The sequence below is a fragment of the Faecalicatena orotica genome, assembly GCF_905197545.1.
Taxonomy (GTDB): Bacteria; Bacillota; Clostridia; order Lachnospirales; family Lachnospiraceae; genus Faecalicatena_A; species Faecalicatena_A orotica.
In genome coordinates this window covers 288,358-403,700 of record NZ_CAJJZH010000001.1, presented here as the reverse complement: position 1 = coordinate 403,700, position 115,343 = coordinate 288,358, and the positions used below count along the sequence as shown (strand labels likewise).

The following is a 115,343-nucleotide window of genomic DNA, read 5'->3' as shown; positions in this document are numbered from 1 at the left end:
TTTCAATAGGATATGGTATGATATCGAATTCCTCCCTTTTTACCCCCGCTTCCAGCAAAGCATTCCTAATGATACACATCCTTTCATAATATGTGCATGGGTTTGCCGCCCGCTTCCCCCTGTTCCTGTCCGCCTTTTCCTCATGCCCCGGAACGCCATCCGGGGAAGTTATACCCACCAACAGGTAACTGCACTGTTCTTTTGCACTTAATACATACTGTAAATGTTCCTTATGGAAGATCTGAAATCTTCCGCATACTACTCCTGTCTCAACCATGATTTCCTCCATATGGTTCCACCGCTTTCCCGCGGCTATGTTGTTATGATTCTTTACCGGCTCGTTTTAAACATAATGAGACTTCCAGCCCATCCTGATTCCTGAGCCTGATTTCCCCATTCATCTGTTTCATCAGTACTTCGCTGATATAGAGACCCAATCCTGCACCCTGCCGGCTCAGTGCATTGGCACCCCTGTAGAATTTCTGCCTGGCATAGAGAATATCTTCCGGCGGGATTCCGGGCCCGTTGTCCCTGATCCGGACGACAATATCTTTGCCTTCTCCTGTGAGACTTGCTTCTATTCTACTGCCCTCTGCATATTTCTGTGAATTGTTAATCACATTTTCTATAACCTGTGTCAGCCTTCTCTCATCCACGAACACCATTGCATCCGATAGATGTTCACGCATGAGCATAATTCCCTGCTCCTCTAATGGTTTCAATACCCGCTCCCATATCTCGTCTGTTTTTACAGGTATCGGGTCTACTGAAAGCCTGTCCATATCGTTCAGTGCATGCAAAAATAAATCATCTGTCAGTGCACTGATTTCATCACATTTTTTCATGATTACCTGCAGATACCGCTCTCTTCTCTTTGGCGGCGCATCCATCATGAGGGAGAGTCCCTCGCAGTAATTCCTTATATTTGCTGCCGGTGTCTTGATATCATGCGATATTCCCGCAATCATCGTCCTGTTTTTCTCCAGTGCCTCCTCTTCTTTCCGTCTTGCCTCTTTCAATTCTTCACGCATATGATCGAATGCCCAGGAGAACGTTCCGAACATCTGTGAGCGTTCAATTTCTAGAGGAAAGTCCAGATTCCCCATTGCCAGCTCCCCGGCGAACTTCTCCATACTAATAAAAGGACGTACAGAAGTATTGTAAAAATAAAGGAAAAATACAGTCATGCCCGTCACACAAATAAGTGACATCACCCCATACATATATTCCACCATCTCAGCGGTCCTCCAGATTTCCATATACTGAAGGATTCCCTGAAGCCGCCCCTGTTCCGTCTGTGAAAGATCCAGCTCATGTACAGCCTCATTCCACTCTACATTTATGTTTTCACCAAAAGAACGCCTGCTGATCCCGGCCCAGCCAGCTAAGAGCAGAATAACAGCTGCAGCATATGATATGAACATGATCCTGAAAAATCGTTTTTTCATTCGTCCTGATTCCTCTCTAAAGGGTAGTCCATTGAAACGTTTATTTTTCAAATCTATACCCTTTTCCATGTACAGTTAAAATATGCTCCGGTGCGGAAGGCTTCTCCTCAATCCGTTCCCTGAGCCAGCGGATATGTACCGGCAGAACGGACGGTGATGATTCGGAGCCATAGCCCCATACCTCCGTGAAGAGCCGCTCCTTCGTCAGGATTTCCCCCGGATGGGAAACCAGATATACAAGAAGATCATACATTTTTGCAGTAAAGTCCAAAGTCTTCCCTGCCTTCGATACATTTCCTGCCTTCTGGTCGATCACAATGTCTGCAAACTGGATCACATTCCTTGCACCATAGCCATATGTTCTCCTCAGAAGTGCCGCAATCCGTGAATACAGTTCCACCAGAGAATAAGGTTTAGCCAGATAATCATCCCCGCCCAACATCAGTCCGTTTACCTTATCTGTATCGTTTGTCCGGGCAGAAATAAATATCACCGGCACTTCCGTCTCCTGCCGCAGTTTCTCACAAAACCGGAATCCGTTCATCCCCGGCAGGTTAATGTCCAGAACGATCAGGATGACATGCTCTTTATACAGCCATGCAAAAGCTTCCTCTGCACTTTCTGCATACACGCAGTCCATAGAATGGTCACTCATATAATCCATCGCAATCTGTGCAAGATCTCTGTCATCTTCTACGAATAGGATTTTTCCTTCCATCTGTTTTTCCTCCTTCATTCTTCCATTAGGCTATCACATTCCCTGCCTGAATTGCAATCCCCCGCTTTCTATTTGTGTTACAAGCCTGAAATTTTTCCGATATATTTTCTAGCATGTATACAGGTGAATTACCAAACGCACTTTAAACGAAAAAGGGCTGGTAAAGAATTTCTCCTTAACCGGCCCTCCTGTATCCATGCAATATAACATTTTATGAAAAGTCTCTTACCAGCAGTTCACTGTTCTCAACAAAATCTTCGACTGTTGTAAATCCCAGTTTCTCCAGCATCTTCATCACATACGGGTTCTCCAGCGGTGTGGCAAACAATGCCTGGTCACCATATTCATCCACGAATCTTTTTCCTTCGTTTTTATTAAGAATGGCTTTCGGTCCGCCTACACATCCTCCGGGGCACCCCATCCCCTCGAAGAAGTTTGCATCTGTTTCCTGATTTTGTATACGGCTGATCAGCACCCTGCAGTCCTGAATCCCGTCGGCCTGTTCTGCCTTGACTTTGATCTTTCTGTCAGGACGAAGCTGCCTCTCCGTCTCCCTCACAGCCTCACTTACCCCACCTGTCCGGGCATAGATTCTTCCTGTACGTGATGAGTGTTCCTTTTCCTGATCTTCCAGTTCCTCCGGATGGATATCCGCCGCTTCGAAAATATCCTGTACTTCCTGAAATGTGAGGACATAATCAACAGCACCGGCAACATCCTTTTCACGGGCTTCGCTCTTTTTTGCCAGACACGGGCCGGCAAAGACAGTCACCGCATCCGGATGGAGAAGTTTGATCATGCGTCCGCAGGCGACCATCGGTGAAACAGCACCCGGTACATGCGGCATCAATTCCTTATACATCTTCCGGATCATGGCAATCCAGACAGGACAGCAGCAGCTCGTCAGCTGGTAATCCCCTTTTTCCAAAATATGCTTATCAAATTCCAGTGCTTCTTTCAGCGTCAGAATGTCTGCAAAAAGCGCGACCTCCACCATACCTGAAAAACCTAGTGCCCGAAAAGCCGTCCTTAGCTTTCCCGGTGTAACATTTTCTGTGAACTGGCCTAAGAATGCCGGTGCTACCATCATGTAGGCAGGCCCTTTGGCCTCTCTCACTGCCTTCATGGCCGGGAGGATATCCTTTCCCGCCGAGATATTATGATTCTCGCATGCATCTATACAGACTCCGCATCCGGTGCAAAGGTTTGGATTGATAAACAATTTCCCGTCACTGCCCTCTTCTATGGCATCAAAAATACAGCTGTTCTGGCACGCCCTCTCATATGCACAGTCCGTACACGGTTCATCAAACAGAACCGGGGCATTTCTTTCCGGATGCAGCAGACAATCCAGATGATATGGCTCGTATTCCGGCGGCAGAGGCGCCTTCAATGATACTTTCTGCGCCAGAATATCCCGATAAAGCTCGTCAAATGTCTTCATTCTCAGTTCTCCTAATCTCCCAAATCAAACATATGGAATATTATGGACAACCCGACAGAAAATATTCGCAGCACACTGTAAAAAGCTGTTAAATTTAAAGTGCTCATATCATTATCGGCCAGCAGATAAATTCTCCAGCCTTTTTCTCAATTCTGCAATCTGTTTTGCCTGTTCATTTATCTGCTCTGCCTGTTCATTTATCTGCTCTGCCTGTTCATTTATCAATTTCTCCTGTTCTTCAATCATATATTGTACTGTATTCCTGTCCAATTCCGCCAGTTCTTTTGAATACATCTGCATCACCCTTTCAATATTACAGCACATATTATAAATTTCTTCATACATGGCTTTAAACTTCGGATATGCTTCTATCAGCCCTATTATCTTCTCCGGCTCATCATATACCACAAAAGACAGCCATGCCTCCAATTCGCTATCTATAATTTTATTGTGCATGTTTTCCTTAAAGATGTCAAGAGGGATGAGTATATACTCCTGCAGCGTTTCTAATTGGAGCATGGTATCGAATACCTGCTTTGATTTATGTATATAATGTTCCTTTAGCAAATGAAATTCCTGTGTGCTCTTTTCAAAAAACACAATTGTATATACGGTTTTGATATCCCGATATGTAAATTTATTTTTCCGTTCACTTTTCACCCGCTTATACTGTCTTAACAAAGTATCCGCCGAGTAACACGCCACCCTCTGACCTGGAAATGCATAACCGATTTTCTGGATTTCGATATTCGCAAGACTTCCATCATCTAACTCAACAAGCATATCTGTGATCAAAAGGCTCTGCTCATCTGCTATCCTCACAGAGTCATTTGGCAGGACCTGGCATATCCTTACCTTTCTTTTTAAGATCAGTGATAAGATTTCTTCTAATCTTTCCGGATGATATTCCGGACTGAATATTTCCTTGAAAAATGAATCATATAACATCTTTACCCCTCTTGCTCCGGTACAGAAGTCCAAAAATTCTTCCTGCTGCTCGTCCTTCCATTGTTCGAATATGCCCAGCAGCTTATCGTCGTTTTTAATTTCTTTCAGCACCTCCCTTCTTGTCCGAATCATTGGAAAATAATTTTGCAGCAGTTTATCCATAGGCTGCTCCTCCTTTACATCATTCTTTTGTTTTTCTAATTTACGGATTTAACTTCGAAAACAAAGCACCGAAATAAATAGAAATCTCATGGACTGAATAAGGCCAGAATGCCATCCATTTAAGATAGATTCAGACTACCACTTTCAGAAAAAGCCGTCAATATTTACTTTCTAAAATTTAAATAATAAAGTTTAAAAATTTCTAAAATCAAAAAGGAAGCCTGCAGATGATCCTGCAAGGGGAATTGGGCCCCTTGCAGGTTTATCGTACTGACTTCCTTAATTTAGCCAATTCAGGTTATCCCAAGAACTAATGTTTCCTTTTCTCCCCCCAGAAAAACAGTGCCACCGTGCCCGGCCCTGTATGGCTTCCTATCGTTGTTCCCACGCTGTTGATTACGACTTTCCCCTGAAGCTTTGGGAACCGTGATTCAATCATATCTGCCACTTTCCGTGCATCCTCATAACAGTCCGAGTGGGATATGAAGCACTTCTTTGAATAATCCAGACCGCCTTCTGCAAAGAGCTCCATCTTATTCACGATCTCTTTGATTACTTTTTTCTTCCCCCTGATCTTAAACCGGGGAATCAGGCGTCCCTCATCATCCATATTCAAAAGTGGGCAGATGTCCAGAGCGGTTCCAAACCATCCTGAAACCTTCGAAATTCTTCCGCCTTTTACATAAAATGTAAGATCTGAAGAGAAAAACCAGTGATGCAGGTTGAGCCGGTATTCTTCCACCCAGCTGTAAACTTCATCTATACTCATGCCTTCATCGCGAAGATCTGCCAGCCGGTCCATAAGCAGTCCGTAACCGGAAGATGCACCGAACGAATCTACAATATAAATCTTTCGTTCCGGAAATTCCTCTTCCAACTCCTCTTTTGCAGTCATGGCTGAATTGATAACACCCGATATCCCCGAAGACAGGCAGACATGCAGGATGTCTTTGCCCTGTTTGAGAAAACCACGGAAATACTCTATAAATTCCCCGGCATTCACCTGAGAGGTTTTCGTATCTGCCCCTTCCTTCATCTTCGTATAGAAATCTTTAAATGGCATGCTCTGTCCTAAGTCATCCGCATATTCAACGCCGTCCATATAATAGTGAAAACAGATAAATGATATATCACGGGCTTTGAAATGCTCCGGTGACAAGTCAGCAGTAGAACAACAGCTTAATACATAATCTCCCATCATACATTTCCTCTCCTATCCTATATTTTCATGGCTAAAAGCAGCCTCATAAGTATGTACCCTTTGGGTATATTTTTATCTTACGCGTGTATCGTGGTTATGTCAACTCTTTTATATAGTAATAAATACTACATATCAGATATCGCGTTAATGTCAACGAAGCTGTTCCTGCAGAATCTCCCACAGGTAATGAATATCTACCGGCTTTGGCACGAAGGCTGTCATCCCTGCTTTTTCTGACGCTTCCACATCTTCTTTAAATGTATTGGCCGTCATCGCTATAATCGGGACAGTACGGCTGTCCGGATGGCTGCTCTGTCGAATCTCCTCTGTGGCCCGGAGTCCGTCTTTATTCGGCATTCTGATATCCATAAGTATTGCCTGATACCAGCCTTGAGCACTGTTTTCAAACAGATCAACCGCTTCCTGCCCGTCTGCCGCACGGTCTACCTTTGCCCCTCGCAGTTCCAGCAGTTCCTTTGCAATCTCGGCATTCAGATCGTTATCCTCGGCAAGCAGAATACAGATTCCTGTAAAGTCTTCCGTTTTATCCTGAATCTCTTTTTCTGTACTATCTTTTTTCGTGCCCGCAGGGAACAAAAGTTCAAAGAAGAATCTGGATCCCTCTCCTGCTTCACTCTCCAGCTTCAGCTGTCCGCCCATCGCTTCGACAATATAACTACTGATAGGCAGTCCAAGGCCAGTTCCCTCGCTTTTTGCTGAATTATTGCCAAACTGTTCGAATGATTTAAACACCCTGCCCTGATTTTCTCTCGCAATTCCAACTCCTGTGTCACGGACTTCAAAGAAATATCTGACTTTATCCCCCTGATACCCTTTTTCCTGAATACTCAGTGTGATCATTCCACCAGCCGGGGTAAATTTGAGTGCATTCGCAAGCAGGTTCAGCAGTACCTGACGAAGCCTGACCGCATCCCCAACCAGCGTATCTGTATTTATTTTCAGGCATGGAATAAAACGTATCTCTTTCTGCTCTGCCTGAGGTTCAATCATCTGTATCATTTTGTCCGTGATATCTTTCATAGAGAACTCATCCGGCATAATTTCCATCTTTCCGTTCTCGATCTTGGACATATCGAGAATGTCATTGATGAGTGAGAGCAGATACTGGGAAGATGACCTGATCTTCTGAAGATTTTCCTCCACCGAATCCGGGATTTCGTCCTTCATACAGGTAAGGTCCGATAAGCCTATGATCGCATTCATAGGCGTCCTTATTTCGTGGCTCATCTTAGACAAAAATTCACTCTTTGCACGGCTCTTTGCCTCTGCCCTGGCCAGTTCCCCCTCCATCATGGTTCTTCTCACCTTCGAACGGGCCGCCATAACAACGCCAATCAATATACAGAGTACAAAACTACATAAAATGAAGATAAATGCCACCGGATTCGCATAAATTAATTCCGATAAAGTAAGGGTGCTGCTTCCCATTGAAATTAGATTCTTATCTACAATCGTATTCATATCCTTTAAAGAAATGTTATTGATTGCTTTGTCCAACACACCGAGCAGTATCTTGTCGACCGGACGGTCCATCGCCATACTCACTGCCGTATTGTTATTCACTCTGGATATTGGTACGATATTCGTATAATGATGGTTCTGCATCTCCTGATCCAAATTTGCCGAAAGTCCGTAAACAAAATCAATCTCTCCTTTATTCACTGCTTTCAGCCCTTCATTTATCGAGTCATAATATCTGATATGTTCAACAGGGATATCGTTCGGCATTGTTCTTCCTGCAATGATCCCGCCAGTCATTCCCTGTGCCGGGTAATTTACGGACTTATTCTTAATAATAATACTATTCAGGCTTGTATACGATTTTGTAAGAGCAAGGCCCTCTGCAAAAGCATCCTCATCTGAATCCAGATATGCCCCAAGAATATCCACCTCATCGTTATGGACCAGTTCAAGCGCCTTCTCATACGTTTCTGCATACACAAATGTAAATGGAATGCCGAGGTATTCCGACATACGTTCAAAAATATCGGGAAGAATCCCGTCATGCTCTACCATTCCATTCTCCACGCAGTAAAAAGGATGCCACATCCTTACAACCGCTACCGTGATTTCCTTTTTCTCCCTCAAATATGTAAGTTCTTCTTCCGTCAGCTGAATATCAAAATTATCCACATCCGGAAAGTTTTCTTCATATTTATTGGCAGCAAAGCCCGGATCGGCTTCCTGAATTGCTTCCAGAGCTTCATTCATTTCTCTGAGGATATCCTTATTTTTGATCTGGGTAACAAGGTAGTATGGCTGGGCGGCAAATGATGTAACCGCCCGGAACTCCTCGTCTTTATCCCCGTCATTTCCCAGAAGCAGGTCAACATCACCATTCTTCAGAAATCTGTACAGATTATCCTCCCCCTTCAGTTCCTCCGCTGTGTAATACTTTAAGGTACAGTCCAGATTATTCTGATTCAGGAATTCATTCAGATATGCAATCTTCTCTTTCGCAGACTCATATACACCTATCGTCTTTCCGTTCATGCTTCTCAGATTATAACTCTTGATCTCTTTATCGTCTTTTCTGCATAGAAGAATTGCCCTGCTGTTCCCCATGCTGTACTCAGGGTAAGCAAAATATTCTTCCAGCGACGGAGAATAAAATACACCGCCCATCAGGTCATACTCGCCGTTCAGAAATCCATTCAATGTATCCTCTGCACTGCCCTCATAATATTTGTATTCCCAGTCTGTATATTTGGCAATCTCATTCAGATAATCAACTAACAGGCCATTATAATTGCCATTTTCATCTACCTCACTGATACCTGGTGAATCTGGAAAGGCTACTTTTATCACCCTGCTTACCGGCTGTTCTTTCTCCTGCTCTTTGCCTGACGCAAAGGTATTGATATAAAACAGCTGGCTAATCAGCAGTACTGTCATAATCATTGATAACTGCCGTGTGATTCTCCCCGGCTTTAGTTTTCTCGTAACCTGTCTCATGTATCCTCCCTTATACAGGCAAAATGTACAATCTGCCTGTATGAAACCGAATTTTTATGAATGTCTTCATTATACATGATTGGCGTTTACTTTGCAATTTTTGCCCATATAAAATACTGTATAACTTTTTATTCGGAATCTTATACCGTATAAAATTTCCAATTTAGAAAATACTATCCCAAGAAACATCTTTAAGGAGGCAGTTATGGATAAACAAATTCTGCAGTTAATCAACAGCCAGATCAATTTTGAGTTCTTTTCATCCTATTTATATCTGGCATTTTCAAATTACTATTCAGAGGCAGATCTTGACGGCTTTGAAAACTGGTTCCGCATACAGGCCAGAGAGGAACTGGACCACGCGATACTATTGATCCAATATCTCCACAACAATGACGAAAAAGTTGTTCTCGAGCTGGTCCCCAAGCCTGACTGTAAACTCACATCCCCCGCACAGCCGCTGAAAATGGCGTATGACCATGAGAGACAGGTAACAGCTCGTTTTAACCGTATTTATGAGGCTGCATTTAAAAAGAAAGACTTCCGGACGACCCAGGTGCTTGAATGGTTCATTAAAGAACAGGGTGAAGAAGAGAAATCTGTCAGCGAACTGATAGCAAAAATGAAACTGTTTGGAAACGATACAAAATGTCTCTATGAACTGAATCAGGAGTTCGCCGCCAGAGTCTATACCGCCCCGTCACTGATATTATAGACGGATATATCTCCATACAGAAAAAGAGGCAGAGAATAAACCCCCGCCCCTTTCAGAAATCTTATGTATCTTCCCGTTATAGTTCCTCTTTGTGAAAAACCACCCGTTCCAATGTAGTCAACAGGCGCTGGTAATCTATTGGTTTGGAGATATGGTCATCCATGCCGGCTGCCAGCGCTTTTGCCACGTCTTCTGCAAACGCATTGGCAGTCAGGGCAATGATTGGTATTGTTCTGCCGTCCGGATGACTGCTTCTGCGAATCTCCCTCGCAGCCGTACAGCCGTCCATGACAGGCATCTGCAGATCCATCAGGACTGCCTTGTAAGTCCCCTGTTCTGACAGGCGGAAGTTTTCCAGCGCCTGTGCCCCATCGTCTGCACAATCAATCTGAAACCCTGCTTCTTCCAGCAATGTTCTGGCAATCTCCTGATTCAACGCATTATCTTCAACAAGAAGAAGGCGCATCCCTTTCATTTCCTCCCTACAGCCGGCATTTTTCACGACCGGACTGCCTTTCTTATGCTCACTGCCTTCGTCTCCCGGTTCTGTGCTTTTAGATATTCCCTTTTCCCCGTCTGCAATCTTCAAGTTCAAAGTTACCGTAAACCTGCTGCCGCGGTTCTCTTCGCTTTCCACCTGAATATTGCCCTGCATCGCTTCTACAATCCCCTGTGCAATAGACATGCCAAGCCCGGTTCCCTGAATATTCCGGCTCCGTACGCTCTCGGCCCGTGAGAACGGTACAAATATATAATCTTTAAAGCTTTCCGGCATTCCGATCCCATTATCCTCTACGATAAATACAAAACGCCCGTTGTCCTGCGTTCCCGCGGACAGTTCGTGCACCTCCAGCCGGATCTTCCCGCCCTTTGGCGTGTATTTGACTGCATTGTTGCACAGGTTCAGCAGTACCTGCCTGATTCTGAGTTCATCCCCCTTAAGATGGTTGTGGATGATTCCATCTATCTTGATATGGACATCCTGCTCTTTCTCAGCAGCCTCCGTCCGGATAATTGTATCTACCTCCTGAATCATCTTGTCCAGATAAAATGGTTTCTGCGCCAGCTCCACCTTCCCTTTCTCAATCTTTGACATATCCAGAACCTCGTTGATCAGCTTTAACAGATGACTGCTGGAGGAACTGATCTTCTCCAGACAGTCTCTCACTTTTTCCGGATCCTCTGCATGTGATGCTGCAATGGAGGTCATGCCGATAATCGCATTCATGGGAGTCCTGATGTCGTGTGACATCTGTGCAAGGAAGTTGCTTTTTGCTTCATTCGCCTTTTTCGCTGTCTCATATGCCGCAAGCAGGGCATTCTGGTTCTGCTCTTCCTGCCTCATCTCGTCCAGTTTCTGCTCATGGATATTCATATTGGCGAAGATTACTTTTGTAAGTACGCCATCCTCCATTTCCTCAATACTGAAACGGGCCCGCACCCACTGCGGCCCCTCCGGATAGATTCTTCTGTAATCTACATCATATGCCGGCTGTTCCGATGACAGCATTTTCTTCAGAAATTGGGGACTGCCTGCCCGTTTCATCTTCTCCTGGTCATCCGGCCAGACATATTCCTGTATGAATTTGTCATAATACATTTTAAGGCTGCCTGCAGGGAATTCCTCCCTGCGCTGCTGGTCCTCCTGCCAGACAGCCTCCTCAATATCATGTTCCAAATCAAACACATAGACAGAATAATAACTGCTGCAAAGCTTGGTTAGTATCCCGGCTTTTCTCTCAGCCTCCTGCTTTAGCATAATAGTATCCGTTATATTCTGGTGGTATCCCCTCAGACAGACTCCGGGGCCATATCCGGCATCTCTCACGCCGCCGCACCGTACATAGATCTTCCCCCACTTCGGGTGGTTCCATGAATACTGGACTTCTGCCCTCTCATCCGCTTTCATACGCTCTACAACATCATGTACGACAGGATAGCACTCTTCTTCTATCCTGCCGTACCAGCCCTGATAGCATTCTTCCGGAGAAGGAGCCTCATCATACCCTAACAGCTCCAGCATAGAGCTGTCTGCATACATCCTTGGCGGCCTGCCTTCGTCAAGTTCAATCGCCCATAATCCAGTCTGTGCCTGACACAGCACTTCCTGTACTTTTTCAATATCTTTAAAATGTTCTAACATAACCGGCATATCCTTTCGGCTTTGGATATTATAAAATTTATTCTGTACCTATCTTATCATAAGCCAGGCCGGATTGCTATGCTTTACTCAACAGAAAATGGGATCTCCGCAATCATTCTCGGTCCACCGTTTTCATCGGGTTCCCCGTTTTTATCATACATCTGAAGTACAAAATCGTTCGCATCGGAATGGTCAAACGTTATATACCTGACCTCTGTACCGTCATCGTTCTTTATAATCTTTTCTGACTCATCCTGTACCCTGTTTCCCTGCGTATCCATCAGAACTACTGCCGGATTCTTCGGTTCCCACTCAGCCGGAATATGAAGGATCATATGGGCATTACTCGGTGTCAGTGTAACCTCTTCCACGACAAATCCGTTGTTTTCGGCTTCCGGTTTTGCCGTCCTGTTCTGTGATGTATCGGAAGAAGCCTTGAACTGCAGCTTCCACGAGCCTTCCACGCATTTGTATCCAACCCTTTCATAATTCTTAATCTCCTCATGATATGGTTCGTCAAACTTCTGCGCCCCCACTGCCCCGATATCCATGCTTACCGTCACATCCTCCGGGAACTTCCCTGCTTCAATATTCATGGCCGGAACTCGGACCAGGGCTACAAACAGGCCCTCCTCAGATTTGGCCGGTGACAGGGTATACGTGGAACACGTTTCCTCACCATTCACATACAGCCATGCAAAAAAAGCAATCGGGTCCCCGTCTCTGTAGCAGAGCAGGTTCAACTGGTCAGCAGCATTCAGTTCCTCATCCCCGGTCTGGAGGGACAGGGTAAAATACAAGTCATACCCGTCGCAGTATGCATCCGATACAGTCATCGTAATTCCCTGGTCCTCGGCCACATTCGTCGGGTCCTTGACTGGTTCCGAATGTTTTGCAATGTTCTCATAGGCAGTCTTATCCTTTTCCGGATAGGGATGGTTATCCCGTATTTCCTGAATCCTTCCAAATAGATCACCGAGGATCGGAATATCCTTTGCCAGCGCGGGATTTACAAAGAAAACACCTGTCAGGACAAGCACCATGCATGCCGCCGCTGCCGCAACCCCCAGTTTTCTGTAAAGTCTCTTTTTACTCCGGCTGCGGAGCAATTTCATCCGTACCTCGTCTTTCCTGATCTTATCGTACGCTTCGTCCAGACTGTCATTTACAATCTCAGGAATCTTGACATCTTCCTGCAGAGTCTCTTTAATGCTAATATCAGAATTTCCCATTTCTAAACCTCCATTCCATAGGCTGACGACGGGTTCTCTTTCAGGTAGAGCTTCTTGAAGCAGATTCTCCCTCTCGACAGTCTTGTTTTTACAGTATTCTCATTCATATCCAGTATGGCACCGATTTCTTTGATACTGAATCCCTCCACATAATACAAAAGCAGGACAATGCGGTACTGTTCTTCCAATTCATTTAAAAGCTTCAGGAATTCCCGTCCCGAAGTATCGACCTGTGCCCCCTCCAATTCCGGATGTTCTTCTATCGGTACCATCTTTCCACGCTCCTTTAATATGCGGTTACAGTGGTTAATCAAAATCCTCGTCAGCCATGTCTTAAAATACTTTGGCTCCCGCAGACCCTTAAGATTCTCGTAACTGCTGAGAACGGTATCCTGGATCGCATCCGCTGCATCTGCATCGTTCTTCAGCATGCTGATGGCAATTTTATATAAAGTCTGCTTATGCTCTTCCATTAAAGTTATGAACGCTTCTTTATCACCAGACTGCGCTTTCTTTACCAGATTCGTCACCTTTGCACTCCCCCTTGTCTTCGAATCCAACAATTTGATTCTGTTTTTCATGCATCCTCAATCGATTGATACCTATTAGATAAAAAAGAACAGCAAAAAGTTTCAGAAAAAAAGAACACTTTTTCTAAACAAAGTGTCCTTCACGCCATATCCCCTGATTTTACTGTCGAACGGTAAACTGCCCCCTAATCGGGCTGACTGCCGGTAAGAGGGGGATCTGCCTTTTTGGTGCAGCCTTTCCCTGACTTTTTTCTTCCGGCTATCTCATCCAGAGTCACATCAAAAATATCTGCAATGGTTATTAGTTCATAGATATCCGGTATTCTCTTCCCAATCTCATAATTAGACAGTGTCTGTCTCTTCATGCTTAACTGCTGTGCCAGCTGTTCCTGTGTCATATTGTGTTCTTTTCTGAGAGTCCTGATATTATGCCCAATGGTATTCTTTGTCATATTCCTACCTCTTTATTTCTACCTCACTGATCCAAGTTTACAGGAATGACAGATGCAAAAAACGCATCTGCTGATAGACCAATCATACAGTTTTATACCGGTAATAGCAATGCATTTTTACATATTAAAATCGTTATTTTCAGTTTGCAGGCTCTGCATAAATCCGGTACAGGATCCGGGCCATTTCTTCGGGTGATTCTTTCGCACCGTTCTCAGACCAGGATATATAAAGGTTGTAAAGAGCGCCTGTAAATGCCTGTAGTGCATAATAGTGTTCAATTCCGTCTCCCGGCCTGTACCATGTTTCAACCACGTACCTGCCGACGGATTCCAGAAATGTGTGGCCAAGCCCGCTCTGGAACAGGCTTTCTAAAAATAATCTGTGCTGCCGGAAATATGAAAAGCAGTGGATTAAATTTTCCAGATCATAATAGTTTCCTTTTTGGAACAGATTTTTCACGTCATCTCTGTAATCATCCAGTATATCATCCAGATAAACAGTAAATATCTCCTCTTTCGACTGGTAGTTCCGGTAATAAGTCATTCTGGAAACGCCCGCTTTTTCTGTAAGTTCTGATACAGATACGGCGGACAATGGTTTTTCTTTTAAAAGCTGCATAAGTGCGGTGACCATACACTCTCTTGCAAGCTGGTTTGCCTGATTTTTTCTTTGCCTTTTCATGAACAAAACCCTTTCTTTTGTAACAGTTAACAGTTGTATGATTGAATTTAATGCTTAAAAATGTTACAATTTGTCACACTTGATTATATCCATAGAACAAATAAATAGCAAGCATATAATCTCAGCGTAACCCGCTGCTGTTTAAGCTTATTGGAAAAGCGTACTTTTAAAAAGAAGGAGGGTTTTCAACTATGAAAACAGCCGTTATCACGGACAGCAACAGCGGCATTAAGAAGCAGGAAGCAAAAGAACTTGGCATTTTCCTGATTCCAATGCCTGTCATCATAGACGGAACAGTCCGTTATGAAGAAACGGATCTAACACAGGAAGAATTCTACCAGAGTCTTACCAATGGTAAAAGTGTCACTACCTCACAGCCGTCTCCGGGAGATGTCATGGACCTCTGGGATCGCGTACTTGCACAGGGCTATGACTGCCTTGTCTATATCCCGATGTCCAGCGGCCTAAGCCAGTCCTGCCACACAGCGCTGGCTCTTTCCGAAGATTATGGTGGTAAGGTCCAGGTTGTTGATAACCACAGGATTTCTGTCACAATGAGGGAATCCGTGCTCGAAGCAAAACAGATGGCCGGTCAGGGTGCTTCTGCTTTGGAAATCAAGGAACGTCTGGAGGCCAGTGCATACCAGTCCACGATCTATCTGGCTGTTGACACTCTGGAATTCCTTTTAAAGGGCGGCAGGATTACACCTGCTGCGGCGGCGCTCGGCACCGTGCTGAACATCAAGCCGATCTTAAGTATTCAGGGCGAGCGGCTGGATGCATTTGCCAAAGTCCGGGGCATGAAAAAGAGTAAAAAGAAAATCATAGAAGCGCTGAAGGATGACCTGTCAAACCGATTCCACAATCCAGATATGGAAAAAGTCCGGATCGGGGCTGCCGGCTCCCATCTGGCTGAAGAAGAGGCTCTCGACTGGAAGCGCACACTGGAAGAGGCATTTCCGGGAGCATACGTGTATTACGATCCCCTCTCGCTGAGCATCGGCTGCCATACCGGCCCTGGAGCGTTCGGAGTGGGGATGAGCATCCTCTCGTAACCGTTTCTGTAAAAGAATATTCACATCATAAAAGAACTGGCCTGCACCTGTCATAACAGACAGGTGCCGGACCAGTCTTTTTTTGTACTGTTTTCCATTTAATTTCATATTTTTTACAGTTTTGTACAAAAATAACTGTACTGATATTATGATGTCGGAGTCAACTTATAAGCTGTCTTAATATCCAGTTATAATAAAATAATAGGAAAGCCCCGTATTCTCATTTTAGGAAGGATATGATATGATTAATTTAATTTCATATTGTAAATTCTTCAAGATACATTTGCAGGACGGGAAACCTGTTTAGCCGCCTTTGCGGCCGATGTATCTTTTTTATTATTCAAAAACCAAACTGGTTTCACATGAAGGAGGAACAAACATGGAGAGAACAATTGCAAACCTGAAAGAAATGATCCGTGCAGGAAGGGGGATTATCCCGGCTGATACTGTTGTGAAGGGCGGTAATCTGGTCAATGTAATGACGAGTGAGATCTACCCTGCCGATGTCGCAATCTATAAAGATATGATTGCCGCTGTCGGTGATGTATCCGATTATACCGGACCCGGTACAAAAATCATCGACGCAGAGGGAAAGTACCTCGTGCCGGGACTTATCGACGGACATATCCACAGTGAATGCAGCAAGCTGAGCATTACAAGTTTTGCAAAGGCTGTCGTACCCTGCGGGACAACAAGCATGATTTCTGGTCTTGACGAATACATTTCCGTATCCGGTCTGGAAGGCTTAAAGGAAGTTCTGGCTGAAGTAAAACAGAGCCCGCTGAAGGTGTTCTGGGGAGCGCCTTACAAGACGCCTTACACAATACCGGAATCTACCGTTTCTTTTAACTTCACAAAAGAAGTTCATGAAGAGGTTCAGCAGTGGCCGGAATGCTTCGGTGTGTGGGAGACAGTCCGGGAATTTCTGCAGGAAGAGGATGAGAACACACTGGGTGCCATCGAACAGGCATTCAAAAACCGTCTCCCGGTATTCGGCTGTGCACCTATGGCAAGAGGAAATGACTTAAACGGCTATCTGTGCGGCGGAGTACGTCTGGACCACGAAAGCTACGACCATGAAGAAGTGGTTGAGAAGATGAGAAAAGGAATGCACATGCTGATCCGTGAATCATCTGTTACACATTTCCTGGCCGAAAATATCCGCGCAGTGACAGAGGTAAATCCTTACATGGCACGCCGCGTCAGCTTCTGTACCGATGATGTGACCGCAACAGATGTTCTGGAAAAGGGACACCTCGACAATGTTGTACGTCTTGCAATTGCAGCCGGTGTGGAACCGATGACAGCAATCCAGATGGGTACGATCAACAGTGCGGAAGCTTACCGCATCGATCATCTGGTAGGTTCCATCTCTCCGGGAAGAATCGCGGATATCCTGCTGGTCGACAGCCCGGAAGAATTCCATGTTGAGACAGTTATCACGAATGGGCAGCTGGTGGCACAGAATAAGAAGCTTACCTATGATCTGAAGGCTCCGGAAAGAAGCACAGTCCTCAAGAGTGAATTGAAGTGCCAGAAAACAACAAAAGCAGATTTTGAATACAGAGTAGACATGATAAACGGAACAGCAGATGTTCTGGCAATGGATGTACAGGGACCTTTCGTCCGTAAGAGAAGGGACGTTGTTCTCAATGTGGAGGACGGAATCATTCTTCCTGATCCTGAACAGGATGTTGCCCTGGTATCTGTCCTCGAACGATTCGGGCGAAACGGCAACCGCTCCCTCGCGTTCTGCTCCGGCTGGAATTTAAAGAGAGGCGCGATGGCATCCTCTGCCGCACCGGATGATAATAACCTGATTGTGATGGGTGTGAATCCGGAGGATATGTCCCTCGCCGTAAATTATCTGATCGAACAGGGCGGCGGACAGGTTGTTGTCGCTGACGGCGAAATCATCGAGTTTTTGCCGCTCCCGGTAGGCGGAATTGCAAGTGATGAAGAACCGGAAGTAATTGCCGCACAGGAAAAGAAACTGAACAAAGCTGCACAGGACCTTGGCTCCACACTGCCTGAACCACTGATGTACATGTTCTTCCTGCCGATCACGGCAATCCCGGATTATGCAATCACTGATGTCGGGCCGGTAGATTATACGAACCTCACTACCTTCGATCCTGTTATAAAGCTAAACGAACAATAAAAGGAAAATACAAATGTAACTGTTCATACTCCAATGAACCGTTACATACAAGCAATATATAAGGAGGGATTTTTTATGAGCAACATGAGTAAAGAAAGTCTGAAGAAACTGATTGAGGTAGCTTCCGGGAGAATGCCGGCAGATACGGTAATTAAAAACTGTAAAGTTGTGGATGTTTATAACGGCGGAATCGTTGATGGGGATATCGCCCTGTGTGACGGTTTGATTGCAGGTGTCGGTAAATATGAAGGAAAAGAAGTCATCGACGCAGAAGGAAAATATGCCGCACCCGGATTTATTGACAGCCATATCCACATCGAATCTTCTTATGTAAGTCCGGAAGAAATCGGACGCCTTCTTGTGCCCCACGGCGGTACGACAATTATCGCCGACCCTCACGAGATTGTAAATGTATGCGGGATACGCGGGATGAACTATATGCTTGAAGCCTCCGAACAGACTGCCCTGGATATCAAATACATGCTTCCTTCCTGTGTGCCTGCAACTCCGTTCGAGCATTCAGGAGCAAATATAGACGCGGAAGCAATGAAAGAGCCTATCCGGGACGAAAGAGTCCTTGGCCTTGGCGAATATATGAACTATCCGGGACTCATCGGCGGAAGTGAAAGTGACCTTGATAAGATCATGACCGCAAAGGAAACCGGCAAGCTGATCGACGGACACAGCCCGGGAATCTCCGGAAATGACCTGAATGCCTATGCGGCCGCCCTCGTGCATACGGACCACGAATGCTCCACCGTGGAAGAAATGACAGACCGTATATCCCGCGGATTGTACGTGCTCTTAAGACAGGGCTCGGCATGCCACAATCTGCGGCCGCTGCTCAAAGGACTCACCCCGATGAACAGCAGGCGCTGCCTGCTCTGTTCCGATGACCGCCAGCCAAAGACCATTCTCGAGCTGGGACATCTTGACAACCATTTGAGTATCTGTGTAGAAGAAGGTGTGGATGCAATCACGGCAATCCGCATGGCAAGCTTAAATGCCGCCGAATGCTTCCGCCTGTATGACAGGGGCGCAATCGCACCCGGCCTGCGCGCAGACATTGTCCTGCTTGACAACCTGAAGGACTTTAATGTGAAAAAAGTCTGGATCGAAGGAAAGCTGGCTGCCCAGGACGGCGAGTACCTGCTTCCGGTTGAGAAGTGTGACATCACGCCGGTCAAAGGAAGTTTTCATGTAAAAGATTTTTCAAAAGACAAATTAAAGATGCACCTGAAATCAGGCCATGTCCATGTCATTGATATCCTTCCGGGCGGAGTTGTGACCGGAAAAGGGATCGCGGATGTACAGCTGGACGAGTCCGGCGACTTTGTCAGAAATCCTGACGTGGATATCGTAAAAGTTGCCGTAGTCGAGCGCCATCAGGAAACAGGAAATGTAGCTCCGGCGCTTCTGAGAGGCTACGGGCTAAAAGAAGGCGCTGTTGCATTATCTGTTGCCCATGATTCGCACAATATCATTGTTGTAGGTGTATCGGACGAGGATATGGTGTACGCGGTCGAACAGCTTATTGCACAGAACGGCGGAATTATTCTTGTAAAAGACGGCGAAGTCATCGAATCCATGCCGATGCCGTTAGGCGGCCTGATGAGTGACCAGAGCGGCGAATGGGTTGACAAAAAGCTGACCCTGATTCACGATGCTGCTTATGAAAAGCTTGGAATCTGCTCAGAAGTAGAGCCTGTCATGACACTCTGCTTCATGTCACTAGCTGTCATACCTGAACTGAAACTGACAGATATGGGATTATTTGATGTAACGAAGTTCGAATTTGTCTCCGTGGAGGCATAAGAGGAATATGGAGGATACTTAGAGAGATGGGAGAAAAAAAGGCACTCGTGCCCTTGTTTCAAAGAGGTGATTTTGGTGGAATGGCTTATTCCATCACCAATAATATTGTAAACTACCTGATTGTTATCGCTACCTTATCCGGCGTTCTCGGCTGGCCGGATGAGATTGTATATGGCCGTGTCATTCCGGGGATGTCTATCGGGCTGATGCTCAGCGGCTTATATTATGCATTTATGGCACTGAAACTTTCCAAAAAGGAAGGCCGCCCGGATGTGACGGCACTTCCTTCCGGAGTTTCAACCCCGGCAATGTTCGTTATGCTTTATGGTGTCATCATGCCCCTTCATTATGCGCTGGAAGACCCGTACCTTGCATGGTCCGCTGCAATTGCTGCCTGCTTCATCGGCGGCGCCGTTGAATTCTGCGGTGGTGTCATCGGTCCCTGGATGAAGAAGCGTATCCCGAGGGCTGCCCTTCTTGGAACCGTAGCAGGAATCGGATTTATCTGGATGGCAACACAGGGTGTATTCGATGTATTCAGTGATCCTGTGATCGGAATGCCAATCCTGATCGTCGCTATGATCGGTGTATTCGGCGGTTACCTGTTCCCGAAGAAGATCCCGCCGCTTGTTGTCGCAATCGTGGGCGGTATCGTTTATGCTTTCTGTCTTGGAAGAACACATATCGACTTCAGCGGAATCGGCTTTTATTTCCCGAATCCGGTAAATGGGATCCAGCATCTTCTGAGCGGATTCGCAGTCGTTGCGCCTTACCTGACAATCGTGATTCCGATTGAAATATATAACTTTATTGAAACAATGGACAACGTGGAAGCCGCCAACGCAGCCGGCGATAACTACAACGTCCGCGAGGCACAGTTCGCCGATGGGATCTGTACCATGATTTCCGCCATCTTCGGCGGGGTTGTCCCGAATACTGTATGGCTCGGGCATGCCGGACTGAAGAAAGCAAAAGCCGGTATCGGCTACTCCGTCGTTTCCGGCCTTGTACTTGGATTCGCCGGACTGCTCGGACTCTTTACTTTCTTAAGTAACCTCGTTCCACCTGCTGTCTGTGCCATCACCTATCTCTGGTGTGCGATCGTCATGGTCTGTCAGGCTTTCAAGGATTGTGACAAGAAGCACTACGCTGCTGTCGGGATTGCAATGGTTCCGCCGGTTGCGGACTATTTGTTTACACAGATCACAGGAGCAGTCGGACTTGCCGATATCTGGACAGAGACTCTTCCGATCGGATATGCAGGCTATACACCGGATGTCTCCCAGTCACTGATCGATGCAGGTGTCATGTGGAACGGCGTTGCGGCAGTAAAACCGGGGGCCATTATCATCGGTATATTACTGGGAACCATGACGGCCTTCATTATCGATAAGCAGCTGAACCGGGTGGCAGTCACGGCACTTGTCGGAGCTGTGCTCTCACTGTTTGGATTCATTCACAGTGCCGCTCTCGGAATCTATCCGAAATCTCCGTTCATGATGGGATATCTGATTATGGCAGGCTTATGCTTTATCCTGCATCTGGGCAGGAATAAATGGTTCAAGGCGCCGGATGACTTTGATTACGTCTGATGTCATTAAAAAGAAGGATTTCATTTCCGTGAAGTCCTTCTTTTTTATATGTTATTGTTTGACAAGTCCGGATAAGAGTACTATAATGAACATTGTTCATATTAAGGAGGTGCACTGTATGAATACGATTGTAACTTCACGTGAGGCCATCCTGGCCGAGAGCCGGAAACTTGTAATGGAAAAAGGAATAGATTCTGTCAATATGCGGTCGGTTGCCGCCGCCTGCAATGTAGCTGTCGGGTCGATATACAATTATTTTCCATCCAAGGCGGACCTGATCAGTGCGGCTGTGGAAGACGTCTGGAAAGATATTTTCCATATGTCCGGAGAGTCCATGAAGTTTGAACATTTTACAGACTGTCTTGCCTGGCTCTATGAAAGGATTCTAAAAGGATGTGAGCAGTATCCCGGATTTTTCACACTGCATTCCGTCAGTTTTGCCGCCGAGGATAAAAGCAGCGGCCGGAGGATGATGGAAAAGTATTTTGCACATATCAGACAGAACCTTCTGCATGTTTTGGCAGCAGATCCTCTTGTCCGGGAAGATGCTTTTGATGACCAGCTGAGTGCCGGGCAGTTTGTGGATATGATTTTTACCCTGCTTACTTCCCTGCTTCTCCAGAACCAGAAGTGCTGTGAACCCCTTTTGGTGGTTGCTGCACGCTGTATCTATGAATATAATATAGAATCCAATGAAGGAGGTTTTTATGAAGATTAATAAGATAAAGCTGCTCCTGCTTGCTGCGCTTGTATGGGTAGCTGCCGGGTTTAATATCCTGCGTATCGGGATTATTTCTTACCAGAGCCATGTAACCGTTATAAATATTCTCATTTCTGCCGCTGTATTCCTTGTTTTCTGGTTCATGGTTTTTGGCAGGCTTGTAAAAAAGCACACCAGCAGGATTGTCAGCTATGAAGAAGAAAAACAGTTCTTCCTAAAGTTTTTTGACGTCAAGTCATTCCTTATCATGGCATTTATGATGACATTCGGGATAGGTCTGCGTGTGTCCGGTATCTGCCCGGATGTGTTTATCGCAGTCTTCTACTCGGGACTGGGCGCCGCCCTCACATTAGCCGGTGTCCTGTTCGGATATCATTTTATTAAGAAAGGAAAAGAAAAAAATGCAGGCTATTATGGAAACACTATTTGATGCTGTATATCTGGTCACAGTCATTACTGTGGGGATCCTGATGATCCGGAAAAGTGCAGGGAGGAAACAGTACCTCCTGTTTGGCATTATGGCTGTCACTTTAGGTGCCGGGGATGCTTTCCATCTCGTGCCCCGGGCTTACGCACTTTGTACTGCGGGACTCGAACACTATACGGCTGCACTCGGGGTCGGGAAACTGATCACGTCTGTCACAATGACCGTCTTTTACATTCTGCTGTACTATGTATGGCGTCTGCGCTATCATGTAAAGGATCAGAAAGAGGTGACTGTGGCAGTCTTCCTTCTTTCTGCCGTCCGTATCATTCTCTGTCTGTTCCCGCAAAACAAATGGACCAGCGCCGATGCACCACTAAGCTGGGGCATCTATCGGAACATCCCGTTTGCACTGCTTGGAATCCTCGTAATCGTCCTGTTCTACAAAGCGGCAAAGGAACAGCATGACCATGCGTTCCGCTTCATGTGGCTGACGATTGTATTAAGTTTTGCGTTTTACATTCCGGTTGTACTGTTTGCAGACACAATCCCTGCGCTTGGAATGCTCATGATTCCAAAGACATGCGCCTATGTGTGGACCGTCCTGATCGGATACTTTGACATGAAGTCTCAGTAAATCTCACCCTCTGGAAAAACTCACTACATGTATATATGGCCTGCCGCTGCTTATGAACGGCAGGCCATCCTTTATTCTGATTCCAGACAGGCTTTGATGCTTCTTAGAAACAGGGGATTTACCGCCATATCCTTCCAACCCATTCGATTCCCTGTGGCTTCTGCCAATTCTTTCTCTGATATCTCCGGATATTTGCAATGTACATCCCGCACGCAATCCTCTAATTTTCGCAGCAATGTTTCTGCTGCAGATACCTTCTGGCTAAATTCCTGCTCTCCGTATACATGATCCCATGCCGGACAACAATACCGGGTACCGCTGAGATTTCCCAGCCGCTCCAGCGTACTTCTGCTCTTGTCCAACTCTGTAAAAATAGGAAACTCATCCTGTACAGGTATTGCATCTCCACAGAACAGTACCCCCTTTTCCTTCAATAGGTAAGATACAGACCCATTGGAATGTCCCTTTGAATCCAGAACCTGAAAAGTAATCCCATCCTCCAAAAAAATGCAGTCATTATCCCTTACGGTTTCATCTACAGAAACAGCTTCATTTACCAATGTATAAAAACCTGGGATCGGACGCTCCTGAAATTGTAAATCAATATCCTCTGTCCACCTTTTCGCCTCTTCTGAGGCATACACCTTACAGCCGGAATTATTTTGAACAGCGGCTGCCCCACCGATATGGTCCGGGTGTGCGTGTGTCAGAAAAATGGCTTTTATTTCTGTCATATCACGCCCGATATCTCTCATATACCTTGCAATGACCTTTTCACTCCCTGCCACTCCTGAATCAATCAGACAGCATGACTGACCGGTAACCAGATATACATATGCATATCTTTTCACAGTCTCTGTAATCTGAAAATCAACTCTGATCTGATGTACATTTCTGCATACTTCCATCTCTTATCCCTCCATAATAATTGCTCTTGAATCTACAGAATTCTCCCTTTTGACTGCGATTTTTCTATATTCCTCTGACTGGAAACAGGATTCAAGCTGTTCTCTCGTGTCCCACTCGATGATAATAAATCTCTCTGGCTTCCACTTACCTGTTAAAGGCTGTATCTTTTCTGTACGTACCAGATAACGCCCTTCATACTTTTCTACTATCGGTCTTACACTACGGATATAATCGTCATACTCCCCTCTTCCTTTTTGACTGTCAATATAAGTTTCAGCTACAAAATAAACCATAATACCCTCCTTTCTATGCAAGTGTTCACTTGCATAGTAATTATAAAAGAATGGTGCCTTTTTAAGCACCATTAGCTTTACGAAATTCCCTGTACAAATACATGCACACTTTCGCGTATATACTTCTCTTTCTCAAGTTCCGTAAGCTGTTTCCCAAAGGATGCATCCAGAAAAACGAAGCCGAAATTCATAGATAAAAACATCATAGAAAGGCTCTCACAATCCACATCCGGAAGCTTTCCATCTGCCTTCATCTCCTGAAAATACCTGACCAGCACATTCTTAAACAGCTGGGGCACTTTTAAAATTCCCTCCGATGTATCCTGATACAGCTCGGGTACGCGAAGCCCAAGTGATACCTTTACCATGCGCGGCGTCACTTTTCTCATATATACCTCTGCAAAATGCAGCAGGTCCTTTTCCAGACTGCCCTCATACTTAAAATCTGCTTCCTTCAGACAGGGATTCCATTCCGGCAGTGTCATGGCAGAAAGCACGATCTCCTTCTTGCCCTTAAACTTCCTGAATATCGTGCATTCGTTCACCCCTGCACGGAATGCAATGTCCTTTGTAGTCGTGGAGGGATAGCTGCGCTCCATAATCAATGACATAGCTGCATCTATGATCTTAAGCTGTGTTTCATCAAGCATAGCTGCCTTCCCCCTTTATGCAAGTGTTTACTTGCATCATAGCATTTTTCTTTCTGATTGTCAAATCAAGTACCCATTTCGTCGTTATTCATATACTAATTAAGAACAAGCTGCATTTTGCCGCCTCACGGCGGCGGATCGGAGATCTTATGCCTGAAACAAAAATCCCATGCCCATACCAGGGCCCTGGTAAACAAAACCCCGTCTCCATTGGAGGCTATGATATGATACGTTTAACCGGTGATCCGTCTGATCCCGATTACTGGAATACCTCCGGACTGACATCCGTTTATGATGCCGGACACGATAAAGGCAGCGGAGGCATCCTTACCTTTCATGACCTGCTGCGCATTTCAAAGGGGGCCATTGGTGACTGCTCTGCTACTGTCACACTAGATATCGAAGCCAGTCCCCCTGTCTACTCTTATTATCCTCCCCACTCTCTGGATGTGGTTTTTGTACTTGACGTCACTGCCAGTATGATGTCGGGAAAAAGCAGGAAAATGGCACTGGCAAAGCGGGCGCTTATCCAGACTATCCAATTACTCTGGGAACAAAACAAAGAAACCCGCATCACCATTGTTCCCTATGCGCGGGATGCCTACATTCCCAATCCCTTTGGCGGACTCTCATACAATTATCTGGGAACACTTTTCACATGGCGCCGTTCAACCACCAGCGGCAACTATATTGGCCAGATTCTGGGATACCGCAACGGCTCTTTTGTTTCGACTACAGATATCCCCGCCTATATGGCACAGTCTGAGCCATTAGCTGCCAGCGCCAATCTGAGCCTGTACAATTATTATAACTATTACAAAATCCAGTACTCTGACATTTACAATGAAGATGGCTCTGCACGGCCTGATACAGTGCTGGCGGGTTACCTCAGCACGGTCTATGCACAGAATCCATCTGCATACAACGGAAACCTTATAGAATCAGTTGCCTCCGGTGCCCCGCTTACTTCAGAGCAGCTTCCTTACAGCATGAACGACACCGGCTATGAGAATAATACGATACTGGAAAATCTGATCTGGGCCATCCCTTATGGGGAAGACACAAACACACAGGCTGGATTAAACGAAGCCTGTACACTTTTCAAAACTCCGGGATTTGCACAGTCCGATGATATACTGCGCCGGGCTGTCATACTGATCACTGACGGGCAGGCAAACCGTTCCATCAATCCCAGTTATCCGGATATATATGCAGCACCGGGAAGTACGGACAGTGATTTCCTCCCCGATATTCCGGGCGGGATATGGAAATACTTCCTTTATCTTAAACAGACTGTTCCAAACCTGATTTCAGAGGTTGCCAGCCGCTCTGCCAACAATGATGAACTGCTGCTTGCCATGCAGCGTGCCTATGAGACTGCCGTGGAAATCAAATCGCCTTCCGGCGGCAATGCTTCCCTGTTTGTCCTTGGTATCGAAATTGATGCACAGTCCCCGGGGCCGTACACAAGAGAGGACGTTCTGGATATTCTGCGTACAATTGCCACTACGGGTTCCTACCTGCATGAGGCCGCCGAAGACAGCTCACAGAATCCTATTATTGAAGAACTGAAGCGCCTTGCACGTAATCTGTTAATTCTTACCGGAAGTCTTCAGGTTACGGTCACTGATTCCATTAACACCGCACTTTTCGAATATGTTCCCGGTTCACTCCGAATCTTCGGAACGCAGGATACATTAAAATTAAAATCTGTCAGTGCCCCCAATATTACGGACCCCTCGGACCCTGAGTATACTGTCTATCAAAAACCGGCCCTGCTGCCCGATATCAGTGACCAGAATGTCCAGGACGGTATTATTACCATAAACCTTGGGGACCTGCCCTACGCTCCCGCTGCACCGGAAAGCAGGACCCACATCCGGCTGACCTATCATATCCGTGCAAAAGGGGCGGCCCACGGATCACACCTGCATACAAACAAGGATTCCGAAACTGCCGTGTCCTTCCTTGAGCCAAACCATCTGACAGCCGACTCTCCACTGCTTACTTATGATAATCCGCTGCGCACACTGCACTTCCCTACTCCTATAGTATCCTGTAACGCAGACTATACGATTGAAAAATATGCCGGGACTGCCACGGATGATGTATTCTATAAATCCATTTCCGTCACAGCCTGCCAGACCGTTTATTACCGTTTTGAAGTACACAATTATACGGACTCTGATGCAGTGTTCCCGCTTCTGTATGATGTCAGAGGGGTTCAGACCATAGAAGAGGCCCGTTCAAACCCTGACCGTCTCATCATCGCTGAAAATTTCACTGTGCCCGCCCAGAGTACGGTCGAATTTACGGCCGGCTACAAAACCTCCTGCGGTGAGGGTACTGTCTCTGATTTCGCGGTGCTGGAAACAGGAGACACTTATCTCTACGACAATGCCTCCGTGATCGTACATGATGACACTGCTTATTATACCGTAGAGTATCTGGATAAATGTACGGGACAGCGTATTTGCCCAGACCTGCTCGTTACAGATGTGGCTGCCTGTTCGGTCATCTCAGCACACGACCATATCCGGTGCCTCCCATGCTGGAAATTCGTCTGTGCCATACCGTATCATCTTCATTTGTGCGAAGGGGAAAATATACTGAAACTTTACTATGTTCCCTGCTAATTGCTATATCGTAACAACTGCCCCCTAAACGGGGGCAGATATTCTTCCAAAATTCCGTAAAAACAACATGATATCAATAGCTTTGACACCCATCCACCAGTTTTCACTGATCGCGAATTCCTTCGCATACTTTTCTCCCAAATTAAACCAGTTCCATGTAATATTCCAGACTCCACCCGGATTCCTCGTCTCCACCAGATAATCCAGTTCTTTTTCCACGATCTCCTCATTTCCCTTATAGAAAGGACTTTCAGTGGACGGGATGAATTCTGACGGTCTTGGTGTATACCCGGCCCATTTCTCAGGATTTCTCTCTATCCTCTGATTCACAGCCGCAGCCATCTTTTCCATCAGGCTGCCGCATTCAAAGGAGTCTGCAAGGCCTGTTCTCATAATCTCTCCCAACAGGGCCAGTACACCTCCGGCACCCATTTCACCTAAATCCTCTGTATCCGATACCTTTTCCAAAATCTGCTTTGTATATCCCGCAGCTTTCTGGAACAACGCAGAATCCCTGTCTGCATATCCGAGTACAAACGCACACAGCGTTGCAGTCAGTCCTAAATCCTGCACCCGGTTGCTTTCCTCACTGTAACTCCACCAGGGTGCATGCGCATATAAATCATTGGACGGTACTGAAAAATGCCACCCTGTTTCATCACTATGTACACCGCTGTCAAGATAACGCAGAATCCCCTGTACTACAGGATGTGCGGCCCCTTCATTATCCAAAAAGCCGATCCCTCTTAAGATACCGGTAACTACTACCGCACTATACGGTGCCGATTCCGGGTTCCAAATATCAGGCTCTATGGTACTGCTAAAGCCCCCGTCTTCATTCTGATAACAGGCAAGCGCCTGAACGACCTCTTCTCTGCTCCCGCCCTCAAAATGAAATTTCCACAGAGCCAGTTCCAGCTCCCTTGCATTTCTATGCATCCATGTGCGTACTTCCTGATACGCCTTTTGATCAAGTGTTTTCAATGCCGTTTCCTCCATTTGTCTTTTAGATGTGATCATATCATACGATCTATACTCTGTATTGTAAAAAAACGACATTGAATTTTCCTTTTATCTCCAGCTTTGTGCGATCTTTCTCGCCTCCTCCGGCGACGTCCCGTGGAACCGCCTGAACTCTTTTTGCAGGTGTGACTGGTCTGTATACCCGTACCGGTATACGGCATCCAGTATGTCGAACTGAGGGTCTGTAACCAGATTATGCCATACATTCTGGTAACGCACCAGTGTGGCAACCTTTTTCGGAGGCAGCCCGATCTTCCCTAAGAAGAGCCTTTCCAGCTTCCGCGGACTGACGCAGCAGGATTCGCATAGTCCCCTGACTGACACGCCGCCTGAGCTGTCCAGTATGTTGTGAACCGCCTGAAACAGATCGGAATTCAGTTCCATATCTGCTAATTTACGGTACAGGAACTGCTCCACCCGTGCGATTCTTTCCTTCACCGTCAGCAGATAGAAAAACGGCTCAAAAAGGGACCTCCACTCTTTTCCAAGATCATCCATATCAAGATGAAGATTCCGGGTCTCCTGAAATTCCAGATTCAGGAAAAGATGTACCGCCCAGAAATGAAACCGGATGGCAAAAACAGTTACCACGTCTGTTTCCCCTCCCTGCACGGTTGTAAAAGGTAAGTCCTGAATCCCGCACAGCATACCAGTCATCGTCTGCTTCGTATGGTTGACCGAAAGTATGATATCCACACACGTGTCCGGAATAACCAGAACTTCTCTTCCTGCCGTCTTTGCAAGGTTCTCCCTAATTGTTCCCTCCGTACCTGCTTCGTTTGTAGTCCAGTAACAGGCAATGTATGGCCGCAAAGGTTCCCCCGGGAGATATTCCTTATATGTATGATCCGATAAAAACGGACGCGCCGTAATAGGATGGTATATTGTATGAAAGTTCAGCATGTATGTCTCCTCTTTATTTACGTCCGTACGGGACATGTTCTATATCCTGCTGTCTGACTCACCCGTATCATTTACTTCCGGTCCAGATAATGATGCATGACACTAATCAGGTGGTCAACCTCAATAGGCTTCATCACATGTTCATTCATTCCCGCCTTCTTTGCACGGTAAACATCATCTGCAAACGCATTCGCTGTCAATGCTATGATCGGAATATCTGCTGCATCCGGACGCCGCCCCTCTGCCGCTGACTTACGGATTACTTCTGTAGCTTCGTAACCGTTCAATACAGGCATCTGGATATCCATCAGGATCAGGTCATATGTTCCCGGCGGATTCCTTTCAAACAAGTCTGCGGCCTCCTGTCCGTTTGCTGCACAAACAACTTCAATCCCATACATATCCAGTAATTCCTTCACGATCTCCTGATTCAGCAGATTATCCTCCGCAAGCAGAACCCTTGTCCCCGGTTCAAATGCATATTCCATATCATCCGGCTTCTGGCTGCATGGCGCACTGCCGTCCTCCGTTTCCGGCACCAGCTGCAGATAGATGGTTACTATGAATTTTGTACCCCGGTTTATTTCGCTTTCCACCTGGATGGTGCCATTCATCATTTGCACCAGATTCCTTGTTATCGCAAGCCCCAGACCGGTTCCCTGAGTCCAGCCGACACGCGGGTCTTCCGCCCTTTCAAACGGAAGGAACAATTTTTCCTGAAACTCTTTCGTCATTCCGATTCCATCGTCTTCCACTATAATTTCATAGCAGCCGACTCCGCTTTCACTGGATAGTTTTTCCTCCAGACAGATGCTGATATTTCCTTCCTCACCGGTATACTTCACCGCATTAGACAAAAGATTCAGAAGCACCTGCTTGACACGGGCGGCATCACCACGAACGGCATTGTGCTCCATTTTTTTTACACTTACTGAAAAATGCTGCTTCTTTGAGCCGGCCTCTGGCTGTATAATCTGTGACACATCTTCCAGTAGTTCTGTCAGCCGTATCGGTTCCTCATTCAGACCTACATTTCCAGATTCTATTTTAGACATGTCCAGCACTTCATTGATCAATTCCAGCAGGTGCGCCCCCGACAGGCTGATTTTCTGCAGGCAGTCCTCGATTTTCTCCTGACTGCCTATATTCTTTTCCGCAATCGCTGTCATTCCCATGATCGCATTCATCGGTGTCCGGATGTCATGGCTCATTCTGGATAAGAAATCCGACTTGGCCCTGTTTGCACGGTCCAGTGAGTGATATGCTTCCTCCAGAGCTGCTTTGGCCCTTTTTTCTTCTTCATAATATTCCAGTTCCCGCTGTTTCTCTTCACTGATGTTCCGGAATGCGATGATAATCGTCCTTGGTTTTCCGTTCTCAATAGAAACCGGGTAAATTTCCAGCCTCAGCCAGAGGTCAGGATTCTGATGACGGAATTCGACTTCTGTATGTTCATTCTTCCCTGTCAGTTTATTCAGAAGCCACTCTCTCTGGCAGATTTCTGCCACCCTGTTTAAGTCATCCTGATTGATGCTGTGCAGGATGTATTTCCTTAATCCCTCTGTAAACGACCCCCTCCGGGGAAGGATATCCCCTTCGTTCACCTCCGGCATACGGACTGCATAATAATTGTCCTGAAAGAGGTCTACATAAAACATGCTGATATAGACATCGTTGATTGCCTGCAGCGCCGACTGGTTCATATATAAACGTTCACTGTTCTCAAAAAGCTTTGACTTCATGCTGTGTATATTCTGCAGTGCCCCCACAACCCGGGCCGGCCTTCCTTCTTCCGTGATCAGCCTGCAGTTTACCCGGAACCATATAAACTTCCCTCTTTCTCCTCCCGGAGTCGTACAGCGTACATCAAACACCTCACTGCGGCCGTGGCAGATATTGTCAAGCACCTTGGGGGCGTCATCCGGATGCACAATCTGCTCATCCAGAATGATTTCCGAATAACGGTTCAACTCATGCCGCACAACCCCGCCGCCTGCCTGTGGTTCATAGCTGATAAACGTATCGGTATCCATCAGGTACTCGAACATGACTGCCGCACTCGCCTCCATTGCCACGCGGTACAGGTCCTGTTCCCGGTTGAGCCTTTGCTGGAGGTTTTTCCGGGGTGTGATATCGACTACGGTCCTCTGTATAATAAGCTCTTTCTCAGCTGTCATCCCAACGATCATGCTCGTCCCGTCCATCCAGTGGATAGAACCGTCTTTCCACTTCACACGGTATTCAAGATCCTGCCGGTCCCCTGTCTGGTGAAGCTTTGAATAATGTGCTCTGATCTTTTGCTGGTCTTCCTCCAGAACTGCACCAAGTACGCCGTCATGCCAGTCGTTTACCCCTTCCTCTATATCACGGTATCCCATGAGTGATACAGTTGCCTTATTAAGGGAAATGAGCTGGCTTACGCCGTCATTTCTCTGTACGAAACGAATAATCCCGCACGGTACTGTATCATAGATACTTGTCAGAAGCTCAGTCTGCTCTCTCAGCCGCTGGGCATCCTCCTCTGTCCGGGTGATATCCAGATAGAGGCTGTTGACCATCCACCTGCCATCCACATCCTGTGCCTTTTTCCCGCTGTCCATCACCCACTTCAGACTGCCGTCCCTGCAGCGCACCCTGTAACGGGTAGAATAAGTCAGGCCGCCGTCCCTGAATGCCTCCGCACAATCGGCAAGTGCTTTATCCAGATCAGGAGGATATACTGTTCCTACCGCCGTCCCGCCTGTAACTTCCATAAATTCTTCCACCGTATATCCAAAGAGGGCCGCCGCCTCTTTGCTGACAAATGCGAAAGAATAGGTGTCATCATCATTACTGATCTTAAGCCCTCCGGCAATAGAAGACATAATCACTTCCAGCTGGCGGTTCTGCTGTTTGATTTCCTCTTCCAATGCAGTCAGGCGTTCCTGAACATAATCAAAGGACTGCCGTCCGATTTTTTCCGGGAAAATTTCTCCTTCAACCATTTCCTGATAAGGGTTGGAACAATGAATGTGTACACACTTCATTCCATCTTCTGTATCCTGAAGTACAAAGGTAACTCTCTGATGGACTTTGAGATACATCCCGGTATCCGGATTCGTCGCAATCCACATACGCCCCGATACGACATACATATTCTCAGCCGGACAAATGACCTCATATTCCTCGTCTGATATCGTGCAGTCCGGTATTCCCTCTTTAAACTCACGAAACTGCGTGATAATGTTGTCCCTCCCTGTGAGATATTCCTCTTCCCCGGCCCCGAACCATGAAATCTGCATTGCAAAATGGTCAATAATCCATCTTGTATCGTGCTCGCAGTAATGCTTGTGCATCATTAGGCTGGCTATTCTTCTCGCTTCTTCTATCCGCTGATTTTTATTCATGTCTGCTGCTCCTGCTTCTTGTAATACTTTTTTATTCGTCCTCTTTCCTGATTCTAAAATTCCCAATCAGTTCCTTTAAGAGTAAAGCCTGGGCTGAAAGCTCCTCACTGGCCGCCGCACTTTCCTCGGCCGTTGCAGAATTCATCTGGACAACGCCGGAAATCTGTTCAATCCCTTGCGTAATCTGTTCTGCAAATCTCGCCTGCTCTGCTGAAGCCGCCGAAATCTCTTCTATCTCACCGGCCACCCTGCCTGCTCCCGCCACCACGTTCTGAAGTGTATCTGCCGTCTCATCTGCAATACCCGCCCCATTCTCTACTGCCAGCAGAGAATTCTGTATCAGGGCTGCCGTACTCTTCGACGCATCCGCACTCTTTTCCGCCAGCTGCCTGACCTCACCGGCCACGACTGCAAAGCCTCTTCCGCTTTCACCTGCCCGGGCCGCTTCCACCGCAGCATTGAGGGCTAGGATATTTGTCTGAAAGGCAATCTCCTCTATTGTCTTTAAGATCTTACTGATCTCACGGGAACTTTCCCGGATATCCTGCATGGCACCCAGCATCTCCCGCATCCTTACATTGCATTCTTCTGCTTCCCTTCCAACCTGACCTGCCTGCCTTTTCGCCGCATCGGCCCGTTCCGCATTAGAAGTGATCTGGCTGGTAATCTCGCCGATGCTGACAGCCAGTTTCTCCACCGTCCCTGCCTGCTCGGAAGCTCCCTGTGCCAATGCCTGCGCACCTGCAGACACCTGTTCAGATCCACAGGATACCTGCTCGGCAGAACTGCTGATCTGGTTCAATGTAGTATTCAAAGAATCCAGAATCTGTTGCAGCGCTTCCCTAATAAAACGCAGGTCACCGATATAAAGATCCTTTGTAGTAACGGTAAGGTCACCTTTTGCCATCTCACCCAATGTACCGGACACATCTTCTATCATCTCTTTCAATGTCTGGATGGAAAAGCGCACGCTGTCAGCGAGCCGGCCGATCTCGTCTTCACTGTGGACACGGACCTGCACTTCCAAGCTGCCCTGTGAAAATTCCTCCATGTTGCTGCTAAGTTCCGCCAGGGGCCTCAGCATCCTGCGTATAATCAGTATTGTCACCGTAATCAAAATCACCACTATTATGGCGGATAAAACGAGCATCACAGCAATCAGACTGTCACGGGTGGCATTCACCTCTGAAACCGGCAGAGTTGCGGCTGCAAGCCATTGTGTTGAAACACTGTTTTTAAAAACAGAAATATATTTCGTACCTCTGTAACTAAATTTTATAACTCCATTGTAATTCTCTGCGGCCTTTTGCTTGTATTCATCTGTGATATCGAGATCCATGACATTTTTCTCCATTGCATCGGGATCATCACTGTATATATAATCTAAATTGCTGGAAATAATCTCCAGATATCCATTTTCCCCAACTTTGATGTCTGCAAGAAGCTTATTCAGACTGCTGACATAAACATCAAAACCAACGAAACCAGTGATACCACTCCCGCCATCCACACGCACCGGTGATACAATAGACACAATATCTTTATTCGTGGCCGGGTCCGTATAAGGGTCTGAAATCACGGTATTTCCATTTGTAATAATCTGGCTGTACCATTGTGTATCTGCCAGATTTGCCTCCACGGTTTCACCATCTGAAAGCAGATATCTGTCCGATCTTATATCCGCCGCCCATACCTGAAGGACCTTTTCATCGGCCATACGGTCAAGTGCTCCGGAGAGTTCTTTCAGAACAATTGCTTTCCCTTCATAGGACTCAATATCCTGCGGTGATGAAACTGCCTCAAAATAACGCTGAAGGTCTTCGCTCTCCTCAAACATCTTGACTGCGGACACCTTGCTGTTAAAGAAATCATCCACTATAGATACCGCATAATCTGCCTGCACATTGATGATATCATCATTCAGCCCCGAGATACTATCTGCGGCCATGATGCAGGATACAATGATCAAGATACTGAGCGAAGGAATTATAACCGCGAGTAAACTCAAAATGATTCTGGATGAAATGGATTTTGACTTTTTCTTTTTTCCATTTTCTTTCTTCTGCTGAACTAACAAATTTGACATATAGGATGCCCCCGTAATCTATAGACTTATGTATGCATCATTATATCATAAATACAAAACCCGCGAAATACTTCATTCCATATTTCAGTTTACATTCCGGCGCATATGCAGGGAGAAAATAATCCGGACAGCATCCTCTATGTTTCCTAGAACGCTGCCCGGATAAAAATGTGTATCTTATGCTTCTGTAAGTTTTCCGCGTTACCTCTTGTCTCTGAGTGTCACATCATGTGCCCCGCCTTCAACAATACTTGTGGACGATACCAGTGTGATCTTCGCCTTTTCCTGAAGTTCCGGAATTGTGAGTGCACCGCAGTTGCACATCGTAGAGCGTACTTTGCTTAACGTCTGGTCGACATTGTCTTTCAGGCTTCCCGCATAAGGAACAAAAGAGTCAACTCCTTCCTCAAAGGAAAGCTTCTTGTCGCCGCCCATATCGTATCTCTGCCAGTTTCTTGCCCTTGCACTTCCTTCGCCCCAGTATTCCTTCATATAGCTTCCATTGATATTGACCCTCTTAGTCGGGCTTTCGTCAAATCTTGCAAAATATCTTCCAAGCATAACGAAGTCGGCTCCCATTGCAAGTGCCAGTGTGACATGGTAATCATGCACGATTCCGCCGTCTGAACAGATTGGTACATAGATTCCTGTCTCCTGATAATACTCGTCTCTCGCTTTTGCCACCTCGATCAGGGCCGTTGCCTGTCCCCTTCCGATTCCTTTCTGCTCACGTGTGATGCAGATTGCACCACCGCCGATTCCGACTTTTACAAAGTCCGCACCCGCTTCTGCGAGGAAACGGAACCCATCCGCATCGACTACATTGCCGGCGCCTACTTTTACACTGTCGCCATACATCTCCCTGATATAGTCAATCGTCAGTTTCTGCCATTCTGAAAATCCTTCTGAACTATCAATACAAAGAACATCAGCCCCGGCTTCCACCAGCGCCGGAACTCTCTCTGCATAATCCCTCGTATTGATTCCCGCTCCTACCATATATCTCTTCGAACCATCAATCAGCTCATTCTCATTCTTCTTATGGGTATCATAATCCTTGCGGAAAACCAGATATACAAGTTCCTGATTCTTGTTGACAAGAGGAAGGCAGTTGATCTTGTGTTCCCAGATGATGTCATTGGCCTCTTTCAGTGTTGTATCCTCGTCGGCGTATACAACATTCTCAAGCTTTGTCATGAAGTCCTTTACCTTCGTATCCGCATCCATCCTGCTTACCCGGTAGTCCTTATTCGTCACGATACCCAAGAGCTTCCCGCTCGGACTTCCATCCTCCGTAACCGCTATAGTTGAATGCCCTGTACGCTCTGTGAGTTCCAGTACATCCTGAAGAGTCATCTCCGGTGAAATATTAGAATCACTTACTACAAACCCTGCACGGTAGCGCTTTACCCTTTTAATCATCTCCACCTGGTCTTCAACAGACTGTGAACCAAAGATAAATGACAAGCCGCCTTCCCTTGCAAGTGCAATTGCCAGTCTGTCGTCGGATACGGACTGCATGATTGCAGAAACCATCGGAATATTGATACTAATCGCGGGCTCATGTCCTTTTTCGTATTTCACCAGTGGTGTCTTAAGGCTTACCTTTGCCGGAATGCACTCTGCAGATGAGTAACCCGGAATTAAAAGATATTCGCTGAAAGTCCTGGATGGTTCTTCGTAATAAAATGCCATGATAATCCTCCTTTTTTGGCTGCTGTTCTTATGATTAACATATTTTCAGAATTATATGTTCCTATCGTACCACAATCAGCGCTGACAGAAAACCCCAAAAGTTACCAAAAAAGGAGGCTGTTTTACCAAATTTATTTTGCTTTCTTTGCTTCTTTCTTAGACTCCAGCCTGCTGATGATAATGGAGCAGGCAGCATCTCCTGTGATATTGACTGTTGTCCTTCCCATATCGAAGATTCTGTCCACACCGGCAACCAGTGCAATTCCTTCCACGGGAAGTCCGACACTCTGCAGCACCATCGCCAGCATGACCATACCTGCCCCCGGAACACCTGCCGTGCCGATGGACGCAAGAGTTGCAGTCAGCACAATCGTAACCATCTGTCCAAGCGTCAGGTTTACCCCATAACAGGTTGCGATAAATATAGCACAGACACCCTGATAGATAGCAGTACCGTCCATGTTAATCGTAGCCCCCAGCGGGAGTACAAAGCTAGCCACATCCCGTCTTGCCCCCAGCTTCTCTGCACATTCCAGATTCAGTGGAAGTGTTCCCACAGAAGAGGCACTGGAAAAGCCCATAATCATTGCCGGTGCCATGCCCTTAAAGAACTTCAGGGGGCTGACCCCGCCTAATGTCCTGACAGTTGTCGAATATACCACAACTGCATGGATAATGTACGCAATATATGCCGCCAAAAGTACCATTGCCAGAGAACCCAGAATTTCCGGACCGTTCACTGCCACAACCGGTGTAATCAGACAAAAAACACCGAATGGGGAAAGCTTCAGTATCATTGTCATGACTGCCATGCTCACATCTGCCAGACTGTTAATCCCTTTTGCCAGTGCCTTTCCCTTTTCCCCTGCAACGATGATTCCAAAACCAAAAAACAACGCAATGACGATCACCTGAAGCATCGTAGCATCCGCCATCGGCTGGATGAAGTTCGACGGGAAGATATTCACAAGTGTATCCATAAAGCTGACTGAATCTGCTGCCTCATATTCGAGTCCGCTCGTCTGGAGCACATGGAATGTTCCTTTGAACACATTTGCCAGAATCAGGCCGATCACTACTGCAAATGCAGTCGTACACATATAATACACGACTGTCTTCCATCCAATCGAACCTACCTTACGAATATCGCTCATAGAAATAACCCCCGCAATAATCGATGTCAGTACGATAGGAACAACGATAAACTTCAGCAGGTTCAGGAAAATCGTTCCGAACGGCTTGATGTAGCTCTCCGCCCACTCTGCCTTACCGGTAAGCATGAAGATAAGTCCTGCCACGATCCCCAGTGCCAGCCCGATAAAGATTTGCATTGCCAATGATAGCTTCTTTTGTTTCTGCATAATTCCGTCCTCCAATTTATATATATTTTATATACAAATTATAAAATATTTATAATTGTAATGCAATCTTTATTTTTCTAATTAATTTGTTAGATAATTCACAATGTTCTGAAATCTTTCACTTATTTGTGAATTGTTTCGGACATATATCATATGTAAATTTGACTTCTTTAGTTTCTGTTGCTACTTTAACAATGCAAATTCATAGGCTTCCCTGATCCAGCCCATCAGTTCCTGATCAATCTCATCTACATCTTCCACAATTACATGATGCGTCCACCGGTTTGGATAGGGCTCCACTGCCTGCATGATCCGCGGCGATTCCAGCCGGTGTGACAGACCAAATGTAACGATGATACAGATTTCGGGCCATCCTTTTCTTCTTCTGACCGGAAGCGAAACAAATGCAAAGTTATACTTGTTTTTGAACGAAATCTGGGTCTTTTTTACTTGAATCTCAATATACGCACACTCTTTCAGGATTCTTTCCTCAAATGCCTGATATATCGGCAGGGCCTGGGGCATCTTATCAAAAAACAATAAAGTATCAGCTGTCATAATCGTGCTTTCTCCTTTCAGGTTAGTCCCTCTTACCTAAATTCTACCACACAATTGACAAAAAGGAACTGCCTGCTGACAGTTCCTCATGATTGTGTTTTATAAATATTATAGTACTCCCTTCGGGTATATACTGTAATTTTGTAACAGTAATTACAGACATCCCAAAGGTTCCTGTCCTGAGGCAATACGCTGAGCGTTTTCCAAACTAAACTTATATACACGATAGTAATTATCGTATGTCGCTGCACCAACATGAGGTGTCACAATTAGATTTTCTATATTTAAACCGAATAAAGTTTCATTTTCTTCGAAAACGTCTACCGCTACCCCACGAATTTTTTTACCTTGCAGCGCCTCAATAAGAGCTTCTTCATCGACAATCTGACCACGCGCTGTATTGATAAGAATTGCCGATTCCTTCATGTGCTCAAACTGCTCTCTGCCAATCATGCCACGCGTGCTGTCTAAGAGTGGCACATGTATAGATATAACGTCCGCCTCACGGATTAATTCATCCAGATCCATATATTCACAACCTAACACAGCTTCCTCTTCAAGCGGCATCCGTATAACATCACTGTAAATAATCCGGGTTCCAAAGGACTTAATCCGCTTCATCACTTCACGCCCGATGGTGCCGCCTCCAATGATTCCCACGGTTTTTCCCAACAGCTCATAACTTTCATGCCGGTATGTCCATGTATGCCATTCCTTCTTCTTACCAAGAGTATCCAGTTCTATGATGTGCCGGTACAATGCCAGCATGTCCAACACGGCAAGTTCTGCCACTGACGAAGCATTAAACCCTCGGCAAATAGAAACCGGAATGTTTTTTTCTTTTGCATAGGACACATCTACCATATCCACTCCAACACCTGTTCTCTGAATGAGTTTTAGTCTGGGAGCCTGGTCTATGATTTCTCTTGTTACTTTGAATGTTGTATCCAGCAAACATTCCGCTTCAGCAAGTGTTCCTTTTTTTCCAATATTGGGCTGTAAGAAGCGTAAATCAACCTCTGCCGGACACATCTCCAGAATCATCCGCTCCATATGTTCGTTCATTTTATCTAAATACAGTACATTAATACCCACAGCAGTATCCTCTCCTTCTTATTTAGATTTCTTTTGTCTGTAAATGATGATATCCGTTTTGCGCACGCGATTCACGCAGAGATTTTCCGTCCTGCAGGGACTTCCTGATACATTCTTCCTTCTGCTCAATTTCTCTTGCGATCTCCAGAACAGTTTCTACTTTATCAAAAGGTACTACTAATGCACCCGTATCATCGCCGAAAATCAAATCTCCCGGACATACCTTGATTCCCGATACCGTCACAGGTCCATTAATTTCTGCTACTTCAACACGGTCTTTCCCGGTAACCATATAATGTCCTAATGAAAAGAGCGGAAATCCGATCTTTCTGACATCTTTTACATCACGGCAGACACCGTATATCAAAGCCCCTGCAATTCCGCGCATCTTTGCATACAATGCCATAATATCGCCCCATACAGTACAGTAATCGCGCCCACCATTATCCAACACACATACCTGCCCTGCTTCTACATCATCTAAAAAATCTCCAACGGTTCCTTTTACTTCTCCACAGGGAACATAGCGTACTGTAAACGCCTGCCCACACATCACTTTTTCCGGCGTGACTGGCTTGATCTGGTACAGGCCTGCCGGAATGCCCAGACGGTCCATTGCGTCAGAAATACTTGTAGAATCCAACATCTTATATGCCTCGATAATCTCCGGTGGAAGTTTTGGAATTTTCATAGGATCCTCCTTATCTGTTTCTATTTCAACATATTTTCATAATTGTATTTCACATCCACTTCTTTCATGGACATACCTGACTTGATATCCCTACACATAGCCGTTTCTTTTTCCAGAAGTGTTTCAGCCTTTGCCACCACATCTTCCAGACGTTCCTGCGGGATAAATACGACTCCTGTAATATCTCCCATGACGATATCTCCCGGACGCACCTGCACTCCATGAAAAGATACCATCACATTTGTGGCTTCCTCCATAACCCTGCCGCGGGCCGTGGCGCAGATAGTGGCACGCGCATAAACAGGAAATCCCAGTTCTATGCACTCATCCAAATCACGGCAGGCCCCGTCAATGACAACCCCTGATACCCCTTTATATTTTGCACCTGTGCTTAGCACGCCTCCCCAGCAATTGACATCAATCCGTCCGCCATTATCGATCACAATGACATCACCCTTTTTAGCTGCCTCAATCGCATTCACACCCATATGAGTTGTTGATTTCGTCAAGCCTGCGGCAACTACTTTCATAGTCACTGCCTCACCAATTATCTTTCTGCAGTTCTCATACATCTTGTTTACTCCATACGTAGAGCCTTTCAGCCCCAATGCATCCAGAGCATCTGAAACATTCGTGGTAGACAGATTCTCCAGACGGCTTCTCAATTCCTGTGTTAAAACTCCCATTATGTATTCCAGCCTTTCTTTTATAATAAATTGCCTGCTCTCTATGCCTGTTCCATTTTCATATTATACGATGCGGCACTCGTCCCCCGGCTTAAGTTCCCCCATTGCAGCAATCAATTCATTCGCCGATGTAACTGTTGCAAAATGTGTTTCGAAATCCCACATCTGTGATTCCTGCTCACGTTCACTTGTAGCACGGACACAATCTCTTGGCACAAACACTTCATAATCTAATTGAAATGCATCTGCCACTGTTCCCCTGACACAAATATTAGTAACCACCCCGCCTACAATGACCTTTTCGCACCCCATATCACGCAATGTTAAGTCTAAATCAGTCTGGAAAAATCCGCTGTAACGCCGTTTATTCACCACATAGTCTTCCGGCAGAATAGGAAGTTCTTCTATCTGCTGTCCTCCCCAGGTTCCCTCATAACAAGTTCCCTCACGTTTTTCTGTCACTTTGTCATATTTATCCGCGCGATATTTCTGGCAGATCCAGATAATTGGAATCCCATGTTTTCTGCCTGCTTCTACCAGACGCTGTATCGGTTCTACTACAAGATACCCGTCATCCAGCACCATTTTTCCACCCGGTTTACAAAAATCATTCATCATATCTACTATTAAAATCGCTGTTTTCCGCAAATCAATTTTCTTCTTCAAATTTGTATAATGCTCGCTAAACTCCATATTCTTAAAGCCTCCATTCTTCTTTTTATTCACACTTTTCCAGATATACAGCCTGATCTTTACAGAAATTCCGGCCTGTGGTTACCCGGTGGTGTATTGCGGCTTTTATCAACAATTATCTGTCCCTCCACCATGATATGGGTTAACGCCGGTATATCTCCTGCCTCAATTGCTTCCAGGGCATCTCTTCCCACAGAACCAACAGGTGCATCCATACAAATCAGGTCGGCTTCTTTTCCTGCAGCAATGATACCGGTATTCAATCCAAAAGTACGTGCCGTATTTCCGCTTGCCATAGCCAGAGCTTTCTCCGGTACAATCCCGCACAGGCTCGCATAACACACATTGCGCAGTATTCCCAAAGGGATAAAACCTGTGCCCGACGGTGCATCGTTGCCAAAGATAACCCTGTCTTCTTTTCCTAATTCCAGAACGCGCTCATAAATGTATTTTGCTACCTTGTAATTGCCACACTGTACAATCTCTATTGCTGTATCTGTCTCGCAAATGATACGATCTACTTGCTGAATCGAAACAGCCGTCGGACCTCCATTACAATGAGAAGCCACCGTTGGTTTTGTTTTGATCACATCATCCGCTGTAACCGTGGAACTTCCCGGAATAGAAGTCCCGCCTGTGTGCATATGTACCTTAAAACCATGCCGTTTTGCAATGGCAACTAAAGGGGCTGCATCTTCGGGTGACTTCACAGTGCCAAGTCCAATCTCTCCTACGAGCCACACCCCTTCTTTTTCCATCTCTATAAAATCTGCTTCTGTCAGGCCTTTTTCCAGTATCAATGCCCCTCCGTACACCTTTGCCCCCAAAGGCGGCTTATTCCGGAATGTCTTCGATAAAAAAATGGCCTGTGCTTTTGCACCAGCAGGATCGTCCGGACGCCCGGGAAAATGTGGTTCTCCTGCTGAAATAATAGTCGTACAGCCGCCGTGAATCTCACTTTCCAGAAAATCCACTGCCTTCTGACGAAATGTGTAATCCCCGGCACAGGGATGGCAGTGGGAATCAATCAGTCCGGGAGCAACCGTAACCCCTTTTGCATCCAGTATCCGTACACCGGGGTGCTTCTCTGTCATCTCTTTTCCTCCAATTTCTGCAAACAGGCCATCTTTTATATAGATCGTATCTGCCTCTAGCAATGGATGCCTGATGTCACCACTGACTAATTTCCCGATATTCGTAATTAACAGTTCCTGCATGTATAAAACCCCCTTTTAACTGAGTCCATCCAGATTTTTTACCTGATCCGGCATAAGCCCTCCTACTCGCGGGAATGGACGCGAACCAGTAGTCACACATAAAACAATCATAATCTCGTCAGGATGAGGAGCATCTTCTATCAAGACCTCCATACCATCATAATGCGTGCGTACCTTCACAGCACGTTTGCTGTGCAGTGGGACATCAATAGAACTGCCCGCCGGCGCGGCCTTTTCTGAAGATGGAATGATAGACAATGTATCCTTTAAAATCTCACGTACGGGAGCATCAAATCCCATATGCAGAAGAGCAGCCCCATGCTCCTGTTCTCCTTTTGTCCCGGTTATGCATGCTTTGCCATAACTTTGGATTTCCCCGCTTTCCACTCCCAGGGCTTCCAATGCATTCTCCAGTAATAGTTTTCCAAGATATGCCCCGTACTCCTCATAAAGTGAGAGGTCCTGAGTGTGGTATCCTGCAAATAAATTCTTTATTACTGCTGTAGAAGCACATTTTCGCAGCGGTTTTTCCAGTCTTTTACCAATTTCCTTCCGTGTTTCCTCTATCACTACAACCTCTTTACGTATACATGGCTTTCTCATATTTCCTCCTCCTAATCCAGACCATTCTGACCCCGTATCTCATTTACAGAAATACCGCCGATACGGGCATGAGGTCTGCCGCCAGTAGAAAACGCAACTGCTACAACAACTTCATCCGGGTGCGGTGCATCTGGAATACGAATCGTAATTGAATCATAATGGGAGCGGACCAGCATTGCGTCTTTATAGAGCAAAGGAACATCTAATGATGATCCCGGTGCTGCAATCTTTTTGACTGACGGAATAACCGCCTTGCCTGCCTGTAGATACTTTCGCATGGGAGCTCCCAGACGCGGATGCATCAATGCCGCAGCATGTTCATGCTCCCCACTTAAGCCCACGATACACGCTTTCCCAAAGCTGTGCACTTCCAGAGGGGATACTCCCAGTTTTTCGACAGCCGCCTGTGTCAGATAACCACCTAAAAATTCGCCGTATTCCATTAATTCCGTTAAGTCTTCTGTGTATAACCCGGAAAACGGATTTTTTATCACAGCTGCTGCCACACATTTTTTCAGTGGTTTTTCGAGTTCAATCTCCCCCTCACTACGAATTGTTTCCCTGAATATAACTATTTTCCGGATATCGGGTTCTTTTCCCATAACTTCCGCCTCCTATTTCTACGCCCCGTTATCGGGAGCAATTGCCACCTTGATAACCCCATCCTCTTGAGCTTCAAAAATGCGGTATCCTTCCATTACGCCGTCTAAAGTAAATCTGTGTGTAATCAGCGGACGAGCGTCTAATTTCCCGCATGCTGCCAGTTTAAGTATTTCTTTACAGGAACTGGCATGTACACCGCCTGTCTTAAAGACCAGATTTTTACCGTACATCTCATTCAATGGGAGCACCTGAGGTTCTTCATACATCGCTACAATACATACAACTGCACTGCATCTTGCAATCTTCCACGCCAGTTCAAAGGTTCCTTTACCGCCTGCCACTTCAAATACACGGTCGGCACCGCGACCTTCTGTTAACTTTTCTACCACCTCTGTGACATCTTCATTCCGAGGATTCACAATCACATCCGCCAGTCCATGTTCGATTGCAAAATTCAGCCTTTCCTGAGAGATGTCAACCACTACAATACATGACGGTGCATATAATCTTGCACACATAGCGGTACTCAGTCCTGTTGGTCCTGCTCCTATAATAACGACCGTATCAGCCGGCTGTATCTCTGTGATTTGAGCCGCCCAATAGCCTGTTGACAAGACATCCCCTACCAATAAAGCCGCCTCATCAGAAACTGACTCCGGAATACGATCAAGACAATTCTCTGCATAGGGAACACGCACATATTCAGCCTGCCCTCCGTCTGCTGAGCACCCAAGTGTCCATCCCCCGCCCGGTGCGGAACAATTATTTACATATCCCCGCTTACAGAAGAAACAGTTTCCACAAAAAGTTTCGCAATTAACTGTTACACGATCACCGATTTTCAAATGATGAACTGCCTCCCCCAATTCCTCTATGATTCCCACCATTTCATGTCCCAGAATTGTACCTGGGACCGCTCTTGGGACCGCACCATGTTTTATATGCAGGTCGCTCGAACAGATCGCAGCCAGCTTCACTTTTACAATAGCATCCATTGGGTCCATAATCTGAGGAACAGGACGTTGTTCTAATGCTAACTCTCCTTTTTCCCGATATACAACTGCCTTCATCATGCCTGTCTTCATCTACAACCGCCACCTCCTTAACAAGGATGTGCAGCTTAATCAGCCGCACACTCCTCAACACTTTTTTCTTCTTGTTTAAATACGTATTTCGATAAAATAATCTTAACAATTACGCATACAACTATGTAATTCATTGTCGGCAGTCCGAATTCCAGCACACGGAAACCTGCCAGCACAGACCCTGTCAGCCATGTCAGTAAACCTGCCCAGTTTACTGTCGGCATGATCTTCTCAAATTTCAGGACATCTGGGAATTTTCTTTTATATATGAAAAAGTAATCCGCGATAATAATACCTGCAAATGGCGGTATAAATTTGGCATTCAAGTCAATCCATGTTCCAAAATAGTCAATAAAGTGCAATAACGCCATTGTCAGACCGACAATACCAATGCCGATGCAAATATAAAGTCTCTTCACCTTCAGCGTGGCTGCAATCGCATTTGCAGAAGCATATACAAGTCCCTGTGCTGTTGACCAGATGTTCAAAAGAACCACTAAAAATGCCGGAGCCAATAAATTTTGCGCTTTCAATATCATTGCCATATCATATTCTCCCGTGGACAGCATGCCTATCCCCCCGAACAGGAGCATGAAAGTATTCCCCACCATCATAGCAATAATCATAGTAATAATAGCCTGCTTCGGACTTTTTGAAAAACGCATGACCTCTGCTGTATTGGCAACTGCACCATGACTGAAGGAACCAACCCCCAGCGCAAGTGCCATTGAGAATGGGATTGCAAGGCTTGCATCCGGAGTAACCTCCATTAACTGTTCCACACCTACACTTTTGAATGAGAATACAATGGATATAATCCCAAAAATGAAAATCAATGGCACTGCAATATTACTCAATATTGTCATAGCACGGATTCCGACCAGTGCTGTTGCAATAATACAGATCGCCGCGATAATGACAACAGGAATAATCGGTATGGACGGAAACAGGGTGTTTACGGTTGCCCCGATAAGCCATGCATCAATGGAGAACCATGATACGCAAGTGATTACAATCAGGAAAACCGGAATCCATATTCCTGCTTTTCCGAAAGAATAACGGCACAGTAATGTAAACGTCAGTCCTTCTTTACACGAAATGTAGGCCATAAAGCATGCGATAACCGCCAGCATCACACCTGCCAGCAATGCTGCAGATATGAACTGGCTGAAGGTCAGCCCCCGCGCCATTGTACCGCCGACCTGCATCGTAGTAACAACGAACACGTAGCCCATCCATACCATCATAAGCCCGAAGAAACCACGTCTTTTCGATTGCGGTACAGCGCTGGTTGCATACTCTTCACTGGGATTCTCAACTGCAGTGTTTACCTGTTGATTTTTACTCATAATCTTCCTCCTTCATTAATAAAATCTTTTTCACGAAACATATGTCCTACTTTAGGTTCTGCTTGCACTTTTACTTTCTGCCTGTTCCCTCCCTCCTTTTTAAGTCTTACAAAAACATCCGTTATGCATACTGCCTTTCTTCCTGCTAAATGTATGCTTTTGACTTTGTTTTTCAGTGAAACAGATTCCCGCTGCTATCAAACATAAAAGGCCCCTTCTGTCCTGTTAATTTTATTTGAGAATGATTCATTACTTCATCCAAAAATGCCTCGGAAACGCTGATTTCTTCTAAATGTAATGTATCGTGAATATGTACAATCCGTAAATCAGACTTGCCTGCGTTTCCGCTTAGTACAATTGTTGCCAAAATCGCATCTTTATCATTTTCCATTATCATGGGAATTTTTGCTGCCTGTGATAATGCAGCCGTCATTACATTTGCATATGTAGCGGCAAAATCTATTTTTTGAAAAAGTCGTCGTGTAATTACATCTGCCACTCCCACTCCATTTGCATTACCATGCGCAGCTTCCGTCATATCCAGCACTGCCATGCCTCCCGGCTTTTGCGGGCCGCTGGCATAGCGGGTTGCAAAACATCCCGTGACATGCGGATCCATACCTAAACCACTGATATCTTTTCCCATTTTATCTACGATCAGCACATCAATATCTGTCAGATAAAGCTGTGGCATATGCTGTTTGGCTTCTTCCAATAGGTACGGTTCCCTGTTAAGAAATTCTTCTTTTTTCACCAATTCAATGCGTCTTGTTTGGTTATAAGCGTTCTCTATAACTGCCACTCCAAACAAGATATTTGCCTGCTTTAAAACTGCGCTGCCATACTCTTCCACAAATTCTGCCATCCTGCCATGTCCTTCGCTATGGCATGCCTGTGCCCCAGCCTGCTTTCCCAGACCAACCGCCATCATTTTCAGGAGCCCGCTCTCATAGCTGCCCGTGAATGATGTATGCGCCTTTATCCGATTGACTATGATAATACCGTCCGCTTTTGCTGCATAAGCATCTAAATACACTGGTTTTCCTGCCGACGTCGTTCCGATCCGTATCACATTCATAGAAGAACAGATCGGACATCCCATACTGCTTTCTGTGATCCCAAGGTCATTCAGAACTTTACACTGTCCCTCCGCTGTTGCACCGCCATGACTCCCCATAGCCGGAACAATAAATGGATATGCACCTCTTTTACGCACCTCGTCAACCAGAATTCTCAGAATAGCAGAAATATTACATATCCCTCTGCTGCCAGCGGTAATAGCCACACTCATATCTGACCGTATTTCTCCCACTATCTCCCCTTTATCCAGTATCTGCCTGAGTTCTATTTCCATATTTTCTATATGATCGTGATTAAAGCTCTGACGCACCTGTATCATTTCCGGTAACTTGATGCGTTCCAGCATATTCGTGATAATACTCATATCAACCACACATCTTCCCTATATAATACATATTGTCGACAAAATGTCGACTATATGTTGTGAAAAATAAATCATTCATCTATCAGCACAATCCCCAGCTCTTCTGCTATCTGTCTTGCATGCTCAATATCTGGCAGTGCGTCCCTCAGCACAAGCCGGGCGCCTCCACGGTTCAACGAATCAACCATACCGTTTACATCGGCTGCCTCTACGGTTACACGTTGTACAGATGCTTCTTTAATTTCAAGTATTTCCACTTCTATCCCTTTTTTTCTTACACAATCAAGACTTTCTTTATATGACTGCGCATCACTTGTACCTGCCCCATTAACAGCAGCCATCAGGATTCCCGGAACATTAATTGCCCTGCGGGCAAATAACTCTGAATATAATTCTATCTTTACTTTTTTTATCTTCCCCTTTGATAAAAAGTGAGCAATACGTGCGCAATTTGTAGGTGATCCTACCCCCTGACTGCTTCCACCGACAACGGCTTCTCCAAAAGGCTGTGTAATCGGATTTGCACGTCCCGCCAGATCCCGGATCTCCAATGCTGCCTTTTGAATCAACTCTTCCTGTCGTTTTTTCTCACTCTCCAACAATGCGGCATCCACATAAGAATCGACTCTCTCATCATGTTTGAAGAAAGGCTCCATATATTCAATCGTTACCGGTACAACATGTTTTGCCGATGCAAGGTGGCACTTCGCAGCCATCGCTATCATCACATCGACCGGTACGGTAGATGGAATGGATGTATATAGTGCAAGCTGGCTTGCCAGTCTGGCAATAAGAACACCACCGCCTATATGCGTTGCACAAAGCCCGGGAACAAGCACCCTCGGTGTGCACGGCACACTGATTGTAGGCGACAAGGCCAGTACTACTGCCTTTTCCATTTGGGAAGGAGAACCATCCTGAAGTTCTACGAATGCCGCTGCCGTTGCCGCCGCTCCTGCACCTATCCCCTCCATGTTACAGCCTGTGGTACGCTTACCAACACGGAATATACCGCCGATTTTCAAAATAACCGCCATCGCTCTCGCTATTTTCCCTGTATCATTGTATTCCTCTTTCATGGCTCTCACAAAGCCGGTATAAGGACATGAATCTCCTGTACCTGCACAGGGGCACAATCCAATCGTATGGTTCCCTACCTGGGCTGCCAATGTATAAGCCACAATCTTATCAACAAATGTATCCCCTGCCACAGATACAGCCTGCGGCCCGGTCAGATCCTGCCCCACGGTTCCGAGCAGAAAACTCTGTCCTGTCTCTGTCCCTATTTCAGCAGCACGAAGATTATGTGCAAATGCATCTTCCATGCACTGAATAACCTCCCCACGTTTCTTCCCTGTCGTATCCTGAGCCTCTGTCAGTACGACATCCCCTACATGAAGGCCACTTTTTTCTGCCACCTGAATGCATTCCCCTAATGTCATTTGTCCATAGTTAAAGGAAAGTTTTTTTGCAATTTCATAAACAGACATTCTCTCAACCTCCTTACCGTACCTCAACATCCATAAGTTCTTCCGTAATCTTTAATAGAGCTGTGATATCTTCTTTTCCAAATCCTTTCGCACGTGCCGTCTCAAACATTTGAAGTGCCGTGCTTCCCATATGCACAGGCATGGAAAATTGTTTTGCAGTCTCCATCGCCAGTCCCAGATCCTTGTATGCCAAATCCACCGCAAAGCCTCCGGAAAATTTTCTCTTCTGTATGAAATCAGGTATTTTATTTTCAATAATGAAGCTCCTTCCGGAACTATTTCTGACAATCTCATACATCGTCTCCAGATCAAGGCCTATTTTACTGCCAAGTACTAAGGCCTCTGCTGCCGCAGCCATATTACAGCCAAGCATAAAATTATTTACCATCTTCATCCCTGAACCGGATCCCACATCACCAACATGATAAATCTTCTTCCCGATGGCCTCCAGCGCAGGCCTGACTTTCTCTAATGTCTCCGCTGCTCCTCCTGCCATAATGGTCAGTGTTCCATCAGCGGCTGCGCGCACCCCGCCGCTTACCGGACAATCCATGTAGGCAAAACCACATCCCGCTGCCTTCTTTGCAAACTTCTTTGCTGACTCAGGCGAAATACTGCTCAAATCTACCCACACATCCAGACTCAGGCCACTCTGTGCAAATACTTCTTCTAATACGCTTTCTACAATTGAGGCATTTGGCAGGGAACAAAATGCCACACTTACGCAGGCACTTACTTCGCCTGCGCCGGCACAAGGATGTGCGCCTTCCCTACTGATTTCATCCAATTTATCTTTCATTACATCAAATACATATAAATCATATCCTGCTTTCAATAAACACCGTGCTATGGGAAATCCCATAGCGCCTAAACCAATCATTCCGATTTTCATAGGTTCTCCTCCGTTTCAATGATTCTGTGTATTATGATGTCCGGCTGCTACAACGTTGAATGCGGAGTATACTTTTCAGACACAATAGGTTCTCCATATCCCTTGATGGTCCTGTCCCGCACTTCTTCTAAATGTGCCCGTAAATACTGCTCTGCCTTTTCCAGATCACGCTGCTTGATAGCCTGTACAATTGCCAGATGCTTTTCCCTCGAAAGTACAAAGTGTTCAGGGTCCCTCGCTGATATACGGTTTACAATCGCCATCTGAGCTAACAGCTGATTGTAAAACTTTTCCATGCGTTCATTTCCGGCATAGGCTATGATCCCTGTGTGCAGTCTGGTATTTGCATCATAATACTGCTGTGGCTGGGAATCTGGATTTAAATACATGAAATCCCTTTCAAGAGCATCTAGATATTCATTGTCAAAATACTTATACGCAGTATGCAGTGCCTGTAGTTCAAACATAATACGCAATTCAAAGATATCTTCCAAATCCTTCTGGGTTATATTTGTTACAAACGTCCCGTGTCCCGGGTAGCGGTGAACAAGGCCTTCTGTCTCCATCCTGCGCAATGCCTCCCGGATTGGTGAGCGGCTTATCTTAAGTGCCGCACTGATTTCCATTTCTGAGATCGGAGATCCCAGCGGCAGTTCGCCTGACAGAATCCCCCCATACAAATACTGATAGGCTTTGTCAATAGCGCCGTTAGATTTGTTTGCCATAATGTTTCCTCCAATACATTTTTTATTTCCTGCAAGCCGTAATGCATGTAAAATTACATATTCTATAATTTTGCCAATTTATTCCATTATAGTATAAATCATGCATTACGCCAAGCGGCTTTCCCGCATTGGCGGCAAATGACAATCAAGGCTGTCAGGCTATTCTTCCACACATTCAAGACAATCCATTATTTTTTGGTAACCATAAATATCAAAAAGTGACTCGCCTTCACGCAGCCTCTTCATGATATTCTCCTCTTTCGCTGTACGTTCTTTCGAAGCCTTTAATACCTCTTTAGCCTCCTCACGAGGTATAATAACAACTCCATCTGCATCTCCCAATACAATATCACCCGGATTTACAATCTGACCCTTACAGCAAATTGAATGGTTGATTGTTCCCAGTGTTGCTTTTGCCGTACCTTTTACGCAAATACCACTTGAAAATACCGGAAATCCCAACTCTTCAATTTCACTGCTGTCTCTTACCGCACAAGATAAAATCAATCCGGAAACACCTTTTGTGATACACTCAACTGCCAGAACTTCCCCGAACGGCCCCGAGTCTTTTGCTGCTCCCATGTCAGCCACAATGACATCTCCGGCCCTGGCCATATTAACCGCTTTAATCAGCATAAGATTGTCACCCGTATGACAGCTGACTGTCAGTGCCTGACCACAGGTTTTCATCCTACGGGTAATAGGTTTGACGGAAGAATCTAACGCCCCCCGGCGCCCCATAGCCTCATGGACTGTAGCAACCGGCTGGGTCCGAAGTTCATCCAGAAGCCGACTATCAACCAATGGCATATTTTTCTTAATATGAATCATGTTCCTCCTCCATTTTTATAGTAGACTGTTTGTCTTTTCATTGTCGACAATTATTTGTTTTTCTTATATTATCACACAATTCTGTTGTAGTCAATATATATTTCGACTTTTATACATTTCATTTATGATTAACTTTGTTTTTATGTTTTTAATTTATTTTTTCTCTTTTTATATCTTCATCTTCTTATAAGGCATAAATTTACTGCCATATCGGCCAAAAAATCAGACTGATATGGCAGTAAATTTATGTGCATATTTTAATATTCCCTCAAACAGAGGATCTGTTTTCTCCAACCCGCAGATCTTCTCCAATATTTCTTCATAACTGTTTTCTGCTTTGATCCTGCGCCACTCTTCCTCCCCTTCCTGGTCATACACTAACATTGCCCCCGCCGTCATTTCTAAGACGGCTGTATCTTCCCCATATTTTTGAAGCAGCTTCAGCGGCCCGATGACTCTTTCGTTACTCGTCAGTTTCCTCTGTGGTTCGCGGGCGTTGCGCGCAATGGTATCGGCGATTGTCCTGTCGCAGAATTTTGCCCGTGACAGGGCGGCGAATTCCTGCTGGTCTTTTTCATCGTAGCCAAATTCAAGGCACAGGACACGGTTCGTCGCCGCATAATTCTGATCAAGCAGTTTCAGAATCTCCGGATCATTTGCCGCCTCGCCGTAATCCGTGTATCCCCGGATATATCCGAGATATGCGATCACACAGCTTGCGGCATTGTATGTAAAAAGCTTCCTTGTCAGGAAATTGCCGAAATGATCGATTGGTTTTACCCCTTTTACCGGTGGGGTATATCCATTTAACAGCTGTGCATCACACTGCAGATACGGGTAATTCTCTGAATAGATGTCCAGACCGCCGTCACTTGTAGTCGTGCAGAATACCGTTGCTTCGCTTATACTCACATTTTCTTTTCCGATTACGCTGCGCAGGGTTTCCGAAGGCCGGGAAGCATTTTCACATGTAATGATATAGCAGGGGGGATCCTCCAGTTTTCCTCTGAGCGATTCTCCGACTGCTTCCAGATTAGAGCCGCCCACAGACACGAAGATCAGTTCCACATCTGAAAAATCAGCCTCCTCCCATGTATATGCATGATAATGGTCAACTATAAATTTGGGACGTACGTCCCCGAAAAAGGTGATCTGAAAGTTTCCCTTATCGTTTAGTTCTCTGACCAGTTCTGTATCTTTATCCACAAACATGATCTCTAAATGATCTTCTTTCAACAATCTTCCCACAAATCCCCGTCCGGTTTTCCCCGCACCGATTACCGCAATTTTACTCATTGATCCATCCTCTTTCCTTCAACAGTTCTATCTTTGATTTGATCAGTCTTCCCAGTTCCCCGTCTGCATCAAGTCCGCATACATTTACAAGCACGGCGTCTATGCCCTCTTCTTTTCTAATCCGCTCCAGTTCCCGGGCAAACGGGTCACTGTCATTTTTGTAATAGACAGCCGCCGCAATTGCCGTCGCAAGGTGCTCTGGCACGATCCCGTATTCCTGCACAAGCCGTGCAGAACCGACAAGGCGGTCCTCCCGGCCAAGCTTTCGCAGGGGATCGCGCGCATTGCGTTCAATAAAGTCTACAATCTTGTAATCCTGCAGTTTGCGCTTTGAGGTCCGCGTGAATGCAAGCTGTTCCTCCAGCGGAAACTGGTGTTTCTTCGACAGCGCCTCTGCCGTCTCCCTGTACACACCTTCCAGAATTTCCAGAATCCGCTCGTCGTGTGCGGCATCCGCAAGCTTGTCATACCCAAGAAGCGCACCGAGATAAGATACGGTTCCGTTTGCCGCGTTGTAGGTGTAAAACTTCCGCTCGAGAAATCCTGTAAATTCCTCAACCAACTTCAAGCCCTGAATATCCGGAAGCTTCCCGGCAAGCCGGGATGCATCAACCGGCAGCTCCCAGAAATCCTGAACGTTGACGATTAAAGGATCCTTTTTCAGAAGTTCCTCGTCTGATTCAATTGCCGACCGCATGATGACAGCTTCTGTAATACCTACATGTTCCTCCAGATAAGTTTTCGCATCCTTGCAGATCATTTCATCCATAGCATCCTGAAGTATCTGTGCCGGCTGTTTCCAGTTTTCACACGTCACAACATTCAGGTTTTTGCCCGTCACTGCTTTTCTCTCGATCCCTTTTGCCAGCAATTCTGTTATGCCGCCAAGATTTTTTCCTCCCACGGCTGTAAAGACACAGTCCGCCTCTGCGATGGCCTCCGTGATTTTCTCCGGATCAGAGAACTTCAGTGCCCTGGCACCTTTGACGACACAATTCTTATCACTGTTTCCAAGAATATTTACCGTGTAGCTTCCCCGCTCGTTAATCAGATCGGCCAGCGTGTCGTTATATTCGATAAATGTAAAATCAATCCCACTTAAATACAGCAAATGCCCGATAAATCCTCTGGCAATCTTTCCTGCTCCAAATATTACACAACTCATATTTTCTCCTTTTCTGTTACTGTGCCCCCCTGTTGGCGTGCACAGTACCTCTTTATCTGCCGCCTGTCAGGTTTTCTTTTTCTGTAAACAGCACTTCCAGCGAAGGATACAGCTTTTTATATAGTTCAAATCGTTTCAGTAATATATCCCGGTAAGCCCCCGTCGGATAGATCACTGTATCTGTTTTACACAGACTGTGTGCCGCACTCTCGAGATCATCAAACAATCCATTTCCCACACCTGCAAGCATAACGGCCCCCATAGCAGAGGTATCATTTTCTTTTAAGGTCCTCACCGGCATCCCGAACAACTCCGCTTTCAGCGTATTGAGCGTCCGGTTTTTCGCCGCGCCGCCTGTCACTACGAGGGCCCTGCCTTCCGCCAACAGCTGAGTGTAAATGTGATACAGGCTGAACACAATCCCCTCCATTACTGAATAGGCCAGGTGACATTTTTCACATTGTCCGCTGATACCGAAGAACACTCCCCTTGCATCCGGATTCCATATGGGAGCCCTCTCCCCGTTCAGGTATGGCAGAAAAATTGGGGGGTTGTCCCGGATACACGTTTCAATGTCTGCCTCCGGCGAAAAGTTTTTCAGGCAGAAATCCATTGATGCCCCGCTGGATGCGGTAACCCCGTAGTGGATAAAATCTTGAAAATATGGACCGCTCACCATTTTTGTATCACGGATTATCTGTTTCGTTAACACCCCGATATGCTCACTCGTACCCGTAATATCAAACACTTCGTTTCGGACCCCCATGCCCAGCAGCCCTGCAAAAAAATCATTGCATCCTATATATACTGGTATGCCTGGCTTAAGTCCTGTCTGCGTATTGCTGACCTCCCCCGCTTTCTCCCAAGGGTACATGACCGGAGGGAGCACTCCTGCATCTATTCCGGCATATGCAAGTCCCCATTCACTATACTGTGCCGTTTCCAGATTTGCCAGTCCTCTCCACGAATACAGGTCTGTCACCCGTTTTCCCGTCAGCACTTCACAGAAAAGATCCTTTGGCTGGCAGATAGTTTTTAAATTTCCGTAATGCTTCTTTATGTACATCATTCGCGGAATCGGGTAAGAATGTATCTCCGGATGGGGCATTGAGATTTCCCTGAGAAATACATCTGGCCCAATTTCTTTCCTTAGTATGTCAAGTTCTTCTTTCCCTTCCGGTGACCTCCAGCTGATAACATCCCTGCCGTCCACCACATATGTCCCCACCTGTGAAGACAGTCCTACCGCAGTGACGGATGGGGCATCTATTTTCCCGACCGCCTGATACACGGCTTTTATCCATGCCTCACACTCGGCACCCTTATATGTTTCTTTCACCTTTCTTACCGTGCCGTCTGTATACCACTGAAGCAGCTTCACAGATGACGTCCCCAGATCGATTCCAAGTATACTCTGTCTCAAAATTGAAACACCGCCTTTATGAATCCTTTCGGCCTGCTTCTTACCATTGCAAGCCCTTCTTCAAATTCCTCCAGATTCAGTTTCTTACTCACAAAACTCTCTATATCAATCAGGCCTTCAGCCATATACGAAACAGCCTTTTTATGCATGTTCCAGTTGTTTCCTGCTCCGACCACCCTGAGGTTGTTGATATGGATATCGTCCATGCGGATGCTCATCGTTTTCCCCCTGCCATATCCGGCAAGTGCAACCGTTCCACCTTTTCTTGCAATCTTGAGGCAATTCTGTATGCAGGATTCTATCCCAGTGGCATCAATCACCACATCGGAGCCGCCCGGATGCAGTCCTTTCATGACTTCCACAACATCCTCTTTTTCCGTTTCTATGGTAGCGCAGGCTCCCAGATTTCTTGCTTCCTCCAGCCGTTTTCCGGTGGACGCACATACTACGATCCTGCGCATCCCCATCGCCTTTGCCGCAGCCAGCATACACAGGCCGATGGAACCGGCCCCCATGATCGTCAGGGTATCCCCGAATTTTGCGCCTGCCTTCTCAAGCGTGCCGAGCGCCACCCCAAGAGGCTCGCACAGTGCCCCGTGGTCAAAGGACACCTGTCCGGGAAGTTCACAGAGACCATAGGCGGGCACAATCACATACTCCGCATAGGCTCCGTTTCGTTTGAACCCGATCTCCTCAAATTCATTACAGTATCTCCAGTTCCCACTCCTGCACGCATCACATTTCAGGCAGACCACATCATTGCTCCCGATCACACGTTTTCCAATCCACGCTTCATCCTCTGCACTTCCCACGCTGTCAACAATCCCGCTCCATTCGTGTCCCGGAATCAGGGGGTAGTTTGCCGGGATATTGCCGTCTATCACCTCCAGATCCGTGGCGCAGATGGCCGCGGACTTTACTTTCACACGCACAAAACCGGCCGGCGGCTCCGGCTTTTCCACCTCTTTCAGTAAAACGGTTCCCGGTTTCTCAACTACAATTGCCTTCATGTTTTCATTCCTCCTCACAATTTTATTTTCCTGACCGCCTGATTCAGTGCCATCGCTGCAGCCCCGTAACAGGCACACCCCGCATCTGTTCTGGAAAATGCTGCCCTGTCATTGATCCGGGTTACAGGCTCCATAAAAAATCTTTCGCTCTCCATAAGTTCCCCGCACAGAATGATATCCGTTATATGAAATATTTTTCGCATATTATAAATCGAAATGCCAAGCTTCGTCCCCATATCCTCAAATAGTGCCTTCGCCTGTGTTTCCCCCGCACCGGCGGCTTCTATCAGGCTTTCCAGAGTTCTTCCTGAAAGCTTTTCCAAACCATTGACCGAGGCATAGGCTTCCAGACATCCCCTGTCTTTGAAGGAATCTGTGTCCTTGTCCCATGCGGCCAGTGTATGGGCGATTTCAAAGCGTCCCGTCCCCTTCAGAATAACAGCGTCAAGCATCACTGCCATGCCGATCCCCCTGTCAATTCGAAGAAGGATGGCGTTTTGCACCTCGTTAGTTTCGGCATAGGCGTGAAGGATACAGTTCGGATCGTGCTCCAGCCAGACAGAAATTCCATATCTCTCCTCAAGCAGCGCTGCCAGAGGCACGCTGTCCCATCCTCCACACTGGGCAATACTCACAGAAATCCCGTTTTCGGCATCCACGACACCCTGCATGGCTGCGCCGATCCCGATGATTTCAAACTTTTTACTCTCTTCGTCTGTAAGCGCCTGATCCAGAATCCTATTGATGCAGCCGAGTAATTGCTCTTTGCTGCTGTAGCATGTTGGACAGTTCCACGTCTTCAGCGTCTCACTCTTCAGATTCACAAGCGCCGCTTTCATCCCTGTAATATTGACATCTATCCCCAGTGTACAGTACCTGCTGCCATCCACTTCCAGATAAGACGGCGTCCGCCCCGGCCCCGTGTTCCCATCCGGCTTTTGTTCAGTTACAAAGCCATTGCCGATCAGACGCGCCGTAATATTGGAAACGGCGCCCCAGCTCATCCCTGTCACTGCCTCTATCTGCTTGCGTGTGATCTGCTTCTCCTCCCGGATCAGATGGAAAATGTCGATGCAGTTTTCGTGTTTCATGTACTCCTGATTCATAAACCTTTTCAATGCGCGGAGTCCTCCTTGACTATTATATCACTCGATGATATAATCATTTTATCACCCGGAAATAGAATCGTCAATAAGGAGAATGTCATATGTTAAAAGAGGAAATCATGGCGGTAAAAACGCTGGATCACCAGATCGCAGTCTTCTATCTCGGTCAGGAAGGTTTCCTGATCCGGTATCAGGGGACATCCATCCTGATCGATGCTTATCTTTCAGATTACGTAGACAGGAATTGCTGTACAGACAGTGTGGTATGGAAAAGGAAATACGATGCACCAATCGACGCGTCAGAACTGGATTTTATAGATTATGTATTCTGTACACATCCCCATTTCGATCATGCAGACCCGGACACAATCGCAGTCCTCAATAAAGTAAACAAGAATATCACTTATATTATTCCTTACTCATTGGAGGAATTGATGATCTCTTACGGGATACCAGAAGACCGGATTCGATGTGCCGATGCAGATCAGGAGATGAAACTTTCGAAGCTGCTCGTGACACCTGTGCCCGCCGCACACGAGCAGCTTCATAAGGATGAGAATGGACATTATAAAGAACTGGGATATCGGATACAGTTCGGAGAGGATGTTACTATTTTCCATGCCGGAGACTGCTGCCCTTATGACGGGCTGAGTGAACGGCTGAAAGGGGTGGATATTGGATTTCTTCCCGTGAACGGACGCGATTATTACCGCTTAAGAGAGGATATCATCGGGAACATGGACAGCAGCGAAGCCATACTGCTTGCGAAAGAGACGGGTATGAGCCTCCTTGTCCCCATGCATTTCGACTTGTATGCCGTGAATGAAGTAAACCCGGCTCATTTCGTTGACCGTCTCTTTGCACTGAACCGGATGCAGAGATTTCACATATTTGCCCCGGGGGAAAGTTACATCTTCGGAAAATAAGGCTGCCAATAAGTCTTTAATTACGAATCGCCAGTTCCGGCAAATGCCGGTTCTGGCGATCCAGATTTGTTCCGTTAAGATAATCATTTTTGACTATTTTATTTCAGTAAATTTTTAATCTTTTCAACACAAACATCAACAAAAGCATCGAATTTCACATGATCAAACAGGTCATAATATGCTTGATTGTGCACTTTGAAGTCAGGAGACTGCACCTCGTCATTACTGGGAACATACTCCCAATATGCCCACCAGTTATTGGTACTTGGTAGTATCAAATATTAAAGTTTTGCCTGTTCTGCACTGATCTTCCCAGCATCCACACGCTCTACAATTGGCTCTGCCGCTGCATGTCTGTGCACTGCCAAAGAATGGCTATTACTATTGCAACTCCGTATATTTCTTTTTACTTCCATACACTTTACTTACTTCATATTTTGCAGCATTTTTCTTCATTTTTGTACGGATAATGTCTTCCACATCCGCATCTATGGCGTCTGCCATGAGCAGACAGTAAACCATCACATCCGCGAGTTCATCCTTCATCTGGTCCCGCTTCTCTTCCACCGATGTATCTTCTGCCGACCATTGAAACAATTCCAAAAGCTCTGCCGCCTCAAGATTTATGGAAATGGCGAGGTCTTTTGGATTATGAAACTGTTTCCAGTTACGCTCATCGCGGAATGCGAGCACTTCTTCCATGAGTTCTTTCATACTGTACCTCCTGAATTATTTTAACTCATCTACAAACCTTAAATATTTTTTCCCAGTTCATATGCCTGTGCCGGATAGTCCGTTTTCTGCAATGCATCCACATCGGCACACTCCACGCCTACTACCGTCCCTGCGATTTCCCAGTCCAGAAACTTTGTCATTCCTTTAAAGGATGCACGGGTGCACGTTCTTAAATGCCGCATCAAAACGATAAACCTCGTGTCCTGTCTCTTCCGCCCCTTTTATAAACTCAGATGCGAGCATCGCGGTCGTTCCGTTTTTGTGGGCGCTTCCTGTAATCATTAAGATCTTCATAGATATGTCCTCCTTAGTATGTTTTATATATTGCTTAATGGACGAAATTCTCCATTTCGTTTTGATTTTTGATAATCCAGATCAGCCAGTTTGTAAATTCAACTGCTAAATGCTTTTGATGGGCGTTGACTATTATTGGGGGACATAACACAGGAAATTCAACTGCTAACCTGCATTCTATCCCAACAGGCGTATCTCTAAATTGGTGTCTTACACCGCCGATAATCGTCCCGTCTTCCAGTTTTGCCACCCCTGCTGACTGGTAAGTAAATTTAGGGTTTTTAGGTTCTGTAAGCCCACTTTCATCACCAAATGTTATAAAGAATTGTACCGGTACCGGAGCATTCCCGGTTGTTTCAATCACTTCTAAAACACCGTTTTTATCTGGTGTTAATACATAATGTTCAGGGTAGACTGATAAATTCACTCTTCGGTGTTCTTTTGCAGCTTCTACCATTAACAAATCCAGTAGTTTACTGAATTTATCAACAGATATCCCATTTGCCAGTATTGTTGTTCTCGCTACACGTCGTTTTTTGCCAGATAGCCTGCCTGCAATTTTCATCACATATTTGCTAAAAAACAGTTTTTTTCTCAAGGTCTTCCTGATTTCATCATCAGATAATTGAACCTTCCATTTTGTTAATTTATCACTCATTTCTGATATTGATGCTTTTTGTGGTATTTTTATATGCAGGGTTTTATATGCTTTTTTTATTCTTTGTTTTTTCCAGACTTCCATATCTTGCTGGGTGAACTGCTTTCTATTAATTAAAACTTTTATATTAACATCTTTCATTTTACTTCATCCCCTATTTATTTATCTATTTTATTATCTATCCGAAGGCGGGAAAACTCAAGTAAGATTTTATACTGTTTTGTCACATTAACAATCAGACCTTTTGATTAAGTCTAATCAGCCTCGGGAAAATGTTGATTTAGCCAATCAACAATTGTATTAACTGCCAGCATATGATTCCCAATTTGACAATGTTGTTCGCCGCCCTCTGCCACGGTAAACATCCTGCAAGTCAGGCTTTTTGCATTATGTATGGAACTTTTCAGCCGGTAAAATTGAATCGACGGTATATAATGATCTTTCTCTCCAGCCAGCAAGAGCACATCCTGCGTAATCAAATCCGTGATCCCTAAAAGGTTGTGATGAGATAGATTTTGATAAAACTCAAAAGGTGTTTTTGTTCCTGTAATATGCATCCCTTGATTTACCGCCCAATCAGCCAGAACACTTTTCTTTACAATCTTACCAACCAGCCCATTGAGAAGTCGCTTCCATTTTTTATAATAAGCAAGCCGGATGATTCGGCAGATAGGAGCAGGAAATACATTTGTCATTACTTCCAGCCCGTCATCCATTACATCGTATGCGGCAACAGCTGATATTCTTTTTTCATAGGCAGCACTTCGCAAAGCAAAATAACCACCCCATGAGATTCCAACAAAAGCACATCTTTTAATATGGAAGTAATCTAAAATGGCAGATGTGGCATTTTCAAAATCAAAACGGAAGTATAAGTTTTCCCGAAGACATTTCCCCTGTCCCGGCCCGTCAAAAAGAATAATTTCAAAGCCTTTAGATACAAGGTCATGCACCTGCAATACAAATTCTTCAATAAAGGAATCATATCCCCCACAGACAACGACCGTTCCCTTCAAATACGTGGGAGACAGTTTCAGGCAATATAGATTTTTTCCTTCAAAGGGAACCTGTATTTTTTCATAGTGTAATTGCAGCTCCAAATCAAAGGCACGGTAAAAATTCTTAATACATTTACTATAAGTATCATCCTTTCGTTCATCAGTGGATTTTAAGAAAAACTCAGCCATACGATAATAATAGGCCGCATGAAGATAGTGTTTTTTGCTTTCAGCACTTCCGCCCATATCCGACCAGACTGTATACCATTCTTCAAACGTTCGTACACTTGGAAGATTCATCTTAATTTCTTTACTGTTACATGCCAAATCGCCATAAGTTAAAACCCTGTTGATTTGAAAATTAAACTGCGGAATAGGATTTATCATTGTATAACTCATTGTTACCTCCCCCCTTCCTTCTGTTAAGTTACTTAACAGAAAAAGCAAAAAATATTCCAGCCATATCTATACTTTTACGATAGTTCCTTCCACATCTTTTGAACATCAATGGCCAGCGACGAAAGAATATCAACTGTTTCCGGCGGATATTTGTTCAATATGGCAGTCAGCTTTTCCCTCAGTAAAATATGCTGCTTATCATGTAAATCAGAAACTTTTTCTCCTTTTTCCGTAAGAGATAAGATAACTTCATTATCCGTATCTGGAGAAACTCTTTTTTCAATAAAACCCTTTTTGACAAGTCTGCTGACCGCTTGGGACGCAGCACTTCTTGAAGTTCCCTGCAATTTTGCCAAATCAGTTATATTGATATTTTCATGTGCCCGTATAGCTGCAATGGTATGAATTTCAGCCAAATAAATTTTAGGTTCAACATCATAGGTGTGTGTCGATTTTTCCAGAGCTGAGTATTGATTTATCGTCTGGAGAAATAATTCACATAATTGATCTACAGGTAAATTATTCATTGCATCCCTCCTCTGTTAATCTACTTAACAGAATACGGCGTATATCTGTTTATGTCAAGCGGATTTATAGTAAATATGACATTTGAAGCTTCAATTTCGGTGAAATTAACAGGGGGCATCATGATTCTCCCTAACCATAATCCCCCCTGTACTGGCGTTATCTTAGTCTGGCCAGCATCTTATTACTCAATGTCCTGAATACCTGACAATAATTCTGAAAACCAGTCTGCCCGATTATATAAATGTTTGGCATATAAGCCATCCGCCTTTTTGAATATGCTATCCGTTCTAAACCATTATCCACAGATGTATGGTTACTCAACGCTACATCGACCTTTTCTCTTTTTGCTTCACCTAAGAAATAATCCAAAGATTTTAAATAGATCTGCACACCGTCCCCTGTCCACGGAGGTGTTGTACCACCCCACAATGCAGCCATGTGAACTTCCCCGCCTTCCTTTACCGGGAAAATATAACTAAGGCCTCCCGGCGTATGGCCCGGAGTTCCATAAACATGAATCACCTTATCTCCCAGTGTTATGGTATCTCCATCCTCTATATAGACACTTATCTCATAATCCTTCCACGTTTCCGGCCTGTCACCTTTTACCGGATGATCTTTCCAATAAATATCATCCACTTCCGACAGATACGTTTCCACATGGTATTTTTCAACCAGCCATCTGCCGCAACCGGTATGATCTACATGCCCATGAGTTAATACTAATTTTTTTATATAATCCGAATTCCAGCCAACATCTTTAATGGCCCCTACAATTGCGTCAAAAGCCTCTTTTCTGGGCCAGATAGCATCAATGACTATAAGCCCTTCTGAAGTTTTCAGCACAAAACAGTTTGTTTCTTTCTGTGCAACAATCAATAAATCGTCAAAAATCAAAGCATGGGTGAAAAAAGTCATGTCCTCCATTGCCCTGATCGTCATCTCATTAACAACCGGAATATTCATTCTATCCATATTATTTTTTCTCCTCTGTACAATCATTTATCATCTTAATGCACAGAGGATTAGCGGTTCTTAGCATGCATCTTTAGAAATCTTTTCATTCCCTCAGCCTTTCTGCAATCTCATGGATTATTACCCCTGCTTATTTCAAATTTCCAAACCAAATAGAATTTTATCGTTCTGACATATATTTTTGTATTTCATCTGGAGTCAGTTTCCGTATCTGTGTATTTTCATATTCTCTGTATTCTTCGATAGTGAAAACAGGTGCCATACTTTCACACGTTTTTCCCTTATTCTTTTTTAGATATAACTGCAAATCTTCGCTGCCAGCAAAGATTTTATATGAAAGTCTGCCTTTGTCACTTCTTATCTCATAAATACCACACGGCTTTTTCATACTATAATCAGCGGTACGCAAATACAATTTTGCAATTTCAAGTGACTTAAAAGGAAAATTCCACCGCTGTAATCCTCTTTTAGGATCATGTTCAATACAAATGCACCGTCCACAGGTTCCGCATATGTACTGGGTATGATTTACCAAACAATCAATCGGATTTAATAATGGAGTTATTCTATTTTCATCTACATAACATTCCATACACATATCGTAATCCCCTCTCTTTATAATTCTAACTTGACTATTTCTTTCTTAATTTTATATAGCTCAAACTATCTTTCAATTATAAATTTCACGGTTTCCTTCAACTGATCACTAAATTCTTCGAGATCTTCAAAACAAATTGCACCTTCATTCATAAGTGAAATAATATTGTAAATCAGTTTCGACCGGCTCATTTCTGCTCTAACACCAGTTTTCTTCTTATCCTTTTTTATTCGCTCTTCCAATCTCCAAAATTTATCAGATGGATTTGCATGTTCATTTAGTAAGTTTATATATTCCTTATTGAGCCTGTCCATATAGGCTTCCTGCCAGCCCGCTATTTTACTCCTGAAAAGCTTCCAATCTTTTTCCGTAAATCCTCTTTCCTGCAAAAATATCACCCCAATTACTTTATCATATTCACATTATAGAACCTGATGCAACTCGGATATACATATAAATATCTTCTGCACACTCTTCTGTACAATTCCAATACCTTTTTATCGCAGGCGAGGCCCCTTAAATAATCTAGCAAATGCGACAATTAATCTTCTGGAACTGTTTTACTGCATACATCCTCCACTAATGGGAGATAAACTTCATAAGCTTTTTGATTCAGCTGAACTATCTGCTCTGCAATCTGAAATTTTCTTTCATCCATTAAATTACCTTGGAATATTTGAGAGCATCCTTTATCGCTTCTATCTTTTCCACTGGCGGATGTTTCCTCGGTTGTTTCAATTTCTCCACCACATTAGGTGCATCGTATACTATCAAACCTAAAGACCTCTTTACTTCTGCAATATATGCAGTATGTACTTTAACTTCATATTTCATCTCAACATACTCTTGTATCATTTTATATGTAATTTTAGGTTTCGGCTGATACTCCTGCCCATTGAAGTCAGAGTGGATACCTGTTTTATACACAAAAGTTATCTTCAACGGCTCCTCCACTCCCTCATCATTATAACCGCCGATCATTATTCTTTCAACCACACTTTCAAAAACCACTCTATCGAAGCTCTCCAATATTTCCCCCGAACTTAACCTTTTCCGAAACGCTTTAATCCGTGCTTTTGTACTTTCCTTATTCTTATTTTGCTCTATCAACTGCATCTGCTTTTCTTCTCTAGCTTTGTTGTAAGACATATCATGTACCTCCAATCTGATTTTTTTTAAAAATCCAGATTGGCAGGTGGCGAACGGCAACCAGCAGAAAAAACCGTAAAGGTACAATAACCCTCACGACAATAAGCATAGATAGTTGCTACTTTTAATAAGCAGCGGTGTAGCCAAATTCGACCAACACATAAAAATTTCCTTCAAACTCAAGAACGGGTCTGGAGGGCAACATTCTGTTCGGGCATGACAAATTCCACATCAACACCTCTCTATTATCGTTCATAATTCTCTTTCTTTTTCAATTTGGAATACCCAGAGAGTTTATCCACGGCACGAGAAACACTTGGTTGAAAGAAAATATCTTTACCTCTATTGCTCTCGTACATAAAATCTCTTAATGGCTTGCTTGTATATTGGGAGAAATCGCCGTATATAGCAAATTTCACTCCATAATTTATAAACTTTTGAAGTATCCCTCCTGCCATACAGGTACTCAAAATGAAAAAATCCTCTACAATCGCTTCTTTATTTACCGCAATATTTTTACATCCAGTTTCATATTTTATACTCATAATCAAATCCAACGCTGACTGAACATCCGTGATTAAGTGTTCATCGCTATGAATAACAGCAACAGACACATTATTCTTTTTTACAACTTCTGTTTTCATTTTTACCTCCATAAATTCTATATTGTTTTTATTACCGACTTCGTTTGCCAACGATTGCTTTTATATCGCAAAGCAACAATTACACTTGATACACACCATCCGCAGCAAGAAGCTATCGCAATCGCAAGAAGCCCTAATTTCCCTATAAAAAGAATAGTAACGAGCATTTTCACCATAATGGAAGCAAGTGAGTAAATCCCCGCAATCAGCGTATCGCCTGCTCCTGACAGGACACCGCCTAAACCGTATATTATGGCATTAACTGGATAAAACCACAAACAAACTTTGAAGTAGCTATAACCACTTAAAATCATTGCTTTGTTATTACCAATAATCAATCCCAATATTTGCTTCCCGCCTAGTAACAATGCGGCAGACAGCGTTATTGTGACCGCAATAGAAAGAACTACACCGAATCTCGTTCCTCGTTTCATTCGCTCCATTTCATTCGCACCAATGTTTTGCCCCGCAAAAATACTCAAAGAATTTCCGAGAGCTTGAACAGGTAATAGAATAAAGGCTTCGATACGACTTGCGGCAGTCATTCCACCAATACTGGGATTACCTAATTGATTGATAAAACCTTGCACAATTAACATTCCCATAAAAACAGCTAACTGTTGGATGATAATAGGCATACATATTTTTAAGGATAAGGCGAACAATCCCTTATCAAATCCCCAATCTTCTTTTTTCGGTATCGTCATAGGGAATTTCTTTTGTAATTGAATGAGCAGATAAATACTCGAAATTGCCTGTGCAATAATTGTAGAAACTGCAATTCCCACAACACCGCCGCCGTTCTTGACAAATATAACATTCAGAATCAAGTTGATAACGGACGATACAACCAGAGCATATAAGGGCAATTTTGTTTCTCCATAGCTTCTCATAATTGCACCGAGTAAATTATATAAAATGGAAAAAGGAATGCCTAAAAACACCACTCGCAGATAAATACAAGCAATCTCTAATAGTTCATCTGGTGTCTTTGTAAGTTGCAATAGTGGCTTTGCAAGCACTGCTCCTCCAAATGCCATCACAAGTCCCAGAGCCAACAAAAAGATAGACATAGTGGCAATCAATCTTTTTATCTGTTCAAATTGCTTTGCTCCGAAAAATTGAGCAAGCAATATCGTAATGCCAATAGCAAATCCCAATATAATGGATACAAAAAGCAAATATATTGGAACAGAGACACCTATTGCGGATAATGCACTATCATTAACCAATCGACCTGCAACAACTGCGTCAATGACATTGTAAAGTTGTTGCAATAAAGTTCCTAAAAAAATCGGAATAGAAAACAGCACTAATTGTTTTTTTATATTGCCAGAAGTCAAATCCATCATCTGACCCGTTGGCTTCTTTGTATTATTCATTTCAACCTCCTGTTAATCATATAAATCATCAATCAAATGGTCAGTCATAAAATCAAAAACTTCTAAATGATTTTGCGGTAAAATATCTTTATTTTTGATATTCATAATCAGCGAATAGATAACTGAAATAGCCATATTTGCATCAACTCTAAATTTCAAAGTAGGATGGCAAAGAAATAGTTTCTTACTTAATTCTCCTGCTCTTTCCATTTCTTTTGCCTGTTCCTCAGATACTTTATTCATCAAAATTGTATAATCGGCTGTATCCGAGCCATACAAAAAGGAATTCTTATCATACTCCCGATAGATAAGTTTCAAAGCACTTGCAACACCTGATTTTCCTTTTTCTTTTTCCATTGCTGCCATAGCCATTTTGCAAATTTCACGCTGTACTGAGCATAACACTTCACAAAACAATGCTTCTTTTGACTCAAAAAAAAGATAAAATGCTCCTTTTGATATACCAACCTGTTTGCAAAGTTCATCAACACTTGTTTTTTTATAGCCATACTGTGTCCAACTCTGCTTGCAAATGTCAATCAAACTTTTTCTAATATTTTCTTTTTCTCTTTCTGAAAAACTCCTTGCCATAATCAAATCTCCTCTCTATGACTTAAAATACTATTTTGGTCATAGATATAATATCACCCAGATTTCCAAAAGTCAAGTAGGAGAAAAAATTTATTTTTCATTCATAGAGTGTTTATATTTCTTGTAACAAGAAGTAAAGCATCTTATTATAGGCATTTTCACATCGTTTCATAAGAAGTCATAAATCCGTACAATATAATAGAAACATTATATTGATACAAGGTGGTGAGCTTATGGATGAGAGAAACAACGACTTCAACTTTGATTTTACGCCGATAGGACAGGCAATCAAGAAAAATCGTGAAGCCAGAGGAATGACGAGAGAACAGCTTTCAGGGATAATCGGCTATGCTCCCAGACACATTCAATCTATCGAGAATGAGGGTAAATATCCAAGCATCGAACTGTTTATTCAGCTTATCACGATGTTTGATGTGTCGGTTGACGAATACATATTCCCGAATCCTGTCATGGATTTTAAGTACGACATCTTAAAGCATCCCAATGTAAGGCTGACAGCAGACGGAGGACAGCCGCCGTATATCCACGGCGAGCCGACACAGGCGGTTGCGACCTTTGTGTTTGACAGCACGGTTCCAAAGGACGCCGTCATGCTTCCAGCGGTCAGCACATCCTATGAACTTCTGTCCGAGGAGGACTTGGAAGAATGATTCAACATCTAAAGGAGGATTTTATCTATGAAATTTTTTAAGAAGAACGAGAAGAAAGAAACCGTCAAGCTGCCTATGGGCAGGAAGAGCAAGCGGGCAATGGCTGTCTATGCGGCACTGGTATTGTGCCTGACCTGCTTTACCACGACTGCCCTTGCCACCAATGACCCGATTACCGTCGTCAATAATCTTTCCGACTTTATCTTCAGACTTATCCGAGCCGTCGGTATGATTCTGCTCGGCTTTGGTATCGTGCAGATTGGTCTTTCCCTCAAATCCCACGACCCCTCACAGAGAGCCAACGGTTTCCTGACTTTAGCAGGCGACGTGGTCATTACCTTTGCAAAGGAAATCCTGACACTGATTACAGGCTGAAAAACGAGCCGTGTATCTTAAAAAGGACACGGCTCGTACAATAACAATTATGGTTTAAATAACTTTTCTAATTCATTAGCATTTACTTGTTTCAGATAATTGTCTCTACAATAACAATTATTACATTTTCTTACTTTTAATATGTTTTCATCAAAACCAGATTCATTTAGTGATGAAATAAGAGCTTGTTTGGCAGATGGAAATAAAGGAACATCATTAACTTTTACATAAGGATTATCTAAAAGAACTTCGACCAAGTACTTTTTGAAAGGAATGCGTTTGTTTGTATCATGTATAGTAAACATTTTAGCCTGTATAGTATGATTTTCCATGTTTTGTTTGAATTCAGATACATATTCGTCCACAGACGAATAATATTTTTCTTCCTCAGTCATACCATCTTGCCAATATATGGGGTTGTTCTTTGTTATACATAGGTTAGGTAAATTTTTATCTAACAGAAATTCGTTACTAAGTTTGAAACAAACAGGACCATATAAGTTTTGGCGCGGAAAATACCCATGTAAGTCAACAATATCAAAAAAAATATCATTTCAAACATGGAAGTGTTTATCAATGTCGTCTGATGACTGAGAAGTCATTGCCAAGCCTCTATTTTCTATTTCCGCTCTGGATAAAAGGCCTTTTTGATTAATTAGCGTACAAGAAGTTTTTACAGTATTTGCATGAAAAAAATATTGAAAATTTCTGCTTTTTAAAAATTCATATAATTTGACTGGAGAAATTTCTATCATATATATCACGTCCTTTAATGTACATAGCCATTTTGTCTTGCGGATGCATACGCAGATTAAGTGGTTATTTTTATATAAATTATATCACTCCCGTTTGTTGTTTTCTACTACAATGGTTAATTATGTCGAAAGCTTTTTTATACTAGGAGGAAGGTACAATGGGAGAATTAAGAACAAGAAAAAGAGGTAAAACATGGGAATATAGTTTTGAAGGGGCACGCATTGGTGGGAAGCGTAATCCTATTTCTAAGGGTGCATTCAGGACAAAGGCAGATGCCATAACAGCTGGAACTAAAGCAAAGGCAGAATACGATCAATCCAGTAGAGTCTTCAAACCCTCAACAATTTCAGTTGCAGATTATCTGGATTATTGGTTTAAAAACTATGTTCAAAAGCATCTCTCGTATAATACTCAGAGAGATTATGAAAGTAAAATACGAATCCATATAAAACCCTTTATGGGAAAATATCGTCTTGCCTCACTGGAGTCCGATATCATTCAGCTTTGGGTGGATGATTTAAAAATCAAAAAGGGACTGTCTAAAAGCATGATTTCTAATGCGTTGGCTTGCCTGTCTGGGGCTTTAAACTATGCCGTGCAACCGCGTAAATATATAAAATACAATCCCTGTGACTATGTAAAAGTGCCGAAAGTCCCAATAAACCAAGATGCACAAGCAAAAACTGATTATATACTACCTCTTGAAGAATAGGAGAAAATTATTTCATACTTTTCTGACACACACTTTTATCTGCCCTTGATGACAGGTTTTTACGCCGGGACACGCATAGGCGAAAGTTATGGTATTGATCTGCTAAAAGATATTGATTTTGAGAATAGAACTCTATCAATAAGCCACCAAATGCAAAAACGTGATGATAAAAGGTAGGTTTTCTGTAATCCCAAACATGACTCTTTCCGTACAATTAAGATAGAGAATGAATTATTAAATGAAATATTGACTAGAAAGAAAAACATGCTGAAATATGGTCCGTATTATTTGAAGACTTATTTGGATAACGACGGAACTATCGTTCAGGCTAGGGCTGATATTTTGGTGCCTTATAAGGAAATATGGCCCGATGCTGTTAAAGAGAACGGTGAGCTAACAAACACAGACACGTTTAAATACTGCGCCAGGGTAATTCACTATTCCCTAAACAATCCATTATTCCATCACCACTGCCTGCGCCATACCCACGGAACCATACTTGCTGAAAATGGAGCCTGGCCAAGAACGGTTATGGAACGGCTGGGACACAAAGATATTAAAACCACCCTAGAGAGGTATGTCTTTAATACGGATAAACTGCAAAACGACGCCGTTGAAATTTTTGAAAGAGCTGTTAAATAATTCTGCCTACCCCATGAAAAAAGGGTAGGCAAATGGTAGACAAAACACTTATTTTGTTGGATAAATCTATTGCCAATCCGCCTATTTACGGGTCAAAAGCGCGACCGTCTCAACGTGCACCGTCTCACAAAACTGATCCACCCCCACGCACTTGACAACCTCATACCCCCGCCCCTGCATCATCTCCAAATCCCGCGCCAGACTTGTTACTTTACAGGAGATATACACGATTTTATCCACCTGATAGTCCAGTATCTTCGGCAGTGCTTTCGGGTGTATCCCGTCCCTCGGCGGGTCGAGCACAATCACATCCGGCTTCTCTTCTATCTCATCTAAAACTTTGAACACATCCCCTGCAATGAACCTGCAGTTATCCAGACCGTTTCTTTTTGCGTTCTCTCGGGCGGCCTCAACGGCCTCCTCGACGATCTCTACTCCGATGACCTGTTTTGCCACAGGGGCGAGTACCTGGGCAATGGTGCCTGTCCCGCTGAACAGGTCGAATACCGTCATATCCTTGATGTCCCCGATATATTCGCGCACGGTATTGTACAGGACTTCGGCGCCTCTGGAATTGGGCTGGAAGAAGGAAAACGGCGTGATTTTAAATTCCATTCCCATGATCTGTTCATAAAAGTAATCCTGTCCGTAAAGAATCCGAGTCTCATCACTCTGTACCACATCAGAAAGTGAATCATTAAGAATGTGCAAGATTCCAACAATCCTGCCTTCCAACTCCAGAGCCAGAAGTTTATCAACCAATGGTTGCAGGTCGTACTCTTCCTGTGTGGTTGTCACCAAATTCACCAGAATTTCTCCGGTTGTGTCTCCCCGTCTCAGCAGTAAATGGCGGAGGTATCCTTCGTGCTGCATTTTTTTGTAATAACCGGCGCCTTTTTCTTTGAAATACTCCAGCACGCAGAGAAGGATACGGTTCATGTCCGGGTGCACAAGCCTGCAATCTCCGGCCGTGAGTACATCGTAGGTACTGCCTTTTTTATGGAGGCCCAGTGAAAGGGGGCCGTCTTTGTATTCGTCGCCAAAGGAAAACTCCATCTTGTTACGGTACTCGAATTCCTTCGGGCTTGCCTGAATTCCCTCGAATTCATATTCTGTTTTTACAGCCGAATCGATTATTTCTTTGATCTGCTGTGCCTTCATTTTCAGCTGTTCCTCATAAGGCATAGTCTGATACATGCAGCCGCCGCAGGCAGGGAATATGCTGCAGACAGGGTCCCTTTTTTCCAGAGGGGACTTTTCCATGACTTCCAGAAGCCGCCCTTCTGCATTTCCTCTTTTAAATTTATTGACAACGAAACGGATCTTCTGCCCCGGGATTCCATTTTTTACTGTCACATAGCGTTCTTCCTCTGCGATCCAAACAAGGCCTTTATTGGGGAATTCCACCTTTTCTATCGTGCCTTCATATACTTGTCCTTTTTTCATCTCTGCCTCCAGTCCTATAACCTTTGTTTCTTATAACGTAAAAATAGACAGGGTGCAGTAAAGCTCCACATCCTGTCCATTATTCGCTTTATTCATTCCATAGCCGTAAGCCTTAACAGCTGGCCAGCCCGCAGGGCCTTGATTCCAGGATTCCCTTTTGGTATTTGGTTTTCTATACCTGGTCTTCCTCACTAAAATAATCGTCAAAATCATCATCGAAATCTTCTTCAAAATCCTCCAGATAATCTGGTGTGAAGAAACGGTATACTGCATATGCAATAGCAGCTACTGCCGCTACAGCTCCAACGATTGCCAGAACCCAGAGTACTGTATTTTTCTGCTTTTCGTCTTCTTTCTTACGCAGTAATTCATTCAGTTTTGTTTCAGCGATTAATTCCTCTACTTTGCTCATATTATCCACGTCCTTTCCCCGTCTTATCAATACAGGTTTACTTTAAGTTATTATATCACTATCATTTTCAGATTACTACTCATTTATGCCAAATTTTCATTTTAATTGCAAAAATTGTAACCCTTTAACTTATTTTCTGAAGGCGTGCAAATGATGCAAACATTTTTTTAACTCCGGCGGAGTCAAATTGTACCGTCACTTCAAAGTCACGGCCACCCTCAGTTACATCGGTTACCAGCCCTTCGCCGAACTTTATGTGTCTGACCCTGTCTCCAACCGTATAGTCGAGTCCCTTTTCCTTCGAAACAGCAAATTGTTTTGCCGTTTTACCTGTGGTGAAGGCTTTCTGCTTGAACGCCTGTTTTGCCTGGAAATAAGCGTTCTGGGTCGGCATTTCGACATCTTCCTCGAATGTATTCCCGTTTTCCATCAGTTCGGATGGGATTTCTTTCAGGAAACGGGATGTTTTATTGTACTGCGTCTCCCCGCGGATCATTCTTCTTCTCGCACAGCTGACTGTCAGTTCCTTCTCGGCACGTGTGATTCCCACATAGCAGAGCCTGCGCTCCTCTTCCAGCTCTTCATTGTCATCTGATGTGATGGTCATATAGCTCGGGAAAAGTCCATCTTCCATCCCGGCCAGATAAACACGGGGAAATTCCAGACCTTTTGCACTATGTAATGTCATCAGGATGACGTAATCCTGTGCTTCATCCAGACTGTCAATATCTGCAACCAGAGCTACCTCCTCCAGAAAACCGCTCAGGGTAGGCTTCTCATCCTCATCTGCGCATTTTTCCTCATACGTGGCAATCTTACTTAACAACTCATCGATATTTTCAATCCTTGTCTGGGCATCTTCCTTGTCCACAGCCTCCAGATTTTCCACATAGCCTGTCTTTTCAATGATTTCTTTCATCAGGTCAGAAATACTCTCGTTCCGGGCAAATCCCTTGAAATATTCAATCAATGCCACAAAGGAGTCGAGCTTTGCGGCACTCCTCCCGATATTCGGGATCAGGTCCAGTCCCTGAAGTGCTTCATAAAAACCGATTTCTCTTTCCAGGGCGGATTCCTGCACTCTGTTGATCGTCGTCAGTCCGATTCCCCGCTTCGGGACATTGATAATACGCCTTACCGCCAGATCGTCCTTCCCATTGTCAATGGTCTTTAAATATGCCAGAAGGTCTTTGATCTCGCGGCGCGCATAGAAATTGATGCCTCCTACGATTTTATACGGAATATTTGCAGCCACAAATTTCTCCTCGAACAGACGTGACTGGGCATTCGTACGGTATAAGATGGCATGGTCGTTATAAGCAGCACCGTTGCTGACATTCTTCTTAATATCCCCTGCAATAAAATCTGCCTCATCATACCCGGTATCAAACTGGCGCAGCTGAATCTTCTCGCCTTCCCCGTTTTCCGTCCAAAGAGACTTATCCTTACGGCCCACATTGTTTCTGATCACGGCATTTGCCGCATTCAGAATATTGCCGGTGGACCGGTAATTCTGTTCCAGCTTGATCACTCTGGCGTCATGGTATTCCTGCTCGAAGTTCAGTATATTCTTGATGTTTGCCCCGCGGAACTTGTAGATAGACTGGTCGTCATCACCTACCACGCACAGATTCTTGTATTTTCCCGCAAGAAGGCTCACAAACTTGAACTGGACCGTATTCGTATCCTGATACTCATCCACCATAATATAGCGGAAACGTTCCTGATAATACTCCAGAATATCCGGCTGGGTCTGGAACAACTGCACCGTCTTCACAAGCAGGTCGTCAAAATCAAGTGCGTTATTCGCGCGGAGCTGTTTTTCATACTCCCGGTAAACCTTCGCGATTTTCTGCTTTCCATAGTCCCCGCCCGCATTCAGTTCGAATTCCTGCGGCATGATCAGTTCGTCTTTCGCAGAAGAAATCGCACTTAGCAGATTCCGTTCCTTGTAAACCTTTGTATCAATATCGATCAGTCTGCATACATCCTTCATCAGTGTTTTCTGGTCGTCTGCATCATAAATCGTAAAATTATTATCATATCCAAGTCTGTCGATATGTCTTCTCAGGATTCTCACACAGGTTGAGTGGAATGTACTCACCCAGATGCTTTCCGAACCGAAACCGACCAGTTTATCCACACGCTCACGCATCTCTCCCGCGGCCTTGTTTGTAAATGTAATTGCCAGAATGTTCCACGGATTCACACCCTTTTCTTCTATTAAATAAGCAATCCTGTGGGTCAGCACTCTCGTTTTTCCTGATCCGGCTCCTGCCAGTATCAAAAGTGGCCCATTTGTGTGGAATACCGCTTCTCTCTGCTGTTCATTTAAAGTATCGTATATGCTCATATGTATCTCCCGTCTGCCATGCACAAAACTCATTCTTTGTCCCGGAAAAAACTCCTGATGCTCCGGGATCTCACCTATGTGATTATAATATAAAATCCTTGTCCTGTCACGTAAAACTGTTAAGTCATCATTATAATACAGAAAATAGATTACTATTCAGACTGTACCTTACAAAAAAGAGGCCAGCGTGCTGCTGCCGCTGACCTGCTCTTAACTTTATGAAAATTTCTGTGGGTTTCCCCGGGTGTGTTTGACAATTCATTATACTCAGCCTGAAATCAGGAATAATATCCTGAGAAATATTTGTCCACATTTTCTGTCTCTTCCCCGTACACCACCAGCTCCAGTTTTTCTCCAAGATCGAGGCTCATCAGGCCGAGAAGTGATTTTGCGTCAATCCATTTATTCTTATGTCTGACATCAATATCTGCTTTTATATTCTTGCATACACTGCAGAAGTCCATAACTTCTTCCATATTAGAAAACTGAATATTTCTTGTAGTCATTGATTTAGATCCTCCTGTTTCAATTTATTCTGTCCTCTCATCATGTGTACCTGCTTTTATTTTTATTCTGCTTTTTATTCTGCCTCCGCAGCCAGCTCTAAATCTTTTTCCGGGAAAAGGTGCCCGAAGATCCATCTCACAAACGGGCCCGCGAAGAAGATCTGCCAGCACAATGCCATCGGAAAGTTCATTACAGATGTCTGAATCCATTTTGATACCAGCTGTGAATCCACTCCTTTGAACAGCACAGTTGCGACAAAACTCATCATCGGACACATCAGGCAGACTGTCATTGCGGATACAGCAAGGATCACGAAAATCGGCTTATCCTTCCCCGGCGTCACCAGTCTGAAGGCCAGCTTTTTTGAAAGCGGTCCGGCGATCAGCATCTCCAGAATAAAGCCCACGATTCCCATAATAACGAGCTCCCCGAGAGCGATGTAAAAGACCTCGTTTGTTAATCCCCCTTTATCCAGAGAGATATTATACACAACAAGTGCGTATACCATTACAATCACCATAATAATTGTAAAAATAATTTCCTGAAATTTTGTTTTTGGCATGTTTTTGTTCCTCCTGTCTCATACTCACTATTTTTATGCATACCTGTTGTCTTAAGCCTTTACCGAATTTTAAACAGCAAAAAAGGCAGCGAAAATACAGACCATCTCATAACTTTCGTTACAATTATAGGACTATAATCTTCACTACCATTCTCATTTAATCTTTATTCAGTTACAGTAGTCCCCGTTTTTAAATAGGAACTGCTCTCACTTAAGATGTTGTTATTCTAACAGATGTGCACGGTATGTGTAAGTACTTTTTGCAATTTCGTCAGGTTCCACATAGCTGACAGATATTTTTTAATAAATGCAGACACTTTTGCCAATGGGCGGACCTGCCTGTTTATACACATCACATCATGCGCACTTTCACGTTATAAACCTTCTTTTCCCCCCGCTCCAGAAATTTCAGCATTCCTCTCCGGCGCATGACATCCCGCCCGTCCGGATAACAGTTGCCGCATTCCAGTCCCAGAACATAGTCCCTGACACCCATCATCTTCCATTCAACGAATGCGTCCAGTTCCTTCGGATCGAACAGAATCTCCAGTCCCTGATTCAGTTTCGGCTGATAGATGGACGCCCTTCCTTCTTCCCGGAATTTATGATAATAACAGCGTTCCACATATCCGGCTTCCGGCTTTATCATCTTCATCCAGTTATCCAGATCCTCCGCAGCATGGTCATCACGTGCGGCCACTTCATAGGAAGGGATTTCCACAATACTATCCTCGTCCAGCAGGGGGTATCCCATGTTCATATGGTATAAGATTTCCATCGGGGTCCTGCTGTCACCCGTATTCTCAATCGTATCCTTTATGGTAAATTCATTTTCCTCAAGGCTGACACGGATCTCACGGTTCAGGCGGAGTTTCCGTGCAAAGATGCCCTCGTCTTTTATCACTGCCCGTATCACCAGCTCCCCGTCTTCTTCGAACCAGTATGCGGCCTCCGCAGGCGTATTCGCAATGGAGCCGTGCAGCGGCAGTACCTCCCCGTCGTCTGTGCAGGGCGCCCCCACTGCCTGAAGTCCGCATGTCGTCAGGAATCCGGCCGTAAAAGATTTCAGCCATCCGTCTTCTTTTGAGTCATAATATGCCGGTGCCACATATCCACACGGTGAAAAATAAGACATATTTATGCCCCGGTAACGCAGTCTGGATATATCTGCGCTGCGGTCCAGTGAGACTGTCAGCTCCAGCCCCTTGCCATTCGTCACTTCCAGCAGGCGCATCCCGTCACCCTTTCCGCCCACTAACCGGTGTTCCTCTATTCCATAAATCTGGGAATCGTGTCCTATATATGGATTCATCATTTCTTACCGCCTTTCTAACTGTCTGCCAGTTAACAGATACGACACAGGCCTGCTAAAATACACCTCCGGTGATGAGGCCTGCCGTCATGTTTTCCCAGTTCCCGCACAAACTCTACACAAGCGGGCGTACCGCCTGATATAGCCTGCGGTAACGTTGATACACTTCGATGTATTTTTCATGCATCTGTGGATCAGGTGTATACACTTTCTTCCGTTCCACCATATGTGCAGCCGCATCCTCCAGATTCTCAAAACAACCGACTGCAATTCCGGTCAGCATGGCACTTCCCACCGTCCCGGCATCCGCCGTTTTTAACGCGGTAATCGGGATATTGAGCATATCCGCCTTCATCTGCATCCACACCTCAGATTTGGCACCGCCCCCGGTCGCATGAAGCATATCAAAATGAATGCCGGAATCCTTCAGGCATTCCATATTCACAAGCATCTCGTAAACCACGCCTTCCATGCAGGCACGGTAAATATCTCTGACTGTGGTTCCTGCCGTCAGCCCGATGACTGCCCCTTTTGAGCCGGTATCCATGTATGGTGTCGCGGCCCCGGCAAAATGTGGCAGCACCAGTAGTCCTGTGGGTTCCTTTGCATCCCCCTCCAGATATTCATTCACGGAGATTCCCTCTTTGGCTGCCAGTTCCTTTTCCTTTTTCGCAAGTGTATCCACACACCACTGGATCAGGGCGCCGCCCGTGTAGGAAAATGCATAGCAGACATATTTCCCCGGAATTACATAGGGAACTACCGCATAGTTCCCGGCATACATCACCTCCAGTTCCGGAAGGCCGTCGTACACAGGGGTGATGCACTCCACGGTCCCGGCGCCGTCCACTGCCTTTGTGGAGTCGAACACACCGGAGCCGACTGCCGCCGCTACCTGGTCATGGCTGATGGAGATGATCTGCGTCTCTGTGGAAAGTCCTGTCCTCTCTGCTATCTCCGGCCGTATGCACCCTGCGGAGGTTCCGGCCGGCACCGGCTTTGACATCAGGCTGGGATCAATGTCCGCGATCCGGAAGATTTCCTCACTCCATTTCAAAGAAGTAATATCGAAAGCCATCGTCCTCGAGGCCAGTGAATAATCGATCTGGGCCGTGCCAGTCAGCCCGAATACGACATAATCCTCCATCAGGAAAAGATGTTTTGCCCGATTATACACGTCCGGCCTGTTGCGTTTCATCCACATCACCTTCGAAATGCTGTACATTTCATGGGGTTTTAACCCGGTGATCGATGCAATGGTCTTTCCATCCATTTTTTCAGTCAGCTCCCGGCACGCCCCGGCTCCACGTGGGTCTGTGTAAAGCATGGCAGGATGGAGGGGCGCGCCGTTTTCATCCGCCAGAACGAATGTCTCTCCAAAGCTGGTCACCCCGATTCCTGAAATATCAGGATACCGGTGCCCCATCAGGCTCATGACAGACATTACAGCTTCCATGATCGCCTCTGCATCCACTTCATGCTCTGTACTTTTTCTCGTGACAGGGTAATCCTGATACGCTTTATCGAGATACTTCCCTGTCTGGTCAAATACGGTCAGCTTGCATCCGGTTGTACCGATATCCAGCCCCGCTATTTTCATAACATCCACCTCGTTTTCTCTGTGAAGTGCACCCGGATTTTAATCCAGGTCCACCCAGTCATAATGCAGATATGTTGTAAATGCTTCCTTCAGAATCTCTTTCATATGTCCCACTCCGACTGACGTATGGTGCTTGAACCCGCCCCGCGCCAGTCTGATCAGTTTATCCTGAAGCCCCGGGATTTCTGCAACACCACCGCAGCCGAAGAAACTATCTTCTATCGGATCTTCTGTAAACCTTGCCTCACTCGCATATATGATGATTTTGCCGTCCTTTGTCTGGCAGTTGGAAAAAGTCATGTCAAACGGCCGGATTCTTCCCTCGTTGCTGCCCCATCCTGATCCCGGGTCTCCTTTTGCAAACATCTTATGCTCCGTAACCGTACCTTTTCCCGTCATCAGGCTTTGCGCCACCGGCCCGCAGTGGAACAGGATCACCTTGTTCTCATCCGTTCCGTAATTATTGTTCCAGTCCAGAACGGCTGTCGGCCCTTCACTGGCAAGGCTCATGGCGCGCATCGTCAGCGCGGAACACATATCGATCTCGCAGGATGCCGGGATTCCCCTGTCATTCAGCTCACTGAGCAGGACACACGGACAGACTCTCAGAATCGTCTCCATTTCATTCCAGCATCGCAGAGTGAGCGCATCCAGCTTATATTCCTCGATATATTCATCAATTACGACTGCCAGCTTTGCCAGCATAAGCATATTGCTCTGTGGCACCTTCGTAAAATCCGTGTAATTCTGCAGACGTTTTGTCTTTTCTATCACCGCTTTATCGTCATCTGCCTTTTGGTTTACCTTGAAAAAGACTTCAGACAAATCAAAGGACTCTACGTTAATCCCGTATTTCTGCAGGGTAATCTCATCGAATCTGACCGTTTTAAAAGCTGTCGTCCTCGCACCAAGGCATCCCACGTTAAAACGTTTCATCCCGTTTACAACCCGGCAGACCGCCGCAAAATCTTTGAGATTTTCCGCAAATACCGGAGAAAGCGGATGCACAACATGGGGCTTCATCACCGTAAACGGTACCTGGTATTGTGTGAACACGTCCGTTACGGAAAACTTACCGCAGTAGGCATCTCTTCGGTGTGCGAAATCCATTTTTCCCGGCTCATCCGGATATGCCTGCATCAGGATTGGCACACCTGCATCCTGAAGTGCCGTGATTGCTCCGTTTTCGTCCGCAAAGATCGGCATGGAAAATATGACGCCATCGTACTGTCCTTCATGCTCTTTCAGCCATTTCGCATACAGGAGCCCTTCCTCTCTTGTCTCAACACCCCCGTATCTGGTCAGTCCGGCATCCATTGCTATGTATTCATATCCGGCATCCGTCACCGCCTTAACCATGTCCTCTCTTGCGCCGTAAATCAATTCTCCCGGCATAAAACCTCTGTTACAGAAACATAATGCAAATGTCATTTTCTTCATATTCGGCCTCCTTTCATCTATATCCCCATTGTACCGGAAAGATTGTCGTCAATATATAGCATTCCGTTCTTTTTACTTTGAATTTGTTCGCGCGCATGGTATTCTAATAAGAAAGGACTGCGTTCTGGCAAAACCGGGATCGCTTCCGAAACGAAAAACTTGTTTCACGTACTTAGGAGGACCGCGATGATTTCCACTTTCAACCTGACAAAACTGAATTCTCTGCTCAAGGACTTCTATACGCTCACCCAGATCCGGATCACTGTATTCGATGATACCTTCCGGGAACTGGCCGCTTATCCGGAAGAGATTGCTCCTTTCTGCCGGCTTTTAAGGACGGACCCTGCCGCTGAAAAAGAGTGCCGCCGCTGTGATGCGGTTGCCTGCGAGACAGCCTCCAGACAGCATTCCCCGTTTACCTACCAATGCCATTCCGGGCTGACCGAAAGCATCGCCCCGCTCTACATGGGCAACATTGTAATCGGCTACCTGCTGTTCGGCCACGTCTTCTCCTATTCTTCGCATGAAGAAGGCTGGGAAAATATACAAAAGCTTTGCAAAGATTACAAGGTTGACATGGAGCGTCTGAAGGATGCCTGCTGGGAGCGCCCCCTGATCTCAGAAAACTACATAGAATCCGCCTCCCACATCCTGCAGGCCGTTGCTTCCTATCTCTGTCTGGAGCGGATGGCAATCATCGGACAGAAAGAACTCCCTGTCATGATCGACGAATATATTATGAAACATTTTACGGAAGAAATCGATGTTCAGAGTATCTGTGAACATTTTCAGATTGGAAAGACAACGCTCTATGAGATCGCAAACCAGAATTACGGTGCAGGCATAGCCGCCCACATCCGCAGCCTGCGCATTTCGAAGGCCGAGAGCCTGCTTGTCTCCCGTCCGGAAATGCGGATCAGTGAAATCGCGGCAGAATGTGGGTTCAATGACTACAATTACTTTATTACCATATTCAAAAAGGCAACAGGAATGCCCCCGAAGCAGTACAGGCAAATCAACCGCAGAAACTTCCTGTCACCTGCATAAACAAAGGGAAGGGATGCCTTGCATGTAAATGTGCACAGCATCCCTTCCTTCCCCTACTTCATTGCAAAGATTTCCATTGCCTTCTTACAATTCTCTTTCATTGCCTGTGTCCCCCACTGCACGATGTCATGATACATCACCGGAACATCCTTATCACTTTCCATCAGGGAATAGCAGTATTTATATTTTTTCCCGTTTTTTTCAACCGGGATACATCCCATTCTGAACTGGTTGACAATCGTCTCGCCACCGGCCATAGCCATGTATGTATAGTAGTTCACTTTACGGACACCTTTCTGGATGGCCGTCCGGAAATCTTCCTGGCTTACCCCCGAGCCGCCGTGCATAACGACCGGAATTCCCGCGTTCTTCCTGACCTTTTCAACAACACTGAAGTCCAGCTTCGGCTTGCTGATATAGACGCCGTGGGTTGTCCCGAAAGAACATGCCAGAGCGTCGATCCCGGTTAATTCTACGAACCGCTTTGCCTCCCCCGGATCTGTATATATCTTTTCAGGATCATTTCCTGCCCCGGCAGAACCGGCTCCTGTCTCGCGCCTGCCCATACAGCCGATTTCAGCCTCTACAGACGCCCCCGTCCTTTTCGCCAGAGAGACAACCAGCCGCGTATTTGCAGCATTTTCCTCGAATGGAAGTGTAGAGCCGTCATACATCACAGAGGTAAATCCCAGATTCAATGCGCGGTATATGTACTCTACAGTTTCGCCATGATCAATATGGACTGCCACCGGCACCTTCGCCTGTGACGCAAGCTCCAGCATGATCGGCCCGATTGTCGCAAGCGGCATGATCTCTTCATGCACTTGGGCGTGCTGGATAATAACCGGAACATTTATTTCTTCCGCCGCGCCGATGACCGCCATAATAGATTCCAGATTCGGCGTATTAAAGGAACCGACGGCACAGCCTTTCGCTTCACACAAATTCAATATCTCTTTCAGGGTCACTAACATTTCCAATTCCTCCCGTCACTTTTTCCATTACTGTTCATATATCAGGCGGGGCCCCGGGACGTACATTGTACATCCCGTTACTATCCCCCTGCTATCATCATATAACTTTTATGCACATAGTTGATATAGAGAATTGTTCAAAATACTTTGAATTTGTCCGCAGTGTATTACTGTTCACACCGTGCCGTGCACCTAGCTGCACGGCATCGGGGCCGATAAAGTGATAGTTTCGGGGCATCTGGTCTACGCTCCGCTGCGGTCCGTGCTGAACATGCGCCACTGGCGCATAGCACCCCTCGCCGCAGGCGACTTTTAATGGGCAGATGCCGTTACTGTGCACGCCCGTAGGGTGTGAACAGTAACCGCAGTGTATTAGTAGTTAAAAAATACTTGCCATCTAGTTTTTAATACTATATAATAAATATATTGAGGTGAGAATATGACGATTAATACGAACGATATGCTGAACAGCATTTTAGAAAGCATCTCCCGCATTGACTATATTCATCCGGGAGATATTCCGAATATAGATTTATACATGGATCAGGTAACCACCTTTATGGATGCCCAGCTTAAGTCTACCAAGCGGTACAAGGATGACAAGATTCTGACGAAGACAATGATCAACAATTACGCCAAGAACAATCTGCTTCCGCCGCCGGTCAAGAAGAAGTATACAAAGGAACATGTACTGGTCCTGATTTTTATCTATTACTTTAAGAATATCCTTTCCATCAAGGATATCGAGACATTGATGAAGCCGCTCACAAGCAAGTACTTCGACTCTGCCAGTGAACTGGATATGACACAGCTTTATGAAGAAGTATGTGCAATGGAAAAGGCCCAGATTGAGCCACTGAAAGAGGAGCTCAAAACGGCTTACAAGAGGGCCGAGGACTCTTTTGAAGATATCGATGTTGAGGACAAGGATTACCTGAAGCTGTTTTCCTTTATATGCAGTCTGAGTTTCGACGTTTATGTGAAGAAATTACTGATCGAGAAGATCATTGACGAATTGCCTGATCCGTCCGGCAAGGCCCCTAAAAAGTAATCGGAATTGAGCTGTCTCATGGTTTCCGTAAACAAAAAGAGAGATGCATCACGCATCTCTCTTTTCGCTGTGTCCTAATCTTTCAAACACCATATCGTACCCGTCATTTCCATAATTAAGTGAACGGTTCACACGGCTGATCGTTGCCGTTGAAGCACCGGTCTTTTCTGCAATTTCCAGATAAGTCTTCTGTTCCCTTAGCATCTTCGCCACTTCGAACCGCTGGGAGAGTGATAATAATTCATTGATTGTGCAGATATCTTCAAAAAAAGTATAGCACTCTTCTTTGTTTTCCAGACTTAATATGGCGCTAAACAGATAGTCCACCGCCTCTGTTCTTATCTTCTTACTCATACTGCCGATCTCCTTTATCAGTCAAATGACTACCGTTACATTTTAGCACACTAAACTTGTAAAGTCCACCTTTTTATACAGATTTAAGATTCACCATATTTATACAGATTGAGGTATGGTTTCAGTCTCTCAAAATCAGTCGTCACGACCAGTTCTTCCGGAAAATCACAGTATTTAAGCACTTCTTCTACATTACAGAAATTACCGGCATCCACATCCATATGGGCATCGCTTCCTGTTGTAACAGGAACCTCATACTGTTTGCACAGCTCCAGAAGCGTGATCGAATTCTCCCTTGTACTCTGTCTTGCACTTTTGGGGCGAAGAGAAGAATTGTTAATTTCCAGCAGCGTCCCAGTCTCTTTTGCCGCAAGGACAAGTGCCTCATAATCCACCGGAAAACGTCCGTCGTCAGGATGGCCAATAATATTGACATATGGTTTTTTCATAACTTCTATATAAGCTCTCATGTTTTCTTTTTCCGAATGTTCCATTCCATAGCACGGTTTATGGATACTGGCAATAACAATATCCAGATCACGGCAGACCGATTCCGGAAGATCCAGTTTACCATTCGTGTCCATAATATTTAATTCCGATCCAAACAGCATCCGGACCCCATTCATCATTCTCGGCACAACATCCAGATTTTGAAAATAAAACGACTGGCACGAGCCGGGCATCATCGGAGCGTGTTCCGTCAGTGCAAATGCTTTCAGTCCTTTTGCCGCTGCTGCCGCCGCCATCTCACGGATTGTATTGTAGGCATGGCCGCTTGCGATTGTGTGTGCATGTGTATCTGCTTCTAATTTCATAATCATCCCTCTTTCCTTTTCCATTCGTTTCTAAGTATACCATATTTCTGCCAGAATACAATTTGCACTTGGGCAGATACTAATATTGAGGTGAAGCCCATGTTAAATAACAAAGAAAACGAAAAAATCATTGACGATTATGATTATCTGTCAAACGCGGCATCAGCCAGAGACTGCACGGGCCTGATTCCCGCACTTCCGACATCGGAAGCAGAACTGGAGGCCTATAATGATGTATATCAGTATCAGCCCCCTGTAATTAAGGAAAAAACAGACAAACATGCCAATACGGGAAAGGGTCTTCCCCAGGATCACATTTCCTAATTAGTATTCCCCGAAAAGCCACCGCCATTCAACATCATATGACGGTGGCTTTCGACATAATCCCCCGCAATATTACATTTTTCCTTGTCCTTCCACTGACATAATGCTATAATAAAAGCGTTGTTAATCTGTTACTATTTACAGGCGTGCCTGTGTACAGTAACGTTAATCTACCCAAGAAAGAGAGGAACGCATAAATGAGATGCCCGAAATGTGGAAAAGATGTAGAATTACAAAAGAAACAAGTAGGCGTTGACGAGAATGGTAAACCTATCTTTAACGAATACGCAATCTGCAGAGACTGCAAAAAGCAGTGGAATCTTGATAAACAAAGAGCAAAAAAAGCCGCTGATGCAAGCGCTTCTAATCATACACAGTCTAAAGAAAGTACACCTGCACAGGTGAAACCGGCCGCAAAAGCCAGTGAGGCCAGTCCTGTTTCTGTTCCGCCGGCAAGTAAGAAAGCCCCGGTCAAAAAAGACACGCCTGAGAATGCACAGGTGAAAAAAGCGGCCCCTAAGAAAAAGCCTGTGTCACCTGATGCAAAGCCTGTACCTCCGGCACAAAAAGCCGCTGCTCCGGTAAAATCCAGCAATCCGGATGCCGCTCCGGTAAAAAAAGCTGCTCCGTCATCTAAACCGGTTCCTCCCGTTAAATCAGCACCTAAGGAGAAAACCTCGGCTCCGGCAAAGAGACCTGTTTCCGGTGTAACTGCCGGCCCAGTTTCCAAAACCGGGCCTGACGGAAAACCCGTCCAGAGAAAACGGCCTGTTTCTTCTGATACTGGTTCACGCAAACCTGCCGGTGAAAATACGCAGCAGCGCTACAGCAATATCCCACCTGAAAAGGTTCGGGTAAAAAGAGAGAAAGCTGTCCGCGACAGCTATGAAGACATGCTTGCTTCTGATCCGGACAGAAAGCCTGTAAAGAAAAAGAGACCCGCTTCACCTGAGGAAGAAGCACCAAAGAAGAGACCTGCCGCGTCCGGATCTGCCCCTGCCCGTAAAAAGCAGGCTCCACAGCCAGTTCAGAAGGCTCCTGTCGAAAAGGAAGAACCGAAGCCGAAATTCAGGCTGGTTCGCATTATCTTTGGTATTATCTCCATCGTGGCATTTGGATTCTTTGCATATAAGGCACTTATCGCAGGGCTGAATAACATATCAGATGGATCTAATGCTACAACAGGTACGATTTATATTGTACTTGCACTCTGCATGCTTGTATCCGGCCTTCTTCTTTTGATTATGCAGAAGAAGCATACTATTTTTGCCTTCCTTCTGCCGCTGATTTTTTATGCGGGCGGCGCTGTTTTTGCATTCTTAAAACGTGGCGATGACAAGTTCCTTTTGTATGGTGCAGTCGCAGGCGGTGTCTTCGCTGTCATCTTCCTTGTGCTCACAATTGCTTCGAAAAGAAGTGATGATGAGTATGACTACGATTATGACGATCCGTTTGAAGAAGATCACGATAACTATTAAAGTCAAACATCCGGGGAATGTGGTGATTCCTATAAGTCAGCTTATAGGTCACTACATTCCCCGGATGTTTTTTGTGTAAATTTAGAAGTCACCATATCCCTTGTTTGCAGAAAATAGATGGTTCCTGCTGCTCTACGAACTATCGGACAGATAACAGATTACGGTCTTTTGTCAAAATATCCTTTCATATTCTCCACGGCTTCTTCCAACTCCGGCATGTTCTCACTCACAAGGTTAATGCCACAGTATTCACAGAGATCCTCCAGTGCCGAGAATATCCATGCGTTTCTCGCTTTCACCGTTTTTATCCTTCCATACTGTTCTATGAACTGCACCAGGAAATTCAGTGAAATATCAATCTCGTCATCTTCCGGACCCATCATTTCCACGGTAATCACCATACCACTGTCACCATCGACGGCCATAAACAGAAGTGGATTAATGGGACGGTCATATCCGCTCTCCTTCACCCCGCCGTTCAGATAAATAAAGTCAAGCTGAAGCTCTCCATCTATCAGTGGTCTCTTCTGCAGTTTCTTTTTCAGGATCTCATCTTCCAGTTCTACAATAGGATATTCTGTCCCGGCATCATCAGGAAGACCGTGTATCTCTGATTTCCAGCATTGTTCCTTCTCATGATAGATATACCAGAAGCATTCCCCTGACTCGTAATCCACCGGTATGTCATTCTCACGGTATTCCCTGACTGCGGCCGCAAGCCCCCTGTAAACCCGGATCAATTCTTCCACTTCGTCCTCATCCGGAGTATACGGCATATACCGCCGTTTGAACGACAGGAAATACATCCACTGCCCCCTGCCCCGGAATGAAAGCCCCAGCTCCTTAATCACCTTCTTCTGCTGGGGCGGCACTTCATCCCTGTCCCCCAAATAGCAGGTCAGATTATTCTGTTCAAACATCGCATACTCAGAAGATATCCCGGTTATCTCAGTAGCTGTAAGCATTTCAAAATCCTTCAGGCCTTCATAGCCGCTGTATACACTGATCCCATAACAGGAACCGCCTTTTCCCATCACACTGCAGAAAAAAGGTTCCTTGCGTCCTTTCGGACATATAACGATCAAATCCATATCCCAGAAATCCTTCCAGGGTTCTAACCCCTTCAATTCTATTCCCAGTTCATACAGCTCTTTCCATTGTTCAAGTGATGCTTCTTTCCTCATATAAACTCCTTCGTATTCGGAATCTTATAGTTTATTGTTACTTCCATCATATCAAAACCGGTCGCAAATTACCACATATTATTCCCGATTCGGAATCCGATTATCTTTGTTTCTGGAACCGATTCCTGAATTTCTCATATATTATAAGTGATTGAATTATGTTACTGGAGGAAATTTATGAAAAAGTGTATACTTGCCGTACTTCTGTGTGCGGCTATGATCATGGCTACCCTGAGTGCCTGCGGCTCGAAGGATACCGGAAAAGAGACTTCTGCAAATACGAAGTCAGGAACAGAGAAGGATGATACTCAGAAAGAAATGATGGATGTTACCTTAAACGAAGTTGCACACTCCATTTTTTATGCGCCAATGTATGTGGCCGTGGAAGAAGGATATTTTGCAGATGAAGGGATTAATCTCGATTTGGTATGCGGATTTGGTGCAGATAAGACCATGACCGCTGTCCTTTCAGGTGAGGCTGACATCGGTTTCATGGGTTCTGAGGCTTCTATTTATACTTATAATGAAGGTGCCAACGACTATGTTGTCAATTTTGCACAACTCACCCAGCGTGCGGGGAATTTCCTTGTTGCACGTGAGGAAATGCCGGACTTCTCATGGGATGCTCTCAAAGGCAGCACTGTTCTCGGCGGAAGAAAAGGCGGCATGCCGGAGATGGTCTTCGAGTATATCCTGAAAGAAAATGGAATCGACCCGGCAAAGGATCTGGAAATCAATCAGAGCATCGACTTTGGCTCAACTGCTGCAGCCTTCGCAGAGGGAAAAGCAGACTATACGGTTGAATTTGAACCCGGTGCAACTTCTCTGGAATCGGAAGGAAAAGGCTATGTCGTTGCTTCTCTCGGCGAAGACAGCGGCTACGTACCTTACACCGCTTACAGTGCAAAACAGAGCTATATCGAGAAAAACCCGGACGTCATTCAGGGATTTGTCAACGCACTCCAGAAAGGAATGGATTACGTTCAGTCACACACTCCGGAAGAAATTGCCGAAGTAATTGAACCTCAGTTCCCGGAAACAGATTTAAAAACAATCACCACGATTGTTACCAGATACTATGATCAGGATACATGGAAAGATAATCTGGTATTTGAGGAAGACAGTTTTAATCTGCTCCAGGATATACTGGAAAGTGCAGGAGAATTGGAACAAAGGGCTCCTTACGCAGATCTCGTGACAACTGAATTTGCTGAAAAAGCAGCGAAATAATTGTCAGATGCCCTGTCCGGCCGGAAATCCAGCTTCTATTTCCGGCCGGACAGAATCCAAATTCTGCTGCACTGCCCCATGCATTTTAACTATCTTATAAAATTAGTACCGATCCTTTCTTCCTTTTCCGGCAGCCCGTATTTTTCTTTGCCAAGTGCAATGCTCTTCATCAGAAAAGACATATTCGCTGCCAGTGTCCGCATAATCTGCCGCCCTTCTTCATCCTGTACTGCCTCACCGGCATTGTTCCCATGAAGGCTGTTCCAGTACTGGCTGGACGCTACAGGCATCCCGCAGATAGTAAAATATTTATTCAATTCGTCAAATGTCGATGATAATCCGCCCCTTCTCGCAGTCACAACACCTGCCCCTGTTTTCATCGTTTTATCAAAGGATGTGCTATAAAAGAGCCTGTCAAGCAGTGCGATCAATGTGGCATTTGCAGACGCATAATAAACAGGACTGGATACCACCAGACCATCTGCGGCCTCGAATTTAGGGGCTATCTCATTCACCAAATCATCTATCACACATTTACCGTGTTCGAAGCAGTAACCACAGGCCATACATCCCCTGACAGCCTGATTTCCGACCTGGATCACTTCTGTCTCAATCTCATTCTGGTGAAAAACCTTCACCATCTCCTGAAGGGCAATGTAATTGCTTCCTTTTGCATGTGGACTTCCGTTTAATAATAGTACTTTCATAAATCCTTCCTCCTTCTACAATAAAATATCGTTCTAATCCATCCGCTTTACAGCATTCCCATGTTTTTGAGAATATAGAGCCAGCCTGTCAGACTGAAAGCGCTGAACAGTGTAGTCAGCATGACCACGCTGGACGTCAGAATGCCTTCGTGCTTCATATTTTTTGCCATGACAAAGCAGCTTACGGTTGTGGCCGAACCCAGCATAACCAGGATGGCTACGAGTTCTTCTTTCCGAAACCCCATTTTCACAGCCAGCGGCAGGAACAGGGCACAGTATCCAATCAGTTTCATAAAGGCCGCCAGAAGGGCCGGGCGTACTTTAGAAAATGCTTTCTTAATATCAAAGGTGGCCCCCATTGCCATAAGCCCCATCGGGGTAGCCATTGCCGCTACACTTGTTACGGTTTTTTCCATAACGGACGGCATCGGGATTCTAAGCAGGGACCAGAGAATTCCGGCAGCTATTCCTAAGATAATCGGATTCTTCAGGATTCCCTTTCCTGTACTGACCAGCATCTCCTTATCCAGTTTACTCTCTCCCGGACCAAACAGCGACAGAACAATGACCGCCATGATATTATAGATCGGCACACTGCCGATAATCATGAGCGGCGCTATATGAGCTGTTCCGTATACGTTTTGTATGATTGCAATTCCAAGCAGCGCTGCGCTGCTCCTATAAGAAGCCTGTATGAATTCTCCTTTTATGGCCTTATCTTTCCATATCAGGGAGATGACTGAAGAAATCCCTATGCTGAGCACCGTGACTGCCGCACAAAACAACACAAATCTGCTGTCCCATACACTGCGGATATCAACGGATGCAAGATCATTAAATACGAGGACCGGAAGAGGGACGACAAATACAAACTTATTCATTTTTGCCGCAAAATCTTCCTCTATCCATCCGATTTTTTTGAAAAAAAGTCCCAGCATCATTAACAGAAAAACCGGGACAGTAGCATTTAAACTAAATATTAAATTCTCCATGACTGCCTGTGCTTTCTAATTGTTCTTGAATTTACTCCATATAATTATAGATGCAATCCCATAAATTTACAATAGAGGAAACACAAGGGGACATGCAGCAGAATTTCATTTCCGACTTCATGTCCCCCTTAAGCAGCCAGCTGCTTCTTATAAGATAAACTAATTACCTGCACACCCGTGTTTGTCTTCTCCGCAGGAGTGGCTTCCGCAGTCATGTCCTTCTGCATGATGATGATGGCTGCACATCGTATCCGGATTATATGCAAGTGTCCCTTCCAGCAGTGCCTCCACACTGGCATCTGCATCTCCCGTCACTCCCGGGTACAGTTCCATACCGATATCGGCAAGTGCCACGCGGGCGCCACCCCCGATTCCGCCGCAGATCAGGGCCTGTACATGATGGTTCTGGAGAAATCCTGCAAGTGCACCGTGTCCGCTGCCAGCCGCACTCACGACCTCTGATGATACGATCTTTTTGTCCTTGGTCTCATAGATCTTAAAGTTCTCACAATGTCCGAAATGTTGAAATACCTGTCCGTTGTCATATGTTACTGCAATTTTCATATTGAATGCCTCCTTGATGATTACTTGATTTAATCCATCTTCTGAGTGGGCAATACAGACTCAGATTGACGCCTCAGTCTAGAGGATATGAAATGATTGTACAACTTTTTCCGGCATATGTCAATTATTCTCACTGCAGTGTCTCTGGATGCATCTCCTGCGGCAGCACTCCTTTGCCTTTGGGCAGATTTCATACACACCGCCCCCGATTTTTAATTTTCTGCCTTCCACGAGCGTTTCTGCCAGCTTTTTTCTTGCCGAATCATAAATGGACTGTACAGTAGTCCTTGCCACATTCATCTGCTGTGCACACTCCTCCTGGGAATATCCCTGATGGTCGATCAGACGGACAGCCTCGTATTCGTCAATCGTCATTATTATCTCTTCCCCGGAATCTATCTTTGCAGGGGCAAACTCATCGATTCCCGGCATCTCGCAGATTCGTCTGCACTTAACCCGACGTCCCATGTACCACACCTCTCATCTTAAAAACGGAAACAAAATATATCATTTATTCCATTGTCAAATCTATTTTTATCAGCATCGTAACTATTCAGAACCCATGAACAGTTACTCCGTATCTTCTTTCTGTATTTCCTCCACCAGCTTTTCAATAACAGAAAGATCCTCCTCCAAAAGCTCAGCGATTTGAGCCGCAGAATGGCCTTTTTTAAGCTTCTTTTGAATCTGGGACTTCAGATAATCCATGTTGCCTTTCTTATATCCGTCCACGAATCCATCCTCGAATCCATCCTCGAATCCACCCTCATATCCAGACTCGTATCCTTCTTTGCGGAGTGAATCATAATGGAGTTTGTCGTTAAAGTTTGAAAGTATCATATTAACCACCTCACCGCGGTTCTTTCTAAGAATATCAGCAAGTATCCCCTCTTCTATACATTCATCCACCGCCCTGTTCACAGCATCCTCCAAAGCAAATTTCCTGCTCAGGTATCCCCGGACACGGGCGATGAAGCAGGCATATTCATTCAATTTCTTGCAGCGGTTCATTAAATCCTTATTATGCCCAAGATTTACATTCAACATTTTTGCACGGCATTCCAGCGCAGGTTTCTGTCCGGGCGGCAGATCATAAAAAGCATCCGACAGCAGCAGATCCATCTCATCTGGTGCCGAATCTGCCCCATTATAAAAAATAAGGTAAACAGGAGCCGGTAAAGGTACTAGTTAACTGCCGTAAATGTTGAACTGCATAGTCTCTATGTATACCCGTAGCACATCAGCGAAATAAAACAGCCCGCGCAGCGGCATATTCGGATTTAAAGTACTTTGATGTTCATAAAGATTCAGAACATTAGCGATGAGAAAAGAAATGTCATTCTTCATGCCAAGATAAACGGCATCACTCATCGTTGTTATAATCAGCTCATCAGGATTCGTATAGCTGGTAGAATTCACTGTAACTTTCATTTTATCATAATCAGTTTGGGAAAAGTAGTTATTTCTACCAGAATAAAACAATAAAAAACAGAATGTAAAAAGATTTTAGAATAATAGTAACAAAAATTATTATTTAGCCCATAGCATCACCAAGCTTTCCATCAAAAAAACATCACACCTGTAAACATTGAATGATTGCAGATCCTGCAAGATAACAATAAAAATAAAACAGAATACCTGAATGACATGAACTTTCATATCGAAGTATGGTAATCATACCAGATAAATTTCAAAAAATCAATCTGGTATTACCATAAAATTTTTCTAAAATGTAACTAAGCGAATTTCAAAGGACGTTTCTGAAATAGTGAAAAAAAGAAGCGGCCCCGGGGCCGCCTCACTCTGTCAAACTATTTTAAATCTCTATTTTTCGCATTGTTCCTAACCTTCTGCGTCTTCTCTTGTCAGCTTCCGTATCCAGTTGCCATAATGTGACTCCAGAAATGCCGGCACGCATTTAAAGATCTGGTCCGCATTCAGGCAGCATACAACGACCGCCGGAGAAGCCTTTACAACAAATGCCATGACAAACGACAGCGGTATAACGATCATCCAGATACTGATGAGGTCCATTTTGACAACGAACATCGCATTCCCGCCTCCCCTGATGATTCCGTTGTTGGTCGGCATCTGGTAGGACATGCCTACACATACGACACTCAGGATGATCAGGAAGGTGTTCGCCATCTCTTTTGTGGATGCCGATAAGTCATACAGGCTCAGGATCGGAATCCGGATAAAGAATAAAATGATGCCGGACAAAACTCCTATTACAAGGAACAGTCTCTGCAGTTTTCCCGCGTACCGCTTTACACGGTCTATATCACCTGTCCCGACTGTTTTCCCGATGATAACAGATGCCGTGGAGGCGGCTCCCACAGCGGTGGACTTTACCAGCAGGAACACCGTTGAAGCCACGCTGTTTGCCGCGATGGCTGCTGATGTCATATGTCCCAGAATCGCCGTCTGCAAGGCCGTATTCACGCCCCACAGCCCCTGCACCAGTACCATCGGCCCTGTAATTCTGACATAATCGTTTCTCAGGACCTTATCAGACTGCAGGTAATCCTTCAGCTTTATTCTGAGATTCTTCTCCTTCTTCACCATATATATAATTAGGATACCACACTCCAGAATCCGCGCCGTCAGTGTACCCACTGCCGCTCCTGCAGTCCCCATCTCCGGAAAGTGGAATTTCCCATAGATCAGCAGGTAATTGATTCCGCAGTTTACAAAAAAGGTCATAATAGAAAGCTGAAATGCAATCTTCACGATCTCCGTACTGCGCAGTGTCGCAAGTAAAAGCTGCGTCACGGCAAAGAACAGATATGTAAACCGGATAATCTTTAAATAATTTACGCCTTCCTGTATGATCGGGCCATCTGTTGTGAAGATCCCGACTGCCTGATAAGGAAAGATACTGACGATAAGAAACAGAATCACAGCTACCGATAAACCGATCCGCATAGCGATAGCCGCAATCTTTTTCATCGGTTCTGTCTGCCTTTTCCCCCAGTACTGGCTGCCTATGATGACAAGCCCTTCCCCGAGCGCCGTTAATACCTGCTGAAAGACAAATTGTATCTGGTTCACCGCTGCCACACCCGCCAGGGATGTTTCACTATAAGCCCCCAGCATCATATTATCCGCCAGATTGACGCTGATTGTAATGACATTCTGTAAAACAAGCGCTGCATATATGGAAAAGAAATTCTTATAAAAACTCTTGTTCTCTGACAATTTTCCCTCTCCCTTCGTATAACATTTTCATTATACGCGCCTGTCCCTGCCTTTTGCAATTATATTCTAATCTTTTTCACGCCGCCTGTACAGGTACGCCCCCATCAAAAGCAGGCTCCCCCACGCAAGATAGGCACTGTTCCTGCTGTGTTTTATGAGTGCCGCATCCCCTGGAAGCTGCTTTGATCCGGCTATATTCTGTGCCGACTGCACCAGTTGTTCGGCCTTTCCCTGATAAAAGCTAAAATCGGACCATCTTTTCGGGATATAATCCAGACTAAACCGAAAGCTGAGTCGGATTCCGGCAAATATCAATGCGGCCAGGCCTATCCCCCAAAATGCAAGCAGCACATTCCTCAGTACGACTATTTCAACCATACTTATCTGCCTTTTCAGTACAATATATCCATAAATAATAATGGCCCAGACAGGAAGCGTCAGGAAGAGGAAATTAAAGGCTGAATAATCCCCTCCTGCCAGAACTGTATCCGGAGTACCAAACTCCTGCTGGATAAGCCAGCTTTCGGCCGCTGATACAGCGGTCCTGCTTTTATAGACCATTTCGATATTGGAAAACCCAGATGCATCCGGATTCTGAATCCACAGCATTTTCCTTTTTTCTTTGATAATACCACGTATCACATAATCCTCCTGGTTCACAGTCAGTGTTTTTCCGGCCACATCACTGCTCCCGAACAGAGCCCTGGCGCCTTCATCACTGATGGCGCAGCCCCGGTTGTCCCCTTTCGAAGGATACATGCCGTCTATACGCTGTCCGGGCAGAATTTTTTCCAGATCACCGTACCCCTCTATCAGCGAAAAATCCCCTTCACTGAAATATTCCCCTGCTGCCGCCTCAATCCGGTCTTTTATGTTCCAGAGAGTCACTTCCGGTATCTCACCGGCCTTCTTTTCTAAATTTGTCTTTCCTCCGCGAATCTGCTCATAATAACTGTCAAGCTGTTCTGCACTTACTGTATTCTTCTCAAACCTGACATGTATGATCGTTTCTCCTGCATGTATATAAGAATATTCTGCAACAGAAAGCACCAGAAGGCCAATGCTGAACAGGAGCAGTATTCTCTGTATATATTTTCTCTTACTGGTCAATTCGCACCCTGTCTCCTTCTTCTATTTCTTTGCTGCTTTCTTTGATTACCTTTGTTTTGTCCGTCAATGCTCCTTCCACGGCTACCCTGTTTAAGTCCTTTGCCTTTTTTACCAGACTGATTCTCTCCGTCACATATTCCTCGCCCAGAATCGTGTTTGTTTTTCTGACCGCAAGGCAGTATGCCCCTTTTGAATCCTCGCGGACCGCTTCTACCGGCAGAATCCAGTCATACCGGATATCGGACTCTTTCTCAATCACATACGCACCTTCCATACCATCCGAATATTCGTCCCCTTCTATCTTGGCGGTAATATACCGTATGTCATCCTGATTCTGCTTTGTTCCGTCACCAGTGCCCCCTGCCGCCCCGCTTTCATCCCCGGACCGGTTTTCCTCTGTCCGGATGCTCTGGATCTTCAGTTTTTTCTGTCCCTTCATGCCGGTAAATTCTGCCAGTATTGTATCTCCTTCTTTCAGCTTTAGGGCATCTTCTTTATCCACAGGGGCTAAAAACTCATAACTGCCTGTTCCGATCCGTATATATTCCTGTCCTGAAGTAACCATGCCCTCCGACATGCTGTTCTGCGTAATGGTTCCTTTCACAGTCGATTTTATAACGCCTTTCGCATCCATAATATCCTGCAGTCTTTTTATGACTTTCTCCTGCTGTCCGATATCTATCTTCAATCCTTCAAGGGTCAGGTCTGAGCTCTGCTTTGCCTTCTGTTCATTTGCATTTGTATTCTCATCCTCTGTCTGGGCAATCTCATATGCCGCCTGAGCCTGGTCAAGTGCATCCTGCATGGCATCCACACTCTGCTTCAGAGACTCAATCTGTGTCTGCTTTTCTGATGCTGCGCGCTCCAGTTCCTGATCAATGCTGCTGATGGTCTGGTCGTATGCCGCTTTTGCCTCCACATTCTCCTCACCGCCCTGCATCAAAAATGTATCATATGCCGTCTGTTTTTGCTCATCCGCCTTCCGCTGTCTTTCCGCCGCCTCCTGATTCTCTGTATTTACTGCTTCATCCAGTCTGGCAGATGCCTCCTGATAATTGTTCCGGGCCATTTCCAGATTCTTTTCTGCCAGATAGGTCTGGGGTGTCCGGGCGTCCGGCGTCTGGCTGATCTGCTCTTTCTCAAACTGCAGGCGCAGCTGTTCCAGTTTGTCCTTCTGCTGATCCAGTTCTCTTGAAAGCTCCTCTGTATCGATCAGTACAAGGGGATCTCCTGGTTTTATATTTGTACCTGGTTTTGTAACCTCCTTAACCCGCAGATTTGCGGGAACCGTCACCAGATCCCCCTTCGACGCTTTTATGCTGCCTTTTCCCTTTATCTTATATTTTAAATTTCCCGAGGAAGGTTTTTCAAGCCTGACCTTGGGGACGATCACTGAATCTGCTGCCCGTGACACAATAGTGCACAGTACCATCACTGCAAAAAAAATAGCAAGCAGTTTTCCCCAGAATGCTTTTGTCTTTATCTTCTCTTTTACGTTCTTACGCCTTGTTCTTTGAGTCATAACTGTCCAACCTCGCTTTTATTCTTTCAGCCCGGAAGCCGCAATTCCCTGTTCCAGATACTGCTGCCCCCACAGAAACAGAAAAACAGCCGGAAGCAGCATAACGATGGATGCCGCAAAAGAAACATTGATCTTATCGGATGTAATATTAGGTAAATACAGAGACAGCGGCCATAAATTCTTTGTTTTCAAAAATGTCATCGGTTGTTCAATGACATTCCAGTATTCCAGAAATCCCAGAATCATGGCAGAGATAATCCCCGGCAGTGCCATCGGGACCCCGACCATACAAAAGACCTTAAATTCACCTGCCCCGTCTATTCTGGCAGCTTCGATCAGTGAATCCGGGATTCCTGAAAATGCTTTTGACATGATAAATACCGGGAATGTGTTGAATATGCCGGGAAGGATAAGTGCCAGATGTGTATCCAGAAGCTGAAACTGCTTCAATACAAGGTATCCCGACACCATTGTTACCTGAAAGGGCATTATCATTAATATCATATAGAGAAGCATCAGGATGTTCCTGCCCCTGAATTTATAGCGCCCCAGTGCCCATGCGGCCGGTGTCCCGATTAAAAGCTGGCCGAGAAGGACTGGAAATACCTGTCTGCATGAATTCCAGAACATCACGAAGAATCCGGGGGAATCCAAAAGCAGTTCCACGTATGGTTCCAGAGTGGGATACTTCGGCAGCAGAGAAAAATGTGCCCTTCCGTCAGCGCCTGCCAGGACTGCCCCTGTATTTTCAATCAGCTCCCCCTTTCCCATAAAGGACTGCGCCGCCATGTACAGCAGAGGGAGCCATATAACGCTGCTCAGCAGGACTAACCCCGCCGTGATCCACCTATTTTTTCTTTTCATATGTCAGATGCACTCCTATTATAATCAGTGATGCAGCGGCTGCCATCATGACAGAGGCAGCGCTCATCTTTTGTATGTCAAGCTTTACAAACCAGTTATTAAAAAGGTGTTGCAGCATGTAGATACTCTTGTGTGGATAATCTCCGGCGATCAGATAGGCCTCCCTGAATACTTTAAACGAATTGACCAGTGATAATACAGCAATCATCGCCACAGTCGGTCTTAGAAGAGGCAGGGTAATGTGAAAGAAACACTCTTTTTTCCCCGCGCCGTCCATTCTGGCCGCCTCATAGAGAGAATCCGGGATTTCATTCAGTCCGGCCAGCCACAGGATCATGTCATACCCTGTGTTTTTCCAAAGGTAGCTGAACACAAGGACATAAAATGCAGATGGTCCGTTCATCCAGTCTGTGGGACTGATATGGAACCGCTCAATAAAACCGTTCAAAAATCCGTGGTTGTCAAATACAAGCCGCCACAATACCACGATAGAAGCGACCGGGATCGCCATCGGAAACAGGAATATCGTCTTAAGCAGCTCACGAAGCCTTGTAATACTGCTGATAAGAACAGCCACCGCCAGGGAAAGGAGTAAAAGCAGGGGGATACAGGTCACGATAAAACGCACTGTATTTGACACCGCCAGCTGAAACGAACTCTTCCCGATTACGGTCAAATAATTATTCAGTCCCGTAAAATTCACGCCCACTGCGTCCATAAAAGAACGCCTGAACACATCTAAGAACGGAAATAGGATAAAGATCCCCACTCCCCCCAGGCTTGGCAGGAGGAAAAGAAACCTGCCGGGGTACCGTATCCCCTTTCGTTTTCCCCCTGCCATATGCATAGAAGGCACCGCGCTATTCAGAAAGGTAGGTATCTGCTTTTTCAGCGATATCTTTCGCTGCCTCTTCGGCCGTTCTGCTGCCGTCAAAATATGTTTTTGCTCCATCCAGTATCATCTCTCCTATGATGTCATCCTTCTGTACCGGTTTTTTCAGTTTCTTTCCCATATCGGCCAGAGACTGTACCTCACTTCTGTGGGGAAGTGTAATATTCTCCGTCACTGGTTCTGTTTCATCTTCTTCGCCATCTGTAGCAGATGCTGCAGATGAAATACTTACACTGCCGTTGGCTTCATCGGGTTCTTCCTCCAAACTCTGTATCAAGGCTTCCATTGCCTTTTCATTCACCGGGAAACCGCAGTCCACATCTACAGTCTGTACGTCCTTGGACAACAACGTTTTTACAAATTCCCTGGCGAGCTCGGTATTCTTGGAAGCCTTATTGATTCCTACAAGGTCATGGGGGGTATAAATGCCATTCGTATCCGTTGGTTCTGTACCTGTTTTTCTCATGTAATGATAAGGCATCATCATACTCTGAATCCCATTGATTTCATATGATGCAATCGTATCCGTTTCCTCCAGGCTTCCCACCTTCCCGACATTCCAGCCTGAGTCCGGGGTTTGTGATCCTCCCCCAAAAAATATGGTTCCTTCCACGCCGTCCGATTCTACGGTTTTTCCTGCTGTCTCGATTAAGGAAGCAAGTAATTCTGTATCAATGCTTTGTTTTTCATCTACAATCTCATCATAGTAAATATTTAACAACAGGCCCATGACCTTATTTTTATCGGCCATCTCCATTAAATCATTCCATTTATGGTCTTTCATGTAATCTATCAGTGTATTTGACGACTTCAGTATCCTGGCTTTTTCACTGCTGCCCATCAGGACCGGGACACCATATCTGGTCGGAATCTGATATATTTTGCCGTTCTTTTCGTAAGGATCTGTTATATTCGCGCTGATTCCATCCTCTTTATCCACAGCATCCAATATGCCGCCCAGATCAGCTAATATACCTTTTTCAATATAAGACTCTGCCGGCAGACCATCCAGCATAATCACATCAGCGCCGCTGCCCCCCAGCAGCTCCGTATTCAGTGCACGGATGCTGTCCGCCTTTGTTCCGGTTCCCTCTCCGGCACTGCCTGTCTTGTATTCGATTCCCACATCCGGATTGTCCTGCTGGAACTTCGCAATCGCCTGCCGTACCGCACTGCTTTCTGTCAGCCCGTAAACAGTCAGCATCTGGGAAGGCTTAGCTTTTGCAGTCTTATCATATACATACCGGTAAAGCTGGTAAGTCGTCTCTCCGCCTGCAGTCTGTGTATGAAACAGTACCAGATATGTCCCTTTTTCTGTCTCCACAAGGTTTATGGCACCCGCCTGCGGAATACCGAATGCGGACGCGTTTTCACTAATCAGGTCCTCTGCCACACTTCCCCCTTTTGTCAGGTGGTGCAGCCCCTTGGAATCCGCATAAATGCAGTCATTCTTCTCATTGATTTTGACAATGCCGTCACTCGTCATGTCAGCATATTTGATTTCATCCCTCACTTCGCCGGTTGCTGTATCATAGTAGATAAAACCAGTCCCGTCCTGATTTCCCATGATGAGGTCTTTTCCGCTGACATCCATGAGCATGGACAGAACTCCGGTATACTCCCCGCTCTGGAAGCTCCTGATCAGATCCCCTGTCTTCTGGTCATACATCCTTACCTCTCCCGTAACCGGAAACGCAAGGAAGAGGTTTCCGTCGGAATCAACCGCCATGTTCGAAACAATCGGATACATATCCATATCTCCCTGGCTGGCAAGCTCTGGTATCACAATCTCTTCACTCGTGCCGTCCCCTGCATCTCTGACCACATGGGATTTATTCTCATTGTCAAAAAACAGTGCATATAGTTTACCGTCTTCTCCCCTTGCTATATTGCTGAACTCTCCTAACGTGCTGCCTGCATGATCCAGCCAGGCCGCGTCACCTTCTGTAAATTTACCGTCCTCATAGTGGTATGCCCCGTATGTTCCTGCCAATGTGTTATAGGTATAAAGCCAGGAATCACTCTCTTCCCCTGCAGTCAGCGCTATCACATTTTCTCCTTCTTTCACAGGAAGCTCAACTGGTTCCTCTACATATCTCCCCATCGCCTCCTGACCGCCTTTAGCATCTTTATCTTTTTTACCTGAACATCCCGTTATCCCGGCCGCTGCCAGCGCCACCGCAAGCAGTACTGCCGCAAATCTTCTTATTTTCATTGAATCGTCCTCCGTTTCTTTTTAGTACGTCTTTAGTCTAGCAAACATTTCTCTAAAAATCTTTTAAGGATTCTTAATGTTTTTACAGATTTTTTAGAGAAATCTTTGCTATACTATATTCAGCAGCTTCGCTGCTTTCATTTCTTTGAGAATAGAAAGGATCCGATATCGTGAGAATTTTATTGATTGAAGACGATCTGGAATTGTGTGAGGCCGTGCGCCTCCATCTTGTGAAGGACAACTATGACACAGATATCTGCAATACAGGGACAGATGCCTTGTTTTACGCATCTCACCAGGCATACGACGCCATCATCCTGGACCGGATGCTTCCGGGCGTTGACGGCATGACCATTCTGCAGTCCATCCGCAGGAACGGTATCCAGACCCCCATCATCCTCGCCACTGCCATGAATGATATCACGGACCGGATCGACGGTCTGGATGCAGGTGCAGATGACTATATTGTAAAGCCATTCGACGTGCTGGAGCTGATGGCAAGGATTCGCGCGCTGACAAGAAGGCCTGCCGCAATCCTCCCCGGACACAGCCTCACCTTCGGCGACCTTGAACTGTTCAAAGAGAAACACGAGCTTTCCTGCGGCGGGCAGCTTCTCTCTCTTTCTAAGAGAGAATCCGGCCTGTTTGAATATTTCATCAAAAATGCAGGGCAGGTCCTGCCCCGTTCCCTCATCCTTACACACATCTGGGGACCGGATACAGAAGTCGAGGACGGAAATCTTGATAATTACATCCATTTCTTGAGAAAACGTCTGAGGGCCCTCAACAGCCGTACTAAAATCGTAACCATTCACGGTGTGGGATACCGCATGGAGGAATCTGATGTTTCATAAACTAAGGAAAAAACTGACTCTGGCCTACACGGTTACGACCGGCATGGTCCTTGTCTGCGTTCTCGCAGTCATCCTGTATACGACAGAGCGCTCCATATCCGAGCGCAACATTGAAAACTTTGAAAAGAATATCATGGAGCTCAGTTCGAAGCTGCAGTACGGCAGCTCCATCTCCCAGTCCTGGCTGACAGATCAGGAAATAGAGAATCAGCTGATCATCCACATCGAAGAAAATACCGTTCCTTTCTTGTTTCCAGGTTCCTATACCACGAAGACGGACAGGGACCTCCTCGTAGAAAAGGCTAAAAACATGGCAAGCAAACAACAGGTCAGCCCGGATATCCCCCCTGTCTCCACCTCTCTCCAAAAAACAGACATCATGTCCCTAAACGGCGAAAATGGAGACTCTTATCTGGCCTATGTCATGGTCACGCCGTCGCAGACCGGTGGTTTTAAAAGCATGGTGGTCCTGCACGATAACCGGCAGAAAAAGATGCAGATCAAAAACGGACGCATCCTGTTCCTCACGACGGGCCTGTCCGGCATTGCCGCCATCTTTCTTGTGAGCTGGTTCTTTGTAGGACATTCCTTAAAGCCGCTTGCGAAAAACAGAGAAAAACAGAACGAATTTATCGCTGCCGCCTCCCATGAGCTGCGCTCCCCCCTTGCTGTCATTCAGGCCTCTTCCTCTGCAGTCCTGGAGGATACTTCCAGATCCGGGGAGTTCCTGGCGACTATACAGAAAGAATGCAGACGGATGGGGCGGCTTGTAAATGACATGCTGGTCCTTGCCTCCGCCGACACAAAAGGGTGGCACGTGGCACGTGAACAGATTGATATGGATACCCTGCTGTTAGACATCTATGAACATTATGAACCCCTGTGTTCAGAAAAACACGTTCCGCTTTGTATCAGCCTTCCAGACGAACCCCTGCCGCCTGTCCTCGGAGACAAAGAACGGCTGGAACAAATCTTCTCCATCCTGATTGACAATGCGCTCACCTATGGTACAGGGAAGGGCGGCACCGGCAGGAATCTGCCCGTAGAACTGAGGGCAGAAGTTTCAAAACACCATCTCTGCGTATCTGTAGCCGACCACGGCCCCGGAATCACAGATGAAAAGAAACCACAGGTCTTCGACCGTTTCTTCCGCACCGACCAGTCCCGCAGGGATAAGTCCCACTTCGGCCTTGGCTTAAGCGTGGCAAGAGAACTGGCACATCTGCACGATGGCACACTCACACTCACAGACACGGCCGGGGGCGGATGCACATTCACACTCAGACTAAAGAGAGGGAACTTTTAGGTGGCGGCGGGGACGCCTCATGTAAGATTTGGTGGCCGGGGCTGTATATGCCGCTGCGAAATACACACCGTGTTGCTAACGGATTCTACGAAAAAATGACACCTGAATGACAGGTACAGAGAACACATCACGAGAAATCTGATGATTTCTCGTGATGTGTTCTCCAAAAATATGATTCGGAATCATATTTTTCCCTGCCATTCAGATGTCATTTTTTCTAGAATCCGTAAGCACACTCTAGCATTTTGCAGCGGCATATACAGCCCCGGCCACCAAACCTTACATGAAGCTGGTCCATCCGACAGGCAGAAAATCATATCGCATGTCAATCATTAATAATGAACAAAACATTTCAACAAAAAATTAGCATAAGGTAGACTGTCTGTGGATGAGCCTGCATGTAAATTCCTGATAGGTAAACTCCTCTTCTTTTCCCGCCAAGATGGATAAGATCAGTTTGGCCGCATACCGCCCCATTTCGTGATAGGGGATGGTAATGCCTGTGACGGACGGGTATGTGATGGCGTAGAAGTCTACGTTGTTAATGAAGATGTTCTTCGGATGCTGGGGCAGTACGACGCCACTTTTCAGTATTTCGCGCTGGATCAGGTAACCAATATCGTAGTTATGGGAGATTGCGATATCGAATTCATGGGTGTCCATGTATGCCTTCAGCCCCGGGTAGATATTCTCGGGACACCGGTATTTCACCGGGATCACTACATGCTCCAGATCGCACTCCGGGTAGATTCTGGCGGCCATTTCTGCAAACTGGGGATATTTGTTGTTTACAAATACACCCTCGTTATCTACAGAGAAATACCGGATGGTCCTCAGCTGCTTCTGCCTGCAGAACAGGACGCATTCTTCCAGCACATCGTCGAAGGCGTGCGGCTTCGGTGATTTTTTTGAAAATACGCCGTCCATACAGACAACCACGTAGGGGATGTCATATTTCTCCGCAGGCTCTACAAACTTTTCATGTTCTTTATTAGAGATATAGATCAGCCCGTCGATCAGGTTTGATTTATAGCTGTTAATATAGGATGGTGAAGTGTCTTCCTTCTTCTCATAAAACAAGGTCAGTGTATAATTCATCTTATCCAGATATCTTCCGATACCCTCGATGGTATCGAGGAAAGACTGGCGGCTGTAGTCCCACGCACAGACGATGCCGATGACAGTACATTTCTTATTCCTCATACTCCGTGCCGCCTCGTTGGGGACATAGTGGTATTCTGCAATGACTTTTCTCACCCTCTCCTTTGTCTCCTCACTGATACGCTTATCGTTCCGGTCATTGAGCACATAGGAGACGGTCGCCTGGGACACTCCGCATATTTTTGCTATCTCTTTTGCTGTAATATTGCCTTTCATACAAATCCCCCGATTCAAAGTTAGTCGTAATGCCGTTATGTTTCCTGAAAGTTTTTTAAAAAATTGCACAACATTTTCCATTCTATCTTGTATTTCTTATTGATTTATGCTAATATAAATCTTGCTTATAGGTATAAGCAAAAAACTTTATTGTCATTATAGCAGTAATTTGTAAGCTCATCAAGGGCACAAATTATTTATTTTTACTTTTTTGCTTATACGATTAACCTACATTTCTGGTATTGTCAGCTGCCAGAATAACAAGGATAATGTCAGGAGGTTTTAAATGTCAGGAAAAGAACATGTATCTGCCCTCAGGGACCTGATGAGGCAGGAACACGTGGATGCAGTCTACATCGGTACTGCAGATCCACATCAGAGTGAAGGCGTCGCGACACACTGGCGTGCCATGCAGTGGTTCAGCGGATTTACAGGAACTACAGGTTACTGTGTAATCACCTTGGAAAAGGCCGCATTCTGGAGTGACGGACGCTATGCGGCGCAAATGGAGCGCGAGCTGGACAGCAGCGTCTTTGAACTCTGCAACACCTCGGTGCAGGGAACACCGGGATGGATGGAATGGCTTGTGAAGAATGTTGGCGCCGGTTCCGTTCTTTCTATGGACGGCGAGGTCTTATCCATTGCCGATTTCAGGAAATGCAGGGACTATCTGAAACAGTATGATATCCGTATCCGGCATGAGGCAAATTATCCCGGAATGCTTTGGACAGACCGCCCCGATATCCCGGATGCCCCTGTCTGGGAGCTCGGACTTCCCTATGCAGGCGAATCCAGAAAGGATAAGATTTCCCGCGTGCGCTCTGCCATTTCGGACAGGAATGCCGATTGTTATCTGGGCTGCTGTCTGGATGATGTGGCATGGCTTACGAATTTAAGGGGAGGGGACCACCCGATCTACCCGATTTTTCATGGATATCTGCTGATTACTCCGAAAGAAGTCTGCCTGTGTATGGACGAGGAAAAACTCAGTACTGCCATCCGCGCCCATCTGGAGGAAGACGGGATCAGTATCTTTCCGAGAAACGAGGTGTTCCCGCTTATTTCAAGGCTTCCATCCGGCAGCAGGATTCTGATGGATCCGTACAAAACAAGCCTGAAGCTTTTCGCTTCTGTCCCGGAAGATGTACATATCATCGAGCAGATGGATATCATCACTTACCTGAAAAGCCGGAAGAATCCGACAGAACAGGAGAATATCCGGACAAGCAATCTCAAGGAAAGCGCCGCGATTGTCCGTTTTATCCGGCATATTTATGACCGGCTGGAAACAGGTACTGTGACAGAATACGATCTGGTCCGGGATCTGGAGATTTTCCGCAGGATGGACCCGGACTACCTGATGCCTGCCAATCTGGCGATCATCGCTTATGGTCCGAACGCTGCCCTGCCCCACTACCGTCCTACCGAGGAAATACATTCCGAGGTAAAGAAAGAAGGAATGCTGCTGTTCGATATCTGTGCCCATTATAAAACCGGCACAACAGACATTACCCGGGTGATCCCGACAGGCCCGTGCACGGAGGAGATGCGTACCGACTACACACTGGCACTAAAATCCAATATTGCTCTGGCCACCCAGCGGTTTGTCTATGGAATGACCGGCGATGTCCTCGACGGAGTATCCAAAGCTGTCCAGTGGAATCATTCCCGCCATTTCGGGCACGGGACCGGACATGGGATGGGTTATCTGCTCTATGTACATGAAGGTCCGGGAAAGATCATTACCGAATTTGCACCGCCATTCCCGTATGCCAGACAGGTGCCACTCAATACCGGCATGCTCTTCTCCGATGAGCCGGGAGTGTACAAGCCGGGCCGGCACGGGGTCCGTCTGGAAAATAATCTTCTTGTCCAGGAAGACTGTGAGAATGAATTCGGGAGATTCCTCAAATTTGAGACTGTAACCTTCTGTCCGTTTGAACGCAGCCTTATCCTGACCGGGCTGCTGACAAAAGAGGAAACCGCGTGGGTGGACCATTACCACGAAGAGACTTATCACAAGCTCTCCCCTTATCTAAATGAAGAGGAAAAGATCTGGCTGAGGGAAAAGACACAGCCGCTTGTGTGAAGTTTCAGAATCTGACCAGTTATTACTTATCAAAAAGGAGTAAGAAAAAATGAATGAGAATAGTGAGAAACAAAAGAAGAAAAAATGGGATATACAGGTTCCACACACATATTTTATCATCTTCATGATATTGATTTTATGTGCGATACTCACCTATGTCCTTCCTGCAGGTTCTTATGACCGCGTGGAAAATGATACCGGGAGGATGGTCGTTGTAGCTGATTCCTTCCATGAAGTAGAATCCAACCCGATTTCTCTGATGGATTTCCTGAAGGCTGTCCCGTCCGGACTGGAGGCACAGGCAGCTCTGATCTTCTTCGTATTCGTCTGCGGGGGAACCTTCGGTATCTTCGACGAGACTAATGCACTGAATGTGGGGATCAATAAAATCGCCCACCGGCTAAACGGAAAAGAAACCCTGATGATTATCGCCATCACCACCATTTTCTCCATCCTCGGTGCAACGATGGCATTCGACCCCCAGGTAATTATGTTCATCCCGCTAGGTGTCGCCCTTGCCCGGCGATGTGGTTATGATGCCATCACCGGTATCGCAATGGTGCTCGGCGGTGTATACGTCGGATTCTCCTGTGGTGCCCTGAACCCTTATACAACGGCTGTTGCACAGGGAATTGCCGGTGTCCCGCTGTTCTCCGGTCTCGGTTTCCGTGTAGTATGGCAGGTTGTTACACTGGTCTTCACATGTGCATACATTATCCGCTATGCGAAAAAGGTGAAGGCATCTCCTTCTACAAGCTACTGTTATGAATTAGAGTTAAGTGAAAAAGAAGCACACGAGAAAGAACAGGCAAATTTCACTACAAAACTTTCCGTACGCCAGATTCTTGTAATCCTCGTACTGTTCGGAGGATTAGGATGTGTCGTATATGGTTCCCTCAAATTATCCTGGGGTACATCAGATATGGCTGCCGCATTCTTCGGAATGGGACTGCTCGCAGGTATCATCGGGGGACTTGGTGGAAACAAGATCTGTACATCCTGGATCAAAGGTGCTAAGACAATGGTATTCGGCGCCCTTGCTATCGGGCTTGGACGCGCCATCCTGATCGTCCTTGAAAATGGTATGATCATGGATACCATCGTTTCCGGACTTTCATCCCTGCTGCAGATGCTTCCGTCATCACTGATCTCGATCGGTATGCTGATCGCCAACGTAGTCATTAACTTCTTCGTTCCATCCGGAAGCGGGCAGGCTACACTTGTTATGCCATTCATGGCGGCAATCGCATCCCTGACAGGAGTTACAATGCAGACAGCAATCGTGGCATTCCAGGGCGGCGAAGGATTCAGTAACGCTGTCATCCCGACCAGCTCCACAACGAATGCCTGCCTCGGCGCCGGAAACGTAGGCTATGAGAAATGGGTCCGCTTCGCAATGCCGATGTTCCTGATCCAGCTTGTTATCTGCGCCGTATTCACAATCATTGCATCTGTAATCGGACTGTAAGAAAAAAGCACTGTCGGCTGTATATTCAAGAAATGGAGGAAGGGTCCCGGTAAAAAGCCGGGGCCTGTGATAGAAATTATGGTATGGTCATCAAAAGAAATCAAGAAAAAAGGACTCACCTGCTTAAACAAAAACTTTATACAGGCCTATCTGGCGGTTCTGGTAATCCGCCTGATCGCAGATATCCCTGCACTCTTCTTTAACCAGGGCAGCAGTATCCGTTCTCTGTCTCTGTCAGGCTCCGCCCTGCTCCTTGCCATCCTGCTTTCTGGCACCATTTTTATTTATCTGCCACTGAATGCAGGAAAGAACAGGTTTTATATGGATCTGAATGACGGAAGCGCAGAATTTGATACCCTGTGGCATTTTTTCACCCGGGGGAAAAAGACTTACCTTTCTATCGTAAAAGGAATGGCCGTGAGATATCTGACCGTCCTTGCCGGCGGCCTGATCCTGATTGTACCGGGAATCATGCAGTATTACCGCACATTTTTTACTCCGTGGATTCTGGCACAGCATCCGGATATGACCGCAGGTGTGGCAATGCAGAAAAGCCGTGAAATGACGGCCGGGCAAAAGATGAACCTCTTCATCATGCAGCTGACATTCTTAGGCTGGATTGCTCTTTGCTTCTTCCTCTCCTACCGTTTCAGCCTGATCCTGCCGACCGGCATAGGACGCGCGGTTTCAACAGCTATTTATGCACTGCCTGCTGCTTATTACCATGCGGCTGTCGCAGCATTGTATACAAAGCTGTCACAGCATCTGCTGTAAAGAATATATCAGAAAGTCCGGGTGAGTTATTTCTCATCCCGGACCGCCTGGTAAGCTATCAATACAATATCTTCTTTTGTCTCTTGCTTCAGTTTTTCCTGAAGTTCGTTAATCTCAGTTATACTTTCATTCGTGATATCCGCTATCTGGTAGTTCTGTTCCATATTCTCACCTCATCCATAGTATACGGCATCTTTTAGAAATTATGTAAATCCCGGTACAGGACTTGCTCAGGCTTTTTTCAGGTTATTCCGGTAACTGCTCGGGCTTGTGCCTACCTGCTGCTTAAAAAGCCTCGAAAAATAATTCATATCTTCAATCCCGCACATCTTGGCAATCTCCCCAACCGGAAGCTGTGTAAGATTTAGCAGCCGGATTGCGTAATTTAACCGTTCCTGATTCACGAATGCCGTCAGGCTGGTTCCGGTTTCTTTTTTAAAAAGTGTCGAAAGGTAGTTCTTATTCATGGAAAACTTTTCTGCAATTGCTTTCAGCGTGAGGTCCGTGTCCGGATTCAGCCTGATATGGGTCACAATCTTTTTAATAGTCGGCGAATAATCTTCCATCGAGTATGTCCGCACAAGCATACAGTACTTCCGGGGAATGTCCTTGTAGATGCTGTCAAGCTGCTTTATGTTCACGGCATATTCTATGAGTGCCGTAATTCTGTTGACCTCTGTGTCCACATAGACCGGATGAACACCACCCGACTGGGCAGCTTTGCGGCAGATTGTGTTGAACATGATCAGATTATTTTTCTGGTCACGCAGCGAATCCGGAAAGTGCTGCTTTATAGAACTTAAACTGAGCTTTTCTCTGATTTCTTCTATCTTTTCCAGATTTCCTTCCATTATATAGGCACACAGCCGTTCTTCACTCTCATATTTGCTCTCCATATAGACAATCGAACTCGGGGTTGGCTTTGGTATCATATCCGTATGGTCACTAAACCCCGCCTGATGCGTATTCAAGATCAAATGGGGCATGGAAAGTTTCTCTTCCCCCCACAGGAACTGTGCCAGATTTCCAATCAGGCTCTCCATCCCATGTTCTTCAGGAATCACAGGGAGGGACACATAATACTGCTGCATAAAGTCCTGAAAATGTTCCGGAAGGCCTGCTTTCCGGCAGTATTCATCGACACGTGTCATTGTAAAAGGAACATAGGTGAACGGACCCACGACAAAGAGGGCCGGAGTTTCCTGTGGCAGTCTGACGAAGATGTACTCGCACCCGAAACGGTCTGTCCCCCTTCCAAGAATATGCTTCTGGTAAATATCCATGCAGTCAGCTGAGATATTCTTACAGAAGGTGCGGTAGTCTGCTTCCGTATAAATGGATCTGCGTAATTCATGATCGAATTGCGCCTCCCAGAGAAATGGATATTGAATGATTCTGGAGGATATCCTCATCTCAGACAATATGGCCTGTGTATATGACAGTAACAATTGATTATCAGGCATAGCTGTTCTCCTATTCGCATTCATTACATTAATATTAGCATAATATTCAGGGTGTCTCAAATAAATGTAAAAAATTTACTAATTTCAACAAATACTGGAATACCTACTATTTTTTTTCAGGGCTATACTTAGATCATATCATAAAAGAAGGAGGTAAACAGGTATGGAGGAACAAATCCATATATCAGGATTTGCAGACGAAATCAGCCCGGATTTTGAACAGCAGCTTAAGGTTGTCACGGAGCTTGGAATGCACTACATTTCTCTGCGTTCCGCAAACAAGAAGGGAATTGCAGACTATACCGTACAGGAAGTGCAGGAGGAATTAATGCCCCTGCTTTCCAAATACAGCGTAAAAGTATCATCTATCGGTTCTCCGGTCGGAAAGGTAGGCATAGAGGACGAAGAAGGATTCCAAAAGCAGAAACTCCAGTTGGCAGAGCTGTGCCGGATATGCAAGTTACTGGACTGCAGTTATATCCGTATGTTCAGCTTTTTCATTCCGGAAGGAGAAAATCCGGATGATTTCCGCAATACAGTCCTTGAAAAAACCAGACAGTTTCTGGATATTGCCAGACAGCACGACATCATACTGCTCCATGAAAATGAAAAGGATATATATGGGGATACGAAGGAACGCTGCAGAATACTATTTGACGAACTGAAGGATCCACATTTTTACGCCGCCTTTGATTTTGCCAATTTCGTACAGTGCGGTGAAGACCCGGAGGAATGCTGGAACCTGCTTAAGCCTTTCATCAGGTACATTCATATCAAGGATGCTGTCTCTTCAAATCAGGAGAATGTTGTCTGCGGCACGGGGGAAGGAAAGATCGAACTCTTATTGGACCGCGCCATCCGCAAAGAAGGATATACCGGGTTCCTGACCCTGGAACCGCATCTGGTGCTGTTTGATTCCCTGGTTTCATTAGAGACTACGGCGGCAGAAAATATCATTAAAGAAAACAAAGCCAAAGACGGCAGGGAAGGGTACGCCATGCAGTACCATGCATTATGCAGCATTTTAGAAAAAATCGGACAGCCTTAATACCATGCAGTTGTCCGTAAAACAAAAAAGAAAAGTGAGGAGATAAATATGAAAAAGATTCGTTTTGGACTAATTGGAATTGGTGCACAGGGAGGCGCTTATGCCGGATTTCTGACAGGGAAAGGAGGCTTTCCGGGAATGCCCGCGCCTGAGTGCCCGCCACATTGTGAACTGGGGGCGCTGTGCGATATTGACCCTGAGAAAGAAAAAATGTGCAGGGAAAATTATCCGGAATATCCATTCTATACAGACTGGAAAGAGATGGTGGCTTCCGGTAATGTAGACGCTGTCATCACGACTGTCCCCCACTACCTGCACCCGGAGATTGCAATCTACTGTCTGGAGCACGGTATGAACGTACTTGTAGAAAAGCCTGCCGGTGTATTTGCAAAATCTGTGCGCGAGATGAACGAATGCGCGGCAAAACATCCTGAAACTGCATTTGGTATTATGTTCAACCAGCGTACCAACAAACTCTACCAGAAGATTAAAGAAATCGTGGCTTCTGGTGAAATGGGAGAAATCCGCCGTTCCAACTGGATCATTAATTCCTGGTGGCGCCCGGACAGCTATTATGCACAGAGTGAGTGGCGCGCTACATGGGGCGGAGAAGGCGGCGGTGTACTCGTTAACCAGGCACCTCACCAGCTGGACCTCTGGCAGTGGATCTGCGGTATTCCAAGTAAAGTATATGCCAAATGCCTGTACGGATGCCACAGGGATATTGTCGTAGAAAACGACGTGACCATTGTAACAGAGTACCCGAATGGGGCGACAGGAACCTTTATCACCTGTACCCATGACCCGATCGGGACAGACCGTCTTGAAATAGACCTTGACGGTGGCAAGATTGTTGTAGATTCCAGCCAGACTGCTACCGTTTACCGCCTGAAAAAGGATGAAAAAGAGATGAATGAGACCATGAGCATGATGGATGTTGCCAAACTGACTATGGGCAATGCTTCCGGTGCAGATGGCATGTACACAGTGGAAACATTTGAGAATACAGACGGCTGGGGCGTTCAGCATACGACTGTAATGGAAAACTTCGCCCTGCATATTCTGGAAGGGACTGACCTGCTCGCACCTGGTTCAGACGGCATCAACGGCGTAAATCTTGCCAATGCCACCCAGTTGTCTTCCTGGCTCGGAAAAGAGGTAGACAACCCGGTAGATGAAGAACTGTACCTGAGCGAACTGAACAAGAAAATTGCAGAAGAAGGTAAGTTCCCGGCCAGATAAGCCGTTCCGGGTATATTCCGGATTTCGGCAGAACATAAAAAGGACTGGAGGATATGAATAAGATGAAAAGTGCAGCCGTAATTGGTTTAGGAGACATCTCCACAATACATATCGCGGCAATCCGGCGCAATCCTGATATTACACTTAAAGCAGTGTGCGACATTGATGAAAGGGCACGTAAACGAGCCCCTGAAGGGACTGCATTTTACACGGATTACCATGAAATGATCCAAAAAGAACAGCCGGATGTGGTACATGTCTGCCTGCCGCATTATCTGCATGTACCGGTATCCAAAGAGGCCGTTAATCTGGGCACACATGTTTTCTGTGAAAAACCTGTCGCCATGAACACTGATGAGGCCGTGGACTTTGCCGTCTTCGAGGCAGCCCATCCGGACAGACACATCGGTATCTGCCTGCAGAACCGTTTCAATGAATCGGTAGAAATGCTCAAAGAACTGATAGACAGCGGACAGTTTGGAAAGATAACAGGCCTGAAGGGATTCGTCCCCTGGGCACGGCCGAAGTCCTATTATGATGAAAAGCCCTGGCGCGGCACATGGAAACATGCAGGCGGCGGCTGCATGATCAACCAGTCCGTACATACACTGGACCTGCTCTACTATTTAGGCGGTCCAATTGAGAGTATTAACGCCTCTGTATCCCAACTTCTGGATTACGGCATAGAAGTAGAAGATACCGTATCTGCCGCACTTAGGTTTGAAAGCGGGGCACAGGGCCTGTTCTTCGCAACTAACGCCAATTATAAAAACGAAGGCGTACAGATTTCGGTACAGACCGGGGGCGCAGAATTTTCCATCATCGATAATGTGCTCTACCAGACGGAACCGGACGGGAATAAGAAGCGCCTTGCAGAGGATGCAAAGATGCCAGGGGAAAAGTTCTACTACGGCGCCAGCCATGAAAAACTGATCCGGGCATTCTATCAGGCGATTGAAAGCGGCAGCCAGGACTATCTGCATGTCAAAGACGCTGTCATGAGCATCCGGCTGATTGACGCGATTCAGCAGTCGGGCCGGACAGGAAAGCACGTCAGGCCCTGAGAGGCACATGTAACTAAAAATGAACTGTTGTAACTGTTCATGGTCCTGAACAGTTACGAACTATTTTTAATAGGGAGGAAAACTGTAATGGAAAAAGGATTAATCGGCATACAGATGAGCACGATTAAAGATAAAATTAATGAGTTAGGGGCCTACGGCACGCTGAAGGCATGTGCGGAACTTGGCTACCACTGTGTAGAGGTCAGCCAGATTCCAATGACCCCTGAAAACGTAGCCGGCATGAAAAAAGCATCGGAAGAATTCGGTGTAAAGATTGCAGCCTGCTCTGCATCACTCGAACCAATGTTTCCGGAAATGCCCGGAGAGTATCTTGTGAGTGATTTTGATAAAATTGTAGCAGACATGAAAGAACTCGGTTGTGACATGCTGCGTATCGGCATGCTGCCAATGACCTGCATGGGAAGCCGCGAAAAGGCACTGGACTTCGTAAAACGGGCAGATGAAATGGCAGCCCGGTTAAAAGAACACGATATCGACCTCTACTACCATAACCACCACGTAGAATTCGCAAAGTATGACGGCGAATACCTGCTGGATATCATCAAAGACACAACCAAGCATATGGGATTTGAGCTGGATATCCACTGGATTCAGCGCGGAGGAGAAAATCCGGTTGAATTTATCCGGAAATATGCCGGAAGAATCCGCCTGCTCCACTTAAAGGATTACCGCATCGGAGAACTCCGTATGCCGGAAGGGGATTTTGATCCACAGAAATTCATGCAGGCGTTCACTGACATCGTAGAATTTGCAGAAATCGGGGAAGGCAGCCTGCCTGTCCAGGAATGCATTCAGGCCGGACTGGAAGGCGGAAGTGAATACTTCCTCATCGAACAGGATTCTACCTACGGCAGGGACCCGTTCGAGAGCCTGAAAATCAGCCGGGACAACCTGATCAAAATGGGCTACGGTGACTGGTTCAATTTATAACAATAACAAATCCCCATCGGAGCTTCTTTTCCGGTGGGGATTTTAATTTACCCTATAATCAGTTTTACACCGCCATAGATACCTGCCTCATTTCCGAGGGATGCCAGACGGAATTCCGTATCTCTTGACGCATGAAATGCATATTCCACATAATGCTCCCTGATAGCATCAAGCAGGATATCCCCGGCTTTTGCCACTCCGCCTCCAATAACGAAAGCCTCAGGATTCACAACGCAGGCAATCTGTGCCAGCCCCTTCCCGAGCATGCGTCCCAGTTCACTTACCATGACCACGGCAGCCTCATCCTTTGCCTTTGCCGCATCGAAGATATCCTTCGCGCTGAAGGTTTCGATGCTTCTCAGCGAACTATCTATATCTTTATGTGCGTCCAGATATTTCTTTGTCATGCGGACGATCCCTGTCGCTGAAGCATACTGTTCCAGACACCCCTTCTTTCCGCATCCGCAGCACTCTGTTTCGTCATCTGTCATCGGCAGGTGCCCGATCTCTCCTGCCGCACCGTTATACCCTGCCAGAATATGCCCGTCAATGATAACA

111 protein-coding genes (2 of these 111 only partly in view) are annotated in these 115,343 nt (G+C 45.5%); 28 read left to right on the top strand and 83 right to left on the bottom strand.

The features are described 5' to 3' along the window. The 7 genes from ABIN22_RS01755 to ABIN22_RS01725 form a co-directional block, all read right to left on the bottom strand. Window positions 1–277, bottom strand: partial view of a nicotinate-nucleotide adenylyltransferase gene (locus tag ABIN22_RS01755; protein ID WP_346906219.1) — the beginning only. The gene continues 287 nt to the left of window position 1, outside the view; the window shows 277 of its 564 coding nt (coding positions 1–277); the start codon lies at window positions 275–277; its stop codon lies beyond the left edge, outside the window. Between the two features lie 43 nt (window positions 278–320). Continuing rightward, window positions 321–1,448 (bottom strand): sensor histidine kinase, encoded by a 1,128-nt coding sequence (locus tag ABIN22_RS01750; protein WP_346906218.1) that lies wholly within the window; start codon window positions 1,446–1,448, stop codon window positions 321–323. Window positions 1,449–1,488: 40 nt separating this feature from the next. Next, a complete protein-coding gene (locus ABIN22_RS01745) occupies window positions 1,489–2,166 on the bottom strand; it encodes a response regulator transcription factor (RefSeq protein ID WP_346906217.1) in 678 nt (225 codons plus the stop codon). A gap of 211 nt (window positions 2,167–2,377) precedes the next feature. Further along, window positions 2,378–3,610 carry a [Fe-Fe] hydrogenase large subunit C-terminal domain-containing protein gene (locus ABIN22_RS01740; protein ID WP_346906216.1) on the bottom strand — a complete coding sequence of 411 codons (1,233 nt, stop codon included), beginning with the start codon at window positions 3,608–3,610 and terminating at the stop codon, window positions 2,378–2,380. Window positions 3,611–3,721: 111 nt separating this feature from the next. Next, on the bottom strand, window positions 3,722–4,720 hold the full coding sequence (locus tag ABIN22_RS01735) for a PD-(D/E)XK nuclease family transposase (RefSeq protein ID WP_346906215.1): 999 nt from the start codon (window positions 4,718–4,720) through the stop codon (window positions 3,722–3,724). A gap of 310 nt (window positions 4,721–5,030) precedes the next feature. Then, window positions 5,031–5,918, bottom strand: coding sequence for a DegV family protein (locus tag ABIN22_RS01730; protein WP_346906623.1), 888 nt, complete (start codon window positions 5,916–5,918; stop codon window positions 5,031–5,033). A 153-nt stretch (window positions 5,919–6,071) separates the two neighbouring features. Continuing rightward, window positions 6,072–8,897 carry an ATP-binding protein gene (locus ABIN22_RS01725; protein WP_118619331.1) on the bottom strand — a complete coding sequence of 942 codons (2,826 nt, stop codon included), beginning with the start codon at window positions 8,895–8,897 and terminating at the stop codon, window positions 6,072–6,074. Between the two features lie 205 nt (window positions 8,898–9,102). Between ABIN22_RS01725 and ABIN22_RS01720 the strand changes: the two genes are divergently transcribed. Next, on the top strand, window positions 9,103–9,612 hold the full coding sequence (locus ABIN22_RS01720) for a ferritin (protein ID WP_346906214.1): 510 nt from the start codon (window positions 9,103–9,105) through the stop codon (window positions 9,610–9,612). A gap of 76 nt (window positions 9,613–9,688) precedes the next feature. Here ABIN22_RS01720 and ABIN22_RS01715 read toward each other — a convergent pair whose 3' ends face one another. From ABIN22_RS01715 to ABIN22_RS01695, 5 genes are all read right to left on the bottom strand, one after another. Continuing rightward, the gene (locus tag ABIN22_RS01715; RefSeq protein ID WP_346906213.1) at window positions 9,689–11,755 is read right to left on the bottom strand and encodes an ATP-binding protein; all 2,067 of its coding nucleotides are present in this window, start codon (window positions 11,753–11,755) and stop codon (window positions 9,689–9,691) included. Window positions 11,756–11,838: 83 nt separating this feature from the next. Beyond that, complete coding sequence (locus ABIN22_RS01710; RefSeq protein ID WP_346906212.1) at window positions 11,839–12,987, bottom strand: DUF4179 domain-containing protein; 1,149 nt, start codon at window positions 12,985–12,987, stop codon at window positions 11,839–11,841. A 2-nt stretch (window positions 12,988–12,989) separates the two neighbouring features. Beyond that, window positions 12,990–13,568, bottom strand: coding sequence for a sigma-70 family RNA polymerase sigma factor (locus ABIN22_RS01705; protein ID WP_346906211.1), 579 nt, complete (start codon window positions 13,566–13,568; stop codon window positions 12,990–12,992). Window positions 13,569–13,702: 134 nt separating this feature from the next. Further along, window positions 13,703–13,969 carry a helix-turn-helix transcriptional regulator gene (locus ABIN22_RS01700; RefSeq protein WP_346906210.1) on the bottom strand — a complete coding sequence of 89 codons (267 nt, stop codon included), beginning with the start codon at window positions 13,967–13,969 and terminating at the stop codon, window positions 13,703–13,705. A gap of 139 nt (window positions 13,970–14,108) precedes the next feature. Next, the gene (locus ABIN22_RS01695) at window positions 14,109–14,651 is read right to left on the bottom strand and encodes a TetR/AcrR family transcriptional regulator (protein ID WP_118619341.1); all 543 of its coding nucleotides are present in this window, start codon (window positions 14,649–14,651) and stop codon (window positions 14,109–14,111) included. Window positions 14,652–14,842: 191 nt separating this feature from the next. On the opposite strand from ABIN22_RS01695, the gene ABIN22_RS01690 reads away from it, so the two are divergent. The 7 genes from ABIN22_RS01690 to ABIN22_RS01660 all read left to right on the top strand — a co-directional run bounded on the left by ABIN22_RS01690 (window position 14,843) and on the right by ABIN22_RS01660 (window position 23,056). Beyond that, window positions 14,843–15,706: a DegV family protein gene (locus ABIN22_RS01690; protein ID WP_346906209.1), complete on the top strand. Its 864-nt coding sequence runs from the start codon at window positions 14,843–14,845 to the stop codon at window positions 15,704–15,706. Window positions 15,707–16,085: 379 nt separating this feature from the next. Continuing rightward, window positions 16,086–17,867, top strand: coding sequence for an adenine deaminase (locus ABIN22_RS01685; protein WP_109729605.1), 1,782 nt, complete (start codon window positions 16,086–16,088; stop codon window positions 17,865–17,867). An 84-nt stretch (window positions 17,868–17,951) separates the two neighbouring features. Then, window positions 17,952–19,682: an adenine deaminase gene (gene ade, locus ABIN22_RS01680; protein ID WP_346906621.1), complete on the top strand. Its 1,731-nt coding sequence runs from the start codon at window positions 17,952–17,954 to the stop codon at window positions 19,680–19,682. 26 nt (window positions 19,683–19,708) lie between these two features. After that, window positions 19,709–21,274, top strand: a complete 1,566-nt coding sequence (locus ABIN22_RS01675) for a xanthine/uracil/vitamin C permease (RefSeq protein ID WP_118619347.1) — start codon at window positions 19,709–19,711, stop codon at window positions 21,272–21,274. 118 nt (window positions 21,275–21,392) lie between these two features. Continuing rightward, window positions 21,393–21,992, top strand: a complete 600-nt coding sequence (locus tag ABIN22_RS01670; protein WP_346906208.1) for a TetR/AcrR family transcriptional regulator — start codon at window positions 21,393–21,395, stop codon at window positions 21,990–21,992. Continuing rightward, window positions 21,982–22,425: a hypothetical protein gene (locus ABIN22_RS01665; protein WP_118619351.1), complete on the top strand. Its 444-nt coding sequence runs from the start codon at window positions 21,982–21,984 to the stop codon at window positions 22,423–22,425. The genes ABIN22_RS01670 and ABIN22_RS01665 overlap by 11 nt, the downstream gene beginning before the upstream one ends. After that, the gene (locus tag ABIN22_RS01660; protein ID WP_109729608.1) at window positions 22,397–23,056 is read left to right on the top strand and encodes a hypothetical protein; all 660 of its coding nucleotides are present in this window, start codon (window positions 22,397–22,399) and stop codon (window positions 23,054–23,056) included. The genes ABIN22_RS01665 and ABIN22_RS01660 overlap by 29 nt, the downstream gene beginning before the upstream one ends. A gap of 71 nt (window positions 23,057–23,127) precedes the next feature. Here the strand turns inward: ABIN22_RS01660 and ABIN22_RS01655 are convergent, their stop codons facing one another. The 3 genes from ABIN22_RS01655 to ABIN22_RS01645 all read right to left on the bottom strand — a co-directional run bounded on the left by ABIN22_RS01655 (window position 23,128) and on the right by ABIN22_RS01645 (window position 24,908). Next, window positions 23,128–23,964, bottom strand: a complete 837-nt coding sequence (locus tag ABIN22_RS01655; RefSeq protein ID WP_346906207.1) for an MBL fold metallo-hydrolase — start codon at window positions 23,962–23,964, stop codon at window positions 23,128–23,130. 3 nt (window positions 23,965–23,967) lie between these two features. Continuing rightward, a complete protein-coding gene (locus ABIN22_RS01650; RefSeq protein WP_118619355.1) occupies window positions 23,968–24,258 on the bottom strand; it encodes a DUF1330 domain-containing protein in 291 nt (96 codons plus the stop codon). A gap of 77 nt (window positions 24,259–24,335) precedes the next feature. Further along, window positions 24,336–24,908, bottom strand: a complete 573-nt coding sequence (locus tag ABIN22_RS01645; RefSeq protein ID WP_118619357.1) for a TetR/AcrR family transcriptional regulator — start codon at window positions 24,906–24,908, stop codon at window positions 24,336–24,338. Window positions 24,909–25,132: 224 nt separating this feature from the next. On the opposite strand from ABIN22_RS01645, the gene ABIN22_RS01640 reads away from it, so the two are divergent. Continuing rightward, window positions 25,133–27,544 (top strand): vWA domain-containing protein, encoded by a 2,412-nt coding sequence (locus ABIN22_RS01640; RefSeq protein WP_346906206.1) that lies wholly within the window; start codon window positions 25,133–25,135, stop codon window positions 27,542–27,544. A 24-nt stretch (window positions 27,545–27,568) separates the two neighbouring features. On the opposite strand, the gene ABIN22_RS01635 is transcribed toward ABIN22_RS01640, so the two are convergent. The 26 genes from ABIN22_RS01635 to ABIN22_RS01510 all read right to left on the bottom strand — a co-directional run bounded on the left by ABIN22_RS01635 (window position 27,569) and on the right by ABIN22_RS01510 (window position 57,972). Continuing rightward, window positions 27,569–28,528 carry a hypothetical protein gene (locus ABIN22_RS01635; protein WP_346906205.1) on the bottom strand — a complete coding sequence of 320 codons (960 nt, stop codon included), beginning with the start codon at window positions 28,526–28,528 and terminating at the stop codon, window positions 27,569–27,571. Window positions 28,529–28,615: 87 nt separating this feature from the next. Further along, window positions 28,616–29,470: a helix-turn-helix domain-containing protein gene (locus ABIN22_RS01630; protein ID WP_118619391.1), complete on the bottom strand. Its 855-nt coding sequence runs from the start codon at window positions 29,468–29,470 to the stop codon at window positions 28,616–28,618. A 71-nt stretch (window positions 29,471–29,541) separates the two neighbouring features. Next, the gene (locus tag ABIN22_RS01625) at window positions 29,542–32,856 is read right to left on the bottom strand and encodes a PAS domain-containing protein (protein ID WP_346906204.1); all 3,315 of its coding nucleotides are present in this window, start codon (window positions 32,854–32,856) and stop codon (window positions 29,542–29,544) included. 31 nt (window positions 32,857–32,887) lie between these two features. Further along, the gene (locus ABIN22_RS01620) at window positions 32,888–34,942 is read right to left on the bottom strand and encodes a methyl-accepting chemotaxis protein (RefSeq protein WP_118619361.1); all 2,055 of its coding nucleotides are present in this window, start codon (window positions 34,940–34,942) and stop codon (window positions 32,888–32,890) included. Between the two features lie 201 nt (window positions 34,943–35,143). Further along, complete coding sequence (locus tag ABIN22_RS01615; protein ID WP_346906203.1) at window positions 35,144–36,637, bottom strand: IMP dehydrogenase; 1,494 nt, start codon at window positions 36,635–36,637, stop codon at window positions 35,144–35,146. A gap of 131 nt (window positions 36,638–36,768) precedes the next feature. Then, the gene (locus tag ABIN22_RS01610; protein ID WP_118619363.1) at window positions 36,769–37,998 is read right to left on the bottom strand and encodes a dicarboxylate/amino acid:cation symporter; all 1,230 of its coding nucleotides are present in this window, start codon (window positions 37,996–37,998) and stop codon (window positions 36,769–36,771) included. Between the two features lie 183 nt (window positions 37,999–38,181). Then, window positions 38,182–38,556 carry a DUF5655 domain-containing protein gene (locus tag ABIN22_RS01605; RefSeq protein WP_109729619.1) on the bottom strand — a complete coding sequence of 125 codons (375 nt, stop codon included), beginning with the start codon at window positions 38,554–38,556 and terminating at the stop codon, window positions 38,182–38,184. A 153-nt stretch (window positions 38,557–38,709) separates the two neighbouring features. Continuing rightward, entirely contained in the window at window positions 38,710–39,651 is a 942-nt protein-coding gene (locus tag ABIN22_RS01600; protein ID WP_346906202.1) for an NAD(P)-dependent oxidoreductase, read from the bottom strand. A 22-nt stretch (window positions 39,652–39,673) separates the two neighbouring features. Beyond that, window positions 39,674–40,342 (bottom strand): RraA family protein, encoded by a 669-nt coding sequence (locus tag ABIN22_RS01595; RefSeq protein ID WP_346906201.1) that lies wholly within the window; start codon window positions 40,340–40,342, stop codon window positions 39,674–39,676. A 20-nt stretch (window positions 40,343–40,362) separates the two neighbouring features. Next, window positions 40,363–41,028 carry an RraA family protein gene (locus ABIN22_RS01590; RefSeq protein WP_346906200.1) on the bottom strand — a complete coding sequence of 222 codons (666 nt, stop codon included), beginning with the start codon at window positions 41,026–41,028 and terminating at the stop codon, window positions 40,363–40,365. A gap of 63 nt (window positions 41,029–41,091) precedes the next feature. Further along, entirely contained in the window at window positions 41,092–41,754 is a 663-nt protein-coding gene (locus ABIN22_RS01585) for a cysteine hydrolase family protein (protein ID WP_346906199.1), read from the bottom strand. A 26-nt stretch (window positions 41,755–41,780) separates the two neighbouring features. Continuing rightward, window positions 41,781–42,938 (bottom strand): amidohydrolase family protein, encoded by a 1,158-nt coding sequence (locus ABIN22_RS01580; RefSeq protein WP_346906198.1) that lies wholly within the window; start codon window positions 42,936–42,938, stop codon window positions 41,781–41,783. 15 nt (window positions 42,939–42,953) lie between these two features. Beyond that, window positions 42,954–43,541 (bottom strand): amino acid synthesis family protein, encoded by a 588-nt coding sequence (locus tag ABIN22_RS01575; protein ID WP_346906197.1) that lies wholly within the window; start codon window positions 43,539–43,541, stop codon window positions 42,954–42,956. Between the two features lie 11 nt (window positions 43,542–43,552). Then, complete coding sequence (locus tag ABIN22_RS01570; protein WP_346906196.1) at window positions 43,553–44,143, bottom strand: amino acid synthesis family protein; 591 nt, start codon at window positions 44,141–44,143, stop codon at window positions 43,553–43,555. An 18-nt stretch (window positions 44,144–44,161) separates the two neighbouring features. Further along, complete coding sequence (locus ABIN22_RS01565; RefSeq protein WP_346906619.1) at window positions 44,162–45,214, bottom strand: alcohol dehydrogenase; 1,053 nt, start codon at window positions 45,212–45,214, stop codon at window positions 44,162–44,164. Between the two features lie 50 nt (window positions 45,215–45,264). After that, complete coding sequence (locus ABIN22_RS01560; RefSeq protein ID WP_346906195.1) at window positions 45,265–46,578, bottom strand: cytosine permease; 1,314 nt, start codon at window positions 46,576–46,578, stop codon at window positions 45,265–45,267. 172 nt (window positions 46,579–46,750) lie between these two features. Then, window positions 46,751–48,022, bottom strand: a complete 1,272-nt coding sequence (locus tag ABIN22_RS01555) for a nickel pincer cofactor-dependent isomerase, group 22 (RefSeq protein ID WP_346906617.1) — start codon at window positions 48,020–48,022, stop codon at window positions 46,751–46,753. A gap of 71 nt (window positions 48,023–48,093) precedes the next feature. Further along, the gene (locus ABIN22_RS01550; RefSeq protein ID WP_346906194.1) at window positions 48,094–49,512 is read right to left on the bottom strand and encodes an L-serine ammonia-lyase, iron-sulfur-dependent, subunit alpha; all 1,419 of its coding nucleotides are present in this window, start codon (window positions 49,510–49,512) and stop codon (window positions 48,094–48,096) included. Between the two features lie 13 nt (window positions 49,513–49,525). Next, a complete protein-coding gene (locus ABIN22_RS01545) occupies window positions 49,526–50,404 on the bottom strand; it encodes an NAD(P)-dependent oxidoreductase (protein ID WP_346906193.1) in 879 nt (292 codons plus the stop codon). A gap of 47 nt (window positions 50,405–50,451) precedes the next feature. Next, on the bottom strand, window positions 50,452–51,129 hold the full coding sequence (locus ABIN22_RS01540) for a GntR family transcriptional regulator (RefSeq protein WP_346906192.1): 678 nt from the start codon (window positions 51,127–51,129) through the stop codon (window positions 50,452–50,454). A 159-nt stretch (window positions 51,130–51,288) separates the two neighbouring features. Further along, a complete protein-coding gene (locus tag ABIN22_RS01535; protein WP_346906191.1) occupies window positions 51,289–51,960 on the bottom strand; it encodes a 4-carboxy-4-hydroxy-2-oxoadipate aldolase/oxaloacetate decarboxylase in 672 nt (223 codons plus the stop codon). A gap of 222 nt (window positions 51,961–52,182) precedes the next feature. Continuing rightward, window positions 52,183–53,256 (bottom strand): mannitol dehydrogenase family protein, encoded by a 1,074-nt coding sequence (locus tag ABIN22_RS01530; protein ID WP_346906190.1) that lies wholly within the window; start codon window positions 53,254–53,256, stop codon window positions 52,183–52,185. Further along, complete coding sequence (locus tag ABIN22_RS01525) at window positions 53,249–54,421, bottom strand: mannitol dehydrogenase family protein (protein WP_346906189.1); 1,173 nt, start codon at window positions 54,419–54,421, stop codon at window positions 53,249–53,251. Before ABIN22_RS01525 ends, ABIN22_RS01530 begins: the two co-directional genes overlap by 8 nt. A gap of 52 nt (window positions 54,422–54,473) precedes the next feature. Beyond that, window positions 54,474–55,844, bottom strand: coding sequence for a xylulokinase (locus ABIN22_RS01520; protein WP_346906188.1), 1,371 nt, complete (start codon window positions 55,842–55,844; stop codon window positions 54,474–54,476). Next, a complete protein-coding gene (locus ABIN22_RS01515) occupies window positions 55,841–56,854 on the bottom strand; it encodes a zinc-dependent alcohol dehydrogenase (RefSeq protein WP_346906187.1) in 1,014 nt (337 codons plus the stop codon). The genes ABIN22_RS01520 and ABIN22_RS01515 overlap by 4 nt, the downstream gene beginning before the upstream one ends. 14 nt (window positions 56,855–56,868) lie before the next feature. Next, entirely contained in the window at window positions 56,869–57,972 is a 1,104-nt protein-coding gene (locus ABIN22_RS01510) for an ROK family protein (protein WP_346906186.1), read from the bottom strand. A gap of 89 nt (window positions 57,973–58,061) precedes the next feature. Between ABIN22_RS01510 and ABIN22_RS01505 the strand changes: the two genes are divergently transcribed. Then, window positions 58,062–58,886, top strand: a complete 825-nt coding sequence (locus ABIN22_RS01505) for an MBL fold metallo-hydrolase (RefSeq protein WP_346906185.1) — start codon at window positions 58,062–58,064, stop codon at window positions 58,884–58,886. Window positions 58,887–59,267: 381 nt separating this feature from the next. Here ABIN22_RS01505 and ABIN22_RS01500 read toward each other — a convergent pair whose 3' ends face one another. The 13 genes from ABIN22_RS01500 to ABIN22_RS01440 form a co-directional block, all read right to left on the bottom strand. After that, on the bottom strand, window positions 59,268–59,600 hold the full coding sequence (locus ABIN22_RS01500; RefSeq protein WP_118622715.1) for a nucleotide pyrophosphohydrolase: 333 nt from the start codon (window positions 59,598–59,600) through the stop codon (window positions 59,268–59,270). A 38-nt stretch (window positions 59,601–59,638) separates the two neighbouring features. Beyond that, window positions 59,639–59,803: a hypothetical protein gene (locus tag ABIN22_RS01495; protein WP_346906184.1), complete on the bottom strand. Its 165-nt coding sequence runs from the start codon at window positions 59,801–59,803 to the stop codon at window positions 59,639–59,641. Next, window positions 59,766–59,915, bottom strand: a complete 150-nt coding sequence (locus tag ABIN22_RS01490; protein WP_346906183.1) for an NAD(P)H-dependent oxidoreductase — start codon at window positions 59,913–59,915, stop codon at window positions 59,766–59,768. The genes ABIN22_RS01495 and ABIN22_RS01490 overlap by 38 nt, the downstream gene beginning before the upstream one ends. A 34-nt stretch (window positions 59,916–59,949) precedes the next feature. Next, entirely contained in the window at window positions 59,950–60,714 is a 765-nt protein-coding gene (locus tag ABIN22_RS01485) for a hypothetical protein (protein WP_346906182.1), read from the bottom strand. Window positions 60,715–60,827: 113 nt separating this feature from the next. After that, a complete protein-coding gene (locus ABIN22_RS01480; RefSeq protein ID WP_346906181.1) occupies window positions 60,828–61,970 on the bottom strand; it encodes an alpha/beta hydrolase family protein in 1,143 nt (380 codons plus the stop codon). A 74-nt stretch (window positions 61,971–62,044) separates the two neighbouring features. Continuing rightward, the gene (locus ABIN22_RS01475; protein WP_118622709.1) at window positions 62,045–62,497 is read right to left on the bottom strand and encodes a MarR family winged helix-turn-helix transcriptional regulator; all 453 of its coding nucleotides are present in this window, start codon (window positions 62,495–62,497) and stop codon (window positions 62,045–62,047) included. Between the two features lie 157 nt (window positions 62,498–62,654). Then, the gene (locus tag ABIN22_RS01470; protein ID WP_346906180.1) at window positions 62,655–63,473 is read right to left on the bottom strand and encodes an MBL fold metallo-hydrolase; all 819 of its coding nucleotides are present in this window, start codon (window positions 63,471–63,473) and stop codon (window positions 62,655–62,657) included. Between the two features lie 160 nt (window positions 63,474–63,633). Further along, window positions 63,634–64,071 carry a hypothetical protein gene (locus tag ABIN22_RS01465; protein WP_346906179.1) on the bottom strand — a complete coding sequence of 146 codons (438 nt, stop codon included), beginning with the start codon at window positions 64,069–64,071 and terminating at the stop codon, window positions 63,634–63,636. A gap of 65 nt (window positions 64,072–64,136) precedes the next feature. Then, the gene (locus tag ABIN22_RS01460; RefSeq protein ID WP_430517188.1) at window positions 64,137–64,460 is read right to left on the bottom strand and encodes a multidrug transporter; all 324 of its coding nucleotides are present in this window, start codon (window positions 64,458–64,460) and stop codon (window positions 64,137–64,139) included. Window positions 64,461–64,728: 268 nt separating this feature from the next. After that, on the bottom strand, window positions 64,729–65,220 hold the full coding sequence (locus tag ABIN22_RS01455) for a hypothetical protein (protein ID WP_346906177.1): 492 nt from the start codon (window positions 65,218–65,220) through the stop codon (window positions 64,729–64,731). 245 nt (window positions 65,221–65,465) lie between these two features. After that, on the bottom strand, window positions 65,466–65,864 hold the full coding sequence (locus ABIN22_RS01450) for a DUF4180 domain-containing protein (RefSeq protein ID WP_346906176.1): 399 nt from the start codon (window positions 65,862–65,864) through the stop codon (window positions 65,466–65,468). Between the two features lie 17 nt (window positions 65,865–65,881). Next, window positions 65,882–67,246 carry an MATE family efflux transporter gene (locus tag ABIN22_RS01445; RefSeq protein ID WP_346906175.1) on the bottom strand — a complete coding sequence of 455 codons (1,365 nt, stop codon included), beginning with the start codon at window positions 67,244–67,246 and terminating at the stop codon, window positions 65,882–65,884. Window positions 67,247–67,258: 12 nt separating this feature from the next. After that, window positions 67,259–67,837, bottom strand: coding sequence for a TetR/AcrR family transcriptional regulator (locus ABIN22_RS01440; protein WP_109729654.1), 579 nt, complete (start codon window positions 67,835–67,837; stop codon window positions 67,259–67,261). 233 nt (window positions 67,838–68,070) lie between these two features. Here ABIN22_RS01440 and ABIN22_RS23380 point away from each other — a divergent pair, with 233 nt between their 5' ends. Together ABIN22_RS23380 and ABIN22_RS01430 are read left to right on the top strand one after the other, a co-directional pair. Next, entirely contained in the window at window positions 68,071–68,508 is a 438-nt protein-coding gene (locus ABIN22_RS23380; RefSeq protein ID WP_346906174.1) for a helix-turn-helix transcriptional regulator, read from the top strand. A 27-nt stretch (window positions 68,509–68,535) separates the two neighbouring features. Then, window positions 68,536–68,883, top strand: coding sequence for a glutamyl-tRNA amidotransferase (locus ABIN22_RS01430; protein ID WP_346906173.1), 348 nt, complete (start codon window positions 68,536–68,538; stop codon window positions 68,881–68,883). A 47-nt stretch (window positions 68,884–68,930) separates the two neighbouring features. Here ABIN22_RS01430 and ABIN22_RS01425 read toward each other — a convergent pair whose 3' ends face one another. Continuing rightward, the gene (locus ABIN22_RS01425; RefSeq protein ID WP_181368557.1) at window positions 68,931–69,278 is read right to left on the bottom strand and encodes a hypothetical protein; all 348 of its coding nucleotides are present in this window, start codon (window positions 69,276–69,278) and stop codon (window positions 68,931–68,933) included. A 518-nt stretch (window positions 69,279–69,796) separates the two neighbouring features. Here ABIN22_RS01425 and ABIN22_RS01420 point away from each other — a divergent pair. Both ABIN22_RS01420 and ABIN22_RS01415 read left to right on the top strand, forming a co-directional pair. Then, entirely contained in the window at window positions 69,797–70,351 is a 555-nt protein-coding gene (locus ABIN22_RS01420) for a site-specific integrase (RefSeq protein WP_346906172.1), read from the top strand. 264 nt (window positions 70,352–70,615) lie between these two features. Then, window positions 70,616–70,993: a tyrosine-type recombinase/integrase gene (locus ABIN22_RS01415; protein ID WP_346906171.1), complete on the top strand. Its 378-nt coding sequence runs from the start codon at window positions 70,616–70,618 to the stop codon at window positions 70,991–70,993. 81 nt (window positions 70,994–71,074) lie between these two features. Here the strand turns inward: ABIN22_RS01415 and rlmD are convergent, their stop codons facing one another. The 8 genes from rlmD to ABIN22_RS01375 all read right to left on the bottom strand — a co-directional run bounded on the left by rlmD (window position 71,075) and on the right by ABIN22_RS01375 (window position 80,625). Next, window positions 71,075–72,439, bottom strand: coding sequence for a 23S rRNA (uracil(1939)-C(5))-methyltransferase RlmD (rlmD, locus tag ABIN22_RS01410; RefSeq protein ID WP_346906170.1), 1,365 nt, complete (start codon window positions 72,437–72,439; stop codon window positions 71,075–71,077). 172 nt (window positions 72,440–72,611) lie between these two features. Then, window positions 72,612–72,851 (bottom strand): hypothetical protein, encoded by a 240-nt coding sequence (locus ABIN22_RS01405; RefSeq protein WP_109729660.1) that lies wholly within the window; start codon window positions 72,849–72,851, stop codon window positions 72,612–72,614. A 124-nt stretch (window positions 72,852–72,975) separates the two neighbouring features. Further along, window positions 72,976–75,204 carry a DNA helicase PcrA gene (gene pcrA, locus ABIN22_RS01400; protein WP_346906169.1) on the bottom strand — a complete coding sequence of 743 codons (2,229 nt, stop codon included), beginning with the start codon at window positions 75,202–75,204 and terminating at the stop codon, window positions 72,976–72,978. A 278-nt stretch (window positions 75,205–75,482) separates the two neighbouring features. Continuing rightward, window positions 75,483–75,710, bottom strand: coding sequence for an HPr family phosphocarrier protein (locus ABIN22_RS01395; protein WP_109729662.1), 228 nt, complete (start codon window positions 75,708–75,710; stop codon window positions 75,483–75,485). A 74-nt stretch (window positions 75,711–75,784) separates the two neighbouring features. Next, on the bottom strand, window positions 75,785–76,273 hold the full coding sequence (locus tag ABIN22_RS01390) for a DUF2798 domain-containing protein (RefSeq protein ID WP_346906168.1): 489 nt from the start codon (window positions 76,271–76,273) through the stop codon (window positions 75,785–75,787). 352 nt (window positions 76,274–76,625) lie between these two features. Next, on the bottom strand, window positions 76,626–77,588 hold the full coding sequence (locus ABIN22_RS01385; protein ID WP_346906167.1) for an aldose 1-epimerase family protein: 963 nt from the start codon (window positions 77,586–77,588) through the stop codon (window positions 76,626–76,628). A gap of 112 nt (window positions 77,589–77,700) precedes the next feature. Next, window positions 77,701–79,185, bottom strand: coding sequence for an FGGY-family carbohydrate kinase (locus ABIN22_RS01380; protein WP_346906166.1), 1,485 nt, complete (start codon window positions 79,183–79,185; stop codon window positions 77,701–77,703). A 39-nt stretch (window positions 79,186–79,224) separates the two neighbouring features. Continuing rightward, window positions 79,225–80,625 carry an L-fucose/L-arabinose isomerase family protein gene (locus ABIN22_RS01375; RefSeq protein WP_346906165.1) on the bottom strand — a complete coding sequence of 467 codons (1,401 nt, stop codon included), beginning with the start codon at window positions 80,623–80,625 and terminating at the stop codon, window positions 79,225–79,227. A gap of 186 nt (window positions 80,626–80,811) precedes the next feature. Here ABIN22_RS01375 and ABIN22_RS01370 point away from each other — a divergent pair, with 186 nt between their 5' ends. After that, on the top strand, window positions 80,812–81,672 hold the full coding sequence (locus ABIN22_RS01370; RefSeq protein ID WP_109729665.1) for a PocR ligand-binding domain-containing protein: 861 nt from the start codon (window positions 80,812–80,814) through the stop codon (window positions 81,670–81,672). A 53-nt stretch (window positions 81,673–81,725) separates the two neighbouring features. On the opposite strand, the gene ABIN22_RS01365 is transcribed toward ABIN22_RS01370, so the two are convergent. After that, complete coding sequence (locus ABIN22_RS01365; RefSeq protein WP_346906164.1) at window positions 81,726–82,646, bottom strand: class II fructose-bisphosphate aldolase; 921 nt, start codon at window positions 82,644–82,646, stop codon at window positions 81,726–81,728. A 439-nt stretch (window positions 82,647–83,085) separates the two neighbouring features. Here ABIN22_RS01365 and ABIN22_RS01360 point away from each other — a divergent pair, with 439 nt between their 5' ends. Next, complete coding sequence (locus ABIN22_RS01360; RefSeq protein ID WP_118621291.1) at window positions 83,086–83,697, top strand: DUF1836 domain-containing protein; 612 nt, start codon at window positions 83,086–83,088, stop codon at window positions 83,695–83,697. Between the two features lie 48 nt (window positions 83,698–83,745). On the opposite strand, the gene ABIN22_RS01355 is transcribed toward ABIN22_RS01360, so the two are convergent. Continuing rightward, window positions 83,746–84,051 carry a YerC/YecD family TrpR-related protein gene (locus ABIN22_RS01355; protein WP_109729668.1) on the bottom strand — a complete coding sequence of 102 codons (306 nt, stop codon included), beginning with the start codon at window positions 84,049–84,051 and terminating at the stop codon, window positions 83,746–83,748. Window positions 84,052–84,134: 83 nt separating this feature from the next. Further along, entirely contained in the window at window positions 84,135–84,866 is a 732-nt protein-coding gene (locus tag ABIN22_RS01350; RefSeq protein WP_346906163.1) for a phosphatase, read from the bottom strand. A 99-nt stretch (window positions 84,867–84,965) separates the two neighbouring features. Between ABIN22_RS01350 and ABIN22_RS01345 the strand changes: the two genes are divergently transcribed. After that, the gene (locus ABIN22_RS01345) at window positions 84,966–85,190 is read left to right on the top strand and encodes a hypothetical protein (RefSeq protein WP_109729670.1); all 225 of its coding nucleotides are present in this window, start codon (window positions 84,966–84,968) and stop codon (window positions 85,188–85,190) included. 197 nt (window positions 85,191–85,387) lie between these two features. Further along, a complete protein-coding gene (locus ABIN22_RS01340; RefSeq protein ID WP_346906162.1) occupies window positions 85,388–86,668 on the top strand; it encodes a DUF4013 domain-containing protein in 1,281 nt (426 codons plus the stop codon). 158 nt (window positions 86,669–86,826) lie between these two features. Here ABIN22_RS01340 and ABIN22_RS01335 read toward each other — a convergent pair whose 3' ends face one another. After that, window positions 86,827–87,852 carry a DUF7309 domain-containing protein gene (locus ABIN22_RS01335; protein ID WP_118621288.1) on the bottom strand — a complete coding sequence of 342 codons (1,026 nt, stop codon included), beginning with the start codon at window positions 87,850–87,852 and terminating at the stop codon, window positions 86,827–86,829. A gap of 177 nt (window positions 87,853–88,029) precedes the next feature. On the opposite strand from ABIN22_RS01335, the gene ABIN22_RS01330 reads away from it, so the two are divergent. Then, the gene (locus tag ABIN22_RS01330) at window positions 88,030–89,082 is read left to right on the top strand and encodes an ABC transporter substrate-binding protein (RefSeq protein ID WP_346906161.1); all 1,053 of its coding nucleotides are present in this window, start codon (window positions 88,030–88,032) and stop codon (window positions 89,080–89,082) included. Window positions 89,083–89,171: 89 nt separating this feature from the next. Here ABIN22_RS01330 and ABIN22_RS01325 read toward each other — a convergent pair whose 3' ends face one another. The 12 genes from ABIN22_RS01325 to ABIN22_RS01270 all read right to left on the bottom strand — a co-directional run bounded on the left by ABIN22_RS01325 (window position 89,172) and on the right by ABIN22_RS01270 (window position 101,149). After that, window positions 89,172–89,789 (bottom strand): flavodoxin family protein, encoded by a 618-nt coding sequence (locus tag ABIN22_RS01325; RefSeq protein ID WP_346906160.1) that lies wholly within the window; start codon window positions 89,787–89,789, stop codon window positions 89,172–89,174. A 47-nt stretch (window positions 89,790–89,836) separates the two neighbouring features. Then, window positions 89,837–90,781: an AEC family transporter gene (locus ABIN22_RS01320; RefSeq protein ID WP_346906159.1), complete on the bottom strand. Its 945-nt coding sequence runs from the start codon at window positions 90,779–90,781 to the stop codon at window positions 89,837–89,839. A 159-nt stretch (window positions 90,782–90,940) separates the two neighbouring features. Then, window positions 90,941–91,345, bottom strand: coding sequence for a NifB/NifX family molybdenum-iron cluster-binding protein (locus ABIN22_RS01315; protein ID WP_346906158.1), 405 nt, complete (start codon window positions 91,343–91,345; stop codon window positions 90,941–90,943). Window positions 91,346–91,465: 120 nt separating this feature from the next. Then, the gene (locus ABIN22_RS01310; protein ID WP_346906157.1) at window positions 91,466–91,813 is read right to left on the bottom strand and encodes a DUF134 domain-containing protein; all 348 of its coding nucleotides are present in this window, start codon (window positions 91,811–91,813) and stop codon (window positions 91,466–91,468) included. A gap of 102 nt (window positions 91,814–91,915) precedes the next feature. Further along, window positions 91,916–92,467, bottom strand: a complete 552-nt coding sequence (locus ABIN22_RS01305) for a FliH/SctL family protein (RefSeq protein ID WP_346906156.1) — start codon at window positions 92,465–92,467, stop codon at window positions 91,916–91,918. Between the two features lie 66 nt (window positions 92,468–92,533). After that, entirely contained in the window at window positions 92,534–92,776 is a 243-nt protein-coding gene (locus ABIN22_RS01300) for a hypothetical protein (RefSeq protein ID WP_346906155.1), read from the bottom strand. 411 nt (window positions 92,777–93,187) lie between these two features. Next, a complete protein-coding gene (locus ABIN22_RS01295; RefSeq protein WP_346906154.1) occupies window positions 93,188–94,546 on the bottom strand; it encodes an MATE family efflux transporter in 1,359 nt (452 codons plus the stop codon). A 66-nt stretch (window positions 94,547–94,612) separates the two neighbouring features. Then, the gene (locus tag ABIN22_RS01290; protein ID WP_346906153.1) at window positions 94,613–95,656 is read right to left on the bottom strand and encodes an ABC transporter permease; all 1,044 of its coding nucleotides are present in this window, start codon (window positions 95,654–95,656) and stop codon (window positions 94,613–94,615) included. Then, the gene (locus ABIN22_RS01285; protein ID WP_346906152.1) at window positions 95,646–97,178 is read right to left on the bottom strand and encodes a hypothetical protein; all 1,533 of its coding nucleotides are present in this window, start codon (window positions 97,176–97,178) and stop codon (window positions 95,646–95,648) included. The genes ABIN22_RS01290 and ABIN22_RS01285 overlap by 11 nt, the downstream gene beginning before the upstream one ends. An 18-nt stretch (window positions 97,179–97,196) precedes the next feature. Further along, complete coding sequence (locus tag ABIN22_RS01280; protein WP_109729690.1) at window positions 97,197–98,042, bottom strand: carbohydrate ABC transporter permease; 846 nt, start codon at window positions 98,040–98,042, stop codon at window positions 97,197–97,199. After that, the gene (locus ABIN22_RS01275; RefSeq protein ID WP_346906151.1) at window positions 98,026–98,994 is read right to left on the bottom strand and encodes a carbohydrate ABC transporter permease; all 969 of its coding nucleotides are present in this window, start codon (window positions 98,992–98,994) and stop codon (window positions 98,026–98,028) included. The genes ABIN22_RS01280 and ABIN22_RS01275 overlap by 17 nt, the downstream gene beginning before the upstream one ends. Beyond that, entirely contained in the window at window positions 98,903–101,149 is a 2,247-nt protein-coding gene (locus tag ABIN22_RS01270; RefSeq protein WP_346906150.1) for an extracellular solute-binding protein, read from the bottom strand. Before ABIN22_RS01270 ends, ABIN22_RS01275 begins: the two co-directional genes overlap by 92 nt. A gap of 170 nt (window positions 101,150–101,319) precedes the next feature. Here ABIN22_RS01270 and ABIN22_RS01265 point away from each other — a divergent pair, with 170 nt between their 5' ends. Together ABIN22_RS01265 and ABIN22_RS01260 are read left to right on the top strand one after the other, a co-directional pair. After that, window positions 101,320–102,003 (top strand): response regulator transcription factor, encoded by a 684-nt coding sequence (locus ABIN22_RS01265; RefSeq protein ID WP_109729692.1) that lies wholly within the window; start codon window positions 101,320–101,322, stop codon window positions 102,001–102,003. Further along, window positions 101,993–103,309 (top strand): sensor histidine kinase, encoded by a 1,317-nt coding sequence (locus ABIN22_RS01260; protein WP_109729693.1) that lies wholly within the window; start codon window positions 101,993–101,995, stop codon window positions 103,307–103,309. Before ABIN22_RS01265 ends, ABIN22_RS01260 begins: the two co-directional genes overlap by 11 nt. 363 nt (window positions 103,310–103,672) lie before the next feature. Here the strand turns inward: ABIN22_RS01260 and ABIN22_RS01255 are convergent, their stop codons facing one another. Continuing rightward, window positions 103,673–104,686, bottom strand: coding sequence for a LacI family DNA-binding transcriptional regulator (locus ABIN22_RS01255; RefSeq protein ID WP_346906149.1), 1,014 nt, complete (start codon window positions 104,684–104,686; stop codon window positions 103,673–103,675). A 286-nt stretch (window positions 104,687–104,972) separates the two neighbouring features. Between ABIN22_RS01255 and ABIN22_RS01250 the strand changes: the two genes are divergently transcribed. The 3 genes from ABIN22_RS01250 (at window position 104,973) to ABIN22_RS01240 (ending at window position 109,017) form a co-directional block, all read left to right on the top strand. Further along, the gene (locus tag ABIN22_RS01250) at window positions 104,973–106,775 is read left to right on the top strand and encodes an aminopeptidase P family N-terminal domain-containing protein (protein WP_346906148.1); all 1,803 of its coding nucleotides are present in this window, start codon (window positions 104,973–104,975) and stop codon (window positions 106,773–106,775) included. 49 nt (window positions 106,776–106,824) lie between these two features. Further along, a complete protein-coding gene (locus ABIN22_RS01245) occupies window positions 106,825–108,243 on the top strand; it encodes a YfcC family protein (protein WP_346906147.1) in 1,419 nt (472 codons plus the stop codon). Between the two features lie 66 nt (window positions 108,244–108,309). Then, window positions 108,310–109,017: a DUF975 family protein gene (locus tag ABIN22_RS01240; protein WP_346906146.1), complete on the top strand. Its 708-nt coding sequence runs from the start codon at window positions 108,310–108,312 to the stop codon at window positions 109,015–109,017. Between the two features lie 26 nt (window positions 109,018–109,043). On the opposite strand, the gene ABIN22_RS01235 is transcribed toward ABIN22_RS01240, so the two are convergent. Beyond that, entirely contained in the window at window positions 109,044–109,181 is a 138-nt protein-coding gene (locus ABIN22_RS01235) for a hypothetical protein (RefSeq protein ID WP_346906145.1), read from the bottom strand. Window positions 109,182–109,247: 66 nt separating this feature from the next. Next, window positions 109,248–110,480, bottom strand: a complete 1,233-nt coding sequence (locus ABIN22_RS01230) for a helix-turn-helix transcriptional regulator (protein ID WP_346906144.1) — start codon at window positions 110,478–110,480, stop codon at window positions 109,248–109,250. A 163-nt stretch (window positions 110,481–110,643) separates the two neighbouring features. Here ABIN22_RS01230 and ABIN22_RS01225 point away from each other — a divergent pair, with 163 nt between their 5' ends. The 4 genes from ABIN22_RS01225 (at window position 110,644) to ABIN22_RS01210 (ending at window position 114,785) form a co-directional block, all read left to right on the top strand. Further along, the gene (locus ABIN22_RS01225; RefSeq protein WP_346906143.1) at window positions 110,644–111,528 is read left to right on the top strand and encodes a sugar phosphate isomerase/epimerase family protein; all 885 of its coding nucleotides are present in this window, start codon (window positions 110,644–110,646) and stop codon (window positions 111,526–111,528) included. Between the two features lie 48 nt (window positions 111,529–111,576). Beyond that, on the top strand, window positions 111,577–112,770 hold the full coding sequence (locus ABIN22_RS01220; RefSeq protein ID WP_346906142.1) for a Gfo/Idh/MocA family protein: 1,194 nt from the start codon (window positions 111,577–111,579) through the stop codon (window positions 112,768–112,770). A gap of 53 nt (window positions 112,771–112,823) precedes the next feature. Then, window positions 112,824–113,834 (top strand): Gfo/Idh/MocA family protein, encoded by a 1,011-nt coding sequence (locus ABIN22_RS01215; protein WP_346906141.1) that lies wholly within the window; start codon window positions 112,824–112,826, stop codon window positions 113,832–113,834. 87 nt (window positions 113,835–113,921) lie between these two features. Beyond that, on the top strand, window positions 113,922–114,785 hold the full coding sequence (locus tag ABIN22_RS01210; protein ID WP_346906140.1) for a sugar phosphate isomerase/epimerase family protein: 864 nt from the start codon (window positions 113,922–113,924) through the stop codon (window positions 114,783–114,785). Window positions 114,786–114,832: 47 nt separating this feature from the next. Here ABIN22_RS01210 and ABIN22_RS01205 read toward each other — a convergent pair whose 3' ends face one another. Beyond that, a protein-coding gene (locus ABIN22_RS01205) for an ROK family glucokinase (RefSeq protein ID WP_109729703.1) crosses the window boundary here: on the bottom strand, window positions 114,833–115,343 show its 3' portion. Its footprint extends 431 nt past the window's final position; only the last 511 of its 942 coding nucleotides appear in the window; the start codon falls outside the window, past its right edge; the stop codon is at window positions 114,833–114,835.

Excerpts from the sequence above, each read along its gene's own strand:
- ABIN22_RS01225 (WP_346906143.1), top strand. The coding sequence starts at position 110,644 with ATGGAGGAACAAATCCATATATCAGGATTTGCAGACGAAATCAGCCCG.
- ABIN22_RS01595 (WP_346906201.1), bottom strand. The coding sequence starts at position 40,342 with ATGAAAATTCCAAAACTTCCACCGGAGATTATCGAGGCATATAAGATG.
- ABIN22_RS01655 (WP_346906207.1), bottom strand. The coding sequence starts at position 23,964 with ATGGAAGTATGCAGAAATGTACATCAGATCAGAGTTGATTTTCAGATT.
- ABIN22_RS01675 (WP_118619347.1), top strand. The coding sequence starts at position 19,709 with ATGGGAGAAAAAAAGGCACTCGTGCCCTTGTTTCAAAGAGGTGATTTT.
- ABIN22_RS01210 (WP_346906140.1), top strand. The coding sequence starts at position 113,922 with ATGGAAAAAGGATTAATCGGCATACAGATGAGCACGATTAAAGATAAA.
- ABIN22_RS01610 (WP_118619363.1), bottom strand. The coding sequence starts at position 37,998 with ATGCAGAAACAAAAGAAGCTATCATTGGCAATGCAAATCTTTATCGGG.
- ABIN22_RS01715 (WP_346906213.1), bottom strand. The coding sequence starts at position 11,755 with ATGTTAGAACATTTTAAAGATATTGAAAAAGTACAGGAAGTGCTGTGT.
- ABIN22_RS01370 (WP_109729665.1), top strand. The coding sequence starts at position 80,812 with ATGATTTCCACTTTCAACCTGACAAAACTGAATTCTCTGCTCAAGGAC.
- ABIN22_RS01625 (WP_346906204.1), bottom strand. The coding sequence starts at position 32,856 with ATGAATAAAAATCAGCGGATAGAAGAAGCGAGAAGAATAGCCAGCCTA.
- ABIN22_RS01690 (WP_346906209.1), top strand. The coding sequence starts at position 14,843 with ATGAAAACAGCCGTTATCACGGACAGCAACAGCGGCATTAAGAAGCAG.
- ABIN22_RS01250 (WP_346906148.1), top strand. The coding sequence starts at position 104,973 with ATGTCAGGAAAAGAACATGTATCTGCCCTCAGGGACCTGATGAGGCAG.
- ABIN22_RS01705 (WP_346906211.1), bottom strand. The coding sequence starts at position 13,568 with ATGAAAAACAGAATCAAATTGTTGGATTCGAAGACAAGGGGGAGTGCA.
- ABIN22_RS01515 (WP_346906187.1), bottom strand. The coding sequence starts at position 56,854 with ATGAAGGCAATTGTAGTTGAGAAACCGGGAACCGTTTTACTGAAAGAG.
- ABIN22_RS01505 (WP_346906185.1), top strand. The coding sequence starts at position 58,062 with ATGTTAAAAGAGGAAATCATGGCGGTAAAAACGCTGGATCACCAGATC.
- ABIN22_RS01570 (WP_346906196.1), bottom strand. The coding sequence starts at position 44,143 with ATGGGAAAAGAACCCGATATCCGGAAAATAGTTATATTCAGGGAAACA.
- ABIN22_RS01530 (WP_346906190.1), bottom strand. The coding sequence starts at position 53,256 with ATGAGTAAAATTGCGGTAATCGGTGCGGGGAAAACCGGACGGGGATTT.
- ABIN22_RS01300 (WP_346906155.1), bottom strand. The coding sequence starts at position 92,776 with ATGAAAGTTACAGTGAATTCTACCAGCTATACGAATCCTGATGAGCTG.
- ABIN22_RS01640 (WP_346906206.1), top strand. The coding sequence starts at position 25,133 with ATGATACGTTTAACCGGTGATCCGTCTGATCCCGATTACTGGAATACC.
- ABIN22_RS01665 (WP_118619351.1), top strand. The coding sequence starts at position 21,982 with ATGAAGATTAATAAGATAAAGCTGCTCCTGCTTGCTGCGCTTGTATGG.
- ABIN22_RS01745 (WP_346906217.1), bottom strand. The coding sequence starts at position 2,166 with ATGGAAGGAAAAATCCTATTCGTAGAAGATGACAGAGATCTTGCACAG.
- ABIN22_RS01525 (WP_346906189.1), bottom strand. The coding sequence starts at position 54,421 with ATGAGTTGTGTAATATTTGGAGCAGGAAAGATTGCCAGAGGATTTATC.
- ABIN22_RS01415 (WP_346906171.1), top strand. The coding sequence starts at position 70,616 with ATGCTGAAATATGGTCCGTATTATTTGAAGACTTATTTGGATAACGAC.
- ABIN22_RS01440 (WP_109729654.1), bottom strand. The coding sequence starts at position 67,837 with ATGGCAAGGAGTTTTTCAGAAAGAGAAAAAGAAAATATTAGAAAAAGT.
- ABIN22_RS01215 (WP_346906141.1), top strand. The coding sequence starts at position 112,824 with ATGAATAAGATGAAAAGTGCAGCCGTAATTGGTTTAGGAGACATCTCC.
- ABIN22_RS01340 (WP_346906162.1), top strand. The coding sequence starts at position 85,388 with ATGAGATGCCCGAAATGTGGAAAAGATGTAGAATTACAAAAGAAACAA.
- ABIN22_RS01605 (WP_109729619.1), bottom strand. The coding sequence starts at position 38,556 with ATGACAGCTGATACTTTATTGTTTTTTGATAAGATGCCCCAGGCCCTG.
- ABIN22_RS01660 (WP_109729608.1), top strand. The coding sequence starts at position 22,397 with ATGCAGGCTATTATGGAAACACTATTTGATGCTGTATATCTGGTCACA.
- ABIN22_RS01545 (WP_346906193.1), bottom strand. The coding sequence starts at position 50,404 with ATGAAAATCGGAATGATTGGTTTAGGCGCTATGGGATTTCCCATAGCA.
- rlmD (WP_346906170.1), bottom strand. The coding sequence starts at position 72,439 with ATGAAAAAAGGACAAGTATATGAAGGCACGATAGAAAAGGTGGAATTC.
- ABIN22_RS01220 (WP_346906142.1), top strand. The coding sequence starts at position 111,577 with ATGAAAAAGATTCGTTTTGGACTAATTGGAATTGGTGCACAGGGAGGC.
- ABIN22_RS01710 (WP_346906212.1), bottom strand. The coding sequence starts at position 12,987 with ATGGGAAATTCTGATATTAGCATTAAAGAGACTCTGCAGGAAGATGTC.
- ABIN22_RS01495 (WP_346906184.1), bottom strand. The coding sequence starts at position 59,803 with ATGCGGCATTTAAGAACGTGCACCCGTGCATCCTTTAAAGGAATGACA.
- ABIN22_RS01720 (WP_346906214.1), top strand. The coding sequence starts at position 9,103 with ATGGATAAACAAATTCTGCAGTTAATCAACAGCCAGATCAATTTTGAG.
- ABIN22_RS01730 (WP_346906623.1), bottom strand. The coding sequence starts at position 5,918 with ATGGGAGATTATGTATTAAGCTGTTGTTCTACTGCTGACTTGTCACCG.
- ABIN22_RS01355 (WP_109729668.1), bottom strand. The coding sequence starts at position 84,051 with ATGAGTAAGAAGATAAGAACAGAGGCGGTGGACTATCTGTTTAGCGCC.
- ABIN22_RS01315 (WP_346906158.1), bottom strand. The coding sequence starts at position 91,345 with ATGAAAATTGCAGTAACATATGACAACGGACAGGTATTTCAACATTTC.
- ABIN22_RS01385 (WP_346906167.1), bottom strand. The coding sequence starts at position 77,588 with ATGATGAATCCATATATAGGACACGATTCCCAGATTTATGGAATAGAG.
- ABIN22_RS01390 (WP_346906168.1), bottom strand. The coding sequence starts at position 76,273 with ATGCCAAAAACAAAATTTCAGGAAATTATTTTTACAATTATTATGGTG.
- ABIN22_RS01700 (WP_346906210.1), bottom strand. The coding sequence starts at position 13,969 with ATGACAAAGAATACCATTGGGCATAATATCAGGACTCTCAGAAAAGAA.
- ABIN22_RS01280 (WP_109729690.1), bottom strand. The coding sequence starts at position 98,042 with ATGAAAAGAAAAAATAGGTGGATCACGGCGGGGTTAGTCCTGCTGAGC.
- ABIN22_RS01375 (WP_346906165.1), bottom strand. The coding sequence starts at position 80,625 with ATGAAGAAAATGACATTTGCATTATGTTTCTGTAACAGAGGTTTTATG.
- ABIN22_RS01590 (WP_346906200.1), bottom strand. The coding sequence starts at position 41,028 with ATGGGAGTTTTAACACAGGAATTGAGAAGCCGTCTGGAGAATCTGTCT.
- ABIN22_RS01235 (WP_346906145.1), bottom strand. The coding sequence starts at position 109,181 with ATGGAACAGAACTACCAGATAGCGGATATCACGAATGAAAGTATAACT.
- ABIN22_RS01650 (WP_118619355.1), bottom strand. The coding sequence starts at position 24,258 with ATGGTTTATTTTGTAGCTGAAACTTATATTGACAGTCAAAAAGGAAGA.
- ABIN22_RS01550 (WP_346906194.1), bottom strand. The coding sequence starts at position 49,512 with ATGTCTGTTTATGAAATTGCAAAAAAACTTTCCTTTAACTATGGACAA.
- ABIN22_RS01285 (WP_346906152.1), bottom strand. The coding sequence starts at position 97,178 with ATGACTCAAAGAACAAGGCGTAAGAACGTAAAAGAGAAGATAAAGACA.
- ABIN22_RS01425 (WP_181368557.1), bottom strand. The coding sequence starts at position 69,278 with ATGACTGAGGAAGAAAAATATTATTCGTCTGTGGACGAATATGTATCT.
- ABIN22_RS01430 (WP_346906173.1), top strand. The coding sequence starts at position 68,536 with ATGAAATTTTTTAAGAAGAACGAGAAGAAAGAAACCGTCAAGCTGCCT.
- pcrA (WP_346906169.1), bottom strand. The coding sequence starts at position 75,204 with ATGAGCATATACGATACTTTAAATGAACAGCAGAGAGAAGCGGTATTC.
- ABIN22_RS01335 (WP_118621288.1), bottom strand. The coding sequence starts at position 87,852 with ATGAGGAAAGAAGCATCACTTGAACAATGGAAAGAGCTGTATGAACTG.
- ABIN22_RS01305 (WP_346906156.1), bottom strand. The coding sequence starts at position 92,467 with ATGGATCTGCTGCTGTCGGATGCTTTTTATGATCTGCCGCCCGGACAG.
- ABIN22_RS01670 (WP_346906208.1), top strand. The coding sequence starts at position 21,393 with ATGAATACGATTGTAACTTCACGTGAGGCCATCCTGGCCGAGAGCCGG.
- ABIN22_RS01580 (WP_346906198.1), bottom strand. The coding sequence starts at position 42,938 with ATGCAGGAACTGTTAATTACGAATATCGGGAAATTAGTCAGTGGTGAC.
- ABIN22_RS01350 (WP_346906163.1), bottom strand. The coding sequence starts at position 84,866 with ATGAAATTAGAAGCAGATACACATGCACACACAATCGCAAGCGGCCAT.
- ABIN22_RS01380 (WP_346906166.1), bottom strand. The coding sequence starts at position 79,185 with ATGAAAATAGCGGGGCTGGATATCGGTACAACCGGATGCAAGCTGACC.
- ABIN22_RS01475 (WP_118622709.1), bottom strand. The coding sequence starts at position 62,497 with ATGAATAATTTACCTGTAGATCAATTATGTGAATTATTTCTCCAGACG.
- ABIN22_RS01320 (WP_346906159.1), bottom strand. The coding sequence starts at position 90,781 with ATGGAGAATTTAATATTTAGTTTAAATGCTACTGTCCCGGTTTTTCTG.
- ABIN22_RS01735 (WP_346906215.1), bottom strand. The coding sequence starts at position 4,720 with ATGGATAAACTGCTGCAAAATTATTTTCCAATGATTCGGACAAGAAGG.
- ABIN22_RS01255 (WP_346906149.1), bottom strand. The coding sequence starts at position 104,686 with ATGAAAGGCAATATTACAGCAAAAGAGATAGCAAAAATATGCGGAGTG.
- ABIN22_RS01555 (WP_346906617.1), bottom strand. The coding sequence starts at position 48,022 with ATGAGTATTATCACGAATATGCTGGAACGCATCAAGTTACCGGAAATG.
- ABIN22_RS01260 (WP_109729693.1), top strand. The coding sequence starts at position 101,993 with ATGTTTCATAAACTAAGGAAAAAACTGACTCTGGCCTACACGGTTACG.
- ABIN22_RS01480 (WP_346906181.1), bottom strand. The coding sequence starts at position 61,970 with ATGAGTTATACAATGATAAATCCTATTCCGCAGTTTAATTTTCAAATC.
- ABIN22_RS01245 (WP_346906147.1), top strand. The coding sequence starts at position 106,825 with ATGAATGAGAATAGTGAGAAACAAAAGAAGAAAAAATGGGATATACAG.
- ABIN22_RS01750 (WP_346906218.1), bottom strand. The coding sequence starts at position 1,448 with ATGAAAAAACGATTTTTCAGGATCATGTTCATATCATATGCTGCAGCT.
- ABIN22_RS01725 (WP_118619331.1), bottom strand. The coding sequence starts at position 8,897 with ATGAGACAGGTTACGAGAAAACTAAAGCCGGGGAGAATCACACGGCAG.
- ABIN22_RS01540 (WP_346906192.1), bottom strand. The coding sequence starts at position 51,129 with ATGGCAAACAAATCTAACGGCGCTATTGACAAAGCCTATCAGTATTTG.
- ABIN22_RS01490 (WP_346906183.1), bottom strand. The coding sequence starts at position 59,915 with ATGAAGATCTTAATGATTACAGGAAGCGCCCACAAAAACGGAACGACC.
- ABIN22_RS01560 (WP_346906195.1), bottom strand. The coding sequence starts at position 46,578 with ATGAGTAAAAATCAACAGGTAAACACTGCAGTTGAGAATCCCAGTGAA.
- ABIN22_RS01325 (WP_346906160.1), bottom strand. The coding sequence starts at position 89,789 with ATGAAAGTACTATTATTAAACGGAAGTCCACATGCAAAAGGAAGCAAT.
- ABIN22_RS01465 (WP_346906179.1), bottom strand. The coding sequence starts at position 64,071 with ATGTGTATGGAATGTTATGTAGATGAAAATAGAATAACTCCATTATTA.
- ABIN22_RS01470 (WP_346906180.1), bottom strand. The coding sequence starts at position 63,473 with ATGGATAGAATGAATATTCCGGTTGTTAATGAGATGACGATCAGGGCA.
- ABIN22_RS01230 (WP_346906144.1), bottom strand. The coding sequence starts at position 110,480 with ATGCCTGATAATCAATTGTTACTGTCATATACACAGGCCATATTGTCT.
- ABIN22_RS01330 (WP_346906161.1), top strand. The coding sequence starts at position 88,030 with ATGAAAAAGTGTATACTTGCCGTACTTCTGTGTGCGGCTATGATCATG.
- ABIN22_RS01575 (WP_346906197.1), bottom strand. The coding sequence starts at position 43,541 with ATGAGAAAGCCATGTATACGTAAAGAGGTTGTAGTGATAGAGGAAACA.
- ABIN22_RS01450 (WP_346906176.1), bottom strand. The coding sequence starts at position 65,864 with ATGAAAACAGAAGTTGTAAAAAAGAATAATGTGTCTGTTGCTGTTATT.
- ABIN22_RS01455 (WP_346906177.1), bottom strand. The coding sequence starts at position 65,220 with ATGTCTTACAACAAAGCTAGAGAAGAAAAGCAGATGCAGTTGATAGAG.
- ABIN22_RS01645 (WP_118619357.1), bottom strand. The coding sequence starts at position 24,908 with ATGCTTGATGAAACACAGCTTAAGATCATAGATGCAGCTATGTCATTG.
- ABIN22_RS01535 (WP_346906191.1), bottom strand. The coding sequence starts at position 51,960 with ATGATTCATATTAAGAAAAATATGCCATTGGTTGATAGTCGGCTTCTG.
- ABIN22_RS01405 (WP_109729660.1), bottom strand. The coding sequence starts at position 72,851 with ATGAGCAAAGTAGAGGAATTAATCGCTGAAACAAAACTGAATGAATTA.
- ABIN22_RS01395 (WP_109729662.1), bottom strand. The coding sequence starts at position 75,710 with ATGACTACAAGAAATATTCAGTTTTCTAATATGGAAGAAGTTATGGAC.
- ABIN22_RS01420 (WP_346906172.1), top strand. The coding sequence starts at position 69,797 with ATGGGAGAATTAAGAACAAGAAAAAGAGGTAAAACATGGGAATATAGT.
- ABIN22_RS01630 (WP_118619391.1), bottom strand. The coding sequence starts at position 29,470 with ATGCTGAACTTTCATACAATATACCATCCTATTACGGCGCGTCCGTTT.
- ABIN22_RS01360 (WP_118621291.1), top strand. The coding sequence starts at position 83,086 with ATGACGATTAATACGAACGATATGCTGAACAGCATTTTAGAAAGCATC.
- ABIN22_RS01275 (WP_346906151.1), bottom strand. The coding sequence starts at position 98,994 with ATGGAGCAAAAACATATTTTGACGGCAGCAGAACGGCCGAAGAGGCAG.
- ABIN22_RS01345 (WP_109729670.1), top strand. The coding sequence starts at position 84,966 with ATGTTAAATAACAAAGAAAACGAAAAAATCATTGACGATTATGATTAT.
- ABIN22_RS01310 (WP_346906157.1), bottom strand. The coding sequence starts at position 91,813 with ATGGGACGTCGGGTTAAGTGCAGACGAATCTGCGAGATGCCGGGAATC.
- ABIN22_RS01365 (WP_346906164.1), bottom strand. The coding sequence starts at position 82,646 with ATGTTAGTGACCCTGAAAGAGATATTGAATTTGTGTGAAGCGAAAGGC.
- ABIN22_RS01500 (WP_118622715.1), bottom strand. The coding sequence starts at position 59,600 with ATGAAAGAACTCATGGAAGAAGTGCTCGCATTCCGCGATGAGCGTAAC.
- ade (WP_346906621.1), top strand. The coding sequence starts at position 17,952 with ATGAGTAAAGAAAGTCTGAAGAAACTGATTGAGGTAGCTTCCGGGAGA.
- ABIN22_RS01685 (WP_109729605.1), top strand. The coding sequence starts at position 16,086 with ATGGAGAGAACAATTGCAAACCTGAAAGAAATGATCCGTGCAGGAAGG.
- ABIN22_RS23380 (WP_346906174.1), top strand. The coding sequence starts at position 68,071 with ATGGATGAGAGAAACAACGACTTCAACTTTGATTTTACGCCGATAGGA.
- ABIN22_RS01485 (WP_346906182.1), bottom strand. The coding sequence starts at position 60,714 with ATGAAAGATGTTAATATAAAAGTTTTAATTAATAGAAAGCAGTTCACC.
- ABIN22_RS01615 (WP_346906203.1), bottom strand. The coding sequence starts at position 36,637 with ATGGCATTTTATTACGAAGAACCATCCAGGACTTTCAGCGAATATCTT.
- ABIN22_RS01740 (WP_346906216.1), bottom strand. The coding sequence starts at position 3,610 with ATGAAGACATTTGACGAGCTTTATCGGGATATTCTGGCGCAGAAAGTA.
- ABIN22_RS01695 (WP_118619341.1), bottom strand. The coding sequence starts at position 14,651 with ATGAAAAGGCAAAGAAAAAATCAGGCAAACCAGCTTGCAAGAGAGTGT.
- ABIN22_RS01620 (WP_118619361.1), bottom strand. The coding sequence starts at position 34,942 with ATGTCAAATTTGTTAGTTCAGCAGAAGAAAGAAAATGGAAAAAAGAAA.
- ABIN22_RS01445 (WP_346906175.1), bottom strand. The coding sequence starts at position 67,246 with ATGAATAATACAAAGAAGCCAACGGGTCAGATGATGGATTTGACTTCT.
- ABIN22_RS01565 (WP_346906619.1), bottom strand. The coding sequence starts at position 45,214 with ATGAAGGCAGTTGTATATCGGGAAAAAGGAGAGTTAGCATTAGAACAA.
- ABIN22_RS01270 (WP_346906150.1), bottom strand. The coding sequence starts at position 101,149 with ATGAAAATAAGAAGATTTGCGGCAGTACTGCTTGCGGTGGCGCTGGCA.